A 115,343-nucleotide genomic window follows, 5' to 3' on the forward strand; every position below is an offset into this window, starting at 1 on the left:
ACCTGCCGGACCGCCTTGTCGGCGGTGAAGCGCTCGGGCGCCGCCAGCCACACGAACTCGACGCCTTCCTCCTCGGCATTGGCGACTTCGCGCTGCGAGCCCGGCATATTCTCCCGGTCGCGGCGATAGAGGCATTTGACCGACTTCGCGCCCTGGCGGATCGCGGTGCGAACGCAGTCCATCGCGGTGTCGCCGCCGCCGATGACGACGACATGCTTGCCCTCGGCATTCAGCCGCCCGTCGTCGAACGCGGGGACCGCATCGCCGAACCCCTTGCGGTTCGAGGCGATCAGATAGTCGAGCGCGGCGACCACGCCCTCGGCATCCTTGCCGGGGACGGCGATCTCGCGCGCCTTGTAGACGCCGGTCGCGATCAGCACCGCGTCGTGCCGCTGGCGCAGCGCGTCGAGCGTCGCGTCCCGGCCCACCTCGAACCCGGCGTGGAAGTGGATGCCGCTTTCGGCGAGCCGCTCGATGCGGCGCATCACCACCTCCTTCTCCAGCTTGAAGCCGGGAATGCCGTAGGTGAGCAGGCCGCCGGCGCGGTCGTGGCGGTCATAGACATGCACCTCGTGCCCCGCGACGCGCAGATATTCGGCGGCGGTCAGCCCGGCCGGGCCGGCGCCGACGATGCCCACCGACTGGCCCGTCGCCGGGCCCGCGCGGACCGGCTCGACCCAGCCCTCGGCCCAGGCGGTGTCGGTGATGTATTTCTCGACGCTGCCGATGGTCACAGCGCCGTGACCCGCGCTCTCGATCACGCAATTGCCTTCGCACAACCGGTCCTGCGGGCAGATGCGGCCGCAGATCTCGGGCATCGTCGAGGTCGCGTTCGACAGCTCGTACGCCTCGCGCAGCCGCCCCTCCGCGGTCAGGCGCAGCCATTCGGGGATGTGGTTGTGCAGCGGACAATGCACCGAGCAATAGGGCACGCCGCACTGCGAACAGCGCGCCGACTGATCGCGCGCATCGGGCGCGGCGTAGCGCTCGGCGATCTCGCGGAAATCGCGCGCGCGCTCCTCCGGCGAGCGCTTGTCGGGATAGGATTGGTCGTGCCCCACGAACTGGAGCATGCGATCGGCAGCCATGCATTTTTTCCCTTCGCTGCGAGGGCGGATGCAGGAGCGCCGAAAGGCTGTCATCAGGAAAAGCGGATTTAAGGCAGTAATACTGACCTTAAATCCGCTCAATTCTGGAAAGTCGCTTATCTCACGCAATCATCTTTCAAAATTAGTAAAATGTCGGACCTATCTTAGGGCCAGCCAGGCCAGCGCTGCGGCGCCGACGATGATTCGATACCAAGCGAAGGGGCCGAATCCGTATCGCGTCACGACGGCGAGGAAGGCCTTGATCACCGCCCAGGCGACGATGAAGGACACGAACGCGCCGAGCGCGATCAGGCCCAGGTCGTTCCGGGTGATCGATTCGTGATGCTTGGCAAGCTGCAGCACCGTCGCGCCGGTCAGCGTCGGCAGGGCGAGAAAGAAGCTGAACTCGGCGGCGGTCTTGCGGTCGATGCCGAGCGCCATCGCGCCCATGATCGTCGCGCCCGAGCGGCTGACCCCCGGGATCATCGCGATGCACTGGACAAGGCCGACGATGATCGACTGGCGCGTCGTCAGCGCCGCGACCCCGCCGCTGTCGACGGGTTTCGCGAACCGCTCGACGAGCAGGATGGCGAACCCGCCGATCACCAGCGCCCAGGCGACGACGACGGCGTTTTCGAGCAGCGCCTCGATATAGTCGCCGAACGCGAGCCCCAGGACGACCGCGGGCAGGAAGGCGAGCAGCAGGTTGCGCACGAAGGCGATCGCCACCGGGTCGCGCCGGAAGAAGCCGACGATCATCTCGCGGAACAACCGCCGGTAGAGGACGACGATCGCGAGGATCGCGCCCGGCTGGATCGCGATGTTGAACACCGCCCAGCGCGCCGCGTCATAGCCGAGCAGCTCGGTCGCGAGGATCAGGTGGCCGGTCGAGGAGACGGGCAGGAATTCGGTCAGCCCCTCGACGATGCCGAGGATGATCGCGGTCAGCCACAGGCTCATCGACGCTCTCCCGCCGGCGCGTGCCCAGGGGGAGGGGCAAGCGAGGGGGGAGGGGGAGCGAACGGCAAATCGGCTGGGGGCATGAACGATCCTGCGAAGCGAAGACGAATAGGCGAAGGGGCGGCCGGCTCGGTGCCGGACGCCCCTTTCCCTGACGGACCTACGCAGCGCGTGCGGATTTTTCCAGCCGCTATTTGAAAAGCGCGCGGCCGGGCGCGCCGGAGCGGGCGGTTAACGCGCCGCGGCCCCGGCAAAGCGGCCGTGGCGGCGATACTGGACGAGCCAGCCTTCGGCGACCGCGGCGAGCGACGTCGGCGTGATGCCGAGCTGCGCGAGCCCGGCGGCGCCGGGGGCGACGACATTGTCGACCTGCAGCATCCGCCACTGATCGCGGGTGATCGGCGCGCCGGGCAGCCAGCCCAGCCCGGCGGCGAGCGCCGCTGCGACGGCGTCGGGCATCTCGACGAACAGCCGCTTTCGTCCGGTCGCGGCGGCGATCCACTGCTGCAGCGCGGCCATCGTCAACACCTGCGGCCCGCCCAGTTCGAACAGGTCGCCAGCGGCCGGCGCGGCGAGCGCCGCGACCACCGCATCGGCGACATCGCCGACATAGACGGGCTGGAGCTTCGTTGCCGGCGCGATCACCGGGACGACCGGCGTCATGCGCATCAGCGCCGCGAAACGGTTGATGAACCGGTCCTCGCGCCCGAAGACGATCGACGGGCGCAGGATCGTCGCCTCGGGGAAGGCGGCGCGGACCGCGGCCTCGCCGTCGCCCTTGCTGCGGCCATAGGCCGAGGCGCTGTCGCGATCGGCGCCGATCGCCGAGACATGGGCGAAGGCGCGCGCGCCGGCGGCTTTCGCGGCGGCGGCGGCATGGCCGGCGCCCTCCGCCTGCACCGCGTGCATCGCGTCGAAGCTGCCGGCGAGGTTGACGACGGCGTCGCTGCCCTGGACCGCGCGCGCGACGCTCGCCGCATCGCGCACGTCGGCGGCGACGAACTGCGTCTGGCCCAGGCCGCCGAGCGGCTTCAGGAACACCGCCGCGCGCGGGTCGCGCTGCGCGACGCGCACCCGCGCGCCCAGCGTCAGCAGGCGTTGCACGACATAGCGGCCGACGAACCCGCCGCCGCCCAGCACCGTGATCAATTGTCCGTCGAGGTTGCGCATCGCGTCGCCCTGTATCCGATTCTCCACCGGCGCCGCGGCGCCGCTCGCGCTCCCATGCCGCGAAGCGCCCGCGGGGGCAAGGGCATGTGTCGCGGGCGGCGACGCAAATCCGCGCTTCGGCAAAATAATCGCGCCGCGCCCGTGCAGCGCGGTTGACAAGCGCCAGCCCCCGCCGCTAAGCGCCCGCTCCTACCCCGTGCCCAGATGGCGGAATTGGTAGACGCACCAGCTTCAGGTGCTGGCGATCGCAAGGTCGTGGAGGTTCGAGTCCTCTTCTGGGCACCATTTACCCGTCCGGTGACGTCCGTGAACGTCCCGTAAGTGACTGGGGCCAAAGCGTTTTTCCTGGTATCTTGTCCAACGTGGTTCGGGTGTGTCCGGCTACAGATACCCTCATTGTGAGGGTATCTGGAAGGTATGGGCCACCCGGTTTCGGATGGAGATACCCTCATGCCTCTGACGGCCATTGCGATCAAAAACGCCCGCCCTGGCGATAAAGCCTACAAGCTCCACGACGAACGCGCGCTCTATCTGCTGGTGACGCCCCAGGGCGGAAAATACTGGCGGATGAATTATCGCTATCTCGGCAAGGTCAAAACCCTGTCCTTCGGCGTATGGCCGGAGGTCAGCCTTGCCGACGCCCGCGACAAGCGGGACAAGGCGCGCGAGCAGCTCAAGGAAGGCTTCGACCCGAACGCGCAAAAGAAGCTCGCCCGCGTGCGCGCGGAGATCGACGCCGCCATCACCTTCAAGTCGGTCGCGGAGGAATGGCTGGTCAAGATCGAGCGCGAAGGCCGCGCGCCGGTCACGCTCGACAAGGTGCGCTGGCTGCTCGACATGGCTTACCCGCTGATTGGCGAGCGGCCCCTGAACAAGATCGAGGTTCAGGAAGTTCTCGCCGTGCTGCGCGTGCTGGAAGCGACCGGCCGATATGAAAGCGCCCGCCGTATGCGAAGCGTCATCAGCCGCATCTTCCGCTATGGCGTCGCAACCGGCCGGGCGCAGCACGACGTTGCTGCCGATCTGCGCGGCGCGATCATCGTTCCCAAGACCAAGCATTATGCCGCGCTCACTACTCCCAAGGATGCGGCCGACATCATGCGGGCAATCGAGCTTTCTTCCGGCCATGCGATCACCAGATTTGCCCTTCGCATGACGCCGCATGTGTTCGTTCGGCCCGGCGAATTGCGCCGGGCGGAATGGAGCGAGTTCGATTTCGACCGCGCCATCTGGTCGATCCCCGCCGAGAAGATGAAAATGCGCTGGCCGCATAAAGTGCCGCTTTCCCGGCAGGTTCTCGAAATCCTCGAAGAACTGCATCCGCTGACCGGCCACGGCCCCTATGTCTTTCCGGCCTTCCACACATGGAGGCGGCCCATGTCGGAAAACACCATCACCATCGCACTTCGCCGGATGGGCTATGCGAAGGAGCAAATGACGGCGCACGGCTTCCGGGCGATGGCCGCGACCTTGCTCAACGAAATGGGCATCTGGAACCCCGACGCCATCGAACGCCAGTTGGCGCACATGGAGAGCAACGGCGTGCGCCGCGCCTATGCCCGTGGCGAGTATTGGGAAGAGAGGGTGCGGATGATGCAGCACTGGTCCGACTATCTGGATGAACTGCGGGACGGCGGGAAAATCCTGAAACCGGATTTCAGCAGGCGTTTCCAGCGAGCAAGCTAGACGTTGGAACGGTTCGCGAGAGCCGGTCGAAAGCACGACAGCGGATCGACCGGCCGATTTCTCACTTGAACCATATAAGGTTCATGGACTATATAAGGTGCAGATATGGAGCAGTCGGCTCGGAAGATCGAACTGGTCTTCTACAGGACGCTGGCCGGTAACGAGCCGGTTCGGGATTGGCTATCAGGCTTGCCAATCGAGAATCGGCGGATTGTCGGCCAGGATTTGCAACGGGTGCAATATCGCTGGCCTGTGGGGATGCCCTTGGTCCGGCCGATGGGAAAAGGCTTGTTCGAGGTCCGCACGGACTTGCCGGACAAGACCATCGCCCGCGTGCTGTTCTGCTTCCATGACGGCGAACTCTATGCGTTGCACGGCTTCATCAAGAAAAGCCAGAAGACGCCGGAGCCGGATTTGAAATTGGCGCGCGAGCGCAAGAAGGAGGTCGAAAATGGCTGACAATCCGCACCGGGGATCGTCCCTCGACAGTTTCCTCGAAGAAGAAGGCGTGCTGCCGGAGTTTCAGGCCAAGGCCATCAAGGAAGTGATCGCATGGCAGCTTGCCGAGGCGATGCGTTCGCGCAACCTGAGCAAGAACCGGCTGGCCGCGATGATGAAAACCAGCCGCACGCAAGTCAACCGGCTGCTCGATCCCGACGACGGCAATGTGACCATCGAAACCCTGCAACGCGCGGCGGCGATCGTAGGCAGGCGCGTGGAATTGCAACTCGTCTGACTGCGATCGGGGATATTATCCGCCTACCAGCTTTTTGAGGCAGCGGTAGGGTATGAGCGTGGAGCGCCCAATCTTCACCGTCTCGATCTCGCCGGATTTAATCAGCTCGTAGAGGGTGGACCGGCCAATGCCCGTCAGCTTCACGGCCGTTGCGATGCGGACGCTGACCGGCTCCGCCGGCAGCTCCTTTTGAGCAGCAAGCGCTTCTTGCGCCCATTGCTTGCGTTCTTCGGGGGTCGGCCCGCGCGTCATCAGCGGTTCGCCCTCCTTGCATGGCGATAGCCATCAGGCTCGCCGTCCGTTTCGGAAGGCGGGTTCCATACCAGCCGCGCATCGTCGTTTTCTTCATTGAAGAACAGGACGGCCGACAGGGTGCCGGGAAGATCGTCGATCTTGACGCGCAGATAATCGCGCGGCGGATCGCTGCGGGACTTCTTCTCCCATGCGTCGCCCATCGCCTCCCTGCCAAGCATGACACGGAACGCTGGCGCGCTCTCACTCGTCCGGTCGTCATTGGGCACCAGACGAATCTTGCGCTGGATAGAGAGCGTGTTGATTTCGCCTTCCCAGCCCCCGTCCTTCGACCGCTTGAACCGGCCGATGATCCGTCGTTTCATCATAGCCGCGCCTCCGCTTCCTTGCGGGCCTTGGCAAAGGCGCGGTCACTGGCGAGGAAGGTTTCGAGCATCGCGGGAATGAGATCCGCAACCGTCGCGGCCTTGTCCTCGTAGGTGGTGCGATACAGGTGCAGATAGGCGCGCAGGTCGGCATCGAGGTCCGGGGTGACGGTGATCCCGATCTTGACCGGGGTGCGGTCGGGCAGCTTGGCGAGTTTCAGCATGGCGGCGTCTCCTTGTCAGCGGGCGCCGGCCCAGGGCCGCAGCACGATGTCCTTGTGGACGACAATGCGGAGCGGCCAGCCGGGGCGGACGGTGATGGTGGGCTGGATGTTGAGATTCTTCGAGACGATCTGCTGGCCTGCCTGACTGGCCGACTGCTGCGTGGACTGCCGGAGCGCGCGGACAAGATCGCTCTCATTGCCGCCGAACGACACTTCGGTGCCGACACCAAGCAGGGTGGAGAGCGCGACGCCTTTCAGAAGCTGCCAGGTGTGCAAATCCACCTTGTCGGCCAGCCCGGCATAGCCCGCGCTGTCGGTGGCGGGCAGATTGTCGATCTGGATGGACGAACCATCGGGCAAGATGATCCTCTGCCATACCAGCAAGGCACGGCGCTGGCCGAAGGCCACAACGCTGTCATAGCTGCCGATCAGCCGCGATCCTTGCGGGACCAGCAAGGTGCGGCCCGTCACCGTGTCATAGACCGGCTCCGTCACCTGCGCGATCACCATGCCGGGCAGGTCGGAGTTGAGGCCGGTAATCAGGCTGGCGGCGATGATGCTGCCTGCCATGAGCTGATGCGGGGATGCCGGGGTCTGGAGCGCATGGGCATTGTAGATGCCGCCTGATGCCTGCTGGCCCATGAAGTCCAGCTTGCGCTGCTGCGCATTCTGATCGCGCTCCGGGTCCAGCGCGAGACGGCCCGCCTGTCCGCTATCGGCTGCTGCTGCGGCGCCGGGCGCTGCTGCGCCATCGCCGCTCGCCGCCGGGACCGCCGCCGCTCGGCCGGACGATTGCACCATCACGCCCGCCTCGCGTGCCTGATGGGCCTGCGCGGCGATGCGCTGGCGCTCGGCTTCGGCGGCCTGTTCTTCCGGGGTCATGGCGGGCGGCGCGGCAGCGGGGTCGGTCGGAATGATCCCGCCGCCTTCGGCAAGCTCGCGCTGCCGTTCAAGGATCGGCCGCCCCAGGTCGCCGGGCAGCGGCGGCCCCAGCACGGGCACGCCGGGCGCAATCTCGCCATAGGTGCCAGGCAGGTTGGCGACGGCATCGGCGGGCGTGCGCCGGTCGGTGATCGCCTTGTCGTCGCCGGCCGCGACGATGTGAAGCGTCTTGGGGCCGAGCGCCATCCAGACGATACCGGCGATGGCGAGTGATCCCGCTGCCGCGCCGCCGATGATGACGCCGCGCCGGAAGCGCACCACGCGGCGGGGATTGGCGCGCAAGGTCAACGCTTCCGGACTGACCTTGCGAGAGGCGGCACGGGGCGGAACGTCCTGCCCGGCTTCGGGAGGTGTTTCGGGCGCGACGGGTTCGACGGGAGGCTCGCTCATTTCCGCGCCCTCCGGTTCTGGCCGTCGGTGCGGCTGATCCGCACAACCGACTGAGGATTCTCTCCCAACCGCAGTTCGGCCGCGCCGAACAGGCGATCGACGATATAATGGTTGCCACTCACCCGGTAGTTGACCAACTGGCTCTGACCCAGCGGGCCGACGACGAACAGCGGCGGGGCTTCGCCCTGATCGAGCCGCGCGGGGAACTCGATATAGACCTTGTTCCCATCGTCCCATGCCCGGAGCGGTCGCCATGGCGGATTGTCGCCGGTGATCGCGTAGCGGAAGCGCAGATTGGTGAGCGCGACATTCTCCGCGACCGGCCGGGCTTCCTCGGCGCGGGCGTTCTGCCGCCGGAGAGCCACAAGCCGGTCCTGCGGATAGGTCCAGCTAATTGCCGCCATCGCCGTGCGGTCGGTGCTTTCGAGCGCCAGATGATAGGCGCGGCGGTCGGTGGTGATGACCATGTTCGTCACCAGCCCGGCCGCAAAGGGTTTCACCAGCACATGCACGCGTGCCTCGTCGCCCGCGCCGCTCGTCGTATCGCCAATGACCCAGCGCACGGTGTCACCGGCGGACACCGCAACCAGCCGTTCGCCGGGCTGGAGCGCAATGTCGCTCACCCGTTCGGGTGCGGCATAAAGACGATAGAGCGCGCCTTCGGTCCACGGATAGACTTGCACGGCATTGAGATAGCCCGCGCTCGACGGTTCGCGCGTGGCGGCGCGGTTGGCGGCTTCCACCCGCGCGGTCGGCAAGTTCGTATCCTTCCTGACGGATGGACGCGGGAGAAGCTGGCCCGGAAGTGGCAGAGGCACCGGCGTTTCGACGATTTCGACCGGCCGGGGCGGCTCGGCCTCCAGCGTGGCGGGCTGGAACTGCGCGGCATCGAGCGCAAGGGCGGGCGGCGGGGTCGTGCCCGCGCAGGCGGCAAGCGCCAGCATCGGCAGGCAGAGGACAGGATGGCGGATCATGGACGGGTTCCTTTCTGTGCGGGAGCAGCCGGGCTGGCGGGAGCCGGGGCCGTTTCGGTCGCGGTCGGTTGGGATAGAGCGGGTTCCGGCGCGGCGGCCGGGATCGTCGGCGCGGCCATTGGCGCTGGGATCGCGGCCGGAGCGGCGGCGGGCTGTCCCTGCTGCGGGATGCCGCGCTGGCCCGTCTGCGAGGGTTGCCCCTCCAGCTCGCGCGCCCAGTCGATCGCGTTGACGAACAGGCCCAAGGGGTTTTTGCGGAGCGCGTCGGCTGTCTTGGGCGGCTGCATCACCACGGTCAGCATGGCGGTCCAGCGTTCGGTTTTCGCAAGACTGCCGCGCTCGAAAATACTCTCCGTCCATTTGACCTGAAAGCTGGTGTCGGACGCGCGGACCACGCTCGTCACCTGCACCGACACGCTGCGCTGGCCGATGCCCGCAAAGGGATCGTTGGCGCGGGCATATTCGTTGAGGAAGATCGCGGCGCGGTCGCTGGCGAAGTCGTAGGCGTCGAGCCAGTTGCGCTTGACCAGCACCGGGTCGGTGGAGACGGAACGCACGTTGGAGATGAAGCGCCCCAAATGCCATGCGATCTGGCCGTCCGTCGGCTGATAGTTCTGGATCGCGGGCGCGACGCTGCGGGCTTCGCCCAGGCGGTCCACCTCGACCACATAGGGCGCGACGCGGCTCTGCATCGACTGCCACACGTTCGATGCGATCAACACGCCGGTCAGGCCGAGGCAACCGAAGGCGACAAGCCGCCAGTTCCTTGCCTGCACGCGGGCGGAACCGATGCGCTCGTCCCATAGCTGGCCCGCGCGCTGATAGGGGGTTTCGGGCTGCGGGGTCTGCCCGTAACGCTGGATGGATCGCTTGAAGATCATGGAAGGTTACTCCTTGTCACTGAGGTCGGGATTGGCGGCAGAACCGGGCCGGTCGCCGTCCTTGATGGTCTGCGCGGCGATGTGCCGGTGATGGCGGGCGGTCTGTTCTGAGCGGAGCTTCTGCGCCCATTGCGGCGCTGCTGCTCCCGAAGCATGCGCGGCCGTGCCTGTGCCGGGAGCGGAACTGGCGGCTGCGCCCGCGCCGGTCCCTTTGGGTCCAGCGCCGGGCATCAGGGCATCCATGTTCATCGCGGCCCACGCGGCGGCACGGCCCCGGCCGGCGTCGGCCTGAAATCCTGATTTGACGCTTGCAGACGCCGCCTGCATTTTCTGTCCGGTCGCATTGCGCGCAGCCGAGGCGACGCCGCCAAGGCCAGCCTTTACGCCCCCGCCTCCGGCCTGTCCGATCTGATAAGCGGTCTGCGCGGCCGAACCCATCGCGGTGCCGGCCCGGATGGCGGACATGCCGCCGCGCCCCGCCATCATCGCGCTGCGTGCGCCGAGCATGGCGGCCCCGCCGGTCATAATCGCCGCGCCGGCTGCGGTGCCAACCGCCGCGCCCGCACCAAGCTGCGGAGCGCCGGAAACGAGGCCGGAGGCGATACCGGGACCGAAGATGCCAAGGCCCATCAGCGACAGCGCGCCGAGCAGCAGCGTCATGGCGTCGGACGTGTCGGGATCGGAGCCGATCAGTCCGGCCAGTTCGGTGAAGAAGTTGGCGCCGATGCCGACGATCACCGCCAGCACCATCACCTTGATGCCCGATGATATGACGTTCCCCAGCACCCGTTCGGCCAGAAAGCTCGACTTGTTCCACAACGAAAAGGGAACCAGCACGAAGCCCGCCAGCGTGGTCAGCTTGAACTCAAGGATCGTGATGAAAAGCTGGATGGCGAGGATGAAGAAGGCCAGCACCACGAGGAACCAGGCGATCAGCAGCACCGCGATATTGAGGAAGTTGCCGAAGAACTCCGGGAACCCCAGCATGTCCTTGACCACATCCAGCATCGGATGGGCAGCCTCGAAACCCGCGCCCGCAATCTTGCCGGGCTTGAGCAGGTCGTCGGCAACCATGCCGCCGCCGCCCGCCGTGACGCCCAGCCCGGCGAAGCTGCGATAGATGATGTCGGCAAGACCGGAAAAATTGCCGATGATGAAAGCGAAGGCTCCAACATAGAGCACCTTCTTGACCAGCTTGCCCAGCACGTCCTGATCGCTGTCCATCGCCCACCAGAGCGCGGCCAGCGTCACGTCGATGCCGATCAGGACGGTGGTGAGGAACGCGACATCGCCGGACAGCAAGCCGAAGCCGCTGTCGATGTAGCGGATGAAGCTGTCGAGAAAGCCGTCGATGATATTGAGATCAGGGTCCATTGGGAGCCTCGCCTTCGGACAGGGGGCCGCCGCTTATCGCGGCGTGTAAGCGTGGGCCGATCCGACGAACCGGCTCGTGCGCTCGCGGGCGGCTTCGAGTCCCTGCTGCTGGCGGGCGCGCTCGATCGCGTCGGCGCGATATTGCGTCGCCATCATCTGCTGGATTTGAAGCTGCTGCTTCGTGCTGAGCGCAATGAGCTGGTTGGTGGCCTGTTGCGCCTGCAAGCTGCCGGTCGCGGACTGGCTCTGCGATACGAGGTCGGCCAGCAAGCCGGCGTCGGCCTGCACATTCTCGATCACCTGCGATTGCACGCGCATGGTCTGCCGGTAGGCTTTCATGCTCGCCTGCAACCGGGTCCGGGCCTGCGCGATGATCTGGCTGGTGGAGAGCGCCCGGTCGAACTCGGCCGGAAACTGCTGACGCAACGCCGCGTCGGTCGATTCCAGGTCGAAGGCGATGCCCTCGGCCTGCATCATCAGCGTGTCGATCCGCTGCATCGATCGGGTGATCTGGGAGAGCGAGGAGAAGTCGAGCCGCTGGAGATGCTTCGCCATATTGGTCAGCATCGTCGCCTGATTCTGCAAGCTGGCGATCTGGTTGTTGATCTGCGTGAGCGTGCGTGCCGCCGTCAGGACGTTCTGCGCGTAGTTCGATGGGTCGAACACCGTGATCGCGTGGGCCGGGGCGAGCGGCACGATGGCCGTTGCCATGACGGACGTGACCGCAAGGCACGCGGCGAGGAATCGGGATTTCATAGGGAAGTCTCCTTCTGCTGGGGGTTGGGAAAGTCGGGGAGCAGGGCGGCGGCCCAGGACAGGCCGCGCGCTGCGAGGAAGGCCGCGGCGAAGTCCTCCGGCCCCTGTTCGGCCAACAGCCGGTCGATCAGACTTTGGGTGTCGGGATCGGATGCGCCGCATAGGCTGAGCGCGATCGGGCCAAGCGCCAGCTCGATCAGCCGGTTGCCGCGCCGGGATTGCAGATAATAATGCCGCTTGGGCGTGGCGCGGGCGATCAGCTCAATCTGGCGTTCGTTGAGGCCGAAGCGTTCGTAAGCGGCGCGGCCCTGCGGCTCGATGGCGCGGTCATTGGCGAGGAAGATGCGCTGGGGGCAGGATTCGATGATCGCCGGGGCAATGCTGCTGTCGGCAATGTCCGCGAGCGACTGCGTGGCGAATATGACGCTGACGTTCTTCTTGCGGAGAACCTTCAGCCATTCGCGGATGCGAGCAGCGAACAGCGGATTGTCGAGGAACACCCAGGCTTCATCGAGAATGAGCAGCGACGGCCGCCCGTCGAAGCGTTCTTCGAGTCGGTGGAACAGATAGGTCAGCACCGGCGGCACGACGCTGGCCGTGTGCATCAGCGTCTCCGTCTCGAAGCATTGCACGTCGGACAGCGCCAGATGGTTCTCGGCGGCATCGAGCAGGCGGCCGAACGGCCCTTCGAGCGTGTAGGGCATCAGCGCGGCCTTGAGCGCGTTGGACTGCAAGAGAACCGAAAACCCGGTCAGCGTGCGTTCCTCCGGCGGCGCGCTGGCGAGGCTGGTGAGCGCGGACCAGAGCGCGTCCTTGACCTCCGGGGTTACGTCCACGCGCTCATCGGCAAAGCGCGCCGCGATCCAGTCGGCCGCCCATGCCCGCTCGGCATCGTCGTCGATGTTCCGCAAGGGCTGAAACGCCAGCGCGTCGCTCTCGCCAAGGGCGTGATGCTCGCCGCCCATCGCCAAGACAGCAGCGCGGGCGGACAGTCCCTTGTCGAAGATATAGACCTGCGCGCCCGGATAGCGGCGGAACTGGAGCGCCAGCAATGCCAGCAGGACGGACTTGCCCGCCCCGGTCGGCCCGACAATCAGCATATGCCCCACGTCGCCAACATGAGTGGAGAGGCGGAATGGCGTCGATCCGCTCGTCTCCGCATAAAGCAGCGGCGGGCCGGCAAGATGCTCGTTGCGCGCCGGGCCTGCCCAGACCGACGATAGCGGCATCAGATGCGCGAGGTTCAGCGTATGGACCAGCGGTTGCCGGACATTGGCGTAAACATGGCCGGGCAGAGATCCCAGCCAGGCTTCGACCGCGTTCACGCTCTCACGGATACAGGTGAAGCCAAGGCCGTTGACGATCCGCTCGACGATACGGACCTTCTCATCGGCGGCGGCGCGGTCCTCGTCGCTGACCGTGATCGTCGCGGTATGATAGCCGAAGGCGACGTGATCCCCGCCAAGCGCCTGCAAGGCGAGATCGGCGTCGGCCACCTTGTTGTCGGCATCGCTGTCGGTCAGGGCTACCTGCTCGTTCATCATTACTTCGCGCATCAACTGCGCGATGGACTTGCGCTTGTTGAACCACTGGCGGCGGATGCCGGTCAGCGCCTTGTTGGCGGTGGTCTTGTCGAGCGCGATGAAGCGGGTCGCCCAGCGATAGGCGAAGTCCTGATGGTTCAAGGCATCGAGGATGCCAGGCCGGGTGGCGCCCGGAAAACCCAGCACCGTCACCGTGCGAAGATGGCTGTCGCCCAGCATCGGTTCGATGCCGCCCGATAGCGGCGTATCGACCAATAGCCCGTCGAGATACATCGGCGTTTCCGGCACCGCGACGGGGTGGCGTTTTGGCGAAACGCAGCCGTGGAGAAAGGTCAGCGTCGCGGCATCGTCCAGCGCCGCGACCTCCGGCATGATGCCGGTCAGAAGATCCGCTATCCGGTCCGTCTCTGCGATGAAGGCGCGCAGTTCGGTGCGCCAGTCGCGGTCCTGCTGCGGAACGTCGCGTTCCAGCAAGGCGCGCTCGGCGCGGCTGACCTGATCGGCGGGCGGCAGGTAACAAAGGGTCAGGTGATAGCGGCTCTCGAAATGCTGGCCCTTGCGCCCGTCGAAATGCGCACGGCGTTCCTCGTCCACCAGCCACGATGCCGGGTCGGGAAAGCTGCTGTCGGGATAGCCCAAGGCTTCGATGCGCTCGGCGTCGAAGAACAAGGCCCAACCCGATCCCAGACGGCGCAGCGCATTGTTGGCGCGGGCGCAGACCGAAATCAGTTCGGCTTCGGCGGCGGACTCAAGGTCCGGTCCCCGGAACCGGAAGGTTCGCTGAAAGCTGCCGTCCTTGTTCAAGACGACGCCGGGAGCCACCAGCGCGGCCCAGGGGAGATGATCGGCCAGCCGGTCGGCCAGCCCGCGATATTCACGCAGGTTCAGCATGTGAGATAGACTTTCTGCCGGAGGTGACGGGCGAGGACGGGCGCGAAATCGGGGTCGCGCTTGGCGGCGAACACCGCGAGGCTGTGCCCGGCGAGCCAGAGCAGCAGCCCGGCGATCCATTGCTGGAGGCCCAGCCCCATCGCGGCGGCGAGCGTGCCGTTCAGAATGGCGATCCCGCGCGGCGCACCGCCCAACAGGATCGGCTCGGTAAGCGCGCGATGCAGCGGGACTTCAAAGCCCTCGACCTCGCCGCCGGCCGCGATGGAGCTGATGCCGCTCATGCGATCAAGGCTCCGCCGCCAAAGCTGAAAAAGGACAGGAAGAAGCTGGATGCGGCGAAGGCGATGGAGAGGCCGAACACAATCTGGATCAGCTTGCGGAACCCGCCCGACGTTTCACCGAAGGCCAGCGCCAGGCCGGTGGTGATAATGATGATGACGGCGACGATCTTGGCGACCGGGCCTTGGACCGATTCCAGAATCTGTTGCAGCGGTTCTTCCCACGGCATACCGGACCCGGCGGCATGGGCCGTCGCGGCAAGGCCGAGAACGATGCCAAGGTTGAGGCTGACGGCCGCCAGCTTGCGAAGATGGGGGGAACGTGCCCGCGCCTTGACGATGGCGGGATGGGTGACGTGCATGGTCATTCTCCTTCGGAGGGGATGGTGGTTGGGGGGAAATTGAGGTCGGTGACGACGTAATCGCCGTCGGCATCCAGTCCGCTGACCTCGGCCACGGACTCGATCCTGCGGCCGGTTCCCCGGCCGGAGATGAACGCCACCAGGTCGATCGCCTCCGCGATCAGGCGGCGCGGCACGGTGACGACGCACTCCGCGACAAGCTGCTCGATCCGGTAGAGCGCGGAGCGGGCGGAGTTGGCGTGGACGGTGGCGATGCCGCCGGGGTGGCCGGTGTTCCACGCCTTGAGCATGTCGAGCGCTTCGCCGCCCCGGACCTCGCCCACGATGATGCGATCCGGGCGCAGGCGCAGGGTGGAGCGCACAAGGTCGGCCATCGTCACGATGCCAGGCCGGGTGCGCAGCGCCACGGTATCGGATGCGGCGCATTGAAGTTCGCGCGTGTCCTCGATCAGAATGACCCGCTCATCGAGCGTCGCCATCTCGTTGAGGAGGGCGTTCGCCAGCGTGGTTTTGCCGGAACTGGTCCCGCCCGCGATCAGGATGTTCTTGCGTTCGACGACGGCCATCGACAGCGCCAGCGCGACTTCCGGGCGCATGATGCCGTCCGCCACATAGTCGATCAGGCGATGGATGCGCGCGGCGGGCTTGCGGATGGAGAAGCACGGCGCGGCCGATACCGGCGGCAACAGCCCCTCGAAGCGTTCCCCTCCCTCCGGCAGTTCGGCGCTGACGATGGGTGCGCCCGCATGGACCTCGGCACGCACATGGCTGGCGACCAGGCGGATGATGCGTTCGGCTTCGGCGGCGTCCAGCCGCGCACCGGTATCGACGCGGCCCTCTCCCAGCCGGTCGAGCCGCAGCACGCCATCGGGGTTCGCCATGATCTCGATAACCAGCGGGTCAGCCAGCGCCGCCGCAATGGTCGGCCCCATCGCCGTCCTGAGCATCGCGCGGCGGCGGCCCTGCGCCTGGGCATTGACGAAGCCGGTCATTGCGCGCCTCCGTCCTGCACGGCCTGCGCCAGCGACCCGTTGCCGGGCGCACGATCCGCACCGCGCGCCATCTGGCGGCCGATCTGGTCGATGAACTTCTGGAAGCGGTCGCGGCCAACGGCCCGCGCGGCGGCATCGGGTTCGGGAAGCTGGGCGTTGAGGCTGAACTGATAGCTGAGGAACAGCGACAGGCTTTCCAGCAGCACATCCATGTCGCGGGCAATCCGCTTCTGGTCGGCGCTGATCCGATCCAGCCGGACTTTCAGAAGATCATCGACCTCGCGCATCCCCTGCCGCCGGAAATGGGCACGCAGCGCGTCGGCAACGATGGCGGATTTGGACGTGCCGGGCTTTGCCGCCAGCGCATCGAGCCGGGCGGTCAATTCCTCGTCGAGATAGAGGTGATGGCGGGGTTTCATCGCAGCCGCCCCGTCAGAAATTCGGCAGCAGATCGTCGCCGCGATCCGTGCCCTCATTGATGCCGTAGGCGCGTTGAACGGCGGTCAGGCCGCGCAGCCGATCCATTGCCCGGCGGTCGGCCACCTCGTCGCTATCGTCGTCGGCGCCGGCCGAAATCTCCTTGTCGGGTTCCACCGGGGGCACGGCTTGTTCTTCGGGCAGGCCCGGATGGCGCTGCTGCTGGAGTCCGCCTTCGGATTCCTCGTCGAACGCCGCGCCTTCTTCCTCGGCGGCGGCCATCAGGCGGTCATGGGGACCGCGCACCTCGCCACCCCAATCGTCGGGGCGCGGATCGGGACGGTCGGCATAGGCCGCGCCGCCAGCGCCGCCGTTTCCGCCGTTGCCACCACCGGCGACACCGCCGCCGCTGTTGCCGCCGCCAAGATCGGGCGCGGGCAATATCCGCGCCATGAAATTGCGGTCCTGATAATAGCGCAGCTTCTTCGCCCGGATCGGGGCAAGCCCCGACACCAGCACCAACTCATCGCTGGCCGGAAGCTGCATCACCTCGCCGGGGGTCAGCAGCGGGCGGGCCGTCTCCTGCCGCGACACCATGACATGCGACAGCCAGGGGGCAAGCCGATGCCCGGCATAGTTGCGCTGGGCGCGCAGTTCGGTCGCGGTGCCGAGGGCATCCGAAATCCGCTTCGCCGTGCGTTCGTCGTTGGAGCTGAACGCGATGCGGACATGGCAGTTGTCCAATATGGCGTTGTTCTCGCCATAGGCTTTGCTGATCTGATTGAGGCTCTGCGCGATCAGATAGGCGCGGATGCCGTAGCCGGCCATGAAGGCGAGCGCGGTTTCAAAGAAGTCGAGCCGCCCCAGCGCCGGAAACTCGTCCAGCATCATCAAGAGCTGATGCTTGCGACTTTTCTTCGGGTCGCCTTCCAGCCGCTCGGTGAGACGGCGGCCGATCTGGTTGAGAACCAGGCGGACCAGCGGCTTGGTGCGGGAAATGTCGCTGGGCGGAATGACCAGATAGAGGCTGACCGGCGATTTGGCATCGACAAGATCGGCAATGCGCCAGTCGCAGGCCGCCGTGGTCTGCGCCACGGTAGGATCGCGGTAGAGGCCGAGGAACGACATGGCCGTGGACAGCACGCCGCTGCGTTCGTTCTCGGACTTGTTGAGGACTTCACGCGCCGCGCTGGCGACGACAGGATGGACCTGCGGATGTTCCTTGGTCCCCAAGTGATTGGTCGCCATCATTCGGCGCAGCGTGTGGGCAAACGACCGCTGGGGATCGGACAGGAAGGTGGCGACGCGGGCGAGCGTCTTTTCTTCTTCCGCGTAGAGGACATGGAGGATCGCGCCGACTAGCAGGCTGTGGGAGGTTTTCTCCCAGTGTGACCGCCGTTCCAGTGCGCCTTCGGGATCGACAAGAATATCCGCGATGTTCTGAACGTCGCGGACCTCATCCGGTCCCTTCCTGACCTCCAGCAGCGGATTGTAGCGCGCCGAACGCGGGTCGGTCGGGTTGAACAGCAGGCAATGCGAGAAGCGCGAGCGCCAGCCGGCGGTGAGTTGCCAATTTTCCCCCTTGATGTCGTGAACGACGACACTGCCGGTCCACGACAAGAGCGAGGGCACGACAAGCCCGACGCCCTTGCCGGAACGGGTCGGCGCGAACGCCATGACATGCTCCGGCCCGTCGTGCCGCAGATAGTCGCTGCCCATCCGGCCGAGGAACACGCCCGCCGCGTTGAACAGCCCGGCCTTGGCGATCTCGCCGCGCGTCGCCCAACGGGACGAACCGTAGGTCGTGACGTTGCGGTTCTGCCGCGCCCGCCAGAGCGAACCGGCTATGGCCGACGCGCAGCCGAGGAAGCCGCTGGCTCCCGCCAGCGCCCCGGCCTTGTCGAACACGTCCGGGGCATAAGCCTCGTAGTGATACCACCATGCGAATAGCTGCCACGGGCGATAGACCGGCACACCGAAGGCAATGGCCCAGGGCGCGCCAAGCTGCGCCTGATAGCCGAGCATGTGGGCGGCCCATTGGGTGGCGGCCCAGACGCCGAGAATGACGATGGCGAATACAATGAATATCTGGCCGATGAGCAGTTTGGTCGGTGTCATGTGGCTGGCTCCGACTCGCGGGCCGCGACATGCGGAGCGAGTGGAGCCAAGGCTGGATCAGGTCGGCGCTAGACAGTTATGGCGGTTAAACCCTCTCAAGCGCACCGGAGACACGTTCTCGATTGCAGAAGGGAGCCACGTTATCGGCTTTTACAGCTTTGCCCCGACATTGGCTGAATTTCCTGGCTTTCACCTAAGTGCATACGGGCGCTCACCGAGAATCCGCCTACGGGCGGCCTGTCTGTGTTGGCCCAAAGCCGTTAGTCCACTTGAATATCAGTCCGTTGATTCATATCTTCCACAACGGCCGTCTCGCCGGACCTACCGTGGGGTCAAAGCGGACAGATTCTTGAACTGGATCGACCAACATATCCGGTCGATGCGTAATCCACGGACATCGACCCAGATATGAAGGTGATCCATGACGGCCATTCCCTTGACCGATTCCGGTATCCGCAATGTTAAGCGCGCATTGCAGACCCATTTCCCTAATGACAAATCAGCGCATCTGACTGAAGCACTAGCTTCAGCCTGCGGCTTCAACACTCACGCAGCCTTGCTCACCGCGATGAAATTCGTCGACCCAGCTGATCCCGAATATGTCCTGCTTGACGAAAAAGCGTTTATCGTCCGACGGGACGCCTTGAACGTAAACAGTGCGACGGTATCTGATGTCCGTCACTTTTCTTTCGATCGTTTGCCCTATCCCGATCCCTCCGAAATCGTGAAAACGCGTTCGTTCCGCTTTCATGAAATCGACTATTCCAAGTCAATGCGGAAGCGAGCATGGCGCAACGTAATGGTCGCAGGCATTAATGCCGGTCTAGATATGCGTCTGTTTTCGGTTCGGCCGAATGATAATCGTTGGCCGGGAGCGAGCAAGGATCGGTTCACCCGCAATGAACCTTATGTGTATAGATTCTCGATCGGCTCCATTCCTGCAATAGCATCCGTCCACGATGCTGGGTTTGATGAACTTTCCATCCATGTCGCCTTGTGGCCCACATCTGATAGCGAACGCTGGGTCCGGGCAGCCAACGCGGGTTTCCATGCGGGCGAATTGTTTGCGTCGGGATGGTTGGAGCGTCGGGATGGTGCGTGGCTGCAAGTATCTTCGGACGCCGGTAATGGCTGGAACTTCGCTTGCCGTAAACATCGGCTTGACGAAGCGGCTGCTATCGAAATCCGCCCAAAGGGCTATGCCGATCGCGGGAACTTCAAGCTATAAGCATCGAGACGGGCCGCGTTCACGAAATCGACGGCCCGCTCCGCTGTCGGCCGATAGTCCAGTTGATGCTGTCGCCGCGCATGATGCCGGACACCTGTTTCTCAAGATGGCGGTCCAGCACCGGCCGCCACGGCACCAGCGTAAACTCCCGGCTCTTTTCGATCAGCGCATAGCGGCCTGACGCCAGTTCCACCGGACGGCGATAGATGCCCTCGATCCGCTCGCCCGGTTTCGCTTCGGCATAGCCCAATCCCAGTTCGTCGGAGAGCTGTCCGGCGATGCGGGTGAGTTCCCGTCGCCGCAAGGTCGCCAGCAGGTTCGCGCGGATGACGACGCGGCCCTGCTCCTCCTGCGCCAGTCCCTCGGCCACCAGCCATTGCCGCCGCCGGTCCAGCGCGTCGCGCGCTTCCCGTCCGAACCCGGCATCGCGCAAGGATTCGGAATCGCCGCCGACAAGCTGACGGTCCAGCCACGTTGCCCCATCGGTTCCAACTTGCCGATCGAGCGGCATCACGGACAGCGTATCGACGAGGACCGGCGCGGCCTTCGCCTGATGCGCCTCGAAGGCGGCGGCGCGCTCTATATGATCCGGCTCGATGATCCATGTGCCATCGGCCTCGCGCTCGACGCTGCCCATGACCCGTCGCATCGCTTCCAGACGGCGGACATGGGTTTCGGCAAAGGTCTGCGTGGCGTTGGGATCGTGGGCCAGGTGCATGTCGATCGAATAGCGCCCGCCATTGGCGGCGGCAATCTCGGCCACGGTGCGATCCGACGCGCGGGCAACAGTCGGTTTCGGCTCGATCCGCACCACCGCGCCCTGCGGCACAAAGTCCGTGGCGTCACCCTGGCCTATATCGACATAGTGGCTGCGCCCGTCGGTCGCATCGACGATCAGATAATGGCGGTCGCTATGCTCGTCGGACAGGCCGCGCTCTATCACCCGGCCGACAAGCGGGTTCATGGTCGCGGGATCGGCAATGGCATAGTCGCTGCCTGCCCGCTCCAGCCCCCGTTCGGTGAAGGCGCGCTGCATGGTGCGGATGATGTCGCCGCGCTCGCCCATGCGGCGCAGCGTGTCATCGAAGCCCTTAGCCAGTTGCCAGCGGCCCGGCGCGATCTGGTCGGCCAGGCCCAGCCGCCCCAGCTTCTGCAACCGGCCCGCGCGCAACGACTGATAGAAGGGATCGCGGTCGGTCGCCTCGACAAGTCCGTTCGCGTCCCTGTCGCGCAGCAACCGGCGGTCGATGCTGGTCAGCCGCTCCTGCCCGGTTTCGGCGCGCAGGCGTTCCTCGATCTCGATGTCCGTGCGCGGCCCCAGGTCGAGCGATAGCAGCTCGGCGGCACGCTCGCGCATCCCGTGGGTCAGATAGTCGCGGGCGATCACGAGATCCTTGCCCCGCTCATCCTTGCCGCGAACGATGACGTGCGTATGGGGATGGCCGGTGTTGAAATGATCGACGGCCACCCAATCGAGCCGGGTGCCTACGTCCTGTTCCATCTGCGCCATCAGGCGGCGGGTCAGCGATTTGAGGTCGTCATACTGGTCGCCGTCCTCCGGCGAGACGATGAAGCGGAACTGGTGCCGGTCGCCCTCCGCCCGCTCGATGAAGGCACGGCCATCGGCCTTGTCCTGCTCCGCCGAATAGAGCTGGCCCGGCTCGCCATCGCGGGTCACGCCATCGCGCTGGATATAGCGCATATGAGCGCGGGCCGCGTCCATGCCCTTCGCCTTGTCGAGCCGGACGATCCGGTTCTTGACGATCACCCGGCGCTGGCGGAACGCGGCCAGCCGATCGCGCGAAGCCAGCACGCGGCCAATGCCCGATCCCCGGCCGATGCGGCTTCCGGTGAACGTCCCCTTGCCGCGCGGTGACGCCGCGCCGCCGCGCGCCAGGTTGGTAGCTTGCAGGACGCGGTGGAGGAACTTGCGCGGCCCGCGCGCCATGCCGCCCGACCGCATCCGGCCAAGCCGAGGTTCAAGATCGTCGTCACCGGACATGGCGCGGTTCCTGAACGGCGCCGGTAACTGCCGGGCGGCGATGGAACAATGGCGCCATCGGATCGACGGATTTCTGCGGGCTTGCGGGCGGCATGGCGCCACGCGACAAGGGATAGCGCCAACGGCCGCCGAAAAAACAATGTGCAGACAACAACTTATGGAGCCGTTCGCAGAATGGCGCCATTCTTTCATCTTGCCTTAGCAGCCTATACCCTGAAACCCGCCCAAGCCGATGCTTCCCCGTTCCCGCCGCGATCACGGCAAAGGCCGGAAGCGACGCCTGCCGACGCCGCTTCCATGCTCTCGTCACTCCTCGTTCCAGCGCCGTTCCAGTTCCTCCAGCGCGGCTTCCAGTTCGGCCTTGATCTGCCGATGCTCCTTCAAATCGGCAACGCCCCGAAGCTCGGCGCGCAGTTCCTCGATATGCTGTTCCAACATCATGTTCGCCTCCTGATCTCGAAAGACGGGAGGCTGCGCCCGGTATGGAGCGGGCCGGGTCAAGGATCGCGAAGCGACCGCGCCAGCGGCGACGGGGGTGCCGATTTTGCGCCAGCAAAATTGGGGGAACCGTCGTCCTTGAGGCGGCTCGATCCATGCCGGATACTGGGCGGACTTGAGCGGATAAACTCCTCTCCCCACGCGCCGGACTTCTCATTTATTCCCCTCCCGCACCTGTCCCAGCGGTACGAACAAGGGATTCGCGGGGGTCGTTTCGGAAGGCGGCGGCGGACTTGTCGGGGCCAGTTGCGGGGCCGATTCCAAGGCGAAGAACAGCCGGGTTCCCGACAGGATCGCGGGCGGCATCGAGGGTGTGGACGGTGCCCGCGCAAGCTGGGCGATATAGCTGCGCGTCTCACCCGGAAGCGGTCTGCCGGTCCGCAAATGCTCGGCATAGCGGGCCGGTCCGGCATTATAGGCGGCGAACAGGCCGGGATATCCGAAGCGATCATACATGGCGCGTAGATAGGCCGTGCCCGCCAAGATATTGTCGCGCGGGTGGTGCGGATCGGGGCCAAGCCCATGCTGGCGGCGCAGCACGGCCCATGTGTCCGGCATCACCTGCATCAGCCCCATAGCGCCTGCATGGCTGGTGATCGGGCGGCCATTGCGGTGCGTTTGCCCGGCGCTTTCGGCCTGCATGACAGCGGCGATCCACGCCTGCGGAACGCCGAAACGCTGCGAGGCTTCGGCAATGATCGGTCGCCAGCGTTCTACCGCCGGAGACACCCGCTCGCCCGTTGGCGCGGCCTGTGCGAGCGCCCCGACAGGCAAGGCGAGCAGGAGCGAAGCCGCTGCCCAGGACGCGGCGATACGGGTCAGCGCAGCCATAGCGAGGTGGCCTTGCCGATAATGGCATCCTCATCGACCGGCCCGAAATAGCGCCCGTCGAACGAGTCAGGCGCGTCCATCAACAGGAACACGCGCCCGCCGCGCAGCAGTTCGCAGCCCTGCCACCACGGCAGCGGACGGCCCCGCCGGTCGGCGGTGCGGCGCTCCGCAATCCATCGTCCGTTGATGAAAATTTCCTGCCCCAACGCGCAAACATCGTCACCATCGCGCGCCGCGATCCGCTTCAACAGCGGCAGATTTGCAGGCAGATAGTGCCGTCGCGCAGCCAATTCGCGGACGCTGGCGGGAGTCCGAGCCAGCACCATGTCGCCAGTGCGAAGGCGCGCATAAGGATCGACGCGCCAGAAGCCGACAGGCGCGCTGACCGATGCGTTCCAGATGATGCGCGGTACGGGTCGGACGGCGAAATCCAGCACGGCTGTAACGCCCATCAGCGCAAGGCCGATGCCGCCCGCGATCAGGATCGGACGGCGACGACGGCGCAGTTGCCGGGCCAGCGGCGGTTCCCAATCGAACAGTGGCGCGGGCTTTGGGTTTGCCAATTGACGGTTGAGAGGCTTACGCATCGGAGCCTCCCTTGACTGGCGATTTCTGTCCGTTGGTGCGCGACCAGTCGTCAAGATCGTCGATGTGGTAGCGGATGAAACGGCCGTGGCGGCGATAGCGCGGCCCGATCCCTTTCCAGCGCATCTGTTCAAGCGTTCGCCAGTTAAGGCCGATATAGAAAGCAGCCTGCGCGGTATTGAGGAACGGGCTGCCTCGTCGCGCCCGCGCGGCGCGAGCGTTCGTATCGTCGTCGTCCATGTCTGATGCTCCTTGGAGCATACCAGCGAGTGCCGCCCGTATGCCCGGAGAGATTGGACGCGCCGGGGTGCGTTCGGGCAGGCCCGTTCCAGCCCCTTCCCGGATTCGGGCAATCAGCTAGGCAAAGCCCCCGCGCCGGATCGGGCGCGGGGGCATTCGGTGCCGATCAGGCGGCTTCGTTGACGATCAGCGCCAGAACATCGTCGTCATCCTGTCCGGCGGCGCGGCCGAGATTGGCGAAGATGGGCCACGGCGCGATCTGCGGATGGAAGATGCGGAGCGAGACATAGGGCCTGCCGGTTTCGCGGTTCTTCTTGATCCAGCCGCCGCCGATGTCGTTGGGGCCGCTCCAGATGCGGAAGTCGGGCTGCTTCTCCGCCCGCTTGTCGGGGTTGGGAACGATCTCGATGCCGAGCGGATTGCGGCGTCCGAGAAGGCCGATGCTACCGCGCATTTCGTTGGTTTCCGGGTTGCGCGAGACGATACCGAGAGTGGACATGGGACTTTCCTTTCCGTTGTTCGCCGGAGCCGATCCCCGGCGATGCGGGACCGTTATGGGCTGGCCGGGACGCCCGCACCCGAAGGGCCGGAGCGCAGCGGAGGACCGGGATGCGCGGCTATTTTGGAGCGAAGCGACCGCGAGGAGCCGAAGCGCAGCGAAGGCGGGGAAAATAGCCAGGCGCAGCCCGGTTGCGGGCGTCTCGGACAGCCCATAGGTCCAGCAGCAACAGCCGGGATCGGTGATCCAGCGATGCGGGAAGGATGCCGATTTCCTGCATCACGGCAGTAGGGCCGTCCCGAACCGGCGATGCGGTAGCGCAAGAGGCTGGCCGGGCGCATATCCGCGGGCACTGGATCGCCCCCCTGAAAGCGGGGACGGAAAGCCCATGCCCGCCATTCGGTAGCGGTCCCTATGACTGCGGTGCAGGATGACCCCATCGCGAAAGGGAAGCGCCGTGCCTTGTGCGCCTGCCTACCCATGATCGCGCGGCCTATCCTGCCGGTACGGCAAGCCGCTGGCACGGGACTGCAAACGCCATGCGCCGCAAGTCTGGGATGGACGGACAGCAGCCACGAAAAAGCCCCCGCGCCCGATCCGGCACGGGGGCTTGCGAGGACGCAGGAAGGGGCGGCAACGCCGCCCCTTCCATCATCATTCCGCCGCAATGGCGTAGGGGTCGGGCTGCTCGATCTCGACCGGCTGCGGCACGTTCCTGAAATGGCGCTGCACATTCTTCCACCGGCCAAGGGTGGCGAAAGGCCGCGCGGTGTAGCTGGTCGCCGGAAAGCGGAGCCATTTGGGAACCCAGCCGTCCACCTTCGGGCGGTTATTCGCGCCTGTCAGATGGTCGCGGATAATGCCCTTTTGGGTTTTGACCTTCGCGATAAGGTTGCCGTCCGCAATCCTTTTGCCGCCGACTTCGCGCAACATGGCGTTTGCCACCTGCCGGTCGCGGATAAGGTCGAAGAAAGCGTCGTCCGCCGTCCAGAGGCTCGCCATGTCAACGCCAAGGTAGTTGCCGACTGCCTCCACCACGGTGCTGCCTGTCTCCATCGTCTCGCCCATGACGATAGCCGCGACCGCGAAAACATCGGCATCGGGCAGCGCCAGCAAGCGGGCGAAGATGGCTGCGGTTCCCGCGCTCTTGCCGTTGCCGCGCGTCACGGTCGGGGCTTCAGGCGAGAAATGAAGCAAGGCCAGCGCCGCGCGCCGCTTCTCGTCAAAGCGGGTTTCCGCCGCACTCGTCTCGATGCTTTCCGTGGTGGCGTCGTCGCGCGCCTTCTGCTCCACGACGCGCACGGACCAGAGGCAAGAGCCGGTAATCGCATGGGCGACCATGAGCCGGAACGCCACGGCGGGATGATCGGCCAGCACGGCCCGCGCGGCGGCGTGGCGGTGCAAGTCGATATAGGTCTGCAAGGGGCCGGTGGTTTCCGGCTTTGCCGCCTGCGCGGCTTGGCGTTCGGCTTCGGTCGCCTCCGCCTTGGCGGCTTTCGCCGCCGCCGCTTCGGCTTTCCGGGCCTCCTTGCGTGACAAATAGCCTTCGTGGATTTCGACCGCGCCGCCCGGCTGCACGGCGATAAACACCTTGCCGCCGTTCGCCTTGGGCGTCTGTTCATGCTGGTAGGCATAGAACCATTCACCGGGTTCCAGAATCTCCACGTCCGCCCATCCGTCCGCAAGATAGGCGTCCCGCTTGGCGGCGATGGCTTCATTCTGCGCGGTCCAGAATTGTTCGGCGTCCGCGAAAAACCCGTCTTTCTCGAACAAGTCCCCGGCAATCCGGCCCTTATATTCTTCCAGCGGGAAGATCGCGGCTTTGACGGAAATCGCTTCGCCGCCGAGTAACCATTATGCCGACCGCGTAATTATGCCGAGCACACCATAGCGAAGCGCCGTTTTCCGTACATCTGTCGGCGGCACGCTCGGGATAATCCTGTCCTCCCACAACCGAGGGAGGATATATGCACAGCACGATCTCACTATTCGATTACGAGCCGCTCGAGTCGGCTACGTCGATGTCGCTCGATGCGCTTGTCGCAGAGTTCGAGGCACCTTACGCCGGCAGTTCGAACCGCCGCCACGGCTTTGCCGCCCGGCATCTGCTATTCTGGCTGAAGCTCCGCAAGATCGCCTTGGCGGACGTCGACAATGCGGTGCTGGAACGGTTCGGCAAGCATCGGTGTCGCTGTCGTCGATACCGGACTCAGCCTAATCGCGATCCATACTATATGACCATGATACGGATGTTCGTGCATTTGCTCGAGCAGCGGGGCGTAATACCGGCTCGTTGCCCGCGTGATGTCGCATCGTATTTTGCGCCATATGCCGCCCACCTCAATGGCCAAGGCTACGTCGCCAAGGTTGTTCGGCGCATGATGTTTGACGCGCGGCACTTTGCTTACTGGGTCGGCCGCAACGCCTATTGGGGCCAGATCGACCGCAGCGTCATCGAGCATTTTGCCGGTCACGAGTGCTCATGTCCACGCGCGATGCGCGGTCGCCCTGGCGATACCGCTATCGCCGTACGCCGCCGACATGCCTCCAAGTTCCTCGCGTATCTCGTCGGCCACGGCGCCATTGCATCCACCGCAAGCGAGCCCGAGCTGGATGAACGCCTGACGGCCTATAGTCATTGGCTCGCAACCGCCCGCGGGCTTCCAACCGCTGGGATTAAACGGAACCTGCGGGAGGTGAAGCGGTGGTACGACAGCATCTGCGGTGAAGGCGTAACATGCTCGGCCGAAGCGCTCCGATCGATCCTGCTCGACCAGGATCCGAGCCGCTCGAAGGGGGCCATCGATCGTACGGTGAGCACCTTGCGGTCCTTTGTCCGCTTTCTGATTGCACGAGGGAGTGTCCGCCTGATCGCCTTGCGGCCCTTAGCATCGGGCCCAAGCGCGCGGCCACCCAGGTTCCCCGTTTCATCGATCGAGCATCCATCGAGCAGATTGTCGCAGCTTGCGATATATCAACGCCAACCGGCCTTCGTAACCGCGCCCTGCTGTTATTGCTGGCGCGTCTCGGACTGCGCGCTGGCGATCTCGTGGCAATGCAGCTCAACGATATTGACTGGGATCAGGGAACGGTCCGCGTTTCCGGCAAGTCTGCGCGCGCTGTGCGGCTTCCGCTCCCCAGGATGCCGGGGAAGCGACCCTCGCCTATATCGAACAGGCTCGACCAACAGTCGCGAGCAACCATCTTTTTCTGAACCTGAAGGCGCCATATCAGCCGTTCGCAGGCCCCAGCATCATCTGCTGGATAATCGGCAAGGCGGTCGAACGTGCCGGCCTTACCGGCATCCCGACCGGTTCGCATGTGTTTCGTCACTCGCTCGCCACATCGATGCTGCGTGAAGGCTCCACGCTGGAGGCGATTGGCACCGTCCTGCGGCATTCCAAGCCGGATACGACCGCGATCTACGCGAAGGTCGATTTCGCCATGTTGGGCGAGGTGGCGCAGCCCTGGATTGGAGGTGCGTCATGCTGATCCACCACGTCGAACGCTATGTCGACTATCGCCACAAGCTTGGGGTCGGGTTCGAAGAGGGCGAGCACACCCTCACATTGTTCGCGCGCTACGCTGGGGAACACGGCGACAGTCACGTCACCATCGAGCGGATTCACGAGTGGTGCAGTCAGGCGTGCTCGCCCGAGCGCGCTCGGGCCAAGTACAACGTGCTGCGCCGCTTTTCGCTGTTTCTACGAGCAGAAGATCCAGGCCACGCCGCACCACCGATCGGCGCGTTCGGGTGCCGCCGACGCCCGAGGCCGGCGCCGCATCTGCTCCAACGCGAGCAGATTGCGGCGATTATATCGGCTGCATTGACCCCGCCGGACAGGACGATCAACGGCTACACCTATCACTGCCTGTTCGGCCTGCTGGCCGTAACGGGCATGCGGGTGTCAGAGGCGCTCGCTTTGCAGCGCTCCGACCTCACCGGCGAGGGACTGCTTGTTCGCCGAAGCAAGGGCGGCGGCAGTCGGCTGCTGCCCATCCACTCGACAACACGGGACGCCATCGAGGCATATCTCAACCGGCGCAACCGAGTGTTTTCGATCAGCGATGATCTATTCATCATCAGCACAGGACGGGCACCGGACAGGTCGACCGTCCGCAAAGTGTTCATTGGCCTGGCCCGGAGCTTGGCATCCGTGGCCCGGTCGGCACGCCCGGCCCGCGGCTGCATGATCTTCGGCACAGTTTCGCCGTCCGATCGCTTGAGGCCTGCGCCCACGATTACGATGCGGTGCGCCGTCACATGACGGCCCTTCGCGACTATCTGGGCCATAGCAGCATCTTGCACACCTATTGGTATCTCGAAGCCACCCCGGTGCTGATGCGCACTATCGCCGCGGCCAACGAAGTCCGCTTCCTGGGAGGCGCACGATGACCGCGCTCGCTCCTCATCTCACCGATTATCTGGTCGATCATCTGCCCCGGCATCGCAGCGCCAGCACTCATACGGTCGCAGGCTACGCCCACAGTTTCACATTACTGGTCCGGTTCGCGGCCGACCGCCGACGATGCCGACCGATCGACCTTCAGGTCGAAGATCTCGGCCCCGATCTCATCCTCGCCTTCCTGGATCATGTCGAGGAGGAGCGACGCAACAGCGTTTCCACCCGTAACGCCCGTCTCGCCGCGGTGCGATCCTTCTTCCGCTATATCGAATACAAGGTTCCAGCCTGCCTCGATCAGGCACTGCGCATCCACGCGCTGCCCCGCAAGCGGACCGCGACGCGGCTCGTCGATGCCCTGACGATCGAAGAGGTTCGGGCGCTTCTCGCAGCGCCCGATGGCCGTAGCTATTGTGGATTGCGCGATCGGGCGATGCTTCACATCGCCTATGCTTGCGGACTGCGCGCATCCGAACTGCTCGGCCTGCAGATGACCGCATTTCCGCCCGCCTCGCTGGCGACGGTCCGGATTCACGGAAAGGGGCGCCGGGAGCGCGTCCTGCCGCTATGGCGCGAGACCCAGCAAGCATTGCGAGGCTGGCTGGGCGCCCGCGGTGCGACGAGCGAACCGACACTATTCCTAAGCCGAGCAGGCGAGCCGTTGAGCCGCGACGGCTTGGCGCTGATGGTCGCAAAGCACGTCCGCCAAGCGGCATTGTCATGCCCGTCCCTGCTCTCGAAGCGGGTCACGCCGCATGTCCTGCGTCACAGCTGCGCCGCCCACACTCTGACGGCGACCGGCGATATTCGGAAGGTATCGCTATGGCTGGGACACGCTTCGCTTCGCAGCACCGAAGTCTATTTGCGCGCCGATCCGGTCGAGAAGCTCGCGATCCTCGCCGCCCACGCACCGCCAGGCGTTACGCCAGGCCGGTTCAGACCACCATCCGACGAGCTCCTCGCCATGCTTGCTATGGCCGGCAGCACCTGATCCCGGGAAGCCGCGATTATACCGATCAACGCGAGCCAGATTCCGCGCACAAAGCCGATTGGCACGACATCATCGGCATAATTACGCGGTCGGCATAATGGCTATTATGCCGAGCTCGGCATAACAGCCATGCTTTCAAATGGTCGCCGGTCGGCGCGCGCTGCTCCGGGTCGTCGTGGAGCGCCAGCCATGCCTTTTGCTGTTCCTTCGTCGCCAAGGTCAGATGCCGGATGGTCGGCGCGTTGATCTCGCCCGCGCGGTAAAGGGTGCGGATGCGCTGGCGAAGATTGCCGAGGGCAAGGATGCGCTGGACATAGAGCGGCGTCAGCCCGAACGTCTGCTGTATCTGCTCCGGCGTTCGCTTCTCCTTCTGGATTAGCCGGGTGAAGTTCTCCCATTGTGAAACCTCGTCCGGGTCGAGCCGCTGGATATTCTCGATCAACGAGGCTTCCAGCGCCGCCGCGTCGTCGCCTTCCTCAAGAATCGCGCACGGCATGGGGCCGTGGTCGATTCCTTCGGCAAGGGCAATGTCGTTGGCGAAGCGGCGGCGGCGTCCGGCGACGATGCCGAACATTTCGGGCCTGCCTTCGAGTTCGCCGGGGCGAACGATCAACGGCACGATAACGCCGCGCTGGCGGATAGACGGGAGAATATCGGCAACGTCCGGGTTTTTCTCCGCGTGGTGCATATTGGTCTTGCTGACGAACAGCTTGCCAATGTCGATGTTTTCCAGTTGCATGACGGTTCATCCTTTCTTGGGGTGAACCGGCCCGTTCGTGTGATCTGCCAAGATGGACGGACGGGCCGGGATATGCGCCGAATGAGCGGCGCGGCTCATCCGTCCTGTGCGGGCGGAATCTCGGAATTACGGGAAAGGTCGCGCGCCCGCGCTGCGGTGGACAACAGGGCTTCGGCTTCGGTGATCCGGCCCATGATCCGCGCCGCTTCGGCATAGGCCGACAGCGGAAAGCGCGGCGTGAAATATAGATCGCGCTCGATGCCAAGCCCTCCGGGCAGGCGGACGGACTCGATTTCGGACAGGCTGAAATAACCGAGTTCCGGGCATCCGAAACCAAGGTCGGACAGGCCGAACAATATATCGCCGTCCTCGTCCAGTTCGGTCGCCAGCCATGTCGCTGCACCCATCGGGTTGAAGAATTTGACAACCGGCAACGGGTCGGGGCTGCGTCGGCCCTCGCGCTGCGCGGCAATGTGGGCCGCGTCGTTGGCGCGCAAGGCGGCGCGCAATTCGGGGGTGAGGAGGATCATGCCGCCATCCTCCTTTCGCTGTCTATCGCGTCAGCTTCTTCGCCTTCGGCAAAGGCAAGGATATAGTCGGCGGCCTTGGTCGCCTGACTGGCGGCGCGGAAGATCGCGCGGTTGTCCTCGCGCAACACCTCAAGCCATGAACCGACATAATCGGCATGGCGCACGGTGGGCGCGATGCCCAAGGCGGCGCAAATGAAGGCCGCACCGATCTCCGCGCATAGTTCCTCGCGCGCATAGGGCTTCGATCCGAACCGCCCGGACTGGTCGCGGTTCAGCCGCTTGGCGTTCCCGGTCCAGTGGGACAGTTCATGGAAGGCGGTGCGATAATAGTTGATCTGATCGCGGAAAGCGGGCTGTGGCGGCACCTGCACGAAATCAGCGCCGGGGGCATAAAAAGCTTTCGCCCCGCCGATGCGGAAATCCGCGCCGGTCGCTTCTATCAATGCCTCCGCATGGGGGATGATCTCGCGTTCCGGCAAGGGGGCGGGTTCGCTCGCAAGGCCGGGCCGCAAACCTTCGCATTGCGCGACATTAAAGACGGTGAACCGCTTGAGGAACGGCACGGCGCGGGCATCCTCGCCGCTTTCCACCGCGCGGGCCTTCTCGGCTTCGGGAATGAAGCGGTCGGCATAGACAACGGTGGTTCCCTTCTCGCCCTTCTTGACGTTGCCGCCCGCCTCAAGGGCCTGTTTGAAGGTTAGCCAATGCTGCGAGGCATAGCCGCCCGCGATGGCCGCGCCCCACAATAGCAGGATATTGACGCCGCTATAGCGCCGCCCCGTAAGGGCATTGTGAGGCAGGCCGGGGCCGCCCGCTGCGCTGCTGCTCCACGGTTGAACCCAAGGAAAGCGGCCCGCTTCCAGTTCGGTGATGATCCTGCGCGTTACCTCGTCATACAGGTTCGCGCGGGGCTGCGCCCCATCCTCGCGACCTTGCCCAAGCGCGCGACGCTTGCGGGAAAAGCCCATGCCTAGCCTCCTGTCACAACCAAAAAAACCGACCGCAAACCCGCCGGGCGTGGGGGGTGGGCGGCAGGAGCGACCAGAGAGGCCCGCGCAAGCGCCGGGCGGCACCCGAAGGGGCGGAACATAGTGGAGCAGCCAAGCGAAGCGCAGGCTTGCCGCGCGGCGCGGCGGGCCTATCAGGGCGCGCCGACCACCCTCCGCGCCCAAGGGGTTGCCAACAAATAGCGCCGGCGCGACGAAGGAGTGCCGGGCAACGAACCGGGCGCGCAAGCGCGCCCGGCAAGCGTCATGCGATCGTGACCTTCGGATGGGACGCCGGAACGGCGGCCCAGCGGAGCTTGGCGACGCAGGCGCCTAGCGAAGTAGAGCGCGGTCGCCCGCTTGCGGGCGAGATGCCAGACCATGCGCAACAATTTGCAGCAGTTCGTGCGCTGTAGCCCTTCGGCATCAGCCTTCCCAATCCCAGGCGCTATCCGACAGAAACCGTCGGAAACTGACCTCCACGCGGTGCTCCGCGAGCGCCAGCATCCGTGCAACCTTCTTGCGCGAGGAATCGAAGCTGCGCGCATCGGCCATCTTCGGTCCCAGCACGGCAACGACGATTTCGCGCTGTCCCGCTCCGGCCTGCCGCGCGTCGAGCGCCTGCAACGCCCGCACCCAGCGCGCCACGACCGGATCAGCAGGAAACAGCGGGCGCGGAAGGCGGTGTAATCGCCAGAGCGCCGACAATCGCCGCAGCAACAGAACCTTGGGCGGAATATGCTGAAGCGACGGCACGGCGAAGGAAAGGCGCACCGGTCCACGGAGGATGCTCACTCCACGCACTGCCAGCCGCAGGTGTCGCAGCCCGTCCGCGATCAACACATGTTCGACTTCGCCGTCATCGAGGATGGCAGCGCTCACCGGCAGCGCGAACAGGTCAAGAGTTTCGGGATCGCAGGCCGTGGCCGGGTGCGCTTCCGCTTCCAGCACCATAGGGTCGCAGTCCGCACCCCAGAAGGCGAGGCCGTCATCGGCGGCTTCCGCGAAATCGCAATCCACGCGATGCCGGCTGCCTGTCCAACATGGTCAGAAGGCGGATGGGTGGACTCGCGCGCAACAATCGTTCGCGCACTCGCGGGCTGGGCAAGAGAGCCGCCTCGACATGGCGGCGGGCGAACGCCCAATCGACGGCAGCACGGTCGAGCTGGAACAGCGAGCGGTAGGTTGACGAATCCCTCCAATCGCGCGCTGGTCCATCCGGTGTGCTTGGCACCATATACTTGCCCCTCTCTCGTACCACCCTTCATGTGGGCAGATCGGTTACGGGGATTTCCGGTATGGTGTGCGGTGATTGTCCCCAGCACGCGGCAAGGTGCAGGGAAGAACAAGGACGATCTTTTCTGCGAAACAGGCAATTGTTCAGATATGTGGGCAATCCCGCTCCCGGAACCGGCAGCGCCATCAGAAATCAGGTCGCCGGGATTATCGAACCTGCCCGCCGCGCCCTTCATATTCTGGCCTAAACCGAGTCGCGCGAGCGCAAATGCTACAGTCCGCTGTCGCTAAGGCCGCCTGTAGATGTGTACCTAGTTCCTATCGACTACGTTTCCGAGCCTCTTCCATCTCAAAAACCTTTGCGCGCCTTATCCATTATGTGTAATTCAATTATGCAATGCGAAATACGAGTTGAAAGGGAATTAGGGCCATGGCTGCCTTTGCTCTCAACCGGAAGATGCGCGCTGAACAATGGAGATGTGATCGTGACACTTGCATATGACACACCGGTACTGATCGTCGGCGCCGGCCCTGCCGGGCTCGCGATGTCACTGGACCTCGCGCGGCGAGGGAACCGCAGCATCGTGGTGGAACAGGGACCAGAGACCCAGGAGCTTTTGTTCAAGGCCGGCGCTCTTAATGAACGAACGCTGGAATTTTGCCGCTGGTGGGGAGTTCGGGATGCCGTCTACGATTGGGGGCAGCCGCAAAACTATCCGCGCGATACCTGTTTCTGCGTCTCGCTGGACGGACCCTATATAGGCCGCGATCCGATGCCGGCCGCACGCGACTGGCCGGTGCGTGACTCCAGCCCGGAACAATGGCGCAAATGTCCGCAATATATTTTCGATCCGATCCTTGCGCGCGCCGCACTGGCGACCGGCTTGGTCGATATCCGTTATGACACCGAGTTCGTCGAATTCGTGCAAGACGCTGAGGGTGTCACCGCGACGGTACGGCGGGGAGATGCAGCCGAACTGATCCGCGCGCAATATCTGGTCGGCTGCGATGGCGCGGGCAGCAAAGTGCGACAGCAACTTGGTATCGGCTTCGACGGACTGGACCTGGATTTCTCCGTCTCGATCATGCTCGAAATCGAGAATTTCGAGCAATATCACGATATGGGCCGACTGGACCGCATCATGTTCATCGATACCGAGGGCACCTACGCCAACATCACTTCGGTCAACCACATGAACTATTGGCGCTTCACGATGGTCGGGTCGGAAGAGCGGCTAGATCCAGCGAAACTCGACGTCGATGCCGTGCTGCGTCGGGCTTTCGGGAACGTCGACGTTCCTTACAAGGTTTTGCGTGTGGTGCCATGGCGGCGCGCGCAATATCTCGCCCGCAAATATGGTGAGGGTCGGGTATGGCTTGCCGCCGATGCCTGCCACACGACATCGCCGACCGGCGGCCACGGCATCAACACCGGTTTGGGCGACGTGATCGCGCTTAGCTGGATGCTGGATGCCAATCTCAAAGGCTGGGCAGGCCCTAAATTGCTTGATGCTTATACCTTTGAGCGGCGGCCGGTGGCGCTGCGCAACTTTTCTGCCTCGACCCGCAATTACAGGTTTTGGGTGGGCCGTACTGACGATTTTGGGCAGGTACGAGACGAAGGCCATGCTGGCGCCGCAGCGCGCCACCGATTGCGGGAGCATTTTTCCAAGATGCTCTATCCTGAGTGGCACAGCTACGGCATCGCGATGGGCTATCGCTATGAAAATTCGCCGATATGCGTGCATGATGGCTCGCAGCCAACGCCCGATGAAACGTCGATTTATGTCCAGACCTCGCGTCCCGGCCATATTGTGCCACATGCCTGGCTGGAGCCGGGCAAGGCGCTGCTTGATCTGCTGGGCACGCATTTCGTGCTGCTGCGCTTCGATGCGACCGTCGACGTCACATCACTGGAACAGGCGGCAGCGAGGATCGATATGCCGCTCCAGGTCATTACACTCTCCGACGGACCCGAAATTGCTGAACTTTACCAGCACAAGCTCTGCCTGGTGCGACCCGATGGTCATTCGGCATGGCGCGGCGACGCATTGCCCAAGGATGTCGATTATTTCCTTGGCATCGTTACAGGGCACGGCGACGTGACCGATCATTCCATGGTAGGAGTGCCAGAAGAGCGGGAGTCCGTCACGGCCTGAAAATCGATTGAGGTAAAAGAAAGGAGAGCGTGCAGTTGCACGCTCTCCTTTCTTTTACCTGCCTTTTCGTATGAAACCCAACCGCCGTTCAATGACGGTGGTTTAAATTTGCATCTGCGCAGCTCCGCTCCGCGGATATCGATGCCCTGCAAAGATGGTAGATGATCAATCGCCAGCTATTGGCGGGCTGCCTAACGGGTTGGCGGCTGAATTTGCCGTATCCCTACCAAGCCACATACATATAGCAAGCTTGGGACCGATCGCTTGGGCAGAGGGCGAGAATCGTATCGCGCGAGCCCACCTTGCATCGGCTGTCACTCGACAGCATCAAACCACCAACGCTGTCCAAGCGCGCGATTTAGCGTCGGCGGAACCATGGCTCAAGCTCAAGCTTGGTCGGGCCGGCCAATGCAGAGGTGAAAAGATACCACCCGACAAGGAATAGCAGCCCTACCGTCCGCGCGTCTCCAAGCCGTTCATGTACCGGCGTCCAGACAGTATCGCCGGCTTCTCCGGTCAGAGCGACTTCCCGCGCAAGGCGCATCAGCGCCCGCTCTGCATCCGAAAAGGCGGGCGAAGTTTCGAAGGTGTCGATCGTCGCGAGTTGATCTGGCGTAACGCCGCAATCAAGGCCAAGATTCCAGTGCTGATTAAATTCATACTCGCTTTCACGGGCCTGCGACACCGCAAGGATAACAAGTTCGATTTCACGAGGATCAAGCCCGGTTGCTTCCCGTATCCTCGTTCCAAGCGGCAACCACAAATCCGCAACCGCAGGCTGAAGCGCAAGGAGCCGATAAACATAGGCGTCCTTAAGTCTCGGTCGCTCTTCCGCTATCCGGTCGAAAATTCGTGAAATTTCGGCACCATCTTCGCGTGAAGGCAATTTAATTCGAGGCATCTTCAGATCCTGCGGTTGCGGGTATTATATGTTAGAACTTCGTCGAAAGGGATACGCCGAACGTCCTTGGGAGGTCCACGGTCGCGCCGTCGAGATTGGTCGAAGGCAGCAGGGCCAGATAGACAAGTTCGTTAGCGAGATTCCGACCCCAAACGGCGACACGGAAGCGCTCGTTGGGCGATGTCCAGCCGATCTCACCATTGACCATGACATAGGATGGCTGAGTGAGGCGGTTCTGGAAGTCCCAATAATATTTGTCCGTCAGATAGACATTGCCGTTGAAGGTAAGCTCGCCATCGCCCAGCGGACGCTTGTAATCGACGCCGAGCGTGACCGAACTGCGAGGCGAGCGGATCATGTCCTTCCCGGAAACATCCTCAAAACCCTGAGCGTTGCCTGTATTTCCAGGTCGAGGAGTATTCACGACTGCATTTGGAAAGCTGTCATATTTGGCGTCGATGAACGCGAAATTGAGGCGGATATTCAGGTCGGACGTGACCAGAGCGGTAAATTCGGCTTCGGCTCCCTTGATTGTGGACTTTGCGGCGTTGAGCAGGACGCTCGACGGACTGTTGCCATCGCGGGCGGAAAGCTGAATGTCGCGGTATTTATAGTAGAAGAACGAGAAATTGGCGCGAAAATGCGAACTTGGGTCGAGCTTGGCGCCGACTTCGAACGCATCCAGTTCTTCCGGTTTGGTAGGCGTGGCTTGCGGAGCCGTGGTGTTGAAGACGCCGCTCTTGAACCCACGGCTGTAGGAGCCATAAAACATGCCCAGCCCATCCACGCGGCCTTGCAGCGAAATCTTCGGCGTGAATCGGTTGAACGATGTTTCTGCATCGTCGACGAGAACCGTCCCGTTCCGGGTATAGGTAAAATTGCGCTTCTCGGTGGTGTAGCGGGCGCCAGCCGTGAGAGACAACCAATCATTGAATTTGAATGTGCCTTCCCCGAACCCTGCAAAGGACAACGTCCTGTTCCTGCCGACATTCGCATTGGGGGCCGCAGGCGATCCGAGAATGATCGGATCATGCCGGGCGTGAGCCAGAAAACCATAACCTCCAACGATCCAACTGAACGGCCCTGAATCATCCGAGAGCAGACGGATTTCCTGCTGCCAGCTGTCACTGATGCCGGTGTTATCATTGATCGCGATCGGCCGAGGCGAGGCGTCGGTATCGACGATATTGTGATATTTCATCCACTGGTAGCTCGTCGCCGTGGCCAGCGAAACGCTGCCGAAGTCCCAACTGGTCTGAAGATTGACATCGCCCTTCCGCTTTGTCAGCGAGGGAGAATTATCCTGTGCCGTCGTGAAGGGCTCGCTGGCGATCAATACTCCAGGCGCTTTTGCCGCCGTATTCCCATTGAGGGCGAACGTGGCAATGCCGGTATTGTCATCGACATAGGAATATCCGCCGCTCAGGACCAGGCGGGCGACCGAATTGGGCTCAAACAGCAGCTTGCCGCGCGCTGTCCAGTTCTTCGATTCGTTGAACTTGCCGCCGCGCAGGAGATCCTTGATATAGCCGTCCGACCGGCCCGCCACGAACGACAGATTCGCCGCCAGGCCGGGGGCGAGACCACCGGTTACATAACCGCGCACACGTGCTTCGTTGAATCGGCCATATCGGACATCGAATTCACCGCCAAAGTCTTCCGACGGGTCCGCCGTGATGACGTTGATCAGGCCGCCGGTGGCATTTCTGCCGAATAGCGTCCCCTGCGGCCCGCGCAGCACCTCAACTCGTTGCACCTTCAGCAGCGAAAACGAACCCGCCGCCATATCCGGCTGGTAGATTCCGTCGAGATAGATCGCGACATTCGTTTCATCGCCCTGGGTGACGTTTCGCGTGCCGACGCCACGGATGGTCGGCTGGAATGAGAAATTGGTCGTGTTGAAAACCAGATTGGGAACAATCTGGGTGAGGTTGCGGGTATCGGCGATGTTCGCCCGATCGAGCGCTTCGCCCGCAACAGCCGTAACCGAAATCGGAACGTCTTGCAGGCGCTGTTCGCGTCGCTGGGCAGTGACGACGATATCGCCAAGCCCCTCTGCCTGCTGGGATGCCGAATCGGACGCCGAAGTGCTTTGGGCATATGCCGGACCAGCCAAACCCAGACATAGCAACATCGCGGTTTGCGTAGCGAAATTGTGTTTCGACAAGATGGTATCCTCCCTTTAGTTTGGCGTGAAAGCCTTTCCCCATTCGAACTAATGGTGTAATCCGATTATGCACAACGAAATTCGAATCGGGAAGAGAAAAAATTGAAAGGGCCAATATCGTTGCCCTGTTTCAGCATCAGGAAAGCCTATGAACCGCGAATATCGAACCATCTGCCTGACCATCGCCGAAGGCGTTGCTCATGTCCGATTGAACCAACCAGAGAAGCTCAATACGCTCGGCATAGGGCCTGGATCGAACCGGGAGGAACTCTGCCAAGCTTTTGCGGACGCCGACGCAGATCCTGCCGTCGGCTGCATCCTGCTTTCAGGCGAAGGGCGCGCTTTTTGTGCAGGGGGTGATCTCGGAGGAACGGTCGAAGATCGGATGCCAGCGGACGATGCGCTGGTCGACGCCTATCTCTTCAATGACGCGATGAACCAGTTCTATGCGCAGCTGCGATCGATCAAGAAACCGGTCATCGCGGCAGTGCAGGGCTATTGTCTCGGCGCAGGACTGGGATTGGCGGCACAGTGCGACCTGCTGATTGCGGCGGACGACGCGCGGTTCGGCCTCATTGAAGCAAGAATCGGCCATCCCGGTGCTGTCGAGCTGCTGCCGACAATCGGACGGCAATGGACGAAATTCCTGATCCTGACCGGCGAGATCATCGACGCCGAAACCGCCCACGATATCGGGTTGGCATTGACCGTCATCCCCGCCGACATGTTGCTCGATCGCGCGCTCGATCTTTCCCGACGGATCGCGCGGATGCCGCGCCACGCCGTCATGTTGAACAAGGGCGCCGTCGACAAGGCAGCCGAAGCCGGTGGCGATGCCGCGGGGCGCGTCGCTGGCCGGTCTCAGGACGTGATGACCAAATATCTCAGTCAGATTGCGGAAGCACCCGATGGGCGGCGCTTTTCCGACATCCTCCGAACCGAGGGGATGACGGGTCTGAAAGCCGCCCGCGAAACCCAATACTCCAGCCCCTGGCTGAATTCCTTCAGGAGACCTCGCCGATGAACACCACCGAATTGTCACATGTCGCTTTCTATACCAAATCCATAGACGAGATGAGCCGGTGGTATGCCACTGTGATCGATGGCCAGGTGGTAGCGGCGGGCGCGACCTATGCCTTCATCTCCAATGATGGGGAACATCATCGCGTTGCACTTGTTGCGCTGCCTGATGCTGCACCTGCGCAGGTGGAGAACCGGGTGGGTTTTTATCACACGGCGTTCAAGGTGCCGACATTGCGGACGATGAAAGGACTATTGGGACGGATCAACGATGCCGGCATCGCCCCCTATAGAATCGCCAATCATGTGCTGACGTTATCGCTGTATTTTCGCGATCCCGATGGCAACTCCCTGGAGCTGTTCAATGATCTGTTCGATACGGTGGACGACGCGACCGCTTATATGAATACCGATACCTTCGACGACAATCCCGCAGGACGGCCGCTCGGTTTTGATGAGTTGATCACGGTGCTCAGTTCCGGGGAAGATGAAGCCGTCCTGCGTGCAGAATTACGGGAGGCCCGCTGATGATGTTCCCGTCACCGATCGATGTCCCCACCCGGCTACACACCGCCATGCCAGCGCATTTCCAGGTGTCTGCGGCCGATGCCCAACGATCGATGATGGGCAACGCCCCTCCCAATGGAAGTCACTTCCATTCACTTCTGGAAGGACCGGCTTTCGATGTCTCAGGTCAGCTCTATTGCGTTGATGTGCCTTATGGACGCATCTTTCGCATCTCGCCCGACGGCGATTGGGACGTGTTCGCCGCCTATGATGGGCGGCCAACCGGACTCAAGATCGCTCCAAACGGTGAAATCATCGTAGCCGATCACCATTATGGTATTGTCGCTTTTGATTCTTCTGATGGCAGTCGACGATCGCTGGCAACGCATTTTGAGGGTGAGCCATTGCTGGGCGTCAATGATATTGTGTTGGGGCAATCGGGAAATCTGTATTTCACCGACCCCGGCATGAGCGGGCTGGAGAATCCCTGCGGACGGGTATTCCGACTGCGCCCCGACGGTACGATAGACCTGCTCATGTCCGGCCTCGCCTATCCCAATGGCCTGGCGGTCAACGCGGCCGAGACGATATTATATGTGGCCGTGACCCGCACATTGCAGCTGGTGCGCCTCCCGCTTGCTCCTGATTACGGTCCTGTCGTCAAGGCGGGGGTATTCGTTCAGCTCGATGGCGGATCGATCGGTCCGAACGGAATGGCAGTGGACAGCCGGGGCAATGTCGCCGTCGCCCAGACCGGACGTGGCCTGGTTTGGCTGTATAGCCCTTTTGGTGAATTGCTGGCACGCGTGGGAAGCTGCGCTGGACGAGCCGTCACCAACCTGACCTATGGCGGACCGGGGAAGAAGCAATTATATATCACCGAGGCAGAAACGGCCTCGATCCTCGTTGCCGACATGCCCTTCCCCGGATGAGACTTATATTTCCGCGATCCGTTCTTTCTTTAGATAAGATGCTGCGATGAAATAATGCAGCGCAGCCCATAATTTCAGGCACGTCAATATCGACAGCGCCCAGCCGAGGGATGCCTTACCCGCCACCTCCTGCAACGTATCGCTCAGCAGGCCCGCGAGGAAAGGCCCCACGGTGAGGCCGATTCCCGTCGCGAACAACAGCCACGTGGCCGAGGCGAGTGCGCGATGTTTGACCGGCGCAACGGTCTGAAGGGCCGCGAAGGTCGGCGCGGCATGAAAACTCTGGAACAGTTCGGGGATGACAAGAAACGTCAGCATTATTGCATGGCTGGGAGCGCTCCAGGCCGCCAGATGAAATGGAACTGTCGACATCATGGCGCCACCTACAAGCCAAAGTCCCCAACGGACGTCGCGCTTGCCCAGCCGATCACTCAGGAGACCACTCAAGAGCACTCCAAAGCCGCCGAGAAATCCGACCAACATCCCATATGAAACGCCAACTTGTGTTGTGGAAAGTCCGAACGAACGCATGGCAAAGGCAGGGGTGAAGCTCATCGTGGCGCCGGCGGCGCAACCGAACAGCAAGCCAGCTGCGCAAAGATGGCGAACCGTTTTTATCCTGAGCAGGGTCATCACTCCGGCGATCATGCCGTCATGCTTTTTCTCGGTCGGCGCGCGCGGGGGCTCTTTTACGACGAGCATCACCAACAGGGCGATAAAGATCCCTGGGATACCTCCCACCAGGATCAAGGTCGTGCGCCAATCTGTAAGGTCGTTGAGGTATCCGCCAGCAGCCATCCCGATAAAGGCGCCCACCGGGGCGCCCATCGAGAAGATCGCAAGGGCAGTCGTCCGGCGATCGGAAAAATAGTGCGCAATGAGCGAGTGGCTTGCCGGCGTTCCGCCTGCCTCCCCGACGGCGACCCCCATGCGCGAAATCATCAACTGCCAGAAGTTCATTGCGAGCGCTCCGGCCGACGTAAAGGCGCTCCAGAACAAAATGCACATGCAAATGATCTTCTTCCTGCCATATCTTTCGGCAAGCGCGGCAATCGGAATTCCGGCAATGGCGTAGACGAGGGTGAAGGCGATCCCTGTCATCAGGCCAATCTGGGTGTCGGAAAGCTGTAAATCGGTCTTGATCGATTCGATCAGGATCAACGGCATTTTCCGATCGACGAAACTGAAAACGTAGATAAGCGTCAAAACGCCCAAGGTGAGCCACGGCGGGCGACTGCCAGTGTCTTTGGGCGACATTGCAGCCGTCGACCGGGGGACAGCTTCATCGGCCATATTCAGAAATCCTCCCATCAAATCCCCTGCCAGCGCGATTCATTGCTCGCGCGCAGAGGCTACGCCTCCCGGAAAAGAAGGTCAGGAAGATTACGCATCGCGGTATCGAATTTGCAAATAAATAATTTAGGTATGTTTGGCAAAAAAGCCCAATGAAGAAGAGACATCCGCAGCGGCCTGCTTGAGCAGTGCAGTCAGCTTCGAATCCGGTGCCGTATCAAAAGATTCGCGCGGACCGAGCATTGCGAGCGCGCCAACAAGAGTAGAGCGATAATCGAAGATGGGAGCGGCCAACGCGTTAATTCCGGCGTTCAGTTCACCGCGCGACCAGCCCACGCCAGTGCTTCGAACCTGTTCGAATATCTCTTCTACTTCTTCCATCCGCCACGGATGATCTGCCGACTTGAGCTTGCGGTTGGCATCTATTTCCTGCGCGAGCAGCTTTTGCGTCTGATAGCGCGGCAGCCAGGCGCCGAAGACTCGCCCTGATGCCGTGGTCAGCAAAGGCAAAACCTCACCGACACGGGTGCTGACGGTAATCGACCGCCGGACTTCCTCCAACCAGACAATCGTTGGGCCGTAGTCCGTCCAAATCGCCAGAGCGGCAGAATGACCGGCATCCTCACAAAGCTGAGGAAGGCGGGCGCTGGCACTGCGCACCACATCGGCCCCTCTTACCGCAGCGACACCGATCAGCCGTGCGTTTGGTCCCAGGCGATAACGTCCCGTTGCGGCATCGCGCTCGACCATGCCGCTTCTTGTGAAACTTACCAGATAACGGTGCGCCTTGGCGGCCGGAATCCCTGCCTTCGCCGCGATTGTTTTCAGCATTGGCGGTGGGGTCTCATCGACCAGCGAAGCCACTGCCATCAACAAAGCCATGCCCGTTTCGATCGACTGCACACCGATCTGCTCTTCTGCCTTCTCGATTGCCGCCTCCCCTGAAATTGCCAGTTCGATCACCGAAGACCCTATGAACATTGGCCTTACACCATGACTCTCTTTCGGAGAAAGAGGGATATGATTACGCCAAGCGAAATCGAATCTTGAAATTCGATTCCCCAATGCGTAATCATGAGCCTCGTTTCCGAAAGCACAGGATCAACCATATGGCAGACAGTTTCAGGGCCCTTGTAATCGACGATCACGACGGAAAGCCGAAGGGGGCCTTCCGCATGCTTCAGCAAAGCGACCTTCCCGATTACGACGTCCTTGTCGAAGTGGAATATTCGACATTGAACTATAAGGACGGGCTGGCGGTCTCCGGTCGCGGCAAGATCGCACGGCGGCGCCCGCTCGTGGGCGGTATAGATCTTGCCGGAACCGTTGTCGAAAGCGCTTCTCCCGACTGGAATCCCGGCGACAAGGTGGTGGTAAACGGATGGGGCCTGTCGGAAACCGAAAATGGCGGTTATACCCGCTATCAGCGCCTCAAGCCGGAATGGCTGACGCGACTCCGGCCCGAATTCACTCCCTTGCAGGCAATGGCGATCGGCACCGCAGGCTACACAGCCGCGCTTTGTGTCGATGCGCTGGAACGATACGGGATCATCCCCGATGAGCGCGAGGTGCTTGTCACCGGAGCGGCTGGCGGCGTCGGTTCGGTTGCCATAGCGTTGCTCGCGCGGAACGGATATCGAGTCGTTGCGTCTTCCGGTCGCAGGGAAGCACGGGGTTATCTTGAGGAGCTTGGTGCTTCCGCAATCATAGACCGGCAGGAACTCGCCACAGCGGCCGGACCGTTGCAGAAGGAACGCTGGGCTGGTGCCGTCGACACCGTCGGCAGCGTTACGCTCGTCAACGTGCTCGCACAGACGGTTTATGGAGGCGCAGTTGCGGCATGCGGGCTGGCGGGTGGCGCCGATCTTCCGGGAACCGTTCTGCCTCATATCCTGCGGAATGTCGCTCTGCTCGGCGTCGATTCCGTGATGGCGCCCGCCGAGCGCCGCGAGCGCGCATGGTCGCGCCTCGCGCGCGATCTCGATCCGGCACTGTTGGAAAAGATGACGAGCGTAGAGCCGATGTCGCGTCTGCCGGAACTTGCCGAACACATTCTGGATGGTCGCGTTCAGGGGCGAGTGGTGATCGACGTAACGAACTGAAAGCCGAAGCTTCAGAACAGGAGATTTGAATGGGAGAGGCATTACCGCTGGACGGACTGCGCATCATCGAGATGAGCACCGTCGTCATGGGTCCGTTCGCGGCCCAAATATTAGGCGATCTGGGTGCGGACGTGATCAAGGTCGAATCTCCGAAAGGGGATTCGACGAGACATGTCACGCCGATGCGCAATCCGAATATGGGCTGGGTTTTCCTTCACGCCAATCGGAACAAGCGCAGTCTGGTCATCGATCTGAAGGCTCCTGGCGGGCGCGAGGCGTTGCTGAAGGTCATCGAGGGAGCCGATGCGTTCGTAACAAATGTCAGGCCTCGCGCCCTGGCACGACTTGGCCTGGACTATGAATCTCTCTCGAAGGCAAACCCGCGCATCATCGCCATCAACTTTGTCGGCTACGGCGAAGGCGGCCCCTATGCCGGTCGTCCTGCTTATGAGGATCTGATCCAGGGCGCGACGGCCTTGCCCTCGATGCTTGTCCAGGCGGGTTCGCAGACCCCGCATTATACGCCGATGGCATTGAATGATCGAGCGGTAGGCGTGAGCGGCGCCCTGCAATTGCTGGCGGCCGTCATTCACAGGAACCGCACAGGCAAAGGCCAGCAGATCACCGTGCCCATGTATGAGACCATGGCGCAATGGGTTCTCGGCGATCATTTTGCCGGTCGCACGTTTGAGCCGTCGCTTGGCCCGCCCGGATACAAGCGCACACTCACCAAAGAACGCAGGCCCTATCGGACCAGTGACGGAATGATTTGCGTGATCATCTACACGGATGGTCATTGGGAAAGGTTCATGTCGCTTATCGGCAAGGCGGACATCTTCCGATCCGATCCGCGATTTGCGGATATCGGCACCAGAACCGAACATGCACATGATCTCTATGCGTTTGTCTCCGACGCGATACTGGAACGAACCAGCGCCGAATGGGTCGCGGCACTGTTGGAGGCCGATATTCCGGTTGCCCCTCTCCACACGCTCGACTCTCTGATCGACGATGAGCATCTGGCGGCCGTCGAATATCTGAACCTCGTCGACCATCCGACCGAAGGCAAAATCCGACAAATCCGGCCACCGAGCAAATGGTCCGAGACACAACCGAAGGTGCGAAGGCTTGCGCCGCAATTGGGCGAGCATAGCACCGACATCTTGCTGGAGGCCGGCATGGAGCAATCGGAAATCGACGCGCTTCTGTCCGCCGGGACGATCGTGCAGCACCGCTGAACAGGAGATTATGATGCGGATTGTTCGTTTCGGGAAAGAAGGCCGAATTGGCTTCGGCCAATTGGAGGGAAATCAGATAATTCCTTTTGCCGGGGAGCCGTGGAACTCCGAAACGACGGGAGAAAAGCTGCCTCTCGATAGTGTTGAGATATTGGCCCCGCTCCATTCACCGCGTATTTTCGCGGTAGGCTTCAACTATGCCCAGCATACAGCCGAGAGTGGCCGCGCTCAGCCCACCCTTCCTGCGTTGTTCATGAAACCAGGCACGACAGTGATCGGACATGATGAACCGATCATCTACCCTCTGGGCAGCACCATCGTCCATTATGAAGGCGAACTCGCGGTCATTATCGGCAAACAAGGCCGCAGAATCCGTGAGGATCAGGCGATAGATCATGTTTTAGGCTATTGCTGTGCAAACGACGTCAGCGAGAGGACAATCCAGCGCGAGGAGATGAAAGCGGGCTGCATGCTGGTCGGCAAGTCCTTCGATACCTTTTGTCCCCTGGGGCCTTGGATAGAAACCGAAATCGACACGGGAAATGCCAGACTTTCCACACGGCTCAATGGCGAGGTTCGGCAGTCGACCGCATTGGCCGACATGATCTTTCCCATACCCCGGCTGATCGCCTGGCTCAGTTCCGCCATTACGTTGCTTCCAGGGGATGTGATCCTGTCGGGCAGCCCGGCAGGCGTGGGGGAGATCAAACCGGGGGACGAAATCGAGGTTGAGGTGAGTGGCTTGGGCATCCTCCGCAACACGGTGATCGCCGAGGTTGAAGGAGAACCGGGAGAGCCGCGATGAAATGGGTGACGCGCGAACATGTCCATCTCGACCGCGTGGCAGTGCCATGGCTGATCAGCCGATTCATAGACCCAGATGCCGAATTCCTGTTTGTCGCCTGGGGAGAGGAAGCAGCGGCCCCGAACGAAGCGATTCCGTTCGCCATACCGGGAGCGGATCTCGGCCCCCATGATGAGACGGGAACCACATTTGACAAGGTAATCACCAGGTTCGGTTTGACCGATCCGGCGCTTCGGATTCTCGCCGACGTTATCCGTGCAGGCGTGGCATATGTGCGGAAAGGCTTTCGGCCGGACACCGAAGACAAAAACGGCCAGATTGCGGTCGGCCTGCTTGAAATTTCCGAAGGCATGATGCTGCTGGATGGTGACGACCTGGCCGTTCTGGAAGCCAGCTTTCCGATCTATGATGCGCTTTATCGCGCGCTATCAAGCCATATTCTGGTGCAAGAGCGCGGCCTCTCCGTTCCTTCGACACAAGGTTCAGGCCCGAAGGCAAAGGTGCGCTTTTTGCGCGCCCTGATGGATTCCGGGGGCCAGGTGGATTTCGGAAAGCACCGTGCCACATTGGAAATGCTGGTTCCATGCTCGCCCCGATGAGGATGGCATGAAGCAGTCGAGCGCCCCCGCGCCATTTGATGTTTTTCAGTGGTTGCCGGCAGAAGCCCAGGCCGAGTTCAAAACGGCGGCCCGATGCCGGCGATGCGCCCAAGGCGAACTCATCTATAGCCAGGGTGAGGTAGGTGGCGAAATGTTTCGGATCGTTTCGGGTGCCGTGCGCCTGTCGGTCCGGCGCTCGGACGGGCGAGAATTGCTTTACCTGCTGTTCGGGCCAGGCGATTGTTTCGGGGTCAGCACGCTCATCGACGGTGAGGGATTGCCCCAGACGGCTGAAGCACTCGCGGACACTGAGTTGCAGGTACTGGGACGACCAGCCTTCCACCAGCTCCGGGCGCGATATCGAGAGTTCGATGATGCGTTGCTGCGGCTCGTAACCCGCCATATGCGCCTTCTGAGCAGTTTGTTCGCGGACGCGCAACTTCGAGGGATCAGCGCGCGTGTCGCGAGCCGGATCGCCGCTGCGGCGTCGGGTTTTGGAAAGCCCGGACAGGCCGGCATCGAGCTTGCGGTCAATCTTTCGCAGTCCGATCTGGCGCTGATGGTGGGTACATCGCGTCAGACGGTGAATCGCGTCATAAAACTGTTCCAGGACGAAGGGCTTTTAAGCGTGAAGAACGGCCGCTTGATTATCCATTCGCTGGAGGCGCTGCGCGCGCAGGCATCCGACGATCATTAGTGGCTGTCGCGCGATCACATCATGCCCGCCAGCGCAGCTTTCCGACGGGAACATTCGGAAAGCCACGGTCCCGTAGCAGCTCGCTGCGCCTCGAATTTTGAAGGAAGCAATATGGCTCCCGACTCTCACCAGTTACAAGGTCAGGCGGCAACCGTCGCGATGCGATGGCCGGTCAAGCGCCAGAAAATCATCTTTGCCGTGCTGCTGGCTGTCACGACGCTCAACTATCTTGATCGCCAGATCGTCAATATTCTGGCGGAGAGCATCAAGCGTGATCTGCACTTGAGCGACACCCAGGTGGGGGCAGTGACCGGCCTCGCCTTTGCAGTCCTGTATAGTTTGCTGGGTGTTCCGATCGCGCGTTTGGCCGAGCGGGTAAACCGCGTTCAGATCATCAGCGGCGCACTGGCTATCTGGAGCGCCTTCACCGCCTTGTGCGCCTTGCCGACGACATTTGCGCAACTGGCACTTCTGCGCGTTGGCGTTGGGGTCGGCGAGGCGGGATGCACACCGCCGATGCACGCACTCGTTGCCGACGCCACTCCGCGCGAGCGCCGTGCGTCGGCGCTGGCGTTTGTCTCGCTTGGATCACCGATCGGAGCACTGTTAGGCCTTACTCTGGGTGGTATACTTGTTCCGATCGTCGGTTGGCGGCTGGCGTTCGTTATCGTCGGAGTTCCCGGCATCTTGATTGCCTTGATTGCGCTTGCGGTCATTCCCGAAGTCCGCACGAAACGCAGTTCCGTCGCGGGGGAGGTTGATCATCAGCGGGTATCGACGATACAGGCGCTTCGGACGCTACTCTCGTCACCGGCATATTGCTGGCTGATCGCCGGTATCGCGAGCCGGGCAATTCTCATCTATGGTTTCCAGACCTTCTACGCATCCTTCTTCCTGCGCAATCATGCGACAGGCCTACAAACCCTGACAAACGACATCGCAGCGCTGATGGGCGTGAAACTCCCGGTCTATACGCTGGTGGGTCTGACGCTGGGAATCGCTTTCGGTCTTTTCGGTATTGCAGGGACGATCCTTGGAGGACGGCTCGCTGATCGAGCAGCCATACGCGATGAACGGGCATATGTCCTTGTCCCAGCCCTGGCGCTGATAATCGCTACTCCGTTGATGCTGTGGATGCTCATGACGCCCCATACGCTTTTGGCACTCGTGCTGTTGATTGTCCCGGCCGTGGTGGGAGGACTGATGTACGGTCCCGGCTATGCCGCAATCCAGGCGCTGGCGACGCAGCGCCATCGCGCAATGGCGAGCGCGGTACAACTGCTGTTCACCAATCTGGTCGGTCTTGGCATCGGCCCGCTGGCGGTCGGCTTCCTGTCTGACGCGCTCGCGAAATCTCTGGGGGAAGCCGAAGGGCTTCGGCTTGCGATGGTCGCGCTGACGCTGACGGGATTTCTGACCGCATTTTTCCTGTGGTTATCATCACGAACGATCGTGGCGGAAATCGCCGCTCGAAATGCTGTCGAAAAAGGGGAATAGTCTGATCAGAACAAAATAATGGCCTAAAAATCTGCCCGGCTGTCGCCGCGGCGACAACAAGTCACGTTTCGCTCCTGTATTCCGGTCGGCAATAAAGGAGAGTTCGCGTGCCAACCACAGCCATCGCCGACAATTGCAAACCCGTTTCGCTGGACGACAAGTGGACATTTACGCAGGGCCGCGTCGTCATGAACGGCAATCAGGCGATTGCCCGTATCCTGCTGGCCCAGAGCGCGATCGATCGAAAGCAAGGGCTTTCGACGGCCGGTTACATCACCGGATATCGCGGCTCGCCGCTGGGGAATGTCGACACGGCGCTTTGGTCGATAGGCAAGCGTCTGGCGGAAGCGCATATTCGCTTCCAACCGGGCGTCAACGAGGAAATCGCGGCGACTGCGGTGCGGGGCACACAACAGATCGAATCCGTTCCGGGCGCGCGATATGACGGCGTATTCGCCGCATGGTATGGCAAAGGCCCTGGCGTGGACCGATCCGGCGATGCGTTCAAACATGGAAATTATCGTGGCGCCCATCCGAAGGGAGGAGTGCTGGTCCTTTATGGAGACGATCACGCCGCCAAGTCATCGACGGTAGCCCATCAGAGCGAGCAGGCGATAACCGCGAGCCTGATCCCATCGCTCTACCCCGCCAATGTCCAGGAAATCCTCGATTACGGATTGATGGGCATCGCCATGTCGCGCTACAGCGGTTCCTGGGTTGCGATCAAATGCGTGACCGAGGTTGTCGAGCAGACAGCCAGCATCGACCTGGATCTCGATACCTTCGCGCCTGTCCTGCCACCCTATCGGGAAGGCCCTCCCGAGGGCGTGCATATCCGCGAAGGTGCGTTCAATCCGCTCCGTGAGGAGCAGATCGTCGTCGAACATAGATTGCCGCTCATACATGATTTTGTTCGGGCCAACGGCATCGATCGAACGATCTTCCGAGCGGCACAGCCGAAGCTGGGTATTATCACGGCCGGCAAGTCCTATGGCGATGTTCGTTCGGCACTGGCACTGCTGGGTCTCGATGAGCAAGCCGCCGCTGCCGTCGGCATCTCGCTCTACAAGGTCGGCTGCATCTGGCCGCTCGAAGGCCAGGGGATCGCGGCGTTCGCCGATGGCCATGCCGCAATTCTGGTGGTCGAAGAGAAAAAAAGCTTCCTTGAGCAGCAGCTGGCTACGGTGCTGATCAACACCCCCGAACGCCCGTTGCTGCTGGGAAAGCTGGACGAAAGCGGAAAGCCTCTGCTGTCCTCGACGCTGCCTTTGGAACCGCTCGCGATTGCGCAGGTCATTGCCCGTCGTCTGGAACTGCTTGGCATCCATGACGAACGGGTTCACACCGGCGTTACGGCTCTCATGCCATTGGAACAAAAGGGCGACCAAGCGCTCCCCAAGCGAAGCCCTTTTTTTTGTTCGGGCTGTCCGCACAACCGCTCCACACGCATCCCCGACGGCAGCCTGAGCATGACAGGAATTGGCTGTCACACGATGGTGAACTTTGTTCGGCCACAAGAAGCGCTGTTGCCCACCCAGATGGGTGGCGAAGGCGGCAACTGGATTGGCCTGGCGCCTTTTACCGACACCAAGCACATCTTTCAGAATCTCGGAGATGGCACCTACTATCATTCGGGATTGCTCGCGATCCGTGCGGCGGTCGCGGCCGATGTCAACATCACCTATAAGATTCTCTACAATGATGCCGTAGCGATGACGGGCGGGCAGCCCATAGACGGCCCGATTTCGGTCGCGGAAATCGCCCGCCAGGTTCTTGCCGAAGGGGTGAAACGGGTCGTTATCCTCAGCGATGATCCTTCGCGCCATATAGGAAATCCCGAAATACCCGCCGATGTCCGCATCGAGCATCGGGAAAGGCTTGACGAGACGCAGCGGGAATTGCGCGAAACTTCCGGCTGCACGGTGCTGATATATGAGCAAACCTGTGCGGCTGAAAAGCGTCGGCGGCGCAAGCGAAAAGCTTTCCCTGATCCGGCGAAGAGATTTTTCATCGCCAAGAGCGTATGCGAATCTTGCGGTGATTGTTCGGTGCAATCGACCTGCGTTAGCCTCACGCCCGTCGAAACCCCATTTGGCCCCAAGCGTCAGATCGATCAGTCGAGCTGCAATAAAGATTACAGCTGTGTGGATGGCTTCTGCCCATCCTTTATCACCATTTACGACGCAGCACCGCGCAAGCCCGAAAGCATAGGGATCGACGAAGAACTATTCGCTGCTTTGCCCGAACCCTCGCAGGCATCCATCGCTGATCGCAGCTATAATCTCATGATTGCAGGGATTGGCGGTACAGGCGTTGTTACCGTCGGAGCGCTTATCGGTATGGCGGCTCATATCGATGGTCTTTCCATGTCGCTGTTCGACATGACCGGCATGAGTCAGAAGAATGGTGCTGTCTATAGCCATGTAAGGATTGCCCGGCAGTCGGGTGACATTCATACCCAGCGACTGGGACAAGGCGAAGCCGATCTGCTGATGGCGTTCGATCTTGTGTCGGCAACCGCACCAGAAGCTTTCGCGACCATCGCAGCCGGCCGCACCCGCACGATCGCCAATACAGACGTATCGCCGACGGCCGCTTTTCAGTTCGACCGCGATTTCGCGGTCAATCCGTCGCTGTTGCTGGCGCGTTTGCGCAAAGAGGTCGGCGCTGCTTCGATAGTGGTCGCAGACGCCTCCTCCCTCGCTCTCACGCTTCTCGGCGATACGATCGGCGCAAACCTGTTTCTCGTTGGCGTCGCCGCCCAGCGGGGGCTGTTGCCTGTCAGTATCGATGCGCTGGAACGCGCGATTGCGTTGAACGGCGTGGCGGTGGAGTTCAACTTGAAAGCGTTTCGCCTGGGTCGGCTGTTTGCCGCAGACCCGAAGCGAGTGTCGGCCCTCATACCACCCAGCAACAGGCTGGTGCCGCCGCAGAGCCTCGGTGACATCGTGGCGCATCGGGCAACACATCTTCGTGACTATCAGGACGACCATCTCGCGGAGCGCTATCGCGCACTCATAAAGCGTGTCGAGCAACGTGAAAGCGAGGTACTGCCCGGTTCCGATACGTTGGCGCTCGCTGCGGCAAGGAATTACGCCAAGCTCCTTGCATACAAGGATGAATATGAGGTCGCACGCCTCCTGACCCAGCCCGATTTGCGAAATGAGATCCAACGGGCGTTCGCAGATGGCGGACGTATCGCCTTCAACATGGCCCCACCCATTCTGGCCCGCGCCGGAGCAAACGGGCGCCCCAAAAAGCGTGAGTTCGGCACGTGGATCGTGCCGGTGCTGCACATTCTTGCTCGCTCACGCCGCCTGCGCGGCAAATGGCTCGATCCGTTCGCTCATACGGCGGAGCGGCGCACCGAACGGGCTTTGATTTCCGAATATGAAGCGCTCGTGGAAGAGGTGCTTGGCGCGCTTACAGCGGTAAACCATGGGATCGCGGTGACGCTCTTATCCCTTGCAGACGAAATAAGGGGCTTCGGACCGGTTAAGGTCGCGGCGATCGAGAAGTATCGCAATCGTCTGGAAATAATGAGCGAGGAGTTTCGCAATGCCAGAATACTCAAGTGATCGGGATCTAAGGCAATCGTAGATCCACCGAATCTTATGCGTATGAAATACATAAATATGGAGAATGACCGGGGTACAGAGATTGGCAGAAAACGCCCGATTCAACTGCCAGAAGACTCAACGATATTGGAAAAACTTGATTGGAATAGGGAGAATGTAGTTTCTCGAAATATTATCCTTATTGACTTTTCAGCACCTCAGCCCGTTTACGCCCTGCGCTATGCAGAACGTGTAGTTTATGAGGGCATTTCGGTCAGCCGGTGCATCTTGCCGCCTAATCCCGGCACGATGGTTGGCGCGACTCAACTCACTATCGCTATTCACGAGGGCGAGCCGCTCGACATGGAATGGCAATTGCCATCGGCGCTGCATATGGAACAACGGACGGTCGTGCGGGACATGGCCCATATTAATCCGGCCGATACTCCAATCTATCAACGCTGGTCAGGCAGACCCCGCGTGTTGGTGGTGGCGCTGGATCAGGTGTTTCTGGCCCCCATAATCAAAGAAGCGTTCGCACCAGATGGCGTCGTGCTCCTACCGCGAATTGGAGTGGAGGACCCAGACATAGCGAACATCGCAACGGGCTGGCGGCGAGAACTGGAAGAAGGAGGCGCTGGTGGACGGCTATTCGCAGAAGGGCTCGCAACCGTCTTGGCGTTACATGTCTATCGGCTCTATGGTGAAGGAACGGCTCTTCTCCAAGTTGCCAAAGGTGGGCTTGGTCCTGTCCGTCTCAACCGGGTGATCGCCTATATCGACGCCTATCTCGAAACCGACATCGGCCTGCGCGATCTCGCTGCCGTTGCGGAAGTTAGTCCGGGACACTTTGGAGAGCAATTCAAGGTGTCGACGGGGCAGACACCTTTCCGTTTCTTGCAGGCACGTAGAATCAGTCGGGCAAAAGAACTGCTGCTGGATCGTAATATTCCGATCGCCGAAGTCGCCTTACGGGTGGGTTTCGCCAATCAGAGCCACTTCACCGTAAATTTCAGAAAATTGACGGATACGACACCCGCCCGCTTTCGGGCGGACTCAACCTAGATGCCATCAGCCTCACGCGCCATCATATACGCGTTCAGCAGTCCGGCCGGATCGTGGCCTAACGCTTTAGCGACCTCTACAAAGTCCACGACATCGACCCGACGTTCTCCTAGTTCGTATTTAGCGACAAAGGATTGAGGCCGTTGTATGCGGGCCGCCAATACCGCCTGAGTCAATTTAGCCTCCTTGCGGGCACGAATGAGAATTTCCCGAAGTTTCTGTTGCTGTGGTGAACGAAGTGAACTGGGCATAGGGTCCGGCAAAAAGAATGAGGCCGGAATTTCCTTTGATCCCGAAATCGGATTATCCCATAACGGGATTTATTCTCCCGTATGTGCGAGGAATGACGCTTGACGATTGAACTCGACCCCCCGGTGGCCGATGACTTGCCATGGCAGGATATGCTTACGCCTTATGATGAGGAGAGACTGTGCCTTTATCTCCGTCTTCTTGATGCTGAAGCCGAAGGTGCAGATTGGCGTGAGGTTGCTCGAATCGTTCTACATCGCGATCCTGTGGCGGAGCCGGAACGCTCTCATCGTTGCTGGACGACTCATCTCCGACGGGCTCAATGGATCGCCAGAAATTGCCATGGTCGGCTTAAGGCTAGCCACTAATCCACTTCAACTACCTGCATTTCCAGCGCCAGCGGAAACAGTGCTGCTGTTGGTTGGTCACGCGGCATCCAGCTCCCCCATTCGTCACTTCGAATTTCCTCCAGCCGTACCTTGAGACTGCCGTTAAGAGTTTGGCAGAAAGTTCTATGGAACGAAGCCGAGACCAAGAGTGGGCAAATCCTTTCTGCCCGGAAGCATACAAATTCCAGTGGACATTGGTGGACGGAAATATTAAGTTTATTATGTTGTTCAGATTTCAGGATGACGCATGAGAGGACTCAAAACCTTATAAGACTTCTCAAATGAAGTGATATATGAGGGTATGTTTCCTGATTAGATATTGACTTATTTTTCTGGATCAATTTCTTGTCAGAAATTTACGAGTTCTCTTCTGGGCACCATTTTTCTTTCCGGACGCATCCACAAGCGTCCGGAAAAATCCAAGAAATCAAAGGTTTCGAGCCAGTTTGGTGTCCATCGGCATCCGGCCGAATTCGTTGAAATTGGCGGTACATGACGGTATATCTGACGGTATCAAAACCGACAGAGGTGGCACAATGCTGACCGATCTGGCCGTCCGAAAAGCCGCGCCGCGCGACAAGCCCTACAAGCTCTCTGACGGGGGCGGACTGTACCTGCTGATCACGAAGGCGGGTCAGCGATACTGGCGGATGGACTACCGGTTCGGTGAAAAGCGGGCCACTGCGGCACTCGGAGTTTATCCGACAATCACCTTGGCCGAGGCGCGAGCCAAGCGACTGGAGATCAAGAAGCAGATCGCAGAGGGCATCAATCCCGCCGCCAAGCGCAAGATCGACAAGATCACCGGCCCGCTTGCCAATGTGAACAGCTTCAAGGCCGTGGCGGAAGAATGGCTCGACAAGGCCCGACGCGAGGGCCGTGCCGATGTGACCGTGGGCAAGCTGACATGGCTGCTCGAATTCGCCTACCCCATCATCGGAGACCGCAAAGTCGGCGAGATCAAGGCGCCCGAACTGCTCGCCGTCCTGCGCGCTGTCGAAAAGCGCGGCCATTACGAAACCGCACGAAGGCTGCGCAGCACCTGCGGCCAGGTCTTCCGCTATGCCATCGCCACCGGCCGCGCCGACCGGGACGTGTCGGCAGACCTGCGCGGCGCACTGATCGTGCCCAAGGTGACGCACCGTGCCGCCATCACAACACCGAAGGAAGCGGGCGAACTGCTGCGCGCGATCGACGCCTATTCAGGCTATCCGGTCACTCACGCAGCGCTGCGGCTGGCTCCCTATGTCTTCGTGCGCCCTGGCGAACTGCGGCAGGCCGAATGGAGCGAGTTCGACTTCACCCGCAACATCTGGACCATCGCCGCCGACAAGACCAAGATGCGCGTCGCGCACCGCGTGCCGCTCAGCCGTCAGGTCCTTGCCATACTGGAAGAGCTGCGCGAGATCAGCGGCAACCGCCGCTACCTGTTCCCCGCCCAAGGCAAGCGCGACCGGCCGATGTGTGAAAACACGATCAACCTTGCGCTCCGGCGGATGGGGTTCGATGGCACCACGATGACCGCGCACGGCTTCCGCGCCATGGCCAGCACGCTGCTGAACGAACAGGGCCGCTGGAATCCCGACGCAATCGAGCGCCAGCTTGGCCATGCTGAGACCGATGACGTCCGTCGCGCCTACGCGCGCGGCGAGCACTGGGATGAGCGGATCGGGATGATGCAGAGCTGGGCGGACTACCTCGACCAGCTCAGGTCCGGTGCAAAGGTGCTGCAAGGCAGCTTCCGCAAGCCATCGGGCGCTGCGAGCGCGTTGCCGGGTTGATCCTGCTGCATTGCTCAGGATCTGTCACCAATCTGTTCAGCCGGCGATTTCCGCATCAAGGTAGGCCTCGACGCGCCACATACCTGCGAGGCCATCTGCAAGCATGAGATCCAGCGCGCTGGCTCCAGCAAAGGCCTCGTTGGGAGCACCTATCCACCGCGCGGCCCTATCGCTGTCAGCGAACATGCATCGCAATGCGCGATGAATGCCGAGTAGCGCTGCGGCCCGCCCTTTGCCGTTGAGAAGCCGTTCGGCTGCTTCATGTTGAACGCCCCAGCGCGCGACCAATGCATCGGCGGCCCGCATCATGGCCAGTATTTCGTTATCGTCGTATTGAGCGCTGGCGATCGACATGGACAGATCCACTGACTTCGACGCGCCCTCGATAGCATGGAACCTCCGCCCAAGCCACCAATAAACTTACCGAGCGGTAAGAATTTCCGGATAGACCTCAACATCAAGGGGCTTTCTTCCCGATCGGGAAGAAATGCTCTTGAATCTCTACGACACATATGGCAACTTCCCGCTCGGTAAGAATGACATGATCAATAACGCAACCCAATTCGGCGCAGCCGTCGCCTCGGCCCGCAAGGCCCTTGGCCTTACCCAGCGAGAGCTGGCACTCGCTATCAATAGCGGCGAGCGCTTCATCGTCGATCTGGAAGCTGGCAAGCCCACTGCGCAGCTCGGCAAGGCACTCGCCGCAGCCAAGGCAGTCGGCCTGCGACTCACCGCAACCGGCATTTCGCAGGCCTGACGGTGGACCTTCCAGTTCACTACGAAGACCGTCTGGTCGCTACGATCAGCGCCGACGCGCAGGCCACCCGCCTTGCCTATGCGGATGCCTGGCGTTCATCCGCCGAAAGCTTCCCCGTCTCGCTCGCCATGCCGATCCGGCCAGAGCCCTATGAGGGAGAACAGGTCCTCCCTTGGCTGATGAACCTCCTGCCCGAGGGCGAACCGCTGCGCGCCATGACGCGCGCGCTCGGTGCAGCGCCGGAGGACGCGCTCGGCCTGATAGCCCAGACCGGCAACGATCTGGCAGGCGCGCTCAGCATCGCTCCGCAGCGGCCGCGAGGCGAGCCCGGCTATCGCACGATCCCGGATGCCGACGCACTGGAGCGGATCATCGAGGAACTGCCAGCGCGGCCATTCCTGGTCGGCGAGGACGGTGTCTCGATGAGCCTCGCCGGCGCGCAGGAAAAGTTGCCGGTGGCTGTCATCGACGGCCAGATTGCGGTGCCGATCAACGGCGCGCCATCCACCCATATCCTCAAGCCCGACAATCCACGCCTGCCCGGCAGCGTCCAGAATGAAGCGCTGTGCATGGTCCTAGCCCGCCGCATCGGCCTCAACGTCGCGCCGGTTACGACCAACGTTGCGGAGGAGCGCAGCTACCTGCTGGTCGAACGCTATGACCGGACAGGCACCGGCAACAATTTCCGCCGCCTTCATCAGGAGGATTTCTGCCAGGCCCTCGGCCGGCCGCCTGCCGCCAAGTACGAGTTCAACGGCACCGGAACGCGCGGCCCCTCGATCGCCGACATGTTCGCGGTTGTCCGCCAGCATATGACGGCGCGCGACATCACGCGGCTGCTCGACGCAGTGATCTTCAATATCGCGATCGGCAACGTCGACTCGCACGCCAAAAATTACTCGATCCTGCTCGGCCCAGGCGCGCCGCAGCTTGCTCCGCTCTACGATCTCATGTCGGGCCTCGCGTGGGCCAACATCACCCAGAGCCATGCCCAGGCGATCGGCGGGCAGCGCCGCGGCCGCCACATCTACGGCCGCCACTGGCGGCGTATGGCCGAAGCCGCAGGACTGGCAGCGCGGGGGACGGTGCAGCGGGTGGAACAGGTGACGGCACGGTTGCTGCGCGAACTGCCCGCAGCGGTCGAGGACGTGGCAGCTATGCCAGCAGGTTCGTCGATGCTGAAGGTCTTCGCAAAGGAAATCGAAGAGCGGGCAACCGAAGTAAAGGCGCACGCCGGGCAGGAAGGTGTGCCAGAAGTAAGCGGAGGCGTAGATGAGGCACCTTCGTTGGGAGGCTCGGCATATGGTCAATAAGATCTGGCCACTCGCGTCCTGGTCAGGCCCTGCGATATCGGTTAGCTGAGATAAGGTGGCTGAAGATTGGACCGAATCCGAAATTGACGCGGTTGTCGCCGACTACTTCGGAATGCTTGGCGACGAGCTTGCGGGTCGTCCTTTTGTAAAGCTCGCGCGCTATCGCAGCCTTGCCGAACGAATCCCGCGAAACATCAAATCGATCGAGCGCAAGCACCAGAACATCAGCGCGATCATGATTGGCTTCGGTCAGCCATGGGTTACAGGCCTCAAGCCAGCCAAGCATTATCAGAATGCGTTGGCAGATGGAGTGTTGCGCTGGCTTGATCAACGACCCGATTGGCTTGAACCAAAGGTTCAACCTGACGAAGGCAGCCATGTTCGTGAAATGCCATCTCTGTGGATTGGGCCTCCGCCGACGCATCAGAATGAACCACCATTGATAGATCCGACCATCATGGCGGCAATCGGCAAGAAATATGATGTGGCTGAACGCGATGCCAGGAACAGGCGGCTCGGTAAGGCTGGTGAAGAGTTGATCCTGCATCACGAGCGCCAATCGCTCTTGCAGGCTGGACGAAACGATCTTGCCGATAAAGTGCGCTGGACCGCCGTGCAGGACGGCGATGGCTATGGCTTCGACATTGCCAGCTTCGAACCCGATGGCCGTGAGCGACTGATCGAAGTGAAGACTACCAACGGCTGGGAACGCACACCTTTTCACATCAGCCAGAATGAAATCGCGGTCGCAGAAACCTGCCGTGATGAATGGCACCTCGTGAGGGTATGGAATTTTGCTCGCCAACCAAAAGCCTTCAGCCTTCGCCCCCCACTCTCGGCGCACATCGAGCTGACGCCCACAAGCTTTCTCGCAGCGCTGAGATAGCCGAAGATTTAGGCCTGAGCCTCACCTGTAGCACGCGCGATCGAAATTGCTGCCTCGAAGCGTTTCCGTGTTGGTTCCCGCAATCGCGCCAAACTGAATGTTCGTGCAAAGTGAGCCAGAATTTCCGTGTCTGGCTTTGCCTTGCGGACCAACGGGAGTGCTAGGCTGGCGAGTTCGATAAGAGGGATGTCGCGGTGAGATCGCCAGTCCGATCGAGCAGGTCGATACGCAACCAATTCCATGACATCCATTCTTCGGTGGAACACAACTTTACGGCCATCTTCCGATATTGACGGATGGCGCCCAGCGATAGCACCAGCCACAATATCTTGGATGATCCTGCCAGCCCGCTCCTTTTTGTGCGCCCGGGCAATCCGTTCAATTAGCATGTCCTCATAGATCGGCCCCTCAATCTCAAGAACGTGATCGACCATTTGCTCGAGGACATGCTTGTAGTCTGTCTGATAAATCTGATCTGCGTCATCATCCGGAACCGACAATGATGCTACCCGATATTCTTCACCGATTTCACGAGCCGGGTTTCGATACTTGGATTTGCCGATTGCAGGCAGTTCCAGTTCCGGCGCTTCTGTAGCAGAATTTGCAGTCGCAGCTTCGGCGAGGATATGCAGGCCGCGTCCAGCGCTTTTAACCAAGCCCTTGGAATGAAGAGAATTCCCGCGAGAGGGCGAGAGTGCATTGTTTACCAGCTCCTCCCACTTTTCCTCACCAGGTCGAAACTTGGCGGGCTCTCGGTCTCCGTCTGAAAGTGGCAGAACGCTTCTAAGTGCTTTCTTCAGGTCGCCGTTCGACCATACCGTGTTGTCGGACATCAGATCTACGATGGCGGCCTGCACGTGCGATTCCGTCACCCGCTTCGATGGCAAGGGGGTTTCCTTTGGCAACTTGGCCTCAAACAGATCCTCACCTGCTTCCAACGGATCCGCTGGCGCGACAGTCGATGAACTGTCCTCCTCGTCGGGCACAGCAATGATTTCGTCATCGTTCCCAATGGTGGGCCGCCAGAGCCGTAACTCAGTATGCCTGCTTGCCCAATTGCCATCTCCACTGACCGGCTGAATCCCCCGCGCTGCGAGGAAGTCCGCGAGTTCGTCAATCACTTGCTGACGGCTTCTAACGAAGCGTGATGCAAAACATCGCCACACCGTCCAGCCGGCGCGCTCCAATATCCGCTGGCGCATCATATCGTCAGGCCATTTGTCTGGCCCGTGGTAACGATCGCCGTCGCATTCGATGGCAATCCGCTGATCATTGTCACCTTCCACGACGAGGTCGATCCGGAAGTTGCCGACCCGCACCTGCGTATTGACCCGGAAGCCGCGCTCACAAAGCAGGTCGAACATCTCACGTTCGAAATCAGACTCACACCTATCGCGGCGGTCCTTTAGGTCCGACGTTTCAGCCGGATACGGGCATCGGAAATGCTCCAGAAGTGATCTGCGCAGTTGATCGCTGGCGCGCAACTGATCCAATTCGACGGAACGGACGAGATATGTTCGGTCCCTAGCGCGCGACAACGCTACATTGAAACGCTGCTCATAGCGATTGCCCGACAATGGACTGTCAGCCCGCTGCGCAACCAGTGAAACGAACATGATGTCCCGTTCATCACCCTGAAAGGCGGTAGGATCCCCAACCCGAATTTCGTGGCGCTCCATTACCTCTGTGCCGAGGCGCTGCTCGATTTCTTTATAGATATGTGCAGCTTGGTTCTGGCCCAGCAGTGTCGTGACGCCGATTGTCCGCTTCGCGATCCGCTCGTCGTCGGCAATGGCGGCGATTTCGGAGACAATGAAATCAGCTTCGGGAGGATTGATGTCGCCTTTGCGGAAGCCATCCTCAACGAACACATCGATAAGCGGCGGATCAAGCCGTTCCGACGCCATGGGCAGCCGCAGTGGCGTCAGGCGGTGGCCATAAAACTGCGCTTTCGAGAATTCGATGATCGGCGCAACACAACGGAAATGCTCCGTAAGCATGATGGAACCGCCCGCGAACACGACTTTGCCGAGATCGTACAGCGACTGCTCTTCCCGAAGGCATGAGCGATAGTCCGCGACCTGGGCTGAGAGATGGCGGGTCGCCAGTTCATCGGCGCGCGCTTGGTCACGCCCGACCAGTTCGGGGCTCACCTGCTTGTCATCGCCCACAATCAGGATCTTCTTGGCGCGCAACAATGCCGGAAGTGCAGCTACGGTAGATTGCGACGCTTCGTCGACGATGACAATGTCGAACAGCCCAAGATCAGCCGGGAGGGATTCCGAGACTCGATAGTGCGGCATGATCCAGCATGGGAGCGCACCCTTGGCGCGATCTGAGGCAGCGCGCGCTTCACGCCGAAATCGTCCCGCCCGTTTGCCCGTACCCTTGCCGATGCGGCGGACTGCGTCTGCGTAGGCAGCCAGTGCCGCTTTGACGCCATCAGTTGCCTTCCGGCTAAGTTCCAACCAGGTCCGTAACTCTATCGAACGTTCATATGCGTCCTTGAGTAAGACTTCCTTTTCGACGCGATCTGCGCCCAGCTCCCGCAATCTGTCATGCCGGTCTATGCGTGAGAGCCATGTCGAGAGCTGCCGGAGTTGCCAGCGCTTCGACCAATCCCCCGGCGTTAGATTGTCTTCCATGCCTTCTATGGGCTGGGAACGAAGAGCGCGTGCCCAAAGAGGGGCTCCCGATCCCGCAATGGCGGTGCATGCGGTATCGATTGCCTGAAAGGCCTCGCCCAGTCCTTCGATGTGCCCCAACCGACCAGTCAAAGCCTGCCATTCGGACTGGAATGCCTCGGCCGTGACATCAGGATTGCCCAGCGCACGGACAACCCAGCCCTGCAACTGGCGCGCTACATCACCCTCGGTGGAGGAAAGATAGGAAATCAACTTGGCGCGAACGGCTTCGGCACCTTCCAGGCGGTATTTGAGCCTGTGAGTCTCAACCACGTCGCGCAGCTTGGTGAGCACGCCAGAATTGTCAGACAGCGCGCCGGACCAGCCGGCGACGGTGTCCCGCGCCAGCGCGTCGACCCGGCCCTGCCGGATTACCAAGTCCCTGATGGCATCAAGGTGCTGCTGTTGAGCACGGATGCGTTTCGCAACTCCAAGACCGTCCGACTCGACGGTGTCGCCGACACTCAACGAGACGAGATGGTTCCAGGCCTGCGCAAGTTTGCGTGAGCGTTTGATGCCGTCGATGAACCTTTGAACTTCCAGCCACTCGTCGGCGCCTCGGGGTGCTTCGCCCAGCAACGTTACTTGTGCCAGCGCCGCCTTGATCTTTCCGGCAAACAGCCCGCCCACGAACCCCAGTGCAGGCTTGCCGTCGCACAATCGTTGCAGTGCCTCGAGTAGCTTTTCATCGTCCAGTGCATCGGCAGGAAGGCTGATCGGGCGTGTCAGGAAATGGCTGGCCTCTGCCAGCAAATGTTCAATTTCAGGCTGTAGGCGTTCAAGTGCCTCCACGAATTCCCGGTCTTCGTTGGCGCGCACGATACGGGTCGCATCTGCCGTCCAGCCATAGGGCGAGGTCGAAACTTTCGCACCTGAGAGATCCAGTTCATCAAGCTCTTGCGCAAGGGTCTGCAGGCGTTCTGCGGCCTCGCCTTCGGGCACGCGCAAATCTGGCAAGGTCCCGGCATTGATCTGGCGGCGCAATTCTTCGGCTCGTGCCAGATCACGATGAATGGGCAACAGGCTATCGAGTGTCGGGAGGCTGGCCAGTTGCGGGATGGACAAGCCCAGATACCCGATGTCTTGTCCAACTTGCCGTCGCGCCTGCCTAAGCTCCGTGATTTCGCTGTCAGAAAAGCGAGGCTCGAACTCAGGCGCAGCATCGATCTCGTCCGACAGCCAGTTCGCCGACTCCAGTTCGGCGACCACCATCCGCGCAGCACGGACCGGTTCGATCGTTTCATCGCCAAGCTTGACCGGTGAGACGGCCATGCGGCCGATGGCGTCGACCTCATTGTCAATGCGCGCAAGGCCGCGGTGCAGGTTGTCTATCTGATGATCGAGATCGGCGATCTCTCTTTCAAGTTCATGCCGGCGAAGCCGCTGCAGCTTCTCGGCGATGATATCGACCGATTCCTGAAACTGCTTCAGACCGTCGCGGTCGCTGTCGAGCAGACTGACCGCCAGTGGCCTGACAGCTTCAGGCAGCTTGTCGCGAAGCACGCGCAAGGCTGGCGCCTTCTGCGAAGTAACCAGCACCCGCATGCCCAGCGCCAGATAGTGGCTGATGATGTTGGCGATCGTGTGAGTCTTGCCGGTACCCGGCGGCCCTTGCACCACCACGCCGGGGCGCACCTCCAGCCTCTGGACAACCTCCACCTGCTCGCGATTGAATGGCTTGGGGAAGAACAGGTCTTTGCCCGCCCCATCTGACGAGGTGACGCCGGGAATGGTCGATATGCCACGGAACTGCGGATAATCCGGCTCTTCGATCGTATCGGAGGGCTCGATCAGCAGAGCTGCAACAGCGGCGGGCAGTGCCGATGCTTCCGCGCCTTCGGACAGGCTGGCCCGGAAACGCCGCAAGTCCTCCATTAGCTGGGTGGCGCGCCGTTCGCGCTGGAAGAAGGCGAAGGCATTGCTGACTTGCAGGTTCTGTTCGGCTGACGGGATCTTTCGCGCGTCGGCCGGCCTCGCATCGGGCACGAACAGTCCATCGGGATCGAACAACGCCGCAGCCTGACGCAGGATTGGCTCAAAGCTCTCGGCCGCGAATGGCGAAAGCGCAACTTCGTCCAGTCCCGACAGGAACTTTTCGCTTGTTGCGCGCCACTGATCCAGTCCGTGCAGCCCCATCCGGTCAAGCGGATCCAGCTCCAATCCCGGATCGGCCTCCAATCGGGGGCGGGCTTCGATGCAATGGCTTCGTTCGTCGAGCGACAGCTCCATGGCCATTGTCAGCAACGGATAGCGCAGGCGCTGGCCACCACGGAACAGGGTGGCGAACCCAATTCCGCAGACCAGTTCCACCGGCACGTCGCTGACGCCTTCGAGCTGCTGCCGCAGCATATAGAGGGCGTTGTAGAGCTTGATCGTGTCGCGGCGGGGCTTTTCGCGCTCGGACCACGGCTGCCACGCACTCTCCAGCCAATCCCGGAAAGCAGCCTCGACAGTCTCGCGCCGCTCATAGTCAGACAGTGCCAAGCGTTCAGGCGCCTCTTCGGCAGGCAGAAGTTCCAGCTCGACCAGCCCGGCCGTCGCAATTTCGGGCTTGAGAGACGGAACCGCCGCAACATCATCGCGCAGCGACAGCCACAGGACGAGCTCCCGATCTGCAGGGGCGGGCGGGGCAATCTTGGCCAGCCGCTCGACGCGCAGCCACACCGGGTCGTCCTCGTCACCGCAATCCAGCGAGACGCCGGGCAGGCCGACCAGTTCCTCTTCCGTCGTTACGAAACCGCGATGGCTGCGATAGTCGAGCTCGATCTTTAGCTTGTCGCGCTCGGTTGCCTCGACATAGTCGATCAGGTCGATCAGGCGGCGGATCTCAGGCGATACGGCAGCGTCCATTACGCCTGTGCCCTTTCCTGATTGAGCCGGAACAGGCGGGCGAGGATTTCGTCGTCGGTCAGCAGGCCGGCGCGGAAGTCGTCACCCCAGCCATAGGCATCGGCCACCGCTTCATCGAGCGCGCGGTGGGCGTGATCGAGCCATGCGGGCCGGGCGTTGTAGAGGTTGGTGAGAGTGCGCTTGGCGAGTTCCTTCGCCGCTGCCTCGTCCTTCGGCAGGATGCGGTCGGGATAGCCGGGCACCACTTCCGGCTCGTGCACCACCAGATCGGGCGGGTTAAGCCAGTTCTCGCGCAGTTCGTTGAGCCGCGCGGCGGCCTTGGCGATGGCCAGCGCGCGCGGATCGTCGGCATAGTCGGCGGCGGGGATGTTGGGGGTCAGGCCTTCGGGGAAAGGGAAGGTATCATAGATTGCTTCACGATTGTAGCGACGCTGATTTCCCACTCCCATTTTGTTGCCGATGCGAGTTGACCACGCTTCATGAACAACAGAATGAAGAATTCCGAAGTGTGTATCATCGTCCCGAGCAAATATTACGAGGTTGTTGTCTGGCAGCGTAGGTATCGCCAGCCAGAGAAAGATACGATGTTCAGCAGTCATCGGCGTTACGATATAGCGGCTAATTTCCGACAAACTCTTTCGCACTTCCGGACGAGGCCAATAGGTAGTCCACCACTCGGTCCGAGGATGCACATCACGAGCCGCCTTCCGGACTTCACTCAAGACTGGCGATGTCGGTTCATCGGGATCATATGGCGCGTGCTGAAGGTATGTGAACGGCGCTTCCCACAAAGCAGCGTCTTGCTCTGCGAGCCCCCTAGGGAAATCTATGAACCAGCTGTCTCGGCGGACGGTGGTTATGTCACGACCGTTCCAAGTTGGCTTTAAGATTTCCGAATTGGCGCGCCCGTTTGGGTTCAACGGCAACTTAAGCCAGACCCGTGCCAGTTCACCAGGCACATCAAACGGACCACTCTTTTGCACGCCAACGAAGCCTATTCCTCGATTTTCCGCCAAAGCTGGCAGCGCCGAAACATTGAGGCCCGTCGTCAAGTCGGGATTGATAGCGTCAACCGGCTCTCCATTGAGCATCCTTGGTTGCGGCTTCGCACTCTTGCTTTCAAAGCAAATCAAAGAGACCCGTACCGCAGCCCCATCGACGACCCATGCCTCATCTGCCCATGCATTGAAGATCACACCATCTTCTGAAATTCGATAAAGGACGGGCAAATTCGTGTTTTTCGCTATTGAGTTTGTGGCGACAAACCCGGCCCGGGTGGAAAGCCCACTCTTCAACTGCGCACGTGCCTTTTCGAACCAGTAACAGACCAAGTCGGTAAAACCCGGTAACCGGCCCGCGAATGCATTGCGAAGCGCCTCGGTTTCATTGACGCCAAGCGATCTTTTCATCACTTTTGCGCCTAGAAACGGAGGGTTTCCGACAATCGCGTCTGCGGCGGGCCAGGTTGTCTCGTCGCCCCCCACATCCAGCACAGCATCCCGGCACTCGATCGTATCGAGATTGCGCAGGATCGGGTTCTTCGCCGCATCAAACCCGTTGCGGCGCATCCACTGGATTTCGCCGATCCAGACCGACACCCGCGCCAGCTCGGCCGCATAGGGGTTCAGTTCGATTCCCAGCACGCATTCCGGCCCCACGCGCGGGAAGCCGCGCGGCAGGCCCAGCGCTTCGGCATCCAGATTGGCGCGGTGTTCGATGTCCTTCAGCGCGCGCAGCGCCACATAGAGGAAATTGCCCGATCCGCATGCCGGGTCGAGCACACGGAAATTCACCAGCCGTTCGATGAAGGCGCTGTGGATAGCGGCGGCCTCATCCCGCAGCTTCTCGGCCTTGCGCTTCTCCGCCGGGGTCAGCAGGCGCTCCGCCGTGCGCTTGGGCGCGCTTTCTACCAGTGCGGTCATCTTCGCCAACGCATCGGCCCATTCGGCTTCCAGCGGGTCGATGATCACCGGCTGGACGATCATCATGATCTTTTCGCGGTCGGTGTAATGCGCGCCCAATTGGCTGCGCTTCGCAGGGTCCAGCCCGCGTTCGAACAGGGTGCCGAGGATCGAGGGATCGATCTGCGACCAGTCGCGCAGCGCGGCCTGATAAAGTTCGTCCACATCCTCGCGCGCAAGGGGCAGCACGGCATCGTCGGCAAACAGGCCGCCGTTGAACCAGTCGATCCGGGTGAAGCCCACCTTGCCGTTCGGCTGTGCCATCGCGCCGAACAGCGTGCTGGCGTTCTCGGCAAAGCTGTCCGGATCGCTGCGGCTGAGGTCCAGCATCTTCGTGAACAGGTTGTCGGGCAACAGCCCCACATCCTCGGCAAACATACAGAACACCAGCTGGTTGACGAAGTGCGCCACCTTGTGCGGTTCATGCCCGCGGTCGCGCAGGCGCTGCGCAATGGCAGCAAACTCACGCGCGGTTTCCTCGGTCAGCGCCTGGCGGGTCTTGCTCGGCTTGAAGTCTTCCGGATCGGTGAAGGCGCGCTTCAGCTTTTCGCGCGCTTGCCCGTCGACAAGGTCGTCCAGCGTGAACTCGTGCACCTCCTGCACCGTGTTGGTCCAGTTGGTGTGGATGCGGATGCGGTCCATATCGGACACGATCAGCAGCGGCGGATTCTCCAGCGCGACGGCATATTGCAGGAGCTGCGCGAAGGCCTTGTCGAGATCCTTACGCGGGCCCTTGTATTCCCAGGCAAAGCAGCCCTTGCGCCAAACATCGGCCCAGCCATCGCCGCCGGTGGTCTTGGTCGCACCTTTCTCAAAGGCGAACCATTCCCCCTTGGGATCGGCGGCGATGGGGTCGAGAACGCCCAGCAGTGCGCACAGATCGTTGAAATGGCTTTGTGACGCCGAACGCTCCTTGAGCTCGACGTGGCGCCATTTGTTGAGAAATTCCTGCGGGGTCATGCAATGCCTTGGTGATGGAACGTGAGGGGACGGTCTGGCTTCGGCGTCAAGCCGCTTCCTCCAGTTCCTCCTCGCCATAGTAATCGTCATCCTGGTTCATCGGCAGGATGCTTTCGCGCACCGCTTCCTTACCCATCGCAGCTTCGATCAGGGACAGCAGGCTGGAACGACGCTTATCCATGAAGCCGTTGAAATCGTCTGAAGCCAGCAGCGTCTCGTCGATCTCGTGGCTTGTCAGAATGGCAGAAAGCCGATCAGCTGCGATGGGCGGGTTGCTGTCATTCCCCTTTGTCAATCGGCCAAGATAGGCCGACGGAGCAACACCGTCCAGCATACGGTTGGTGGCGGACGCGAGCGGGGTCTTGTTGACGATGCTGTTGTAGATCGCGGGCTCGATTTTCTGGTTCTTGCACCAGGCTTCCGGGAAGATGTGGTGGATGTCCACGTTCTCATCAAAGAACACGGTCTGGTCATAGGGCTGACCGGATTTGAAATCCTCAGCCCCGGACTTCATCAGCAAAGCGTGCACGCCCTTGTACGCGGCGGACAGACGGGAGCGAAGAGTACGAAGGCGCTTTTCCTCGAAACTTGAGCGCTGGACCGTCTGCGGTTCGGCACCGCCATTGATCCAGGGCGAAAAGTCCCGAATGTCGAGTGCAAAGCGGCTTTCCACTGCCGAACCGTAGAGTTCTCCGAAGACGCCGCACCAGTACCACTTGGCCAGCTTCTGTCGCACGGCATCGTTTTCCCAGGCCGTGCCGAGCTCTGCGAGGATCGCCGCCAACGGCACCAGCTGCGTCTGATATGGCAGGTCGCGTGAGTTGAAGATCTTCAGGGAATGGAGGAACTTCGCGGCAGCCACATATCCGGCCTCAACCTTGTCCGCCCACTTTTTGTAGGCGGCCAAGGGCACCTGCAGCAGGCTGTTGCGCGTGGCGCTGATCGCGGGTGGCTCCAATCCGGCGGCAATCGCTTCGTCACGGCGTCCCTTGGTATGAAGCAGCGAAACGGCCTGCAAAAACTCAACAGGCTCAATTTTCGCAAGTACCTTCTGGTTGATCAGGCGGTCGCGGCGGGCTTTCCAATCTTCGCGGAGATGGAATTCCTCCGACGCATACATGGCAGTGACAAGCTCGAAGGCGTCGAGCGGCTTGCCCCCGGTATTGACCTTCTCGAACACAAGGCAAACGGCGGCCCGCGACGTGTCCTTGCCAAGCTTGATGACAGGCACGTGGTAGGACGTGAAGTTGTTCACGACCTCCTCGGCGAAGCGATTGATGAGCTCCCATTTCTCCTGCCGAGCAACAGGGTCCTTCGCCATCCATTGTGCTGCTGAGATCTGCCACCGGTTTTCATCGAAAATCCGATCGATGGGAAAATGCAGCGCCTCGAATTCGTGCTCCTCGCATGACAGATCAAGCTTCACGTCACGGCCAAAATTCTCCCGGATGATCCGGTCCTCCGGCACGGCGATCACAGCATCGGATCGCGCCACATCCGGATCGAGAGCGGCGCGGATGTCGAAATAGAAATGCACCTTGATCGGCCGCTTCTTGGCCGTCTGCGTAGCCACCGGCACAGGCGAGAAGGTCGACTGATACAGCGAGGTCATGCGCTGCTGGCCATCGAGTAAGTATGCTTCAAGAGGCTTAATCGGTGCAGGAGCGCCTTCCACGGGTCGCACAGCAAAAGAAACTTCACCCGACGCATCCAATGTCATCAAGGCGCCGACAGGAAAACCTTCAGAGATTGAGGCAAGCAGATCGATGATCCGGTCCTGATCCCAAACCCACCCGCGCTGAAAATCTGGAAGCTGCAACTTCCCCTCATGGCATTCGCGCATGAGATCTTTCAACGAAACAGGATTGGTTTGAAACGACGTCGTCAAGATCAGCCCCCTTAAACGGAAAGCAAAACCAATACTCGCTGCTAAACCCACGGCGATGTTCAGTTTTTGCTTCCACGCATCATACCGCCTGGCGAGTCGATGCCAAGTTCAGATCTTGGCGAGGTTGGCACATGCCGTCCCGCGAGTAAGGGATGGCAGGGCGGAAGCGTGGTATGCGAGGGACAAATCCGGGACCCGTCGCAAAAGTTGGGTACAGTGCAGAGCACACCGTACGCAGTAAGACTGCCAGGGTATGGGAAAAAATGCCGTAAAATCAGTGCGTGAGATGCTGGAAGTGCTCGGCAGCAGGCATGCTGCTGAAGGCCATCCGGTCCCCGCAAATGACGGTAATTCCGCGACTTTAGAGGGCAGTTTTGCTAGTGACGATTGCCATATGGTCCCCAGGCGGCGAAAGCCCGGGCGCCGGGCACTGCTCGATGGTAATTTCGCGCGGCGCAAGCTGCCGCTTCGCGAGACTGAATACTGCATCTGGGATACCGAGCTTGCCGGGTTCGGCCTGCGTGTCAGACCAAGCGGCAACTACTTCTGGTTCGTCCGCGTACGACATCGCGGCAAACATCGCCGGATATCGCTTGGCCGAACCGAAGAGCTGGACGCTGCCGTAGCAAGGGCACAAGCGCGGCGCATTCTGGCGGAGGTGGCGCTGGACGGTCTGCCCAAGCGAGCCGTGGTCAAAGCCACGCCAACGCTTTCCGATTTCGTAGAAACCTATTGGGACGACCTGTCGCGGGTCTGGAAGCCTTCGACGATCAAGCGCAACCGGAATGCGTGGCGGCTTTCCATCGAGCCGGAATTTGGCGCGATGCGGGTGGCGGACATCATGCCCGCCGACATCCACCGCTGGCGTGACGGTTGCTCCGGGGCAGGCGAAACGAGCTTCAACCGCGCCGTGCCGGTTCTTGCCTCCCTCATGAAATACGCCGAGGCGCTGCGGATGCGGCGCAAGGGATCGAATCCTTGCCGAGGAATGCCACGTTTCAAGCGCCCGAAGATGGAGCGATACCTTACCCCCGCAGAATATCGCCGCTTGGGCGCTGCTTTGCGCGAAGCTGAGGCCGAGCATCCCATTCCGGTCGCAATAGTGCGGCTGCTGATGTTCACCGGCGCGCGGTTGGGCGAGATCAGGTTTCTTCGATGGGGAATGGTGAAACCGCCCCGGCTCGTGCTGCCCGACAGCAAAACCGGCCCGAAGGTGATCTGGCTCAACTCGCAAGCGCTGGAGGTACTGGCAGGATTTGAGCGCGCCGAAGATGACGCGCTGGTGTTCATCAACTCACGGGGCAAGCACCCGGTCAACATCGAGCCGTGGTGGTACAATCTGCGCCGACGCTGCGCGATGCCCGATTTGCGCGTCCACGATCTGCGGCACAGCTTCGCTTCGACCGCGATCATGGACAATGTGCCGCTGGCCACGATCGGCAAGCTGCTTGGCCACGTCTTGCCCGAGACGACGGCGAAGTATGCGCATTTGTCCGATGACGTGATCGGCGATGCTGCCGAGCGCATTTCCGGCTCGCTGGCGCAAGCGATCGGACTGCGGTCATGACAGCCGCCAGCCTCAAGCGCATTGTCGAAGAGGCGCTGGCCGAGGTTGGCGCATCGGTAAACTTCAGGCTCGTTCCCAAGGGCAAGGCACGGACGACGACCTGGCTCGGGATCGAACACGGCTTTGGCATCCGTCACTATCCCAGCGGGCGCAATGTCTACATCGTGCAGACCCGGATGGGTGGCAGGCTGCGCACCGTGACAATCGGCCCGGCTTCGGTCCTCACGCGCCATCAAGCGCAAATGGTCGCGCGCCGCGTTATTGCCTACGCGCAGGTGGGGCGCGATCCGGCCACCGATCGCAAGCGCATTCGATCCGCGCCGAGGTTCGACGATTTCCTTGAGGAATATTGGATTCGCTGGTCGCCGCGCTGGAAAGCCTCGACGCTCGATTCACACACGCGCTACCGGCGGCTCTACCTCGACGACGCATTCAAGGGTGTCTTCATCGACGAGGTCAACGAAGAGCATGTGACCAAGTGGTTTGCGGAGCTCAACAACCGCACCGGTCCGGGTGCTGCCAATCGGACGCTCGAAATCCTCAAACACATGCTCAACAAGGCGGAGGCGTGGGGGTATCGGCTGGAGAATACCAACCCGTGTCGATCGATCCGACCGAACCGCAAACGTCAATGCGAGCGGTTCTTGACGGTTGAAGAGCTGGGGCGCGTCGGGATCGAGCTTGCGAAGCTACGGGAGAGTGACGACCTTACCGCCCGCTGCGAGGGCGCGGCAATCACTTTGCTGCTGCTGACCGGTTGTCGCAGGGGCGAAATACTCAATCTGCACTGGGGCGACGTGAAGGGAAATCGCTTGAACCTTCGCGACAGTAAAACTGGGCCGCGCACCGTCTGGCTCGGTTCCGCCGCCCGCCAGGTGATTGCTGGCATTCCACGCCATCGGAAATTGTCCTGGCTATTCTGGAACTACCGCTATCGGCGTCAAATGCGCGATGTGGCCTGGGCTTGGAAGGGCATTCGCGAACGCGCAGAGCTTGGCCGGGTCCGCATTCACGACCTGCGACACACCTTCGCCAGCCATGCGGCGATGAACAAGGAAACGCTACCGATGATCGGCAGGTTACTTGGCCACGCCAACCACCAGTCGACCGCCCGCTATGCGCATCTGGATGATGACCATCTGCTTGATGCTGCCCAGCAAATCGGTGACGCAGTAGACAATCTTTTGGGTTTCAACTGACTAAAAATCTTTGATCTTTGCGTGAGGCGATGCATGATCATCAAATGGGCAGGCCGACAGAACTTCGCATCGTCAATAAATCGAATTGGCGGAGAATTGCCCTTTCTCTTGCGTTGGTGGCAACAAGCTCGTGCAGCGGAGCTTCGCCGTCCACTCCGGATGACACAGCACAATTCAGAGCGATAACTAGCGCTGTCTTTGCCAATGAGCGGCTTTGGTTGCTTCAAGATGATGGCGCTCTCGTGAGCTTGGAGCCAAACGGATCAAGCGTAGTGCCAACCAATCTGGACGGAAAAGTCTTGGCGATTTGTCGAAGGGAAGAGGGAATTGCAGCCCTCGTCGAACGAGCCGACAGTTGGGCAATCGAATTAGGATCGTCGCGTGATTGGGACGAACAAACTACAATTCCGACCAATGGTGAAACGGTAATTGCGATGGCCTGCGGCAACGGACGAGAATCTGCAGTCTTAGTTACGGATCGGCGCCTCGTCCGGGTTGCTGAAAGCGACGTTCAAGCGGTCTCATTGAGCAATACTATTGAGCCACCCTACGTGACCGCAACGGCATTGGCAGCCGACAATTTTTTGTGGCTCGGATTAAACAACGGAGAGTGGGGAGGCGGACTGGCTCGCATCTCGCTCAATGACGGACAAGTCTCAATAATTCAGAACAATCGTTCAGGGGAACTCTGTGGCGGACCTCTGAATACCGAATGCGACCCCGTGAACGGACTAGCGGCATCTCCATGGAATCCGGACTGTGTCGTGGCCGCGATTGGCTTGGTTCACATGATGGCACATGGTCGTATCGTGGAGATTTGCGGCGGCAACGTTGACCGACGCTACTTCAAGCCGTTCGATCCACAACCGCCTCGCAATGAACTGGACAACGGGGAGCCAGCGAGCACGGTAGCCTTCTTTGGCCTGGCATCATCAAACCGAGAACTGGTGGCGGTCGGCCTCGATGGAATCTATCAGTTTGATGCGTCTGGAAATGCTCGCCACCAGAGCCTTCCAGATTTTCGCGATATCGATGGCTACCGCGTCAGCTTCGACATACCCGGAGTTGCCCTTGTTCTAACCGAAGTCAACGCGCGAGCGTCTTTGAGCGGCTCGGTGCCATTGCTCGCGGTTCACTAGGACTTTCTGGTACTTCAAGGCCTCGTGCCGTCGAGCAACTGCGTATTGTTCCCGTCGAGACGGTGGTGCCGCCTCTCACTTCGGTGCCAGCAACAGGGTCTCCGCCAATATCCTGTCTTTCGAAAGCTGCGTGTGATCTGACAGCACGTCCGTGAATGCCTGCCACGCTTCTTTCGGTCCAAGCCGTGCACCTTGCCCTGCTAGCGCGCCTATGCTTCGCGATGAGACGATCTTGACCAGATCGCCGAACGTCTCGACCTCGCCGGGCAATTGGATTGGCGCAAGCCGATAAAGCCCGATTCCGAGAGCGGCGGATGGAAGATCAACCCACCACGGCATACCGATGGCGAAGAGACCGAGTGGCAGCGCCAAAACAAGCAGCAGTGCCAAGCATCCCCAAAAGGTGATGTATTGCGGTGGAGGACGCAGTCCGCATTCGGTTTCAATTATGCGGTGCAGTTGCAGGACAGGTAGTGATCCCAGCGCCCCGATAGATGTCTTCGGCTTCAGGGCAATCACGGAGTGCGGCTGAAGAGCCCGCCGCAATCGATAGAAGCACATCGCGGTCGCGCATGTTCGCCCGCTAGGCAAGTCCGGGAGGCGAGCTTCGATCAATTCAAATAGATGCCCCACCGTTGAACATTGCTCGATCTCATCGTCCCCCAATCGGACGCCGAACGCTGCCTCGACATCTTCGATAAGATCGACGTCGTCCAGATCACCAGCAAGGCCAAGCGATGTAGTCATGCAGTTGTTTCGCCTATCCCCATCCGCCTGCCAACTCGGCAATTCCGCCAGCAGCAAATGCTACGGCAATTGCTGCAAGAAATATCCCGTATCCAACGAGTATTTTGCGGCCGTAACCCGCATGTTCGGGTCGCGCTTTGAATCCCGCGAACCATCGCGGAAGAAAGAAACGAGTGGCATAGATATGCGCTGCTGCACCGACGAACCACGCGGCGATGAAAATCCAAAGCATGATCTGAGGTAAAAGCTTCACGCCTGCAAACTACCGGCAAGCGTGCGTCCCGGCAATCGCTTGAGCCGGAGAAGTTTTCTCTCACACATCCCGATCTCTTTGTGCGAAAGACAAGCGCATGCCGGTGGTTAAGCCTTCAATCCTGAGATGGGCGCGCGAAAGCGCGGGGCTTTCGCTTGAAGAAGCGGCAGCCAAGGTCGGCATTCGGGATGCGCGCGGCGTGCCCGGCGAAGATCGGCTGCTGGCGCTGGAAACCGAGGATGGCGAGGTATCGCGCCCGGTCCTGCTCAAGATGGCAAAGGTTTACCGGCGTCCGCTCGTTTCGTTCTATCTCGAAGAGCCGCCCGTGCGCGGTGATCGCGGCGAAGATTTTCGCACGCTGCCAGACCAGCACACTGCCGGCGAACCGCTTGTCGATGCCCTGGTGCGCGATATCCGGTCCCGGCAGGCGATGGTTCGCGCTGTCCTGGTCGAAGAAGAGGAAGCGCAGCCGCTCGCTTTCGTTGGCTCGATGTCGCGCAATGATGGTGTCGGCCCGGTCTTGGCCTCGATCCGCAAGACCCTCGGATTGGATCTTGCTGCCTTCCGCGCGCAAGGTTCTGCCGAGGCCGCATTCAGCATGCTCCGGCGGCAGGTCGAAATGGCAGGCGTATATGTCTTGCTGATCGGCAATCTCGGCAGTCACCATTCCGCGATCGACGTCGATGCGTTTCGCGGGTTCGCGCTGGCCGATCCGATTGCGCCCTTTGTCGTTATCAACGATCAGGACGCAAAGACCGCTTGGTCATTCACCTTGCTTCACGAAGTAGCGCACCTCTGGATCGGGGCGACTGGCGTCAGCGGAGGGCACATCGAAGGCGCGACCGAGCAATTCTGCAATGATGTTGCCAGCAGCTTCCTGCTGCCTGAGGGAGAACTCAATCAGCTTCGCGTCGAGCTCGGTGGCGATGAAGCGCAGATTGCCCGCCAGATCACCGAATTCGCCAATGAACGCCTGGTTAGCCGGTCGCTGGTGGCGTACCGGCTTTTCCGCGCAGGTGCGCTCGATCAGGCCGCGTGGCGCAATCTGACTGAGACATTCAAGGGCGAGTGGCTGCGCAACCGCGCTGCCCAGCGCGAACGCGCGCGCGGGCAAGATGGCGGGCCGAATTACTACATCATTCGCCGCCATCGACTAGGTTCGGCGTTGCTGAGCTTTGTGGCCCGAAACATGAGCGAGGGGGTTCTCACCCCGACACGCGCGGGCAAGCTGCTCGGAGTGAAGCCGCGCAGCGTCCACCCCCTGTTGAGCGGTGCATCCCTGGCAGTTGAGCAAGGCGCCTAACGGATGCTTTACCTGCTCGATGCCAACGTCCTGATCACCGCGCACCATCTCTATTACCCGGTCGATGCCGTGCCGGAATTCTGGGATTGGCTTGCGCACCAAGGCGAAGCTGGCAACATCAAGATGCCGATCGAGACCTTCGAAGAGGTCAAGGACGGTAGCAACGACGCCGATAAGGACTTGCTCTACGCCTGGGTGCAAGATGACGCGCACAAGGCGGCGATCCTGTTCGATGGTGACGTTGAACCCCGGCTCGTTCAGCAGGTGACCGGACAATACGCACCCGATCTGACCGACGACGAGCTGGAAGCAATCGGTCGCGACCCGTTCCTGATCGCCCACGCTTTGGCCGATCCCGGCAACCGCTGCGTGGTGACCACCGAGGTGTCGAAGCGCCGCCTCCAAAGGCAGAACAGGCGAGTGCCGGACATATGTGCCGACGTAGGCGTGCAGTGCTGCGACACTTTCACCATGCTCCGCGCGCTTAGGTTCTCGACAGGCTGGCGTGGTTGAAATCGCGCGATTGGGGACGTGTAATGTTCGGCAACTCTCACTTTGATCGGGTCCGCGAGATTTTTGCTGGCCAGTTTGAACAAGACGCCAACGGATTTCGTTATCGGAGGGGAATGAAGGGCGCGGCATACCACGTCAGTGAGGCCGAACGGGATGAATTTGTCGCGACGTTTAACAAGCGTCTACGATATGCATCATGGGCAATCGCACCTACGACGATCGTCCTGATTGTCTTGCTCGCTTGGCTCATTCCAGACTCCGACAGTGACCTTGAAAATGCGGCGATTTGGATTGGTATCGCTGCGATATTGATCCCGTTTATGGCCATCTACTATTGGGCATGGAATGCTCCCTCCCGCGAGTTGCAGCGCCGCACACCCGAAAGTGCTGCATTGACTCGTGAGGAGGCACGGAGCCTCGCATTTTCAAAGATCACCTACGGCCAGCTCGGCCTAGCCGCAGCTTTTGGCGTCGGTCTGGTTTGGATGAGGTCTATCGATGAAGACGTATTCCACGGTTGGGGAATGATCTGGCTGATATTCGGAGTTGGATTGGTCGTTCTGTCTGGCGTTCAGGCTATACGAAAGTGGCGTCACAACCAACGATAAGGATGCCCTATCGCTGGCCCTTTCGCATCGGGAATGCTGCTGCAGCGATGATGGCCATTTGGTCCCCATTTCGGAACAAACCCGCATTCTCGGGAGCTCCGCATTCACTCTGCCTTGCTTGAATCTTTACGCTCGAATGCCGCAACAGGCGCTGCAATCCACTGGGAAAGAACGCAAAATTCGTCAGGACGCGACAGGCAGTTTAACTGGTCACATACACGCAGTCAGAAACCCGGTTGACCGGGCACACCGTACGCGACAAATCGCAGATGAAATCCGGATTAAAACATCATAAAATCAATGACGTGTTTGGATTCTGAGAAAATGGCAGCTTCTCCGTCAAATCTGACGTGCCATCAGTCTCCTGCATTCCCGCAAATCACATCAGCCCGAAAGGCGGGGAAATGCGGCATCTTCAGCAGGCTTGACGGCCAATCCGAACATAAGTAGAACAAACTTGCCTTTCGCAGTGTGTTCCAGGCTCCGCCAACATGGAGTCCAGCATGACACGCAATGTTTCCATCCAGACCTACCTGCCCAAGCATGTCGCCGCTTGGGTTCAGGATGAAGCCAACCGCGCCAAGCAGAGCCGCAGCCAGTGGATCGGGGCCATCGTCACGGACCTGTTCCAGGGCCAGGAACTGCGCGAGGAAGCGCGGCAGAACGCAGAGTTCATCAAGCGCCGGCTGATCTTCATCATGTGCGCTCTCGATGGCCTTCTGCTTGCCCATCCGGATGCCACGCTCAGGACTAAAGTCCACGAAGCGCATAAACGGCAGCTCGACAAGCTTGCGCAGGAGCAGGGAGAATGAAGCGGCGGGAAGCCAAGTCGCCTGCCAGCGACGAACAGCTCGCGCTCCCGTTCGATCGTAGCCCCAAGGCAATCCGAACCAACGGCGCGGAGCCGCTCGCCGTCCGGATCCCCGATGCGGTGCGGATGACCGGAATAGGCCGGTCGAAGCTCTACGAGTTGATCGCCTCGGGCGACCTGGAGACGATCAAGATCGGCAGGTGCACCCTGGTGACGGTCGATGCGCTCAAAGCCCTTCTGGCCAAGGCACGGGCCGACAGTTATAAGGGAGGCCGCTGAGCATCGAAACACTGCGGGCAGCGATTTGAGTCCTCATCGAGGACCAAGCCAAAGCGCTAAACGGTATTTTTGACGGTATCGAATCAGCGAATCAGGGCAACAAAACATTGTGATATAACACCTTGTCCGCACGTCACGGTCCCTCTTCTGGCACCATTTTCCGTCCATCACCAGCCGATGACGGCACCGATAGATCGTCAAGCGACATTCAGACCCGGATAATCCGTCCGATGTTTTCACATGCGGCGATGCCACTCTTTGCGAGTGCAAAATCTTGCGACCGTCTGAATCAAAGCTTTCCACGCAAGAAATGAATCCTCCGCGTGTCGGGATTCTCCGCACCATCAAGGTTTTTCCCTTTCAGAACTGACAAATGGTGTCAGCCATCCGGATTTTCGTGGGAGCCGCGCCCTGACCGCGTAATCGAACCCGATCGAGGCAATGGCATCGGGAGGGAAGCGTGCGCGGTCGGATTTTGGGCTTTCAGGAAGAAGCGGGCGTCATTCAGGGTGACGATGACGCGCGCTATTCGTTTACGCGGACCGATTGGCGCGACGCCGGCGACCCGCAGCGGGGTACGCTCGTCGATTTCGTGGTCGAGGATGGCGGTGCGCGCGAAATCTATATCGCGCTCGGGTCGAAAGCACCCGGCGCGGGGGCGCTGAAGCCGGCGCCCAACCTCAGCGACGCATCCGCGATCAGCGAGGAGATCGTGGACAAGTTTCGCGCCGCATCGACCCGCGACGACGCGATCGGCGACCTGCTCGGCCGGCTGAAGCTCGCGCCGCAGATGCTGCCCGCGGCGCTCATCCTGTTCGCGGCCTTTTCCATGACCTTCATGTCGACGGGGTTCAATTATGAAAACGGGCGCATCCACAAGGATCTGAGATATCTGGCGGCAGGTGGGGACCATAGCCTGCTGGACGTGCCGTCGGCCGCCGGCGACAATCAGGCCGGGGTCGAAACGACCCGGGCCAGCATCGCGAAGGAACTCGATCAGCAGGGCGTAACGGTCGCCGGCGAGTTCGGCGATTCACCGGAGGTCGCCCAACTGCAGCGCGCGGTGGGGAAGGTCAACGCCGCGATGGACAAGTTCGACAATATCATGACCTTGTCCAAGCTCGTCTGGCTGGTTCCGCTCCTCGCTCTCCTGACGATCGCCGCCGGCTGGATGCGCAATGCCATGGTGAAACCGCTCGGAACGGCGTTGGGCGTTGTCAGCTGCGCGTCCACCTTCATCCCCTATCTGTGGGAAAAGCAGACCATCGCGTTGCTTGAAGCGGCGATGACGATGACGATGGTGCGGGACGACGTCAATCTCTCCGCCCTGAAGCGCGCGATCGAAAAGTCGATCGCCTTGCAGGGCGGCGGATGGCTGATCCTCCTGCTCGGTGCCGGCTGCATCTATCTCGGCGTGGCGAAGCGCCGCGCTGCGGCCGACTGAGGGAGGCGGCGCGTGATCGATCGCAAGAATATCGCGGTCCTTGCCGCCTGCCTGCTGGCTCTCGGCGGGGGCTATTGGTGGCTGGAGGGCGGGTCGATCCAGATCCCCGGGCTTGGGGACGATCGGAAAGCCGCCGTCGCCTCCGCGGGAACCGACGCCGCGCCGGCGGCGCCCGCCAGCGCCGGCGAGGCGGATGCGCTTTACCAGAAGGCCATCCTCGCCTGCCTCCTCGCGGCCTCCTATGGCGCGGAGCGCGGCGCCCGCATCGATCAGGTCGAGACGCTGACCGGGAGTATCGGGTCCGACCCGTCGGCGCTGTCGAGCGAGGAGCGTCGCGATTTCGATGCGCTGATCGCACAGCTTCCCGAACATCGGCGCGAGCGCGACGCGAGCTACGCCCTCTATTTCAGCGGGATCGAAGCGCTCGCCGCGGCAAAGGCCGAACAGACGGCCGCGGCCTTCGACGCGATCAGCGCCGAACTGGACCGGGCGGGGCTGCAGCGTCTGACGCGCTACGTCCCGGCCATTCGCCGGCATATCGACAATCAGCGCAGCCAGCCGCGCGACGCGGCCCGCGATCAGCGGTGGATCGAGGAGTTGAAAGATGCCGTCCGGAACTGAACGCCATATCCTTTCCCGTTCTCGCCGCCGGGCGGTTTGGCGGCATATGATAAGCGCCGTGACATTTGGCGCGCTGGTCGCGGCGGCGCCGACACCGGCCTTCGCCAAATCGACGCGCTTTACCGACAATTGCCTCGAAGCGCGTCAGCCGTTCAGTCGCATCAAGAATTTTCAGGGGAACCGGATCGCCGGCGGAGCGCTGATCGGCGCCGGGCTTGGCGCGCTGGTCGGCGTGCTGGGCAATTCGGGCAAGCAGAACAAGTCGAGCGTTCTGCCCACCGTGCTGGCCGGTGCGGCGGCCGGCGGGGCGGCGGGCTATCTGAGCTCGATTTCGCAGGATCAGCGCAACAAGGATGAGTTGCGCGCGGCGATCGACGCGGATTTCGACCCGGTGATGAATCAATATTCCGCGCTTCCGGGGCAGCTGGAGGCATTGGGCCAATGCCGCAGGACCCAGATCGAGACGGTGGAAAGAGAGGCCGGTGCCGCGACGCTGTCGAGAAAGGAAGCCGAAAAGCGGCTGGCCAGTATCGAGAAATGGATCGCCGAGGATGATCGGGTGATCGCCAAGGCTTCGGGCATTCAGGGACAGACGATCACGACCTTTGCGCAGGCCAATGCGGTCGCCGATGGTGCCGATCCGACGCTGGCCCAACAGGATGGCTGGGCCAGTCGCTATTATGGCATCGACGACGATGCTCCGGTGGAAACGGCCGAGGCTGCGGCCGTAACACGCTATATCCGCGCCTCCAGCGGCGCTCGCCTTCGCGATGCTCCTTCGACCGGCGGAAGGATCATCGAAACGGTCGCGAACGGGGCGGCGGTCGATGCGCTCGGCGACGGGGGCGACGGATGGATGTTCGTGCGCACCGCATCGGGCATGAACGGATATATCCACGGCGGATTGCTCGGCGCCAGCGCGGTGCCGGTCGCGGTTGCGGCGAAGCCCGCGGCGGCGTCGCCCGGGCGTGCGCGCATCGATCGGGCGGTAAAGGCCCAGCGCAGCTTCGCGGCGACGCAGGAACGGGAGAAGAAGGCGACGACGGTGCGGCTGGCGGCGGCGCGGTCGCTGCTCGCGGGGGCCTGACGTGCGGGCCGGTCGGGATGTGGCGGAGGCGCGATTGACGACCCTTCGTCGCTCCAGTCTCCCGATCGGCGTAAGCGATCCGGTCGCGGGAGATGGCGCAAACATCCTGTCGAGATGTGCCGGTGCGGCTTTGGGAATTCCTTGAATCGGCGCCGGGCCCTCGAAGGCGGATTGCAACCGGCGGAATAGTTCGAGGGAGGCTTCCACAGCCGCTGCATCGGCAGATCGGCGGGTGCGTAAGGAGACGGAAATGGCGATTGCAAAGGTGAAATCAGCGGACGAGATTACCTATTTTACCAAAAGCGGAACGGTGCTCGACGGTCAAAATTCATCGACGACGCGCGTCTATGGCGGGGGCGGCCAGAACAATTCTCCGGTGCATATCTCGTCCAGCACCACACAGCATCTGCACCTGTTTGTGCGCCAGGACGACGGCAAGGAGTTTGACACGACCTTCGACAATATCGGCGTGGCGGTTCGCGCCGGGCATCGCGTGTCGGTAATATTCGCGATGCCGAAGAACGATGATGGCGGTTACGCCACTGGGCTCGTCGTTCATGACACCGGTAGAACTTCGATTTGCAGGGCGACCGCCAATTCCCTGGTCAAGCGTTTCAATGAATGGCTGGGTTTGGCGATGGGCATATTCCTGCCGTTCGTCATCGCAGCCATTTTTGGTGATTGGAGCGATTGGGGGTACTTCTGGTTGTTCGGGGTTTTGGTCGTCAGCGGCTATCTTTTCTCCAGGAAGCTTCACAGCAATTCGGTGCGCGACGCCATCGTCGATGGCGTGCAAGTCGAAATGAACAAGGCGATCGAGCAGGAGAAGGCCCGTGCAAAAGCGGCGTGAACCGGCCAGGGGCCGTATCGCTCGCCTGTCGGTTTTTTCCCTGGTTTCTGTGATAGCGGTTGCCATCGCCGGTTGCGGCTCGGAATCCAGTGCCGATGCGGCGGCAGGCGTGTCGACCCGGCAACAGGCGGCGGAGCAAAGCGCGGGAACCGAAAGCGGCGCAACCGCAGTCGCGGCAAATTCCGTGCTCCCCGCTGCCGCGCTTTCGGCATGGGAAGGCTATGCCCGCGGCGAGTGCCGCGACATGGGGGTGCGTTTCAGCGCCGTGCGCTTTGCTCCGATCCAATCCGTCGATCTCAAGCAGGAATCCGCCGCGAACGAGGGCGCTTTCATCGTCGCGGAATTCAACGGCGACGGACGGCCCGATTTTGTTGTCACCACACAGAATTGGGGGTGCGCGGAGGAGGCGGATCATGGCAAAATGGGGCCGCCTTACGACTTCATCATCTCGACCGCCGCAGGCTATCAGGTCGCTTATGGATTTAACGGCGATATCGGTCCCGAGGACGTCAAGCGCCGGGGCAAGCGCGATGTCGTCGAATATCGGCGCGGCTGGAACGGCAATTGCGGCTATATCGAAACCGCGGTGTGGGGCTGGAACGGCACTCAAATGGACGTGATCGAGCGCCGTGACGACAAGGGGAAACTCGTCGATAAGGAAGGTTGCGCCGTCGGCACGCAAGCAGCGGCCCGACCGGCGAGCTTTCCGCCCGTCCCGAAAGGCTATTACGCCGTCGGCACGACCTGTGCGCGGGCAGCCAGCGCGCAAGCTGCAAGCGATGGGCCGGGCAGCCTGGCTCACTTCGACGAAAGCGCGCTGACGTGGTTCGATGGCGGGCCGGAGATACGGAGCTTTGAATCGCTCGGGAACAACCGCTTCCGGGTTCATGCCCGTTCGTACGGCAACGGCGATGACACCAAGGGGACAAGCACGAATTTCGTAATTCGCGTCACCGGCGCATCCAGCTTTGTCGCGGAAGCGGGGTCGACTCTCTTCGACGAGCCGGAAACTTATACGCATTGCCCCACCGACACAGTGCCCAAGGGGGTCCGCGATTGGTTTGAAGGCTAGCGGCGATCGCCCGGGGATGACGGCGCGCGCTGATTCATCGTCCCGGGACTGGCGTTGCGGCTTTTCCCGCAACAGCGTCTGCCGTTCGCATGTCCACTCGCGCGGCATCATCGAGGGCAAGTTGAGCCACGAAAATCCGGGTGCTACCGTTGCAAAGATCGCAAGCGATTGGTGCGAAAAATCACTCGATTTTTGCGCAAGCCCCCCACATCAAAGGGGCTTGGCGTAAAAGCGGGGCAGGGGTGGCAATGACGGCATGCGGGGGATCGCCGAAGGGCGGATGCACGGGGTCGGCCTTCGCCGCCTTGTCCGCGCTGCTGGGAATCGCGAGCATCGCCTGGGCGACACCGGCGGGCGCCGCGGAGGCGGAAGCGGTGACGGTCGCGCCCAGCGCCGCCTATACCGCCGCCTATGAGGCTGGCGACTTTCGCACCTCGACGCGGCTCGCCAAGGCGGAACTCGATGCGTGCCGGGCGCGTGCCGATCTGCCGCCCCGGTCATGCTACCAGCTTTGGAACGAACTGCTCGACAGCGGCCTGTACGCGCAGGACGACGTGCTGGTCGAAGCGGAAGGCCTGGCTTTTCTCGCGGCCGCGGAAGCCACGGACGGGCCGGACAGCGAAGCGATCGCGTCGGCGTCCGGCCTCCTGGCATCGCTGTACCTGCGCCGCGGCCGATATGAAGAGGCGGCGGTGCTTCGCGCCCGGGATATCGCGATCACGCGCAAGCTGTTCGGGTCCGACCACCCCGACCTGGCCGTCAGCCTGGGGAACGAGGGGGTGCTGCTGGATTATATGGGCCGCTACAAGGAGGCGGAGGATCGCTATCGCCAGGCCATCGCCATAGCCGAAAAGGGAGGGGAGGAGAGCGCGCCGCTGTTGGCCGCCCAGTTCAACAATCTGGCCCGCAATCTCGACAATCAGGGCCGGCTGGAGGAATCCGCCGCGCTCTCCGCCCGGGTCATCGAGCTTCAGTCGCGCCTCTATCCCGCCACGCATCCCGTGCGCGCGACGACGCTCCTCAATCGCTCTATCGTGCTGCGTCAGCTCAACCGCTTCGACGAGGCGGAATCGCTGTCGCGCGAATCCTATGCCATCTATCTCGAACGGCTGGGTCCCGACAGCCGCGACACGCGCAGGGCCGAACTGGGCCTTGCCAAGACGCTTGCGACGCTTGGGCGCCCCCGCGCGGCCGAGCAATTGTTCCTCAACAACATGCGCTATGCCCGCGAACTGGCGCCGGCGCGCGAGCAACCCTTTACGCTCGTCGCCTACGCCGATTTTCTGGTGAGCGAGGCGCGGCCCGACGAAGCGATCCCGCTGCTGCGCGAGGCGCTGTCGATCCTCGACGCGAGCAGCGGGGAATCGGGCGCCGATCCCGCGCTCATCGCCAAGACCCGGCTGACGATGGCCGAAACGCTGCAGGCGGCCGACCGATTGGAAGAGGCCGAGGTCGAAGCGCGGCAAGCGCTCGCCGGGTTCGTCACCGCAAATGCGCTTCTGCGCCTCGACATCCAGGCGGTGCTGGCGTCCGTTCTGGCCCAGCGCGACAAGAGGGCCGAAGCGATCACCCTCTATCGCACCATCCTGCCCGGATATGAAAAGCTGCTTCCGGCCGCGCATTGTCAGACGCTGAACCTGCGCGCCGGGCTTGCGAAGCTGCTGGCGCGCGACCCCGCGACGCTGCGCGAAGCGCTGACATTGCTGGAAGAGGCCGCCGCGGAATCGCTGACGCGCGAGACGATCGACAGCTTCGGTTCGGCGGACGGGCTGGGCCCGGGCAAGGGTCTGTGCAACATCGCCGAGACCGAGATCGACGTCGTGGCGGCGATGCTCGATGCCGGGCAGATGACCGAAGGCGAGGCCGCGTTGCGCAGCTTCGCCGCGGCACAGCGCGCGCACCGCAGCGCCGCGATCCGCGCGCGCGATCTCGTGCAGGCGACCATCAGCGCGGGGGACGACAGGCTGGCGGGCCTCGAACGCGAGCGTTTCCTGCTCGCGCGGCAGATCGTGAAGGACGAGCGCCATCTGATCCGGGCGCTCCGCGACAACCCCGACGGCACGGAGCATCGCTATACCGCCACCAGCGTCGCCGAGGCCCGCCTCCGCTTCGATGCGCTGAGCCACCGGATCCGCGTCGACTATCCGGACTATGAAGTCGCGCTGCGGCCGACTCCGCTGGACGTCCCCGTGCTTCGGCAGGGCATGCAGCGCGATGAAGCGCTGCTCCTGACGCTGCCGACGGTTCGCGCCAACCATATGTGGCTTGTCACGCCGCGCGGTATCTGGTGGCGCAGGGCGGGCTTGTCGATGGAACAGTTCGGCGGTGCGATCGCCTCGCTCAATGCGTCGCTGCAGCCCACATCGGGCGAAATCGTGCGCGGTCAAATGGACGCGCGGGCAACGACGCTGCGTGCCTTCGACCGTGATGCCGCCGACAGGCTGGGAGAGGATCTGTTCGGTCCTTTCGGCGAACAACTCGCCGAAGTCCGAAGCCTGCGCGTGGTTCAGTCCGGTCCGCTGGCTCATCTGCCGCTATCGCTGTTGCGCTGGAACGGCGACTGGATCGTCGACCGTTTTCGGATCACGCGCCTGCCATCGGTGGCGAGCATCGTCGCCGGCAGCGGACCGGGACTGGCGGCGGGAGGCATCGTGGCCCTCGGTGCCGTGGACTCCGCGGAACCGTCGTTGCCGCCGCTCGCCGGCGCGGAACGCCAACTCGACGATCTGGCGCGCATATTCGGAGCGACGGCGACGGTGCGCAAGGGCGAAGCGGCCACGAAAGGCTGGCTGGCCACGGCGCCGGAGGTCGCATCGGCCGCCGTCATCATTTTCGCGACGCACAGCACGCGCCTTCCCGGCCCGGTCGTCGAGCCGGCGCTGCAACTGGCCCCCGAAACGGGGGCGGCGGCGAACGACGGGCTATTGTCGCTGACCGACATCGGCAGCCTGCGCCTCGATCATCCGCTGGTCGTGCTGACCGCCTGCGATACGGCGACCGCGATGCCGGGGGACGCCGACCCCCTCAGCAGCTTCGCCCGGGCCTTCTTCCTGGCGCGCGCGCGCAACCTGCTGGTGAGTCACTGGCCGCTCGACGATGCCGCTGCCTATGTCCAGATGCGCGAATTCTTTTCGCAGGTCGGCGCGGACCCGCGGATCGACCTGGCCGACGCGCTGCGCAAGTCGGCGATCGCATTGCGCGACGATCCCTCCGGCCGCTGGCGCCATCCCCGTTATTGGGCGGCGCTTTCCTATGTTGCCGGCGGTCCCGGAGTTCCCGCGGATTCTGGGGCGAAACGCACCGCAACCGTCAGTCCGCCGTCCTCGCGATCGGCGAAGTGAACCAGCGCATCGTGGCGTTCGGCGATACGCAGCACCAGCGCGAGGCCAAGGCCGGTCCCCGCGACATCCTGCGTGGCCTGGCCCCGCGCAAGCAGCATCCCCGGCGTTTCCGGGAAGTTGGCGAGGCCTTGCCCCTTGTCGGATATTTCCAACAGCGCGCCGTCGGCATCGGCGCGGACGCGCAGGCGAAGCGAACTTCCCGGCGGTGAATATTTGAGGGCGTTATCGACCAGATTCGCCATGAGCCGTTCGATCAGCGCCCGTTCCCCCATGATGAAAGCGGGGTGCAGGCTCCGCTCCAGTTCGATCTCCTTGCTCTCGGCGACCTCGCCGAAGAGTTCGGCGATCTCGGAGGCGACCTCGTGCAGCGGGACGCGTTCGACCTTCAGGTCGCGAATGCGCATCCCGGTAATGAACAGGACGCCGTCGATCATCTGCAGAAGGTCGTCGATCGTCCCGCGCGCCAGCAAAGAGGCCTGGGCCGGGTCGTCCGACCGTGCCTGAATCGCCGTCGCCGCCTTTGCCACCGGTCCGCGCAATTCATGCGCGATCTGTTCGGCGATCAGTTCGTGGTGCCGCAGCTTCTCGCGCAGCAGGTCGAGCAGGGCGTTGACGCGCGCCGACACCCGGCCCAGCGGGTCGCGGCGCCGGTCTTCGATCCGGACGGAACGGCGGCCCTGGCTGAAAGCCGTGAGGGTCGCTTCGATCGCCGCGATTCGCTTCTCGGCCGTGCGGATCGAAAGGAAGGCGAAGATCAGCCCGCCCGCCAGAATGATGACGGTAAAGCCCCCGACGACCTGGATCGTCCGATCGCGCAGCGCGGCGAAACCCTCGATCCGGCGCCCGGTGAAAAGCAGGAAGTGACCGTCGAGCAGCATGACCCGGCCGATCAGGACCGGCGACTCTCCGGCGGCGACGATCGGCTTTTCGGTGGGAACGCGCGGGATGCTCCGGGGCCAATGCTCCATGTTGCCGGCCAACGTGGCGCCATTTTCAGGATCGACCAGCAAATAGGCCAAACCGCCGGCGGCGCCGCGGGCGCCCCGGTCTTCCAGCACCTCGATCGCGGTGACGACCCCGTCGACGTCGGTCAGCCGCGTCAGCGCCGCGACATCGGCGTTCACTTCGTTTTCCGCGCTACGCATCATCTGGTCGCGGGTGGTGAGGAGGAAAAGCGCCGCGGCACCCGGCAGGATCGCGAGCAGCGCCAACAGCAGCAAGGCGCGTCGCCACGACCAGCGGGACAGTTGCTCGATCACCCGAGCGCCAGCCTGTAACCGACCCCGGGCACCGTCGCCACGACCTCGAAACCGGTGACTTCCCTTATGTCCTTGCGCAGCCGCGATACCCCCGCCTGGATCGGCTGGGCCTGGGTGTCGAGGTTCCTCCATTTGGCCCACACCCGCTGCCACAACGCGTCCTGCGTGACGATGTCGCCGTCCGCCTCGACCAGCATCAGCAGGATGTCGAAGCCTTGCCCCCTCAGGTTGATCCGGCGGTCGAACCAGTGCGCACACCGAAACTGGCGGCTCAGGTGCAGGGGCCCCGCGTGAACCATGTCGGCGTCGGCCACCGCGATGCGCCGCCGGATCGCGCGAATCCGCGCGCACAGTTCGTCGCCGTCGAAGGGCTTGGCCAGATAGTCGTCCGCGCCTTCGTCCAGTGCGGCGGCGGCGCTGTGCTGGCGGGCGAACTGGGTCAGCATCAGGATCGGTTCGGGCGATTTCTGGCGGCGAAGCTGCGACAGCACGTCCGCCCCCGTCATCGGGGAATTCGCGATGTGCATGTCGAGGATCACGGCATCGAACGCGGCGCGGCCGAGGCCGGCGAGCAGGTCCTCGCCGGTACGAAAGAAGCTGCCTTGCCAGCCGGCAGCGTCGAGTGTCCGGCGAATGCGATCAATCCAGTAGCTTTCATCTTCGAGTATCGCGATATGCATAGGCTGCGCTTTCCCCCCGGATCGTTTCATACTAGGCTAATCCGTCTATGGATGCATTTGACGAATCCCGTCAGGAAATGAAGTGGCGCCGATCCTCGCGCCGATCCGCGATGGCCTTCGCCGGGCTGGTCGCCGGGGCTCTCGCGACCGGGTTCGCGGGGGCGGAGGAGGCATCGCCCAGCGCCGTCGAGTGGCTGGCGAAGGCCGATGTCGCGCGCGAACAGGCCTATTCCACGTCCGATCCGCAGCAGCGCGCCGAAGCGCTGGTCTCGTCCGCCGAGATGCTGAGCTGGGCGAAAGGACAGGTTTTCCTGCCCGGTGGCGGCGTCGCCCCGATCGATTATGAAAGACGGCTGGCCGAAGCGCGGCAAGCGGTCGAGAAGGCGGGCGACAGCCGCGACGATCTGCTCGACCGGCTGGCCAGGCTTCCGGGTATCGACCGCGGACGCGAAGGGGGGCGGCAGAAAGTGATCCGGCCGCCCGGCGATCCGGCCTCCGTCAACATCCGCTTCGAGGGCGGCGCGCCCGCGATCGTCTATGCCCGTACGCAATTTCCGGCCCCGCTCCGCCTGCGCGTTCGCGACGAAGCCGGCAATATCCTCTGTAACGAGGAGCGCGCGCGCGGACGCGTTCTGTGTCGCTGGCGTCCGCTCAGCCCGCAGAGCGTCGTCGTCGATACCATCGCGCCCGACGGCGGCAGCGCCGGAGCGATCAGCATCTTCACCAACTGAACCCGCGCCGCCTGACAGATTTTGTCACGTGCGCCGAGGCGCCTTTCCATTGCATCGTGCCGCCGATGAAAGCCGGCGTCCGTCGGCCGGTCCGGACAGGGAGGCGCCGCAATGGGGGTGGAGGATAAGGGAGTATTGCGGGGCGAAACGGGCGGAGGCGGCGGGTCCAGCCTGTTCGTGCTGGCCGCCTGTGCCTTGCTGCTGGGCGGGGGCTGGTATTGGCTGGAGGGAGGTTCGGACCGAGCCGAACCGGTCGCCGCGCCCGCAGCCCCCGAAGCGAGCCCGGATCAGGATGTCCAGCCGGCGATGACGGGCGAGGCCGAAGGCGAAGGCACGCCGGCAGGCGCGTCTTCCGGCAGCGCCTTGTTCGGCGGGCTGGGCGGAACGGACGTCGCCGACAATCCAGCCGAGACCCCGCCGATGCCGTCACCGTCGCCATCATTGCCGCCGCCGCCCTCGGGCGCTGCGCCGCTGTTCCGCCAGGCGATGGTCGGAAGCTGGTCGCGGGAGAATAGATCCTGCGAAGCCGCGTCGACGATGATCCTCGGCGAAGATGGCACCTTCGTCGTGGGGAACGAGGCGGCGGGCGACTGGAAGCTGATGGGCAACCGGCTGATCCTGCAAGCCCGGTCGACCAGGAAATCCGAAGGGGACCTGGCCGTGTTCGAGGTGGAGCCATTGGGCAACGGTCGCATCCGGGCGAAAGGCCCCGACGGCACCATCTCTGTGCTGGTGAAATGCCCTGATTTCTAGGGTTCGGGGGGCGTCGGCAGGCATCAGCGGCGACAAGCATCCGATATGCCAATGGAACCCCTCGAAAAGCCAGCCTCACTCACGATCAGACAAGAAATGGAGCGACTTATATGTCCTCGTGTCATTTCCGCATATCGAGAACCGGTATCTTTGGCCTGGCCGTCGTCGCCGTGGCGGCGTGCGGGGCGCAATCCCCTGCACACGACAGCGCAAATGCAGCGACCCTGGCGACACAATCCGCCGCCAATGCGACAGGGGCTCCAGCCGTCGCGGCTGGGGCATTGCCGATCGAGCAGGGCATCTACGGCAATGTCGAGGGAGGAAGCTGCGCGCGCGCATCGCTGGTCTTCTTCTACGATGGCGCGAATTACGGATATGTCAAACAGGCCGAGCCGGGCGCGAACGGCGCTGGCGCATATTCGGAGGTCAATCCTATCCACCGTGTCGGAGCCCCGTCACGCGACAGCGATTTCTACGATTATTATCGTGGCTACACGCTCGTCTGGAATGCGGAGAATGCAGATAGCGACGAGGATATTCTGGGGATAAAAGCGGAAGGCAATGGTCGGTTTGCGAGCATCCAGGTCAGTCAGGGCGGTGCCTCGGGCGGCGAGATGATCTTGGAAGAGGCCTATCGGAAGTGCGCCTTCGCGCAGCTTTCTCCTCAGATGCAGGCGACGATCCGCGCCGAGCGGCCGCAACTGGCCGGCGCCGCAACCGGACAGGCGAGCACCGCGTCGCATATCCAGGGTTCCATTGAATTTCCTCCGATGGAGAAGGGATATTACGCCATCCAAACGAGCTGCGCGGCGGCGGTCGCAGACCCCTATCTGACGTTGATGTATATCGACGAGAAGCGCCAGAGCGCCGCCGATGGCGGTACGGAAACCCTTGGCTTCAGGAATTTGGGTCACGGTCGCTACGAACGAAGCTATCGCGCGGTCGATCCCAGCGGAAAATCCTACACGGACAGTCAGGTAATGGCGGTCAGGAGCCGCACCAGTTTCACCGTCGAATATGATGACGGCGAACATGTCACGCACACATATTGCCCAACCACCCAGATTCCGCGAGCCGAACGAATGGAATGGGGGGATCTTGTCCTCAATAGATGATCGCGAGCGCAGGCGGTGCCTGCCTTGTCCTCCTACCGCAGTGACATAAGCTCGCGGCGCGTCAGCTTTCCACGAATTCTCGCCAAAGGGCGCCAGTCAGCAGCCTGGCGAACGAAAGGCTCCGCCAGCCCGGCTCTTCACTTGCATGCGCTACGGCGCCCGGGCGGACGGATGCTTCCTAGAATTCGATCGAGGCCGACGCCTTGAAGGTGCGCGGGCCACCCTGCAGCAGCCGCGAGCCGAAGGCGCTGAAGGCGTTGTAGGCAGAAGCCCAGTAGCGCTTGTTCGCGACATTATCGACGTTGAAGCGCAAGGTCAGCGGGGTGTCGCCGACCAGCGCGACATAACGCGCGCCGAGGTCGAAGCGGGTCCAGTCGTTCAGTTCGAGCGTGTTGGCCGCATCGGCCGCCTGTTTGCCGGTATAAACGACGCGGCCGACCAGCGTCAGCGCGGGCAGGAAGGGCAAATCCCATTCGACGTTGGCATTCGCCAGCACGTCCGGCACGCCGACCGCGTCATTGCCCTCGTTCAGCCCACCCTCGGTCCGGCGCAGCTTGGCGTCGTTGAAGGTCAGGCCCGAGATGATCCGCAGACCGTCGACCGGCTCGCCGTCGAGCGTGATCTCGATGCCGCGGTTCCGCTGGGTGCCGTAATTGCCATAGATCAGCGTGGCGGGATCGACGAAGCTGTTGGGCTTGTCGATCTGGAACAGCGCGAGACCGGCATTGAAGCGGCCGAAGTTCAGCTTGCCGCCGACCTCATATTGTTTCGATCTGACCGGCGGCAGCGCCGCGCCGCCGTTGACGACGGGCAGGGGGGCCGTGCCTGGCAGGCCATCGTCGTCATAGGTCGGCGGCGCGCTCGAACCTGCCACCAGCCCCTCGATCCGGTTGGCGTAGAGGGATACGCCGGGCACCGGCTTGACGACGAGGCCGAGGACCGGGGTTACGGCCGATTCCTTGTAGCCGCTGGTTTGGTCGCCTGCATTGAAAGATACCGGATCGAAGATGGTGCTGTCGTTATACGCATAGCCCTTCGTCTTGATCTCCTGCAGGCGCAGGCCGCCGGTGATCAGGATGCGGTCGTCCCAGAGGCCGAGCGTGTTCGAGACGAAGACGCTCGACAGGCGGCTGCGGGCGATCGGAAACACATTGTCGAGATCGCCGCCGACGAACTGGTTGGGCGCCGGTCGCGGCGCGACGACGGGATCGTAAAGGTTGGTGGCATAGCCGACGAGGTCGAAATCATAGGCGTTGCGGTTGACCTGCCAGTTCACCGCGACGCCGGCGTTGATCTCGTGGCTGACGCCGCCGCCGGCCAGCTTGATCCGGATTCCCGCGGTGGCTGCTTCGTTGTTGTCTTCGCGCGGCACATAGGAGCCAAGGCCGGTGGCGGCGCCGGTCACCGGATCGGTGACGGTGATGCCGGCGGTGGTCTGGTCCTCGCGGCCGTCGCGTGCGCCGACCTTGGCATAGAGCATCGCCGCGTCGGACAGGTCATATTCGAGGCTGAAGGTGCCGAAGAAGTCCTTGGTCAGGATCTGGCTCCACGGCTGCGAATAATTGGTGTCGGCATCGGGCACGCGCGGGATGGCCGCGCCGATGCTGACCTGCCCGCGCCAATATGTCTGGTTCAGCCGCTGATAGTTGAGATTCAAGGCGGCGCGCAGCGGGCCGCTGTCGTAATCGAGCGTCGCGCCCAGGACATAGCTCGAATGAAACTCATCGTTGACCGCAATGTCGCCGCGGCGCGCCGAGGCATTGATGCGAAAACCCCATTCGTCGCCCGCGCCGAAGCGGCGCGCCACATCGACCGCGCCCGACAGGTGCGCGTCGGAAGTATAGCCGAGCGTCGCGCGCGCCATGTCGCGTTCGGCCTTTTTCGCGATCAGGTTGACGCTGCCGCCGATTCCGCTGCCGCCCGGCGCGGCGCCGTTCAGGAAGGCGCTCGCGCCGTTGATGACCTCGACCGACGAGAATAGTTCGGGCGCGACGAGCTGGCGCGGCGTGATGCCGTAGAGGCCATCGAAGCCGACGTCGTCCGACGACAGGTCGAAGCCGCGGATGACGAAGACCTCGCCGGCGATGCCGAAGCCCAGTGCGGTGCGGATTGTCGGGTCGTTTTCCAGCACTTCGCCCAGCGAGTCTGGCTGCTGGTTGAGAATCAGCGCCTCGTTGTAGCTGCGGATGTTGAACGGAATATCCTCGGCGGCCTTGGTGCCGAACACGCCGACATTGCCGCCGGCGGTGACCTTCGTCTGGTTGTTGCGCTGCGCGGTGACGACGATGTCGTCGCCGCCGACCGCGTCCTGCGCGATGGCAGGCGCCGTGATCGCGAGCATCGATGCCCCGGCGGTCAGGCCGATCATGCCGCGGAGGGAGAGACTGGACATGTTATTCCCCTTTTTGATGCGGCTTCACGCCGCGGGTCGGATGTCAGGTGCGGCGGAACGTCATGGCCCAGCCGACGGCGAAAACGGGTATGGCGAGTGCGGCCCAGGAAGCGGCGTCGCGAAGCCCGTCGCCGGTCAGCGCGACGACGAGGCCCGCGATGCTGACGAGCGCAACGAGAAGCGGGATTGCGAAGATCGCGGCGAGGCCATGTTTCTTCCTCATTCGGCAGGCACCAGCGCGCCGCCGCTCTCGACCTCGCGAACGAGCGCGTCGGTGCCGCTGCGGCGTTTTCCGAGCCAGAGATAGAGGCCCGAACCGAGGACGATCATCGTGAAGAGGGTGAGGATCGCCCACAGGATCTTGAGCGGCAGCCCGCCATAATCGCCAAAATGGAGCGGCTGCGACAGCGCGAGCGCCTTGGTGTACCAGGGCATCGGCCGTGCGTCGGTGAACTCCCCGGTCTCGGCGTCGATCAGCGCCGAGGTGAGCAGGCGTTCGGTCAGCGGCGTATCGCCCTGGAAGAAGACGGCATAATGGTGCCGACTGCTGAAATTGCCGCCGGGGAAGGCGATGAACTGCGGATTGTTGCCGGGGATCGCCTTGCGCGCCGCGGCCATTGCCTTGTCGATCGAGCCGTAACGCGATGGCGGCACCGCGCCCTTGCCGTCATAGGCCTTGGTCATCTCGGCGAGCTCGGTTGTCTGCCAATATTGGAAGATCGGGGTCGCGAGCGCGTTGATCACCCCGGTTGCGCCGACGACACTCATCCACGCGAGCGCGACGATGCCGAGGAGGTTGTGATAGTCGAGCCATTTGACGCGGGCGCTGCGCGACGTGCGTAGCGTCCCGAAGTCGAGCTTCTTCATGAAGGGCGCATAGAGCACGACGCCGGAGACGATCGCGACCACGAACAGCAGCCCCATGAATCCGAGGAACAGCATCCCGGGCAGACCGAGGAACATGTCGGTATGGAGCTGGAGCAGGAAGTGCATCACCCCGTCCTCGTCGACCGCGCCCGTCCGCTCGCCGGTCGAGCGATCGAAGAGCTGGATCGTCATATCCTGGGCAGGGGAGTCGGGGCGCGGCGCGGTGGTGATCGTCAGCGACGGCTGATCGTTGTCGAACGCCATGAAGACCGGGACTTCGCCCGGCCGGGCGGCGAGCGCTTTCGCCAGCATTTCGTCGAGTGGCCTGAGGCCCGGCGCTTCGCGCGACGAGCCGACGCCGGGCATGCCATAAGCCGGGGGGCCTTCGGTCAGCGCGTCGATTTCGTCGTGGAAGATCAGCGGCAGGCCGGTCGCGCACAGCATCAGCAGGAAAGCCGTGCAGACGATGCTCGTCCACTTATGGATGAGAAACCAGGTCCGGACGGTCGATCGCTGCACGGAACGCTCTATTCGCGATATTGAAAAGGATTATCAATAGCAGCCATTAGGTGCCTGCTTGATGGCATGCAAGCGGTTTCGCGCCGTGGGCGGAGCAAGCCAAAGCTCGAGGCAGCGCGCGCGTTACGGTATCGTCCGCATAACGGCGTCTGTTTTCATTAAGGATGCACGGGTTCCAGGCACTGCTCGGCATCGGATTCCATCTGGATGGTTGCATGCGAAATACCGAACTCGTCATGGAGCATCTCGGATATCGCTCGCCGCACGGCTTCGGGATCACCGCCGGGCTGAAAGACAGCATGCGCCGTCAGGCTCATGTCGCTTCCCGCAATCGACCAGAGATGGAGGTCGTGCACCTCCATTACCCCGGCGACCTTGGCCATGCTCGTCCGAACCGATCCAAGATCGACGCCGCGCGGCACGCCTTGCAGCAGGATGTTCGTCGTGTCGCGCAGCAATATCCAGGTCCGCGGCAGCACCCACAGGCCGATCGCGATCGCGACGATCGGGTCGACCCAGCTCCAGCCGGTAAAATAGATCAGCGCCGCGGCGGCGATCACGCCGAGCGAGCCGAGCATGTCCGCCCACACCTCCAGATAGGCGCCCTTGACGTTGAGGCTTTCGTCCTTCCCGCCTGCGAGCACGCGCATCGCGATGAGGTTGATGACGAGCCCGGCCACGGCGACCGCGAGCATGCCGAGCGACTGCACCTCCTGCGGTTCGACGAACCTCCTGATCCCTTCATAGAGTACATAGGCGGCGACCGCGAAGAGGAGCAGCGCGTTGAACGCCGCGGCAAGGATTTCGAAGCGGCGGTAGCCATAGGTGCGCCTGTCGTCGGCGGGCCGTCGCCCGATACGGATCGCCGCAAGCGCGATCGCGAGCGCTGCCGCATCGGTGAACATATGTGCGGCATCGGACAGAAGGGCGAGGCTGTTGAACAGCCACGCCCCCGCCAGTTCGGCGATCAGGAAGGTGCCGGTCAGCGCCAGCGCGATCGTCAGGCTGCGGGCGTTGGCCCCGGCCGCATGATCGTGCCCGGCGTGATCGCCTTCGTCATGGCTATGCGAATGCGCCATCTTCGATCCTTTCCTCTGTCTTCGCCCGCTCTCCCCCATAACGCGCATAGAGGGTCGGAAGCACGAAAAGGGTGAGCAGGGTCGCCGAGATCAGCCCGCCGATCACCACGGTAGCGAGTGGTTTCTGGACTTCGGCGCCCGCGCCCGTCGCAAGCGCCATCGGCACGAAACCGAGGCTGGCGACGAGCGCGGTCATCACGACCGGCCGCAGGCGTTGCAGCGCCCCCAGGCGCGCGGCTTCGGCGCGCGCGACGCCGCTGCGCATCAGATCCTGGATCGAGGACACCATCACGAGACCATTGAGGACGGCGATCCCGGACAGCGCGATGAAACCAACGGCTGCCGAAATCGAGAAGTCCATCCCGCGCAGGAACAGCGCCAGCACGCCGCCGATCAGCGCCAGCGGAATCCCCGTGAACACGATCGCCGCGTCGCGCGGCGAACGAAGCGCGCCATAGAGCAGCAACAGGATCAGCACGAAGCACGCCGGAATGACGAGTTGGAGCCGGTCACGCGCCGAAGCCAGATTCTCGAACTGACCACCCCATTCGAGATAACTGCCGGCCGGCAGGCGAACATCCTTGGAGATCGCCGCTTTTGCATCGGCCACGACGTCCGAGATCGCGCGCCCGCGGACATTGGCCTGCACCACGACGCGGCGCTTGCCGTTTTCGCGGCTGATCTGGTTCGGCCCGTCGACGATCGCGATATCGGCGACGCTGGCGAGCGGGACGAAGGCGCCGCCAGCGACCGGAACCTGTATCTGTTCAAGCACCGACAAGTCCGAACGCTGCGTATCCGCAAGGCGCACGACGACCGGGAAGCGGCGGTCGCCCTCGAAGATCGTGCCGGCCTGACGTCCGCCGATCGTCGCGGTCACGACATCGTGCACGTCCTGCGCGGTGACGCCGAGCCGCGCCATCGCGTCGCGGTTGGCGCGGATGTCGAGCATCGAAAGGCCCTCGGTTTCCTCGACGCGCACATCGGTGGCTCCTTCCGTCGTGCGCAGGATCGCGGCGATTTCCCGCGCGGTCGCATTCATTGCGTCGAAATCGTCGCCGAATATCTTGACCGCCACGTCGCCGCGCACCCCGGCGATGAGTTCGTTGAAGCGCATCTGGATCGGTTGCGTGATTTCATAGGCATTGCCCGGAAACTTGTTCAGTTCCTTCTCCAGCCGCTCGACGAGATCGGCCTTGGCGAGGTTCGGGTCGGGCCATTCCTTCCGCGGTTTCAGGATGACGAAATTGTCGGTGGCGTTGGGCGGCATCGGATCGGACGCGAGGTCTGCGGTGCCGGTCTTCGAAAACACGATCGCGACCTCGGGCTGTTTCGACAGCATGCGCTCGATCGGCAGCTGCATCGCCTGGCTCTGCTCGACCGAGGTCGAGGGAACGCGGAAGGCCTGAATCATCAGATCGCCTTCGTCGAGCTGCGGCAGAAACACCTGCCCGAGCGAGAGGAAAGCGATGATCGCGACAACGAACCCGCCGATTCCGGCGCCGATGGTCAGCTTCGGTTTGGCCATCGCCCGGTCGAGGCCGGGTTCGTACCGCTGCTTGAGCCAGGTCATGATCCGCCCCTCCTTCTCCTCGACCCGCTTCGAAAGCCAGATCGCGATCGCGGCGGGCACGAAGGTGAGCGAGAGGATGAAGGCGAATCCGAGCGCGATGATGACGGTCAGCGCCATCGGGATGAAGGTCTTGCCCTCGACCCCGCTCAGCGTCAGCAGCGGCACGTAGACGAGGATGATGATGGCCTGGCCATAGACCGATGGCCGCACCATCTCTCGCGCTGCCGCGGCAACGGTCGCCAGCCGCTCCTCGATCGTCAGGATGCGGCCGTGCCGGTGCTGGAGGTCGGCCATGCGCCGCAGCGCATTTTCGACGATGATCACCGCGCCGTCGACGATCAGGCCGAAGTCGAGCGCGCCGAGGCTCATCAGGTTCGCCGAAACGCCCGCCTGCAGCATGCCGAAGCTGGTCAGCAGCATCGTCACCGGAATGACGAGCGCGGCGATCAGCGCCGCCCGGAAATTGCCGAGCAGCAGGAACAGGACGACGATGACGAGCAATGCGCCTTCGGTCAGGTTCTTGCCGACCGTCCAGATCGTCGCATTGACGAGCTTGGTGCGGTCCAGCACCGGCTCGACGATGACATCGGGTGGGAGCGAGGCGTTGATGCCCGCGAGCCGGTCGGCGACCGCCGTCGCGACCGTGCGGCTGTTCTCGCCGATCCGCATGATCGCGGTGCCGACGACGACCTCCGTGCCCGCTTCGGACGCCGAGCCCATCCGGACGGCCTGCCCGGTGCGGACGCTCGCAACCTGATCGAGCGTGATCGGAACCCCCGCCCGCGTCGCGACGACGGTGCGCGAAAGCTCGGCGGCGTTGCGGATGAGCGCATCAGAGCGGACCGCGAGCCCTTCGCCGTTGCGCTCGACTACGCCGCCGCCGACGGCGGTATTGTTGCGCTCGAGCGCTTCGGCGAGGTCGGCGAGGCCGAGGCCGAGCGCGGCGAGCCGCTGCACGTCGGGGACGACCATATATTGCTTCGAATAACCGCCGATTGCATCGATCCCGGCAACTCCGGGAACGGTGCGCAGAAGCGGGGTAACGATCCAGTCCTGCGCGGTACGCAGATAGGTCGCCTTGTCGGCTTCGGTGACGAGCCGCTCGCCCTCGGGCGTCATATAACTGCCGTCGGGCTGAAGGCCGGGTTCGCCGGGTTTGTGAACGTCGTCCTTGCGATGCGCAAGCCGCACCGTCCACATATAGACCTCGCCGAGCCCGGTCGCGATCGGCCCCATTTCGGGGCGGACGCCGTCCGGCATCGTCTCGGCGGCTTCGTTCAACCGTTCGCCGACCTGTTGCCGCGCGAAATAGATATCGGTCCTGTCGGTAAAGACGGCCGTTACCTGCGCAAATCCGTTGCGGCTCAGCGAGCGGGTATATTCGAGGCCGGGAATCCCCGCGAGCGCGGTCTCGATCGGGAAAGCGACCTGCTTTTCGATCAGTTCGGGCGAGAGCGCAGGCGCGCGGACATTGATCTGGATCTGATTGTTGGTGATGTCGGGAACCGCGTCGATCGGCAGGCGTGAGAGCGCGAAGGCGCCGATGACAGCGGAAATGGCGGTGAGCAGGACGACAAGCCAGCGATTGTCGACCGCCCAGGTGACGGTGCGGGCGATCATGGCTCAGTCCTCATGCCCTGCTTCGCCCTTGCCGATCTCGGCCTTGAGCGCGAAGCTGTTGGTGATCGCGATCTCTTCGCTGCCCCTGAGGCCGGATCGCACGATGACATTCGGGCCGGCACGGTCGCCGGGAACGACCGGAACCGCCCTGAATCCTTCCTTGGTGCGGACGAAAACGACGCTCTTGCCCTCGACTGTCTGGATCGCGGTGGAGGGAACGCTGATCGACGTATCGCCGCCATCGCCCGCGAGCGCGATCGAAGCGGTGACCGCTTCGCCGACACGCCATTGCCCGGCCCGGTTGTCGAGGATCGCGATGGCGGGCACGAGCCGGGTCGCCGGATCGAGCGCGGGCGAGACGAAGCCGATCTTGCCGCTGGCCTGCCTCCCGGGCGCGCTGACCGTGACAATCGCACCAGGACGGATGCGCCCGGCGTCGGCGGGTTGCAGGTTCAGCGCGAGCGACACGCTCGACAGATCGGCGATGCGGTAGAGTTCGGCGTCCGCCGCGACCGTCTGGCCGAGCACGACGCTGCGCGAAATGATCTGGCCCGAGATCGGCGCCGCGATGGCGATGCGGTTGAGCTGGCCGCCGCCGCCGCCGGCCGCCGCCACCTGTTGCTGCGCGAGCCGATAGGCGATGCGCGCTTCGGTCGCCGCCGTGCGTGCCGCGATGACGTCCTGTTCCGGCGAGACGCGCTGCGCGAACAGCCGCTCCTCGCGCGCGAGGTTGGAGTCGGCGAGCGCAAGCCGGGCTTTCGTCGCCTGCACCTCGCCCTGCAACTGTGCCGCCTCGCGGCTCTCGATGATCGCGAGCGTCTGCCCGCGGCCGACGCTCTGGCCGAGATGGCGATTGAGCGCGACGACGCGCCCGCCGATCGCCGCCGATACCGCCTGCGTTCCCTGCGGATCGCCTTCGATCGTCGCGGGAAGCTGGAGCGCGCCTGCGCTGCCGACGGCCGGTCGGCCGAGCGTAATGCCTGCGACCCGGATCTGCTCTGCGGTGAGCGCGATATGGCCTTCCTCGGCGTGGCCGCCTTCTGTCTCGCCATGTTCATCGGCGGGCTTGGCGTTCTCGCTGCCGCTGCACGCTGAGAGCAAAAGTGGCACCAGCGCGGCGGAGAGCAGCTTTCGATTGATGAAGATATTCATGGAATCAATTCCCTTCGATGGGCGCGGGAGCGGTGAGGCGCTCCAACCGGGCCCTGGCAAGTTGATAGGAGGCGAGCGCTTCGATCGAAGCCGATCTCGTTTCGATCAGCGTCCGTTCGGCATCGAGCAATTCGAGCTGTCCGAACTTGCCCTCGCGGTATCCGATGCGCGCTATCCGCGCGGCCTCCATCGCCGCCGAGAGCGCCGGGCCGCTGGCAACCCGCGCCGCGGCCGCCGCATTGTGCACTTCGACCTCGGCGTCGCTGATCTGCTGCTCGACGTCGAGCGCGGTCATGCGGCGCTGCGCATCGGCACGGCGCCGTCTGGCGTTGGCCGCTTCGACCGCGGCGCGCCCGTTGTTGAACAGCGGCAGCGGCATCGAGATGCTGAAGACCGCCGCGACGTCGCTGGTCGCCTCGATCCGGCGGACCCCCGGCCCGACCGTCAGGTCAGGCGCGCGCTGCGATCTTGCGAGTTGCACGCCTGCGTCCGCTGTCGCGAGTTCGGCTTCGGCCGCGGCGAGCGCGAGGCTGCCAGCCGAGGAAGCGGGGCGCGGCGGACCCACCGTTCCGCTTGTCGGCCCGCCGAGAATGCTGACGTCGAGTGGCCCGGTGATCGGACGTCCGACCCGCCGCGCGAGATTGGCGCGCGCAGCGTCCGCGAGACGCCGTGTCCTGTCGACATCGACTTCGGCGTTGAGGCGCGCGACTTCGGCGCGTTCCTGTTCGAGCGGCGAGGCGCGACCCGCTTGCACGCGAACGGTCGCGGCACGCGCCGTGTCGCTGGCGATCCGGAACTGGTCCTCGGCGATCGCGAACCGGATTCTGGCAGCCGCGGCCTGAATATAGAGTTCGGTGACCTGCAACCGGATATCGGCCTGTACGATCGTCCGGGCGAGGAGCGCGCGGCGTGCCTCGGCATCGGCCACTGCGATCCGTGCTCGTCGCTTGCCGCCGAGTTCGAGCGGAATGGCGAGACTGGCGGTGACGTCGGCGCCGTTGACCCCGCTATAGGGGCCCGTGCCGACGAAATTCTCGACTTCGACCAGCAGCGCGGGATTGGGCCTGAGGCCTGCAACCCGGCGTCCGGCCTCGGCCGAATCGACCTCCGCCGTCGCGGCTTCCGCTGCCGGAGCGCTGCCGGTCGCGAGCGCGATGGCATCGTCGAGCGTCAGCAACGGCTCCGATATTGGCCGGCTCACGACGCCGGCCTGCTGTGCATGCGCGATTGCGACGCACGATGTGGCTGCCACCAGGGCAGCAACGAACCTGAACATAAGATCCATCCTCAATTGATCCGGGGGATCGCCGCACGACGCGGCGAGCGCGCTCAGATCGCGAGAGGTGGATCGAGAAGGGGGGGCAGGGTGCGCGAGGGAAGCTGCGTGACGCCAGACGCGAACAGCGGCGCGCGCGCGAACGTCCATGGGGTATCGGATGCAGGCCGCAAGTCGGGCGCGACGGGACAATGATGGTGGCCGCCATGCATCAGCTTCGATGCCGGCTCCTGACTGTCCCGGTCGCCGTCATCGGCCGAAAGATGGAAGGCGGCTTCATCGGCAGTGGCATGCGCCGACGCGGGTTCGGCCAGATGCATGCTGCAAAGCAGCACCCCGATAATCATCAGCAGTCGCATCATCGCACCCGGCATGACTGCTTCCCTTATCGGCCCGAAGCCATTTTGTCGCGCTGCGAAATCAGCGCTTCGAGGTCGGATGGGATCGGCATCGGCTTGAAGGCGCTGATCCGGGCCCGGCCCGTATTGCCGACCGGCAGGCGCCCCGTGAGCGAGCCGAGCGGCACGAGCGCGAGACGGAACAACTGCCCGGCGGCCTCGCGTCCATCGCCTAGCGCGAGCGCGTAGCCGAGCATGCGCCAGTGCGAAGCGAGGTGAAGCGCGAAAAAGGACTGCGCGACGACATGCGCACGTTCGAGCGCGATCCAGGCGGAACGGCCATCACCGGCGGTGCGCGCCGCGCGATAGCGATCAAGCTCGCCCGCGATCAGCTTCCTCGCCTGCTTCCGATCGATCGTGTCCACGAAATCTCCCTTGGTCGATTCGCGCCTTTATGCGCCCTGTAGCGGCTACAGGGTCAAGCCTTAGGGTCGAAATTCCCCTCTGGGCTGGGAACCGACTGGGGGCAGCCGGTTCTGCGCGCGGTCCGAATTCATCCTGAATGGAGGCGGTCGGTGCCCCCGCATCACCCCGCACGGATTTCGCCGATGGTCTTGCCGGTCCATCGGCGGATCGCGCGGCGCAGGTTCGCGCTGTCGCTGAAACCCACTTTCCAGGCCACGTCGTCGACGCTCATGCGGGTCGTCTGCAGATATTCGATGGCCAGCTTGCGGCGCACGTCGTCGACGATCTCGCCATAGCTGGTGTCCTCGGCCGCGAGGCGGCGGCGAAGCGTGCGCTCCTGCAGGCCGAGCTGGTCCGCGATCGCCGTCATCGACGGAAAGTGGTTCGGGGTGAGCAGCAGCAGTTGATAGACCTCGCCCGACAGGCCCGACGACATCCGCGACTGCCCGATCAGCCGGTCGCATGTTTCCTCGAGCATCGTCCTCGTGAGGCGATTGCCCAGTTCCGGCGTCTGCTCGAGGATGCCGATCGGATAGTGAAGCTCGTTCGCCTCCTGCGCGTACAGGCAGGGGCAGGACAATTCGCGCTCGTCCTCCGCCGAATGGGCGTCTTCGGCGAGCGCGAACAGCGCGCGGACCGGCAGATTGTCCGATCCCGCCGTGTCGTGGATGTGCGTGTACGTCATCTTCATCTGCTGGCGGACGAGGAAGGTGCGCACGTCGCTGCTCATCACGTCGCGATAGATTTCGTGAAACTGCCAGATCGCGAACTCCCCCTCGATCCGCCAGCCGAGGCGCACGGTGGGGGTGGCGAGCGGCTGATACCGCACCGCGAAATCGAAGAAGTCGCGCATCGTCGGCGAGCACATCAGCGCATAGCCGTACATGCCGTAGGCCGACAGGTGGAGGCGCGACCCGATCGCGAACGCATCGCTGAACTGGGCGCCGGCGGACACGATGTTCTGGCAGGCGATCAGATATTGGCCGATCGACGTCAGCGTATGGGGATTGCGCACTTCGGCGAGCGTCAGGCCGGTGCGGTCGAGCACGGTCTCCGGCGCGATGCCGCGGCCAGCCACCGTGTCGATCACGGTGGCCAGCTTGAAAGGCGCAAAGATGCGTTGATTCAGCGAAGGAAAGCCGGCGCGGCCATTGCCGTTGGCGAATGCGCCTTGACCATCATCGACAGGCATATCGTTCCTCAGAATAAAGCGTGTCCGCCAAAGACACAGCGATGTCCGCTAATGCTCTTACAAACCGCTCTGGCAAATCATAAGCACGACATCAAGCCGGCAGAGCCCGGCGCCAGGAAAAGCCTAGCCAGGGAAGAGGAACATCATGTCGATCAGAACCATTCTCAAGGGACGCCGCGCGCGCATGCTGTGCGGGTCCGCAATCGCGGCGGCCATGCTGGGCGCAACGGCTGCCGCTCATGCCCAGAGCGCCGACGATAGCCAGGACAGCGCGGCGGAAGCCGATACGGAGATCGTCGTCACCGGCACGAGCATCCGCGGCATTCCGCCGACCGGATCGGGCCTCATCAGCGTGTCGCGCGAAGACGCAAAGCTGATCGGCGCGGCGAGCACCCCCGAACTGCTGGCGACCGTGCCGCAGCTCAACAGCTTCAACACCGCCCCGCGCACGAGCAACGGCGGCCTCGGCTCCTTCGCGCCGGGCCTGCGCGGCCTGCCGTCCGCCGCGACCCTGCCGCTGATGAACGGGCATCGCCTGATCTCTGGCAGCACCCAGCAGACCAATCCCGACTATCCGTTTCTTCCCGAACTCGCGATCGAGCGTGTCGAGATCGTCGCCGACGGCGCATCGGCGATCTACGGCTCCGACGCGGTCGCGGGCGTCGTCAACTTCATCACCCGCAAGCGCGTATCGGGGATCGAGGCCAACGTCCGCTACGGTTTCGCGGACGATTATCACGCTCTCAACGCGGGCGTCCTTTTCGGGCACGAATGGAGCAGCGGCTCGTTCGTCGCGGCCTATCAATATTCGCAGAACGGCAACATCACCGGGGCGGACCGCCGGTACCGGTCGCTCGACTTCCGGGCGGCCGGCGGTATCGACACGCGTTCGGCGGTGTGCCCGGACGCCAACGTCAACCTGTTCACCGGACCGATCTATGCCGCGCCCGGCCTGGCGCCGGGCCTCAACACCTGCGACCCGCGCGGGCCGGTCGATCTCGTTCCGGAGAACCGCACGCACAGCCTGTTCGTTTCGGCGCGGCAGGATCTGTCGTCCAGCGTCACATTGTGGGGCGACCTGCTCTATTCGGATCGCAAGGACGTGGTGCAGGCCGCGCTGCCGGGCCAGACATTCGTTCTGATAACCGCGACCAACCCCTTTTTCCGGGCCCCGCCGGGCACCGGCGCCCTGTTCGAGTTCGTCGATTTTCGCCCCGACAATCTGGTCGGCGCGGATCATTTCGACCAGACCTATCGCGTCAGGACCGGCAATGCGACGGCCGGGATCGACGTCAAGCTGCCCGGCGACTTCAAGGCGAGCCTGTACGGGACCTTCAACTGGTCGCGCAACGATACTTTCCAGCCGGGGATCGACACCACCGCCCTGACGGCGGCGGCGGCCGGGACCACGACCGCGACGGCGCTCGATCCGTTCGGTACCGGGACCAGCCCCACCGTCGTCGCCGCCATTCTCGACAATCCGACCGACTTCACCAATCATCAGCGCACCCGGATCGGTGCCGTGAAGGTCGACGGCCCGCTGGCCGATCTGCCGGGCGGCGAGGTCAAGGTCGCTCTTGGCGCCGAATATCGCCGCGAAACATATGATCAGCGCGGATCGAGCGGCGGCGTCGGATTTCCCGAGGATCTGAAACGCAGCGTCCAGTCGCTGTACGGGGAATTGTTCGTGCCGATCGTCGGCGAAGGCAATGCCTCGCCGATGCTCCGCAGCCTCGCGCTGTCGCTTTCGGGGCGCTACGATCATTACAGCGATTTCGGTTCGACGACCAATCCGAAGGTCGGCATCACCTGGGAGCCGGTGGACGGGTTGAATTTTCGCGGAAGCTACGGTCGTTCGTTCAGGGCGCCCGGCCTTCGCGATCTGGGTTCGACCGTCGGTTCCTATTATGCTGCCGCGGCGCTCGTCGATGCTTTCGGCGCCCGCGATCCCCTGCGCGGCGCGGCACAGGTCAACACGATGCTGCTTTACGGCGGCAACCAGAATCTGAAACCCGAAAAGGCGCGGACCTTTTCGCTCGGCGTCGATTTCCGGCCCGTATTCGCTCCGGGATTCAGCGCCGGCGCGACCTTCTACGACATCAAATATAATGACGTCATCGGCACGCCGTCGGGCCTCGGCGCGCTGCTCTTCACCGACCCGACCTTTGCGTCGCTCGTCATCCGCGACCCGACCGCCGCGCAGGTCGCGGCGGCGATTACCGACACCGTTCCCTTCTTCTACACCTTCTCGGCGGTGCCGACGATCGAGAACATATTGGACTTGCGCCAGGGGAACTTCGGCATCCGCAAGACGAACGGGATCGATTTCGATGTGCGTTACCGGCATACGGCGGGTTTTGGCACGATTTTCGGCGGCGTCGCCGGCAACTATGTCCTGAAATACCGGACCCGGTTGTCGCCGACCTCGGCGGTCAGCGATTCGCTCGAGGCGGGCATCCCGCGAACCACGCTGCGCACGACGCTGGGAGTCACGGCGGGGCCGGTCACTCTGGTCAACTTCGTCAATCATCGCAGCGGGGTCACCGCTTCCTTTGCGACGCCGACCGGGTCGGGCCTCTATCATTCGAAGGGCTACACCACGGTGGACCTGCGCCTGTCCCTGCGGCTGCCCGATACGGGTTTCGCCAGGGGAACGGAGATTGCGCTGCAGATCAACGATCTGTTCGACAAGAAGCCGCCCTTCTTCCCCGGGACGGACGGCATCGGCGGCGCCCATAATGCGATCGGCCGCTATGCGGCGATGAGCCTGCGCACCGCCTTCTGATGCCATGGGCGGCGATCTTCGATGAGGTCGCCGCCCGTCGTTCACCCGCCTGATCGAGCGGAACTGGGGCCGGTGCAGCGCTCCTCGTCATATCTCCCTGAAATGAAACAAGGTCTGTTATGAGTCATGCCAGCAACAGCGCGGACGCCCCGGCTCCCGTTCCGCAGATCCGCCTGTATTCGGACTGGCTCAAGACCACGCACGATCTGGAATTCGCGGAATATGAGGATTTGCGCCGCTGGTCGGTCGACGATCTAGAAGGCTTCTGGCGCAGCATCTGGGATTATTATCGGATCGAATCCCCGACGCCGTTCGCGGCCGTGCTCGGCGAAGACGCCATGCCGGGCGCGCGCTGGTTCGACGGGGCGCAGGTCAGTTACGCCCGGCACGTGTTTCGCCATGCGGTCCCCGCCGACGCCGCCGGCCAGCCCGCGATCGTCGCCGAGAACGAACGCGGCGACCGGGCGGTCCTCAGCTGGGCGGACCTCAGGCGGCAGGCGGCGTCGCTGGCGCTCGAACTGCGCCGGCACGGGGTCGGGCGGGGCGACCGCGTGGCCGCCTATCTTCCCAACATCCCGGCGGCGGTGATCGGCCTCCTGGCATGCGCCAGCCTGGGGGCGATATGGACGCTGTGCTCGCCCGACATGGGGGCCAATGCGGTACTCGACCGCTTCCGCCAGACGAGGCCCAGGGTGCTGATCGCGGTGGACGGCGTCGCCTATGGCGGCAAGGCCATGGACCGCAGCGCCGCCGTCGCCGAGATTCGGCGTCAACTGCCCTGCATCGAAGTGCTGCTCGTCATCGACAGCGGATTCGGCGAGGACAAGGTGCCGGGCGCCGTCGCCTTCGAAGAGGCGGTGGCGCGCGACGATGCCGAGGTCGCGGCGTTCGAACCCGAATGGCTGCCCTTCGATCACCCGCTGTGGATTCTCTATTCGAGCGGGACCACCGGCCTTCCCAAGCCGATCGTGCACGGACATGGCGGGGTCCTGCTCGCGACCTGTGCGGGCCAGCTCCATTTCGATCTCGGACCGAGCTACGCCCCGAACAATTTCGGCGACCGTTTCCACTGGTACAGCGCCACCGGCTGGGTGATGTGGAACATTCAGGTCGGCGGCCTGCTCAGCGGCACGACCATCTGCCTGTTCGACGGATCGCCCAGCGGGCCCAAGGGGACTCCCGACTGGACCCGGCTGTGGCGGTTCGCGGCGCGCAACGGCGTGACCTGGTTCGGGGCCGGCGCGGCCTTTTTCACGAGCTGCCAGAAGGCCGGGCTCGACCTGTCCCGGATCGGCGGCCTCGAATCCGTTCGCGCGCTCGGCAGCACCGGCTCGCCGCTTCCGCCCGACGTCCAGCGCTGGGGTTCGGCGCAATTCGCCGGATTGGGCCGCCCCGATATCTGGTGGTGCAACGTCAGCGGCGGGACGGAGATCGCGGCCGCCTTCATGGCCGGCAATCCGGAGCTTCCCGACACGCCGGGGCGATTGCAGTGCCGCCACCTCGGCGCCGCGATCGAGGCGTGGGACGAGCGGGGCAAGCCGGTGATCGGCGAAGTCGGCGAACTCGTCTGCACGCGCCCTTTCCCGAGTATGCCCCTGCATTTCTGGGGGGACGAGGACGGCAGCCGCTACCGCGAATCCTATTTCGCCGAATGGCCGGGCATCTGGCGCCACGGCGACTGGCTGACGATCGGCACCGACGGCGGCTGCACGATCTCGGGGCGCAGCGATGCGACGATCAACCGGCACGGCCTGCGCATGGGCACCGCCGAAATCTATTCGGCGGTCGAACGATTGCCACAGATCGCCGACACGATGATCGTCGACATCGAGGGCGCGGACGGCGACAGCCAGCTGATCATGTTCGTCGTTCCGGCCGAGGGACATGGCGTCGATGCGGCGATGGAGGCGGCGGTGGCGACCGCCATTCGCGCCAGCCTGTCGCCGCGTTTCGTGCCCGACCGGCTGATCGCCGCGCCCGGCATTCCGCGCACGCTGTCGGGCAAGAAGCAGGAACTGCCGATCAAAAGGCTGTTCGGCGGCTGGCCCGTGGCGAAGGTGATCAATGCCGACGCGACCGCTACCCCGGAGGTTCTGCCCTGGTATATCGATCGGGCGCAGCGCTGGCGGCGCGACATGGACGCAAAGATGGCGCCGCACGCGGGAGAGGCGATGTAAGGGCGGGAGCCGCCGGCGCGCGCCGGCCGGATCGGGAAAACAATGGGCAGGGAAGGTGCTAGGCATATGGACAGGAACGGATCGCCGGATCGGCCGGGCATCGTGGACAGCCGCGCACCCGGCCATCGCGGCCTGGTGCTCGGCATGCTGTGCTTCGTCTATGTGCTGAATTTCCTCGACCGCCAGCTCGTCTCCATTCTCGCCAAGCCGATCCAGGATGGCTTGCAGATCACCGACAGCCAGCTGGGCCGGATCACGGGATTCTATTTCGCGCTCTTCTACTGCTTCATCGCGATCCCCGTCGGCTGGCTGGCGGACCGCACGAACCGGGTGAAAGTCCTCTCGCTCGCCTGCGGCCTGTGGAGCGCCGCGACCGCGGCGTGCGGCATGGCGGCGAATTACGGGCAACTGGTGGTCGCCCGCATGGCGGTCGGCGTGGGAGAGGCCGGCGGCGTGCCGCCATCCTATGCCATCATCTCCGACAGCTTCCCGCGCGAGCAGCGGGGAACCGCGATGGGCATCTTCAATCTCGGCCCGCCGCTCGGGTCCGCGCTGGGGGTGGCTTTCGGCGCCTCGCTGGCGGCCGCCTATGACTGGCGCGTGCCGTTCTACGTCGTCGGCGCGGTCGGGGTGCTGACGGCGGTGCTCGTCTACCTGATCGTTCCGGAGCCCGCGCGCGGCCAGTTCGACCCGGCGCCCGTTTCCGCCGTCGCCGCGGAGCCCGGTCAGGGCTTCGGGCAGGCAATCCGCAGCTTCTTCGGCAACCGGATTCTCGCGGTCACCGCGCTTGCGAGCGGCGCCGCCAATTTCATCACCTATGGCCTCAGCAATTTCGCCACCCTGTTCCTGATGCGCGAGAAGGGGATGACGCTGGAGGAGGTCGCGATCTGGTATGCGCTGGCCGTCGGCATCGGCATGGGGGCGGGCATTTTCGTCTCCGGCCGCCTCATCGACCGCTTCGGGGTCCGGAACAAGGCGGCCTATGCCAGCATTCCGGCGCTGTCGCTGCTGCTCGCCCTGCCTTTCTTCCTGGGTTTCGCCACCGCGGAACGCTGGGAGGTCGCGCTGGCGCTGCTCTGTGTGCCGCTGTTCCTCAACTCCTTCTTCCTGCCCGCGACGGTCACCTTCGTGCAGGGAGAGGTCGATCCGGATGCGCGGGTCATTTCGGGCGCCTTGCTGCTCCTCGTGATGAACCTGATCGGCCTTGGCCTCGGCCCGACCTTCGTCGGCATGGCGAGCGATTTCTTCCGCCCGGAATATGGCGGGCATGCCTTGCAGATGGCCTTTTATGCGCTGGCGCCCATGTACCTGATCGCGGCGCTGCTGTTCCTGTGGCTCGCCCGTCTGATCAGGCGGGCGCCTTCCGCCGCCGTTCCGGAGCGGCGCGAAGCCAATCCTGTGTGAAGGGCTGGGGAAGCGGGGAACGAAGTGAAGGTGACAGCTTTGCGGAGACAGACATGAAACGGAAAAACAGCCTTGCCGCCGCCGCGGTCCTCATCATGGGGTGGATGGTCCCGAGCGATGCGATGGCCCTGGCGCCGACCCCGGCGCCGGATGCCGTCGCCGCGCGTTGCAACGGCCTCGCCGTCCTGCGGCTCCCCGATACGAGCATCGTCAGCGCGGCGCTGGTTCCGGCCAAGGCGGCCGAGACGACGATTGCGGGCGAGACGCCCGGTTACCGGAGCTTCTGCCGCGTCGTCGCGCGCGTGCGCTCGGCGCCCGATTCCGACATCGGCGTCGAAATCTGGCTGCCCGCCCAGGACTGGACCGGCGTCTTTCACGGCAATGGAAACGGCGGCTTCGCCGGCGTTCTCGCTGGCGGCTATTCGGGGATGGTCGACGGGTTGCGGCGCGGATTTGCGACCGCGACGACCGATGCGGGAACCGCGCCCGCCTCGCCGCTGGAGGGCGATGCCCTGATCGGCCAACCGCGCAAGTGGCGCGACTGGGGCCGCCTGTCGACGCATGTGATGACCGTGACCGGAAAGGCGATCACCAGGGCCTTCTACGGTCGCGACGCCCGGCGCTCCTATTACACCGGCTGCTCGACCGGCGGCCAGCAGGGCCTGATCGAATCGCTCTACTATCCGGCCGATTACGACGGAATCCTCGTCGGCGCGCCCGTCATCAACCGGACCTGGGGCCATGCTGCGGTGCTTTGGGACTATGCCGCCGCGCATCGCGCGCCCGGCAGCCTGCTCTCCGACGCCAAGCTGAAGCTGCTCAACAAGGCGGCGATCGCGACCTGCTGGCGACAGGGGCACGGTCTGGCGGGGGACCGGTTCATCTCCGATCCCCTGAGTTGCAGCTTCGACCCCGCGGTCCTGCAATGCATGGGCGCGGCATCGGACGCCTGTCTGTCCGAAAACGAAGTGGCCACCGCGCGCGCCTTTTATTCGGGACCGACGGGCCGCGATGGCAAGGCGAGCTATTTCGGCTGGCTCCCGGGAAGCGAAATGCCCGACACCTTCGGCTGGTCCTTCCTGCAAACGCCGATCAACGGCCAGCCGCCTTTCGGCGCGCTTTTCAAATGGGTGTTCGGCGCCGACTGGGACTGGAAGGGGTTCGATTTCGATCGCGACATGCCCGCCGTCGATGCGCGTCTGGACCCCATCGTGAACGATGCCACGCGCGGCAGTCTAGAGGCGTTCGCCGCGCGCGGCGGCAAGCTGATCATCTATCACGGTCTGGCCGATACGCTCGTCGCGCCGGGCCAGTCGATCGCATTCTATGAGCGGCAGGCGGCGCAGCTTGGTGGCGGCCGCAATCTCGCGGACAGCGCGCGCCTGTTCCTCGCGCCCGGCATGATGCATTGCGGCGGCGGCACCGGCCCCGACGCCTTCAACGCCACGCTCGGCATCCCACCACGACCGCCGGCCGACGATGCGAAGCATGACATTTTCTCGGCCCTGATTGCCTGGACCGACAGCGGCGAGGCGCCCGATCATGTCATCGCGACGAAATTTTCGGCCGAGGATACGGGCGAGATCGCCATGCAGCGACCGCTCTGCCCCTATCCGCGGAGGGCGGTGTATCGCGGCTCGGGTTCGACGCGGTCGGCAAGCAATTTCATCTGCACCGGACCCGACGATCGCTGACGCCGCTCCAAGGCCCGTGGCGATTCGGTTTCGACACCGTTTCTCCCTTTCGTCACCCTGAACTTGTTTGGCAATTATCCCTTTCGGACAGGTAGCTGTTCCCCGGCGAAAGCCGGGGTCCACGCGGAGCAGCGCCATCTGGGCCCCGGCTTTCGCCGGGGAACGGGCCGTGATGGAGTATTTGCGGGGCGGCGAAAAAGTGCAGCCCATGACTATGGTCTGTGGGGATTTGGCGTTCTGTGCAGTTTCTCCCATTCGTCACCCTGAACTTGTTTCAGGGTCCATGGTCTGCGCTCGAATGAAAGGCGGCACAAAAGGGAAGGTCCGGCCATGGATGCTGAAACGAGTCAGCATGACGAACGAATGAGGCAGCGCGCCGAAACCCGAATCCCCATAGACCATAAAGAATGATGACATTGGATTGACCCGGTTCGCCATCGCGACCCCGGATCAAGTCGGCAATTATCCCTTCTCGACAAGTCACTGTTCCCCGGCGAAAGCCGGGGTCCAGATGGCACAGCGCTGCCCCGCATGGACCCCGGCTTTCGCCGGGGAACAACTCCCTACTTGCCTGAAGGGTATATATCCCGACCTGATCCGGGGGAAGCAATCCGGGGCGGTCTGCGCGCGCTCCGGATTGCGGCCGCGCCGTCGTCAGGCCCCGGACCCCAGGAAACGGGGGAACAGGATGTCGTTCTCGATATGGATATGGTCGGTCAGATCGGCCGACAGCTTGGCCAGGCCCGCATACAGGGCCCGCCAGGTCCCGCAGCCGCCCTCCGGAATCTGCAGGCCCTGCGTGAGGCCATCGACCGCCCGCAGGAAGGCGCTGTGATCGTCATGCTCGGCCATCATCACCATGATCGGCGTGCCGATTTCGGGGCGTCCGCCTTTCTTCATCTGCGGAAAAAGGACCAGTTCCTCCTTCTGCATATGGATGGTCAGCTCGCCGAGCATCTGTTTCAGCAACGCGGCAAGCCCCGCAGGGACCGCCGGGTGGCCCTGATGCGCCTGCTCGACGCGCTGCGCCATCTGGATGAGTTCGGGAAGCTCCCGGCTGTGCACGCGGTGATAGCGCCCGATGATATGATCGACGAGAGCGGGGGTCTCCGCTGCGTCGACCGGGTCGGCCGTTTCGACGGGATTGCTTGCCATATCACGACCTCCATCTGTCGCCGCAAAGATCGGCGGATGCCTCGATTTAAAATAGGTATCTAACATGCGTATTTTGCGACGATGCACGACCGATGTCAAGATAAAGCGGCCCGGCATGGCGCCGCGGCGCGCGATGACTGCCCGCTGTGTCCCTTGAAGGTCAGACCCGGCAGTCGGTCCGCGATGCCGAAAGGGCGGCGATGATCGCCTCGCGCTGCGCGGCCGGCAGTTCGGGCCGCCCGACGACGGCGAGTTCGAGCCGCTCGGCATGCCCGGAGATCGGCCGGAAGGTCAGACCGTCGATCACCAGATGCGCGAGCGACGCGGGCGCGAGGATGACGCCTTCACCCGCGGCGGCGAGCGCGGCCGCGGTGATGAAATCGCCCGTGGCCCTGATCCGGGGACGAGCCCCGACCTTGCGGAGCAGACGCCGCACGGTCTCGGCGAGCTCGTCCTCGACGTCGAACTGCGGCGTCAGAAAACATTCGGGCACCAGATCGCCGATCGCGATGCTGTCGTGGCGGGCGAGCGGGTGCGTCGTCCCGAGCCCGAGCAGCATCGGCTCGTGGTGGCGGGCCAGCACCGCCGCGCCGCGCGGCCACGACGGGCGGGGGCGGACGATCGCGACGTCGATGCGGCCTTCGGCCAGTTCGCGAAGCTGCGCGGGCGTTTCGATCAGCCGCGGCTCGATTTCCAGATCGGGAAAGGCCGTGCGCAGGCCGCGAACCATGTCGCTCAGCAGCGCGGTCATCGCGCCCGAAAAGACATAGCCGATGCGAAGCGGCCCCGTCGCCCCTCGCGCGACATTGCGTCCGAGCTGTTCGGCGCGCAGGAGCCCGGCGAGCGCGTCGCGCGCTTCGTCGTGAAACAGCTCGCCCGCCCGTGTCAGCGTGACCTTGGACCGGCTGCCGCGGTGAAACAGGCGCGCGCCGAGGTTTCCCTCCAGTCGCTGGAGCTGGCGGCTCACGACCGGCTGGGCGAGGCCGAGGCGGTCGGCCGCGCGGACGAAACTGCGCTCCTCGGCAATCGCGAGGAAAATTTCGAGCGGGCGGCGGTCGAGCATCTTTCATTCCTGAATGCGATGGAATAATGATTTTAATGACATTGATAGAATGAAAATCGGGCGTCAAGGGACGCCGAAAGGAGTATGTTCGATGGCTGATATCCGACCGTTCGACTGGGAAGACGCTTTGGGGCTCGATGCCCAGCTGGAGGAAGAGGAACGGATGATCCGCGACGCCGCGCGCGCCTTCGCCACCGATCGCCTGCTGCCGCGCGTCGTCGACGCCTTCGCCGAGGAGCGGACCGATCCGGAGATCTTCCGTGAAATGGGCGAGCAGGGGCTGCTCGGCGTGACGGTGCCCGCCGGATATGGTGGCGCCGGCGCCTCCTACGTCAGCTACGGGCTGGTCGCGCGCGAAATCGAACGCATCGATTCGGGCTATCGCTCGATGATGAGCGTCCAGTCGAGCCTCGTCATGTATCCGATCCTCGTCTATGGCAGCGAGGAGCAGCGGCAGCGTTATCTGCCCGGCCTCGCGCGCGGCGAACTGATCGGCTGCTTCGGGCTGACCGAGCCTGACGCGGGGTCCGATCCCGCCGGGATGCGGACCCGCGCGCGCAAGGTCGACGGCGGCTTCCGGCTCAGCGGCAGCAAGACCTGGATTTCGAACGCGCCGATCGCCGACGTTTTCGTCGTCTGGGCGAAATCCGATGCGCATGATGGCGCGGTGCGCGGCTTCCTGCTCGAAAAGGGCATGGCCGGCCTTTCGGCGCCGAAGATCGAGGGCAAGCTGTCGCTCCGCGCCTCGATCACCGGCATGGTCCTGATGGACGACGTCTTCGTTCCCGACGATGCGCTCCTCCCCGGCGTTCAGGGGCTGAAGGGCCCCTTCGGCTGTCTCAACCGGGCGCGCTACGGCATTTCGTGGGGCGCGCTGGGGGCGGCCGAATTCTGCTATGCCGCCGCACGCAATTACGGGCTGGAACGGCACCAGTTCGGGCGGCCGCTCGCCGCGACCCAACTCTTCCAGAAGAAGCTCGCCGACATGGCGAGCGAGATCGCGCTCGGCCTCCAGGCCAGCCTGCGCGTCGGCCGCCTGCTCGACGAAGGCGGCATGGCTCCCGAAACCATCTCGATCGTCAAACGCAACAATGTCGGCAAAGCACTCGACATAGCCCGCACCGCCCGCGACATGCACGGGGGCAATGGGATCGCCGGCGAATATCATGTCATCCGCCACATGGTGAATCTCGAAACCGTGAACACCTATGAGGGCACGCACGACATGCATGCCCTCATTCTCGGCCGTGCCATAACGGGGATCGCGGCTTTCTGAACCGATGGGCCGGCCACAGCGGCCGGCCCGCACATGCGGGGCTTCAAGCAGGCCCCTCTGCCGAAAAGAAGGCGCTCGTCGCCCAGATGCCAGTGTAAGGTTGCGCGGTTTTCCGCCCTTTCCTTCGGCCAGGTTCCGGCGGCCGGCATAGGCCGTTCGGTAATCGCCTTTCGAGTAGACTAGAACCGAACCGATACGCTGAGATCGGGCTCGACGCCCCCGGATATGCAGATTTCATGGGGGCCCGATTCGAGCTTCCAGCCGTGCGCCGTCTCGTCACGGTAGCGCAGATCGTCGAGATCGATGGTCATCGCGATCGTCCGCGTTTCGCCGGGCTGAAGGGAAACGCGCGTGAAGGCCTTCAGCGCCTGCGACCAACGCTCGACGCTGCCCGGATACCGGACATGGCACAGGATGCTGTCGTCGCCGGGACGGTCGCCGACATTGGCGACGGTGACGGAAACATGCACCGCCCGGTCGGATGCCGAGACGCGCAGGGCGCGGCGGGCGAAACGCGTG

Annotated in this window: 103 protein-coding genes and 1 tRNA gene (2 of these 104 only partly in view); 49 read left to right on the forward strand and 55 right to left on the reverse strand. The window is 63.0% G+C overall.

All coding sequences use genetic code 11. The features are described from left to right. From AC2S9W_RS09055 to AC2S9W_RS09065, 3 genes are all read right to left on the reverse strand, one after another. Positions 1-1,088 carry the 5' portion of an NAD(P)-dependent oxidoreductase gene (locus AC2S9W_RS09055; protein WP_067105878.1) on the reverse strand. Its footprint begins 355 nt before the window's first position, so only the first 1,088 of its 1,443 coding nucleotides appear in the window; it begins with the start codon at positions 1,086-1,088; its stop codon lies off the left edge, out of view. Between the two features lie 159 nt (positions 1,089-1,247). Next, positions 1,248-2,048, reverse strand: coding sequence for an undecaprenyl-diphosphate phosphatase (locus AC2S9W_RS09060; RefSeq protein ID WP_076074665.1), 801 nt, complete (start codon positions 2,046-2,048; stop codon positions 1,248-1,250). 231 nt (positions 2,049-2,279) lie between these two features. Further along, a complete protein-coding gene (locus AC2S9W_RS09065) occupies positions 2,280-3,218 on the reverse strand; it encodes a complex I NDUFA9 subunit family protein (RefSeq protein ID WP_076077685.1) in 939 nt (312 codons plus the stop codon). Positions 3,219-3,416: 198 nt separating this feature from the next. Here AC2S9W_RS09065 and AC2S9W_RS09070 point away from each other — a divergent pair. The 4 genes from AC2S9W_RS09070 (at position 3,417) to AC2S9W_RS09085 (ending at position 5,640) form a co-directional block, all read left to right on the forward strand. Next, positions 3,417-3,503, forward strand: a tRNA-Leu gene (locus AC2S9W_RS09070). A gap of 132 nt (positions 3,504-3,635) precedes the next feature. Then, positions 3,636-4,904: a tyrosine-type recombinase/integrase gene (locus tag AC2S9W_RS09075; protein WP_486571961.1), complete on the forward strand. Its 1,269-nt coding sequence runs from the start codon at positions 3,636-3,638 to the stop codon at positions 4,902-4,904. A 105-nt stretch (positions 4,905-5,009) separates the two neighbouring features. Further along, on the forward strand, positions 5,010-5,363 hold the full coding sequence (locus tag AC2S9W_RS09080; protein WP_486571962.1) for a type II toxin-antitoxin system RelE/ParE family toxin: 354 nt from the start codon (positions 5,010-5,012) through the stop codon (positions 5,361-5,363). Further along, complete coding sequence (locus AC2S9W_RS09085; protein WP_486571963.1) at positions 5,356-5,640, forward strand: Fis family transcriptional regulator; 285 nt, start codon at positions 5,356-5,358, stop codon at positions 5,638-5,640. Before AC2S9W_RS09080 ends, AC2S9W_RS09085 begins: the two co-directional genes overlap by 8 nt. Positions 5,641-5,655: 15 nt before the next feature. On the opposite strand, the gene AC2S9W_RS09090 is transcribed toward AC2S9W_RS09085, so the two are convergent. From AC2S9W_RS09090 to AC2S9W_RS09155, 14 genes are read right to left on the reverse strand one after another with little or no spacing between them, the layout of a single operon-like run. Continuing rightward, positions 5,656-5,892: a helix-turn-helix domain-containing protein gene (locus tag AC2S9W_RS09090; RefSeq protein ID WP_486571964.1), complete on the reverse strand. Its 237-nt coding sequence runs from the start codon at positions 5,890-5,892 to the stop codon at positions 5,656-5,658. Next, a complete protein-coding gene (locus AC2S9W_RS09095) occupies positions 5,892-6,257 on the reverse strand; it encodes a DUF736 domain-containing protein (protein WP_486571965.1) in 366 nt (121 codons plus the stop codon). The genes AC2S9W_RS09090 and AC2S9W_RS09095 overlap by 1 nt, the downstream gene beginning before the upstream one ends. Next, positions 6,257-6,481: a DUF2274 domain-containing protein gene (locus tag AC2S9W_RS09100; protein WP_486571966.1), complete on the reverse strand. Its 225-nt coding sequence runs from the start codon at positions 6,479-6,481 to the stop codon at positions 6,257-6,259. The genes AC2S9W_RS09095 and AC2S9W_RS09100 overlap by 1 nt, the downstream gene beginning before the upstream one ends. Positions 6,482-6,496: 15 nt before the next feature. Next, positions 6,497-7,813, reverse strand: coding sequence for a TraB/TrbI/VirB10 family type IV secretion system protein (locus AC2S9W_RS09105; RefSeq protein ID WP_486571967.1), 1,317 nt, complete (start codon positions 7,811-7,813; stop codon positions 6,497-6,499). Continuing rightward, positions 7,810-8,787 carry a P-type conjugative transfer protein TrbG gene (gene trbG, locus AC2S9W_RS09110; protein ID WP_486571968.1) on the reverse strand — a complete coding sequence of 326 codons (978 nt, stop codon included), beginning with the start codon at positions 8,785-8,787 and terminating at the stop codon, positions 7,810-7,812. The genes AC2S9W_RS09105 and trbG overlap by 4 nt, the downstream gene beginning before the upstream one ends. Continuing rightward, positions 8,784-9,668: a conjugal transfer protein TrbF gene (gene trbF, locus AC2S9W_RS09115; protein ID WP_486571969.1), complete on the reverse strand. Its 885-nt coding sequence runs from the start codon at positions 9,666-9,668 to the stop codon at positions 8,784-8,786. The genes trbG and trbF overlap by 4 nt, the downstream gene beginning before the upstream one ends. A gap of 6 nt (positions 9,669-9,674) precedes the next feature. Then, positions 9,675-11,042, reverse strand: coding sequence for a P-type conjugative transfer protein TrbL (gene trbL / locus AC2S9W_RS09120; RefSeq protein WP_486571970.1), 1,368 nt, complete (start codon positions 11,040-11,042; stop codon positions 9,675-9,677). Positions 11,043-11,075: 33 nt separating this feature from the next. Continuing rightward, on the reverse strand, positions 11,076-11,798 hold the full coding sequence (gene trbJ, locus AC2S9W_RS09125; RefSeq protein WP_486571971.1) for a P-type conjugative transfer protein TrbJ: 723 nt from the start codon (positions 11,796-11,798) through the stop codon (positions 11,076-11,078). Continuing rightward, entirely contained in the window at positions 11,795-14,233 is a 2,439-nt protein-coding gene (trbE, locus tag AC2S9W_RS09130) for a conjugal transfer protein TrbE (protein WP_486571972.1), read from the reverse strand. Before trbE ends, trbJ begins: the two co-directional genes overlap by 4 nt. After that, entirely contained in the window at positions 14,227-14,514 is a 288-nt protein-coding gene (locus AC2S9W_RS09135; RefSeq protein ID WP_486571973.1) for a VirB3 family type IV secretion system protein, read from the reverse strand. Before AC2S9W_RS09135 ends, trbE begins: the two co-directional genes overlap by 7 nt. Continuing rightward, positions 14,511-14,873: a TrbC/VirB2 family type IV secretion system protein gene (locus AC2S9W_RS09140; protein ID WP_486571974.1), complete on the reverse strand. Its 363-nt coding sequence runs from the start codon at positions 14,871-14,873 to the stop codon at positions 14,511-14,513. The genes AC2S9W_RS09135 and AC2S9W_RS09140 overlap by 4 nt, the downstream gene beginning before the upstream one ends. Before the next feature lie 2 nt (positions 14,874-14,875). Then, entirely contained in the window at positions 14,876-15,865 is a 990-nt protein-coding gene (gene trbB, locus AC2S9W_RS09145; RefSeq protein ID WP_486571975.1) for a P-type conjugative transfer ATPase TrbB, read from the reverse strand. Continuing rightward, positions 15,862-16,284, reverse strand: a complete 423-nt coding sequence (locus AC2S9W_RS09150) for a ribbon-helix-helix domain-containing protein (RefSeq protein ID WP_486571976.1) — start codon at positions 16,282-16,284, stop codon at positions 15,862-15,864. The genes trbB and AC2S9W_RS09150 overlap by 4 nt, the downstream gene beginning before the upstream one ends. Positions 16,285-16,297: 13 nt before the next feature. Beyond that, complete coding sequence (locus AC2S9W_RS09155) at positions 16,298-18,400, reverse strand: conjugal transfer protein TraG (protein ID WP_486571977.1); 2,103 nt, start codon at positions 18,398-18,400, stop codon at positions 16,298-16,300. Between the two features lie 421 nt (positions 18,401-18,821). Between AC2S9W_RS09155 and AC2S9W_RS09160 the strand changes: the two genes are divergently transcribed. Then, entirely contained in the window at positions 18,822-19,628 is an 807-nt protein-coding gene (locus tag AC2S9W_RS09160; protein WP_486571978.1) for a hypothetical protein, read from the forward strand. A gap of 19 nt (positions 19,629-19,647) precedes the next feature. Here the strand turns inward: AC2S9W_RS09160 and rlxS are convergent, their stop codons facing one another. From rlxS to AC2S9W_RS09200, 8 genes are all read right to left on the reverse strand, one after another. Then, entirely contained in the window at positions 19,648-21,630 is a 1,983-nt protein-coding gene (gene rlxS / locus AC2S9W_RS09165) for a relaxase/mobilization nuclease RlxS (protein WP_486571979.1), read from the reverse strand. 306 nt (positions 21,631-21,936) lie between these two features. After that, positions 21,937-22,071 (reverse strand): hypothetical protein, encoded by a 135-nt coding sequence (locus AC2S9W_RS09170; protein WP_486571980.1) that lies wholly within the window; start codon positions 22,069-22,071, stop codon positions 21,937-21,939. A gap of 210 nt (positions 22,072-22,281) precedes the next feature. Beyond that, on the reverse strand, positions 22,282-22,959 hold the full coding sequence (locus tag AC2S9W_RS09175; protein ID WP_486571981.1) for a lytic transglycosylase domain-containing protein: 678 nt from the start codon (positions 22,957-22,959) through the stop codon (positions 22,282-22,284). Next, on the reverse strand, positions 22,947-23,546 hold the full coding sequence (locus tag AC2S9W_RS09180; protein ID WP_486571982.1) for a S26 family signal peptidase: 600 nt from the start codon (positions 23,544-23,546) through the stop codon (positions 22,947-22,949). Before AC2S9W_RS09180 ends, AC2S9W_RS09175 begins: the two co-directional genes overlap by 13 nt. Next, positions 23,539-23,784 (reverse strand): helix-turn-helix domain-containing protein, encoded by a 246-nt coding sequence (locus tag AC2S9W_RS09185; RefSeq protein WP_486571983.1) that lies wholly within the window; start codon positions 23,782-23,784, stop codon positions 23,539-23,541. Before AC2S9W_RS09185 ends, AC2S9W_RS09180 begins: the two co-directional genes overlap by 8 nt. A gap of 166 nt (positions 23,785-23,950) precedes the next feature. After that, positions 23,951-24,283, reverse strand: coding sequence for a DUF736 domain-containing protein (locus AC2S9W_RS09190; protein WP_486571984.1), 333 nt, complete (start codon positions 24,281-24,283; stop codon positions 23,951-23,953). 654 nt (positions 24,284-24,937) lie between these two features. Continuing rightward, positions 24,938-26,056, reverse strand: coding sequence for a chromosome partitioning protein ParB (locus tag AC2S9W_RS09195; RefSeq protein WP_486571985.1), 1,119 nt, complete (start codon positions 26,054-26,056; stop codon positions 24,938-24,940). Between the two features lie 335 nt (positions 26,057-26,391). Further along, the gene (locus AC2S9W_RS09200) at positions 26,392-26,757 is read right to left on the reverse strand and encodes a hypothetical protein (protein WP_486570907.1); all 366 of its coding nucleotides are present in this window, start codon (positions 26,755-26,757) and stop codon (positions 26,392-26,394) included. Between the two features lie 263 nt (positions 26,758-27,020). Between AC2S9W_RS09200 and AC2S9W_RS09205 the strand changes: the two genes are divergently transcribed. The 5 genes from AC2S9W_RS09205 to AC2S9W_RS09225 all read left to right on the forward strand — a co-directional run bounded on the left by AC2S9W_RS09205 (position 27,021) and on the right by AC2S9W_RS09225 (position 29,677). Continuing rightward, entirely contained in the window at positions 27,021-27,497 is a 477-nt protein-coding gene (locus AC2S9W_RS09205) for a tyrosine-type recombinase/integrase (RefSeq protein WP_486570908.1), read from the forward strand. A gap of 107 nt (positions 27,498-27,604) precedes the next feature. Then, a complete protein-coding gene (locus tag AC2S9W_RS09210; protein WP_486570909.1) occupies positions 27,605-27,775 on the forward strand; it encodes a tyrosine-type recombinase/integrase in 171 nt (56 codons plus the stop codon). Beyond that, on the forward strand, positions 27,769-28,551 hold the full coding sequence (locus AC2S9W_RS09215) for a tyrosine-type recombinase/integrase (RefSeq protein WP_486571986.1): 783 nt from the start codon (positions 27,769-27,771) through the stop codon (positions 28,549-28,551). The genes AC2S9W_RS09210 and AC2S9W_RS09215 overlap by 7 nt, the downstream gene beginning before the upstream one ends. After that, positions 28,548-28,679, forward strand: a complete 132-nt coding sequence (locus AC2S9W_RS09220; protein ID WP_486571987.1) for a hypothetical protein — start codon at positions 28,548-28,550, stop codon at positions 28,677-28,679. The genes AC2S9W_RS09215 and AC2S9W_RS09220 overlap by 4 nt, the downstream gene beginning before the upstream one ends. Beyond that, on the forward strand, positions 28,676-29,677 hold the full coding sequence (locus AC2S9W_RS09225; protein WP_486571308.1) for a tyrosine-type recombinase/integrase: 1,002 nt from the start codon (positions 28,676-28,678) through the stop codon (positions 29,675-29,677). The genes AC2S9W_RS09220 and AC2S9W_RS09225 overlap by 4 nt, the downstream gene beginning before the upstream one ends. A 25-nt stretch (positions 29,678-29,702) precedes the next feature. On the opposite strand, the gene AC2S9W_RS09230 is transcribed toward AC2S9W_RS09225, so the two are convergent. From AC2S9W_RS09230 to AC2S9W_RS09245, 4 genes are all read right to left on the reverse strand, one after another. Beyond that, complete coding sequence (locus tag AC2S9W_RS09230; protein ID WP_486571988.1) at positions 29,703-30,416, reverse strand: ParB/RepB/Spo0J family partition protein; 714 nt, start codon at positions 30,414-30,416, stop codon at positions 29,703-29,705. Positions 30,417-30,511: 95 nt separating this feature from the next. Then, positions 30,512-30,946 carry a DUF2958 domain-containing protein gene (locus tag AC2S9W_RS09235; RefSeq protein ID WP_486571989.1) on the reverse strand — a complete coding sequence of 145 codons (435 nt, stop codon included), beginning with the start codon at positions 30,944-30,946 and terminating at the stop codon, positions 30,512-30,514. Beyond that, positions 30,943-31,914 (reverse strand): ArdC family protein, encoded by a 972-nt coding sequence (locus AC2S9W_RS09240; protein ID WP_486572071.1) that lies wholly within the window; start codon positions 31,912-31,914, stop codon positions 30,943-30,945. Before AC2S9W_RS09240 ends, AC2S9W_RS09235 begins: the two co-directional genes overlap by 4 nt. 444 nt (positions 31,915-32,358) lie before the next feature. Next, positions 32,359-32,952, reverse strand: coding sequence for a DNA -binding domain-containing protein (locus tag AC2S9W_RS09245; RefSeq protein ID WP_486571990.1), 594 nt, complete (start codon positions 32,950-32,952; stop codon positions 32,359-32,361). A 701-nt stretch (positions 32,953-33,653) separates the two neighbouring features. Between AC2S9W_RS09245 and AC2S9W_RS09250 the strand changes: the two genes are divergently transcribed. Continuing rightward, positions 33,654-35,327 (forward strand): FAD-dependent monooxygenase, encoded by a 1,674-nt coding sequence (locus tag AC2S9W_RS09250; RefSeq protein WP_486571991.1) that lies wholly within the window; start codon positions 33,654-33,656, stop codon positions 35,325-35,327. Between the two features lie 358 nt (positions 35,328-35,685). Here the strand turns inward: AC2S9W_RS09250 and AC2S9W_RS09255 are convergent, their stop codons facing one another. After that, a complete protein-coding gene (locus AC2S9W_RS09255; RefSeq protein WP_486571992.1) occupies positions 35,686-36,228 on the reverse strand; it encodes a carboxymuconolactone decarboxylase family protein in 543 nt (180 codons plus the stop codon). Between the two features lie 31 nt (positions 36,229-36,259). Further along, positions 36,260-38,395 (reverse strand): TonB-dependent receptor, encoded by a 2,136-nt coding sequence (locus tag AC2S9W_RS09260; RefSeq protein WP_486571993.1) that lies wholly within the window; start codon positions 38,393-38,395, stop codon positions 36,260-36,262. 148 nt (positions 38,396-38,543) lie between these two features. Between AC2S9W_RS09260 and AC2S9W_RS09265 the strand changes: the two genes are divergently transcribed. From AC2S9W_RS09265 to AC2S9W_RS09275, 3 genes are read left to right on the forward strand one after another with little or no spacing between them, the layout of a single operon-like run. After that, positions 38,544-39,419: an enoyl-CoA hydratase/isomerase family protein gene (locus AC2S9W_RS09265; RefSeq protein WP_486571994.1), complete on the forward strand. Its 876-nt coding sequence runs from the start codon at positions 38,544-38,546 to the stop codon at positions 39,417-39,419. Next, entirely contained in the window at positions 39,416-39,943 is a 528-nt protein-coding gene (locus AC2S9W_RS09270; protein WP_486571995.1) for a VOC family protein, read from the forward strand. Before AC2S9W_RS09265 ends, AC2S9W_RS09270 begins: the two co-directional genes overlap by 4 nt. Then, entirely contained in the window at positions 39,943-40,854 is a 912-nt protein-coding gene (locus tag AC2S9W_RS09275; protein WP_486571996.1) for an SMP-30/gluconolactonase/LRE family protein, read from the forward strand. The genes AC2S9W_RS09270 and AC2S9W_RS09275 overlap by 1 nt, the downstream gene beginning before the upstream one ends. Before the next feature lie 3 nt (positions 40,855-40,857). On the opposite strand, the gene AC2S9W_RS09280 is transcribed toward AC2S9W_RS09275, so the two are convergent. Next, on the reverse strand, positions 40,858-42,147 hold the full coding sequence (locus AC2S9W_RS09280) for a spinster family MFS transporter (protein WP_486571997.1): 1,290 nt from the start codon (positions 42,145-42,147) through the stop codon (positions 40,858-40,860). 126 nt (positions 42,148-42,273) lie between these two features. After that, entirely contained in the window at positions 42,274-43,110 is an 837-nt protein-coding gene (locus AC2S9W_RS09285; RefSeq protein ID WP_486571998.1) for an IclR family transcriptional regulator, read from the reverse strand. Positions 43,111-43,256: 146 nt separating this feature from the next. Between AC2S9W_RS09285 and AC2S9W_RS09290 the strand changes: the two genes are divergently transcribed. The 8 genes from AC2S9W_RS09290 to AC2S9W_RS09325 all read left to right on the forward strand — a co-directional run bounded on the left by AC2S9W_RS09290 (position 43,257) and on the right by AC2S9W_RS09325 (position 53,707). Then, positions 43,257-44,249, forward strand: coding sequence for an MDR family oxidoreductase (locus AC2S9W_RS09290; RefSeq protein ID WP_486571999.1), 993 nt, complete (start codon positions 43,257-43,259; stop codon positions 44,247-44,249). A 29-nt stretch (positions 44,250-44,278) separates the two neighbouring features. Then, the gene (locus AC2S9W_RS09295) at positions 44,279-45,487 is read left to right on the forward strand and encodes a CaiB/BaiF CoA transferase family protein (RefSeq protein ID WP_486572000.1); all 1,209 of its coding nucleotides are present in this window, start codon (positions 44,279-44,281) and stop codon (positions 45,485-45,487) included. 13 nt (positions 45,488-45,500) lie between these two features. Then, positions 45,501-46,292: a fumarylacetoacetate hydrolase family protein gene (locus AC2S9W_RS09300; RefSeq protein ID WP_486572001.1), complete on the forward strand. Its 792-nt coding sequence runs from the start codon at positions 45,501-45,503 to the stop codon at positions 46,290-46,292. Further along, entirely contained in the window at positions 46,289-46,891 is a 603-nt protein-coding gene (locus tag AC2S9W_RS09305) for a chromate resistance protein ChrB domain-containing protein (RefSeq protein WP_486572002.1), read from the forward strand. The genes AC2S9W_RS09300 and AC2S9W_RS09305 overlap by 4 nt, the downstream gene beginning before the upstream one ends. A gap of 7 nt (positions 46,892-46,898) precedes the next feature. Then, complete coding sequence (locus AC2S9W_RS09310; RefSeq protein ID WP_486572003.1) at positions 46,899-47,588, forward strand: Crp/Fnr family transcriptional regulator; 690 nt, start codon at positions 46,899-46,901, stop codon at positions 47,586-47,588. A 111-nt stretch (positions 47,589-47,699) separates the two neighbouring features. Continuing rightward, positions 47,700-49,085 (forward strand): spinster family MFS transporter, encoded by a 1,386-nt coding sequence (locus tag AC2S9W_RS09315; RefSeq protein WP_486572004.1) that lies wholly within the window; start codon positions 47,700-47,702, stop codon positions 49,083-49,085. Between the two features lie 107 nt (positions 49,086-49,192). Further along, positions 49,193-52,663 carry an indolepyruvate ferredoxin oxidoreductase family protein gene (locus AC2S9W_RS09320; protein ID WP_486572005.1) on the forward strand — a complete coding sequence of 1,157 codons (3,471 nt, stop codon included), beginning with the start codon at positions 49,193-49,195 and terminating at the stop codon, positions 52,661-52,663. Between the two features lie 36 nt (positions 52,664-52,699). Then, positions 52,700-53,707: a helix-turn-helix transcriptional regulator gene (locus tag AC2S9W_RS09325; RefSeq protein ID WP_486572006.1), complete on the forward strand. Its 1,008-nt coding sequence runs from the start codon at positions 52,700-52,702 to the stop codon at positions 53,705-53,707. On the opposite strand, the gene AC2S9W_RS09330 is transcribed toward AC2S9W_RS09325, so the two are convergent. After that, a complete protein-coding gene (locus AC2S9W_RS09330) occupies positions 53,704-53,958 on the reverse strand; it encodes a helix-turn-helix domain-containing protein (protein WP_486572007.1) in 255 nt (84 codons plus the stop codon). The two genes, AC2S9W_RS09325 and AC2S9W_RS09330, sit on opposite strands and share 4 nt — an antisense overlap. A gap of 123 nt (positions 53,959-54,081) precedes the next feature. On the opposite strand from AC2S9W_RS09330, the gene AC2S9W_RS09335 reads away from it, so the two are divergent. Together AC2S9W_RS09335 and AC2S9W_RS09340 are read left to right on the forward strand one after the other, a co-directional pair. Continuing rightward, positions 54,082-54,324, forward strand: coding sequence for a DNA -binding domain-containing protein (locus AC2S9W_RS09335; protein ID WP_486572072.1), 243 nt, complete (start codon positions 54,082-54,084; stop codon positions 54,322-54,324). Positions 54,325-54,881: 557 nt separating this feature from the next. Next, on the forward strand, positions 54,882-56,126 hold the full coding sequence (locus tag AC2S9W_RS09340; RefSeq protein WP_486572008.1) for a tyrosine-type recombinase/integrase: 1,245 nt from the start codon (positions 54,882-54,884) through the stop codon (positions 56,124-56,126). 36 nt (positions 56,127-56,162) lie between these two features. On the opposite strand, the gene AC2S9W_RS09345 is transcribed toward AC2S9W_RS09340, so the two are convergent. Then, positions 56,163-56,480, reverse strand: a complete 318-nt coding sequence (locus AC2S9W_RS09345; RefSeq protein WP_486572009.1) for an MbcA/ParS/Xre antitoxin family protein — start codon at positions 56,478-56,480, stop codon at positions 56,163-56,165. Between the two features lie 139 nt (positions 56,481-56,619). Between AC2S9W_RS09345 and AC2S9W_RS09350 the strand changes: the two genes are divergently transcribed. The 3 genes from AC2S9W_RS09350 to AC2S9W_RS09360 are packed head-to-tail and all read left to right on the forward strand — an operon-like array spanning position 56,620 to position 59,082. Next, on the forward strand, positions 56,620-56,883 hold the full coding sequence (locus tag AC2S9W_RS09350; RefSeq protein WP_486572010.1) for a helix-turn-helix domain-containing protein: 264 nt from the start codon (positions 56,620-56,622) through the stop codon (positions 56,881-56,883). A gap of 2 nt (positions 56,884-56,885) precedes the next feature. Further along, the gene (locus AC2S9W_RS09355; RefSeq protein WP_486572011.1) at positions 56,886-58,196 is read left to right on the forward strand and encodes a HipA domain-containing protein; all 1,311 of its coding nucleotides are present in this window, start codon (positions 56,886-56,888) and stop codon (positions 58,194-58,196) included. A gap of 55 nt (positions 58,197-58,251) precedes the next feature. After that, positions 58,252-59,082, forward strand: coding sequence for a protein NO VEIN domain-containing protein (locus tag AC2S9W_RS09360; RefSeq protein ID WP_486572012.1), 831 nt, complete (start codon positions 58,252-58,254; stop codon positions 59,080-59,082). An 8-nt stretch (positions 59,083-59,090) separates the two neighbouring features. Here the strand turns inward: AC2S9W_RS09360 and AC2S9W_RS09365 are convergent, their stop codons facing one another. Genes AC2S9W_RS09365 through AC2S9W_RS09375 form a run of 3 tightly spaced genes read right to left on the reverse strand, consistent with a single transcriptional unit; the run spans position 59,091 to position 69,425 of the window. After that, positions 59,091-64,616: a DUF3320 domain-containing protein gene (locus tag AC2S9W_RS09365; protein ID WP_486572013.1), complete on the reverse strand. Its 5,526-nt coding sequence runs from the start codon at positions 64,614-64,616 to the stop codon at positions 59,091-59,093. Then, a complete protein-coding gene (locus tag AC2S9W_RS09370; protein WP_486572014.1) occupies positions 64,616-67,537 on the reverse strand; it encodes a class I SAM-dependent DNA methyltransferase in 2,922 nt (973 codons plus the stop codon). Before AC2S9W_RS09370 ends, AC2S9W_RS09365 begins: the two co-directional genes overlap by 1 nt. A 46-nt stretch (positions 67,538-67,583) precedes the next feature. After that, on the reverse strand, positions 67,584-69,425 hold the full coding sequence (locus AC2S9W_RS09375; protein WP_486572015.1) for a GmrSD restriction endonuclease domain-containing protein: 1,842 nt from the start codon (positions 69,423-69,425) through the stop codon (positions 67,584-67,586). A gap of 286 nt (positions 69,426-69,711) precedes the next feature. Between AC2S9W_RS09375 and AC2S9W_RS09380 the strand changes: the two genes are divergently transcribed. The 3 genes from AC2S9W_RS09380 (at position 69,712) to AC2S9W_RS09390 (ending at position 73,330) form a co-directional block, all read left to right on the forward strand. Next, the gene (locus tag AC2S9W_RS09380) at positions 69,712-70,992 is read left to right on the forward strand and encodes a tyrosine-type recombinase/integrase (protein ID WP_486572016.1); all 1,281 of its coding nucleotides are present in this window, start codon (positions 69,712-69,714) and stop codon (positions 70,990-70,992) included. After that, positions 70,989-72,191: a tyrosine-type recombinase/integrase gene (locus tag AC2S9W_RS09385; RefSeq protein ID WP_486572017.1), complete on the forward strand. Its 1,203-nt coding sequence runs from the start codon at positions 70,989-70,991 to the stop codon at positions 72,189-72,191. The genes AC2S9W_RS09380 and AC2S9W_RS09385 overlap by 4 nt, the downstream gene beginning before the upstream one ends. Before the next feature lie 272 nt (positions 72,192-72,463). Further along, the gene (locus tag AC2S9W_RS09390; protein ID WP_486572018.1) at positions 72,464-73,330 is read left to right on the forward strand and encodes a hypothetical protein; all 867 of its coding nucleotides are present in this window, start codon (positions 72,464-72,466) and stop codon (positions 73,328-73,330) included. 75 nt (positions 73,331-73,405) lie between these two features. Here AC2S9W_RS09390 and AC2S9W_RS09395 read toward each other — a convergent pair whose 3' ends face one another. Further along, the gene (locus tag AC2S9W_RS09395) at positions 73,406-74,077 is read right to left on the reverse strand and encodes an acyl carrier protein (RefSeq protein WP_486572019.1); all 672 of its coding nucleotides are present in this window, start codon (positions 74,075-74,077) and stop codon (positions 73,406-73,408) included. 13 nt (positions 74,078-74,090) lie between these two features. After that, on the reverse strand, positions 74,091-74,330 hold the full coding sequence (locus AC2S9W_RS09400) for a hypothetical protein (protein ID WP_486572020.1): 240 nt from the start codon (positions 74,328-74,330) through the stop codon (positions 74,091-74,093). Positions 74,331-74,427: 97 nt separating this feature from the next. On the opposite strand from AC2S9W_RS09400, the gene AC2S9W_RS09405 reads away from it, so the two are divergent. The 11 genes from AC2S9W_RS09405 to AC2S9W_RS09455 all read left to right on the forward strand — a co-directional run bounded on the left by AC2S9W_RS09405 (position 74,428) and on the right by AC2S9W_RS09455 (position 86,259). Then, a complete protein-coding gene (locus AC2S9W_RS09405; protein ID WP_486572021.1) occupies positions 74,428-75,633 on the forward strand; it encodes an ImmA/IrrE family metallo-endopeptidase in 1,206 nt (401 codons plus the stop codon). Between the two features lie 3 nt (positions 75,634-75,636). After that, positions 75,637-76,146 (forward strand): DUF4411 family protein, encoded by a 510-nt coding sequence (locus tag AC2S9W_RS09410; protein WP_486572022.1) that lies wholly within the window; start codon positions 75,637-75,639, stop codon positions 76,144-76,146. A gap of 23 nt (positions 76,147-76,169) precedes the next feature. After that, a complete protein-coding gene (locus tag AC2S9W_RS09415; protein WP_486572023.1) occupies positions 76,170-76,754 on the forward strand; it encodes a hypothetical protein in 585 nt (194 codons plus the stop codon). Between the two features lie 503 nt (positions 76,755-77,257). Then, on the forward strand, positions 77,258-77,566 hold the full coding sequence (locus AC2S9W_RS09420) for a hypothetical protein (protein ID WP_486572024.1): 309 nt from the start codon (positions 77,258-77,260) through the stop codon (positions 77,564-77,566). Beyond that, a complete protein-coding gene (locus AC2S9W_RS09425) occupies positions 77,563-77,844 on the forward strand; it encodes a helix-turn-helix transcriptional regulator (RefSeq protein ID WP_486572025.1) in 282 nt (93 codons plus the stop codon). Before AC2S9W_RS09420 ends, AC2S9W_RS09425 begins: the two co-directional genes overlap by 4 nt. A gap of 460 nt (positions 77,845-78,304) precedes the next feature. Then, complete coding sequence (locus AC2S9W_RS09430) at positions 78,305-79,288, forward strand: hypothetical protein (protein WP_475283412.1); 984 nt, start codon at positions 78,305-78,307, stop codon at positions 79,286-79,288. Between the two features lie 12 nt (positions 79,289-79,300). Further along, positions 79,301-79,909 carry a hypothetical protein gene (locus tag AC2S9W_RS09435; protein WP_212597495.1) on the forward strand — a complete coding sequence of 203 codons (609 nt, stop codon included), beginning with the start codon at positions 79,301-79,303 and terminating at the stop codon, positions 79,907-79,909. 46 nt (positions 79,910-79,955) lie between these two features. Continuing rightward, positions 79,956-80,996 carry an SH3 domain-containing protein gene (locus AC2S9W_RS09440; RefSeq protein ID WP_486572026.1) on the forward strand — a complete coding sequence of 347 codons (1,041 nt, stop codon included), beginning with the start codon at positions 79,956-79,958 and terminating at the stop codon, positions 80,994-80,996. A 250-nt stretch (positions 80,997-81,246) separates the two neighbouring features. Further along, complete coding sequence (locus AC2S9W_RS09445; RefSeq protein ID WP_212597493.1) at positions 81,247-81,846, forward strand: hypothetical protein; 600 nt, start codon at positions 81,247-81,249, stop codon at positions 81,844-81,846. Beyond that, entirely contained in the window at positions 81,830-82,918 is a 1,089-nt protein-coding gene (locus tag AC2S9W_RS09450) for a hypothetical protein (RefSeq protein WP_212597492.1), read from the forward strand. Before AC2S9W_RS09445 ends, AC2S9W_RS09450 begins: the two co-directional genes overlap by 17 nt. A 248-nt stretch (positions 82,919-83,166) precedes the next feature. Then, the gene (locus AC2S9W_RS09455) at positions 83,167-86,259 is read left to right on the forward strand and encodes a CHAT domain-containing protein (protein WP_244858168.1); all 3,093 of its coding nucleotides are present in this window, start codon (positions 83,167-83,169) and stop codon (positions 86,257-86,259) included. Here AC2S9W_RS09455 and AC2S9W_RS09460 read toward each other — a convergent pair. Continuing rightward, on the reverse strand, positions 86,169-87,518 hold the full coding sequence (locus tag AC2S9W_RS09460; protein WP_212597490.1) for a sensor histidine kinase: 1,350 nt from the start codon (positions 87,516-87,518) through the stop codon (positions 86,169-86,171). The genes AC2S9W_RS09455 and AC2S9W_RS09460 overlap by 91 nt on opposite strands. Beyond that, complete coding sequence (locus AC2S9W_RS09465) at positions 87,515-88,198, reverse strand: response regulator transcription factor (RefSeq protein WP_067105896.1); 684 nt, start codon at positions 88,196-88,198, stop codon at positions 87,515-87,517. Before AC2S9W_RS09465 ends, AC2S9W_RS09460 begins: the two co-directional genes overlap by 4 nt. Positions 88,199-88,275: 77 nt before the next feature. On the opposite strand from AC2S9W_RS09465, the gene AC2S9W_RS09470 reads away from it, so the two are divergent. The 3 genes from AC2S9W_RS09470 to AC2S9W_RS09480 all read left to right on the forward strand — a co-directional run bounded on the left by AC2S9W_RS09470 (position 88,276) and on the right by AC2S9W_RS09480 (position 90,797). Beyond that, positions 88,276-88,929 carry a hypothetical protein gene (locus AC2S9W_RS09470; RefSeq protein ID WP_424538561.1) on the forward strand — a complete coding sequence of 218 codons (654 nt, stop codon included), beginning with the start codon at positions 88,276-88,278 and terminating at the stop codon, positions 88,927-88,929. Positions 88,930-89,064: 135 nt separating this feature from the next. Next, the gene (locus AC2S9W_RS09475; RefSeq protein ID WP_212597488.1) at positions 89,065-89,682 is read left to right on the forward strand and encodes a hypothetical protein; all 618 of its coding nucleotides are present in this window, start codon (positions 89,065-89,067) and stop codon (positions 89,680-89,682) included. Positions 89,683-89,963: 281 nt separating this feature from the next. Then, positions 89,964-90,797: a hypothetical protein gene (locus AC2S9W_RS09480; RefSeq protein ID WP_486572027.1), complete on the forward strand. Its 834-nt coding sequence runs from the start codon at positions 89,964-89,966 to the stop codon at positions 90,795-90,797. Between the two features lie 178 nt (positions 90,798-90,975). On the opposite strand, the gene AC2S9W_RS09485 is transcribed toward AC2S9W_RS09480, so the two are convergent. From AC2S9W_RS09485 to AC2S9W_RS09530, 10 genes are all read right to left on the reverse strand, one after another. Continuing rightward, positions 90,976-93,189, reverse strand: a complete 2,214-nt coding sequence (locus AC2S9W_RS09485; protein WP_212597486.1) for a TonB-dependent receptor — start codon at positions 93,187-93,189, stop codon at positions 90,976-90,978. Positions 93,190-93,232: 43 nt separating this feature from the next. Then, a complete protein-coding gene (locus tag AC2S9W_RS09490) occupies positions 93,233-93,412 on the reverse strand; it encodes a hypothetical protein (protein ID WP_076074668.1) in 180 nt (59 codons plus the stop codon). After that, the gene (locus AC2S9W_RS09495; protein ID WP_076074671.1) at positions 93,409-94,575 is read right to left on the reverse strand and encodes a PepSY-associated TM helix domain-containing protein; all 1,167 of its coding nucleotides are present in this window, start codon (positions 94,573-94,575) and stop codon (positions 93,409-93,411) included. The genes AC2S9W_RS09490 and AC2S9W_RS09495 overlap by 4 nt, the downstream gene beginning before the upstream one ends. 158 nt (positions 94,576-94,733) lie before the next feature. Continuing rightward, positions 94,734-95,654 carry a cation diffusion facilitator family transporter gene (locus AC2S9W_RS09500; RefSeq protein ID WP_076074673.1) on the reverse strand — a complete coding sequence of 307 codons (921 nt, stop codon included), beginning with the start codon at positions 95,652-95,654 and terminating at the stop codon, positions 94,734-94,736. Then, positions 95,638-98,847: an efflux RND transporter permease subunit gene (locus AC2S9W_RS09505; protein WP_076074676.1), complete on the reverse strand. Its 3,210-nt coding sequence runs from the start codon at positions 98,845-98,847 to the stop codon at positions 95,638-95,640. Before AC2S9W_RS09505 ends, AC2S9W_RS09500 begins: the two co-directional genes overlap by 17 nt. Before the next feature lie 3 nt (positions 98,848-98,850). Further along, positions 98,851-99,999, reverse strand: a complete 1,149-nt coding sequence (locus AC2S9W_RS09510) for an efflux RND transporter periplasmic adaptor subunit (RefSeq protein ID WP_104959466.1) — start codon at positions 99,997-99,999, stop codon at positions 98,851-98,853. A gap of 4 nt (positions 100,000-100,003) precedes the next feature. After that, positions 100,004-101,275 (reverse strand): TolC family protein, encoded by a 1,272-nt coding sequence (locus AC2S9W_RS09515; RefSeq protein WP_076074681.1) that lies wholly within the window; start codon positions 101,273-101,275, stop codon positions 100,004-100,006. 53 nt (positions 101,276-101,328) lie between these two features. After that, positions 101,329-101,649 carry a hypothetical protein gene (locus tag AC2S9W_RS09520; protein WP_076074683.1) on the reverse strand — a complete coding sequence of 107 codons (321 nt, stop codon included), beginning with the start codon at positions 101,647-101,649 and terminating at the stop codon, positions 101,329-101,331. 11 nt (positions 101,650-101,660) lie between these two features. Next, positions 101,661-102,038 carry a DUF3703 domain-containing protein gene (locus AC2S9W_RS09525; RefSeq protein ID WP_234002600.1) on the reverse strand — a complete coding sequence of 126 codons (378 nt, stop codon included), beginning with the start codon at positions 102,036-102,038 and terminating at the stop codon, positions 101,661-101,663. A 161-nt stretch (positions 102,039-102,199) separates the two neighbouring features. Beyond that, the gene (locus AC2S9W_RS09530) at positions 102,200-103,270 is read right to left on the reverse strand and encodes an AraC family transcriptional regulator (RefSeq protein ID WP_067182456.1); all 1,071 of its coding nucleotides are present in this window, start codon (positions 103,268-103,270) and stop codon (positions 102,200-102,202) included. 145 nt (positions 103,271-103,415) lie between these two features. Between AC2S9W_RS09530 and AC2S9W_RS09535 the strand changes: the two genes are divergently transcribed. The 4 genes from AC2S9W_RS09535 to AC2S9W_RS09550 all read left to right on the forward strand — a co-directional run bounded on the left by AC2S9W_RS09535 (position 103,416) and on the right by AC2S9W_RS09550 (position 111,330). Beyond that, positions 103,416-106,055: a TonB-dependent receptor plug domain-containing protein gene (locus AC2S9W_RS09535; protein WP_486572028.1), complete on the forward strand. Its 2,640-nt coding sequence runs from the start codon at positions 103,416-103,418 to the stop codon at positions 106,053-106,055. 119 nt (positions 106,056-106,174) lie between these two features. Next, on the forward strand, positions 106,175-108,232 hold the full coding sequence (locus tag AC2S9W_RS09540) for an acetoacetate--CoA ligase (protein WP_076074688.1): 2,058 nt from the start codon (positions 106,175-106,177) through the stop codon (positions 108,230-108,232). A gap of 66 nt (positions 108,233-108,298) precedes the next feature. Next, a complete protein-coding gene (locus tag AC2S9W_RS09545; RefSeq protein WP_076074690.1) occupies positions 108,299-109,636 on the forward strand; it encodes a spinster family MFS transporter in 1,338 nt (445 codons plus the stop codon). 53 nt (positions 109,637-109,689) lie between these two features. Further along, positions 109,690-111,330 (forward strand): tannase/feruloyl esterase family alpha/beta hydrolase, encoded by a 1,641-nt coding sequence (locus tag AC2S9W_RS09550; protein ID WP_486572029.1) that lies wholly within the window; start codon positions 109,690-109,692, stop codon positions 111,328-111,330. A 654-nt stretch (positions 111,331-111,984) separates the two neighbouring features. Here the strand turns inward: AC2S9W_RS09550 and AC2S9W_RS09555 are convergent. Beyond that, positions 111,985-112,602 (reverse strand): hemerythrin domain-containing protein, encoded by a 618-nt coding sequence (locus AC2S9W_RS09555; RefSeq protein WP_083675045.1) that lies wholly within the window; start codon positions 112,600-112,602, stop codon positions 111,985-111,987. Positions 112,603-112,645: 43 nt separating this feature from the next. Then, positions 112,646-113,548, reverse strand: coding sequence for a LysR family transcriptional regulator (locus AC2S9W_RS09560; protein WP_076074696.1), 903 nt, complete (start codon positions 113,546-113,548; stop codon positions 112,646-112,648). Positions 113,549-113,639: 91 nt separating this feature from the next. On the opposite strand from AC2S9W_RS09560, the gene AC2S9W_RS09565 reads away from it, so the two are divergent. Further along, positions 113,640-114,824 (forward strand): acyl-CoA dehydrogenase, encoded by a 1,185-nt coding sequence (locus tag AC2S9W_RS09565; RefSeq protein WP_076074699.1) that lies wholly within the window; start codon positions 113,640-113,642, stop codon positions 114,822-114,824. A 179-nt stretch (positions 114,825-115,003) separates the two neighbouring features. Here AC2S9W_RS09565 and AC2S9W_RS09570 read toward each other — a convergent pair whose 3' ends face one another. Next, a protein-coding gene (locus AC2S9W_RS09570; protein WP_067182473.1) for a beta-glucosidase family protein crosses the window boundary here: on the reverse strand, positions 115,004-115,343 show its final stretch. It continues 1,742 nt past the right edge of the window; the window shows 340 of its 2,082 coding nt (coding positions 1,743-2,082); the start codon falls outside the window, past its right edge — the gene reads right to left on this strand; the stop codon is at positions 115,004-115,006.

The organism is Sphingopyxis sp. 550B (assembly GCF_057401805.1).

What these genes read in the sequence shown, in the direction of transcription:
- AC2S9W_RS09060 (WP_076074665.1), bottom strand. Translation starts at nt 2,048, where the DNA reads ATGAGCCTGTGGCTGACCGCGATCATCCTCGGCATCGTCGAGGGGCTG.
- AC2S9W_RS09065 (WP_076077685.1), bottom strand. Translation starts at nt 3,218, where the DNA reads ATGCGCAACCTCGACGGACAATTGATCACGGTGCTGGGCGGCGGCGGG.
- AC2S9W_RS09075 (WP_486571961.1), top strand. Translation starts at nt 3,636, where the DNA reads ATGGGCCACCCGGTTTCGGATGGAGATACCCTCATGCCTCTGACGGCC.
- AC2S9W_RS09080 (WP_486571962.1), top strand. Translation starts at nt 5,010, where the DNA reads ATGGAGCAGTCGGCTCGGAAGATCGAACTGGTCTTCTACAGGACGCTG.
- AC2S9W_RS09085 (WP_486571963.1), top strand. Translation starts at nt 5,356, where the DNA reads ATGGCTGACAATCCGCACCGGGGATCGTCCCTCGACAGTTTCCTCGAA.
- AC2S9W_RS09090 (WP_486571964.1), bottom strand. Translation starts at nt 5,892, where the DNA reads ATGACGCGCGGGCCGACCCCCGAAGAACGCAAGCAATGGGCGCAAGAA.
- AC2S9W_RS09095 (WP_486571965.1), bottom strand. Translation starts at nt 6,257, where the DNA reads ATGAAACGACGGATCATCGGCCGGTTCAAGCGGTCGAAGGACGGGGGC.
- AC2S9W_RS09100 (WP_486571966.1), bottom strand. Translation starts at nt 6,481, where the DNA reads ATGCTGAAACTCGCCAAGCTGCCCGACCGCACCCCGGTCAAGATCGGG.
- AC2S9W_RS09105 (WP_486571967.1), bottom strand. Translation starts at nt 7,813, where the DNA reads ATGAGCGAGCCTCCCGTCGAACCCGTCGCGCCCGAAACACCTCCCGAA.
- trbG (WP_486571968.1), bottom strand. Translation starts at nt 8,787, where the DNA reads ATGATCCGCCATCCTGTCCTCTGCCTGCCGATGCTGGCGCTTGCCGCC.
- trbF (WP_486571969.1), bottom strand. Translation starts at nt 9,668, where the DNA reads ATGATCTTCAAGCGATCCATCCAGCGTTACGGGCAGACCCCGCAGCCC.
- trbL (WP_486571970.1), bottom strand. Translation starts at nt 11,042, where the DNA reads ATGGACCCTGATCTCAATATCATCGACGGCTTTCTCGACAGCTTCATC.
- trbJ (WP_486571971.1), bottom strand. Translation starts at nt 11,798, where the DNA reads ATGAAATCCCGATTCCTCGCCGCGTGCCTTGCGGTCACGTCCGTCATG.
- trbE (WP_486571972.1), bottom strand. Translation starts at nt 14,233, where the DNA reads ATGCTGAACCTGCGTGAATATCGCGGGCTGGCCGACCGGCTGGCCGAT.
- AC2S9W_RS09135 (WP_486571973.1), bottom strand. Translation starts at nt 14,514, where the DNA reads ATGAGCGGCATCAGCTCCATCGCGGCCGGCGGCGAGGTCGAGGGCTTT.
- AC2S9W_RS09140 (WP_486571974.1), bottom strand. Translation starts at nt 14,873, where the DNA reads ATGCACGTCACCCATCCCGCCATCGTCAAGGCGCGGGCACGTTCCCCC.
- trbB (WP_486571975.1), bottom strand. Translation starts at nt 15,865, where the DNA reads ATGACCGGCTTCGTCAATGCCCAGGCGCAGGGCCGCCGCCGCGCGATG.
- AC2S9W_RS09150 (WP_486571976.1), bottom strand. Translation starts at nt 16,284, where the DNA reads ATGAAACCCCGCCATCACCTCTATCTCGACGAGGAATTGACCGCCCGG.
- AC2S9W_RS09155 (WP_486571977.1), bottom strand. Translation starts at nt 18,400, where the DNA reads ATGACACCGACCAAACTGCTCATCGGCCAGATATTCATTGTATTCGCC.
- AC2S9W_RS09160 (WP_486571978.1), top strand. Translation starts at nt 18,822, where the DNA reads ATGACGGCCATTCCCTTGACCGATTCCGGTATCCGCAATGTTAAGCGC.
- rlxS (WP_486571979.1), bottom strand. Translation starts at nt 21,630, where the DNA reads ATGTCCGGTGACGACGATCTTGAACCTCGGCTTGGCCGGATGCGGTCG.
- AC2S9W_RS09170 (WP_486571980.1), bottom strand. Translation starts at nt 22,071, where the DNA reads ATGATGTTGGAACAGCATATCGAGGAACTGCGCGCCGAGCTTCGGGGC.
- AC2S9W_RS09175 (WP_486571981.1), bottom strand. Translation starts at nt 22,959, where the DNA reads ATGGCTGCGCTGACCCGTATCGCCGCGTCCTGGGCAGCGGCTTCGCTC.
- AC2S9W_RS09180 (WP_486571982.1), bottom strand. Translation starts at nt 23,546, where the DNA reads ATGCGTAAGCCTCTCAACCGTCAATTGGCAAACCCAAAGCCCGCGCCA.
- AC2S9W_RS09185 (WP_486571983.1), bottom strand. Translation starts at nt 23,784, where the DNA reads ATGGACGACGACGATACGAACGCTCGCGCCGCGCGGGCGCGACGAGGC.
- AC2S9W_RS09190 (WP_486571984.1), bottom strand. Translation starts at nt 24,283, where the DNA reads ATGTCCACTCTCGGTATCGTCTCGCGCAACCCGGAAACCAACGAAATG.
- AC2S9W_RS09205 (WP_486570908.1), top strand. Translation starts at nt 27,021, where the DNA reads ATGCTCGGCCGAAGCGCTCCGATCGATCCTGCTCGACCAGGATCCGAG.
- AC2S9W_RS09215 (WP_486571986.1), top strand. Translation starts at nt 27,769, where the DNA reads ATGCTGATCCACCACGTCGAACGCTATGTCGACTATCGCCACAAGCTT.
- AC2S9W_RS09220 (WP_486571987.1), top strand. Translation starts at nt 28,548, where the DNA reads ATGACGGCCCTTCGCGACTATCTGGGCCATAGCAGCATCTTGCACACC.
- AC2S9W_RS09225 (WP_486571308.1), top strand. Translation starts at nt 28,676, where the DNA reads ATGACCGCGCTCGCTCCTCATCTCACCGATTATCTGGTCGATCATCTG.
- AC2S9W_RS09230 (WP_486571988.1), bottom strand. Translation starts at nt 30,416, where the DNA reads ATGCAACTGGAAAACATCGACATTGGCAAGCTGTTCGTCAGCAAGACC.
- AC2S9W_RS09235 (WP_486571989.1), bottom strand. Translation starts at nt 30,946, where the DNA reads ATGATCCTCCTCACCCCCGAATTGCGCGCCGCCTTGCGCGCCAACGAC.
- AC2S9W_RS09240 (WP_486572071.1), bottom strand. Translation starts at nt 31,914, where the DNA reads ATGGGCTTTTCCCGCAAGCGTCGCGCGCTTGGGCAAGGTCGCGAGGAT.
- AC2S9W_RS09255 (WP_486571992.1), bottom strand. Translation starts at nt 36,228, where the DNA reads ATGCCTCGAATTAAATTGCCTTCACGCGAAGATGGTGCCGAAATTTCA.
- AC2S9W_RS09265 (WP_486571994.1), top strand. Translation starts at nt 38,544, where the DNA reads ATGAACCGCGAATATCGAACCATCTGCCTGACCATCGCCGAAGGCGTT.
- AC2S9W_RS09270 (WP_486571995.1), top strand. Translation starts at nt 39,416, where the DNA reads ATGAACACCACCGAATTGTCACATGTCGCTTTCTATACCAAATCCATA.
- AC2S9W_RS09275 (WP_486571996.1), top strand. Translation starts at nt 39,943, where the DNA reads ATGATGTTCCCGTCACCGATCGATGTCCCCACCCGGCTACACACCGCC.
- AC2S9W_RS09280 (WP_486571997.1), bottom strand. Translation starts at nt 42,147, where the DNA reads ATGGCCGATGAAGCTGTCCCCCGGTCGACGGCTGCAATGTCGCCCAAA.
- AC2S9W_RS09290 (WP_486571999.1), top strand. Translation starts at nt 43,257, where the DNA reads ATGGCAGACAGTTTCAGGGCCCTTGTAATCGACGATCACGACGGAAAG.
- AC2S9W_RS09295 (WP_486572000.1), top strand. Translation starts at nt 44,279, where the DNA reads ATGGGAGAGGCATTACCGCTGGACGGACTGCGCATCATCGAGATGAGC.
- AC2S9W_RS09300 (WP_486572001.1), top strand. Translation starts at nt 45,501, where the DNA reads ATGCGGATTGTTCGTTTCGGGAAAGAAGGCCGAATTGGCTTCGGCCAA.
- AC2S9W_RS09305 (WP_486572002.1), top strand. Translation starts at nt 46,289, where the DNA reads ATGAAATGGGTGACGCGCGAACATGTCCATCTCGACCGCGTGGCAGTG.
- AC2S9W_RS09310 (WP_486572003.1), top strand. Translation starts at nt 46,899, where the DNA reads ATGAAGCAGTCGAGCGCCCCCGCGCCATTTGATGTTTTTCAGTGGTTG.
- AC2S9W_RS09315 (WP_486572004.1), top strand. Translation starts at nt 47,700, where the DNA reads ATGGCTCCCGACTCTCACCAGTTACAAGGTCAGGCGGCAACCGTCGCG.
- AC2S9W_RS09325 (WP_486572006.1), top strand. Translation starts at nt 52,700, where the DNA reads ATGCGTATGAAATACATAAATATGGAGAATGACCGGGGTACAGAGATT.
- AC2S9W_RS09330 (WP_486572007.1), bottom strand. Translation starts at nt 53,958, where the DNA reads ATGCCCAGTTCACTTCGTTCACCACAGCAACAGAAACTTCGGGAAATT.
- AC2S9W_RS09340 (WP_486572008.1), top strand. Translation starts at nt 54,882, where the DNA reads ATGCTGACCGATCTGGCCGTCCGAAAAGCCGCGCCGCGCGACAAGCCC.
- AC2S9W_RS09345 (WP_486572009.1), bottom strand. Translation starts at nt 56,480, where the DNA reads ATGTCGATCGCCAGCGCTCAATACGACGATAACGAAATACTGGCCATG.
- AC2S9W_RS09365 (WP_486572013.1), bottom strand. Translation starts at nt 64,616, where the DNA reads ATGGACGCTGCCGTATCGCCTGAGATCCGCCGCCTGATCGACCTGATC.
- AC2S9W_RS09370 (WP_486572014.1), bottom strand. Translation starts at nt 67,537, where the DNA reads ATGACCCCGCAGGAATTTCTCAACAAATGGCGCCACGTCGAGCTCAAG.
- AC2S9W_RS09380 (WP_486572016.1), top strand. Translation starts at nt 69,712, where the DNA reads ATGCTGGAAGTGCTCGGCAGCAGGCATGCTGCTGAAGGCCATCCGGTC.
- AC2S9W_RS09385 (WP_486572017.1), top strand. Translation starts at nt 70,989, where the DNA reads ATGACAGCCGCCAGCCTCAAGCGCATTGTCGAAGAGGCGCTGGCCGAG.
- AC2S9W_RS09395 (WP_486572019.1), bottom strand. Translation starts at nt 74,077, where the DNA reads ATGACTACATCGCTTGGCCTTGCTGGTGATCTGGACGACGTCGATCTT.
- AC2S9W_RS09405 (WP_486572021.1), top strand. Translation starts at nt 74,428, where the DNA reads ATGCCGGTGGTTAAGCCTTCAATCCTGAGATGGGCGCGCGAAAGCGCG.
- AC2S9W_RS09410 (WP_486572022.1), top strand. Translation starts at nt 75,637, where the DNA reads ATGCTTTACCTGCTCGATGCCAACGTCCTGATCACCGCGCACCATCTC.
- AC2S9W_RS09415 (WP_486572023.1), top strand. Translation starts at nt 76,170, where the DNA reads ATGTTCGGCAACTCTCACTTTGATCGGGTCCGCGAGATTTTTGCTGGC.
- AC2S9W_RS09420 (WP_486572024.1), top strand. Translation starts at nt 77,258, where the DNA reads ATGACACGCAATGTTTCCATCCAGACCTACCTGCCCAAGCATGTCGCC.
- AC2S9W_RS09425 (WP_486572025.1), top strand. Translation starts at nt 77,563, where the DNA reads ATGAAGCGGCGGGAAGCCAAGTCGCCTGCCAGCGACGAACAGCTCGCG.
- AC2S9W_RS09440 (WP_486572026.1), top strand. Translation starts at nt 79,956, where the DNA reads ATGATAAGCGCCGTGACATTTGGCGCGCTGGTCGCGGCGGCGCCGACA.
- AC2S9W_RS09445 (WP_212597493.1), top strand. Translation starts at nt 81,247, where the DNA reads ATGGCGATTGCAAAGGTGAAATCAGCGGACGAGATTACCTATTTTACC.
- AC2S9W_RS09455 (WP_244858168.1), top strand. Translation starts at nt 83,167, where the DNA reads ATGACGGCATGCGGGGGATCGCCGAAGGGCGGATGCACGGGGTCGGCC.
- AC2S9W_RS09465 (WP_067105896.1), bottom strand. Translation starts at nt 88,198, where the DNA reads ATGCATATCGCGATACTCGAAGATGAAAGCTACTGGATTGATCGCATT.
- AC2S9W_RS09470 (WP_424538561.1), top strand. Translation starts at nt 88,276, where the DNA reads ATGAAGTGGCGCCGATCCTCGCGCCGATCCGCGATGGCCTTCGCCGGG.
- AC2S9W_RS09485 (WP_212597486.1), bottom strand. Translation starts at nt 93,189, where the DNA reads ATGTCCAGTCTCTCCCTCCGCGGCATGATCGGCCTGACCGCCGGGGCA.
- AC2S9W_RS09490 (WP_076074668.1), bottom strand. Translation starts at nt 93,412, where the DNA reads ATGAGGAAGAAACATGGCCTCGCCGCGATCTTCGCAATCCCGCTTCTC.
- AC2S9W_RS09500 (WP_076074673.1), bottom strand. Translation starts at nt 95,654, where the DNA reads ATGGCGCATTCGCATAGCCATGACGAAGGCGATCACGCCGGGCACGAT.
- AC2S9W_RS09505 (WP_076074676.1), bottom strand. Translation starts at nt 98,847, where the DNA reads ATGATCGCCCGCACCGTCACCTGGGCGGTCGACAATCGCTGGCTTGTC.
- AC2S9W_RS09510 (WP_104959466.1), bottom strand. Translation starts at nt 99,999, where the DNA reads ATGAATATCTTCATCAATCGAAAGCTGCTCTCCGCCGCGCTGGTGCCA.
- AC2S9W_RS09515 (WP_076074681.1), bottom strand. Translation starts at nt 101,275, where the DNA reads ATGTTCAGGTTCGTTGCTGCCCTGGTGGCAGCCACATCGTGCGTCGCA.
- AC2S9W_RS09520 (WP_076074683.1), bottom strand. Translation starts at nt 101,649, where the DNA reads ATGCCGGGTGCGATGATGCGACTGCTGATGATTATCGGGGTGCTGCTT.
- AC2S9W_RS09530 (WP_067182456.1), bottom strand. Translation starts at nt 103,270, where the DNA reads ATGCCTGTCGATGATGGTCAAGGCGCATTCGCCAACGGCAATGGCCGC.
- AC2S9W_RS09535 (WP_486572028.1), top strand. Translation starts at nt 103,416, where the DNA reads ATGTCGATCAGAACCATTCTCAAGGGACGCCGCGCGCGCATGCTGTGC.
- AC2S9W_RS09540 (WP_076074688.1), top strand. Translation starts at nt 106,175, where the DNA reads ATGAGTCATGCCAGCAACAGCGCGGACGCCCCGGCTCCCGTTCCGCAG.
- AC2S9W_RS09545 (WP_076074690.1), top strand. Translation starts at nt 108,299, where the DNA reads ATGGACAGGAACGGATCGCCGGATCGGCCGGGCATCGTGGACAGCCGC.
- AC2S9W_RS09550 (WP_486572029.1), top strand. Translation starts at nt 109,690, where the DNA reads ATGAAACGGAAAAACAGCCTTGCCGCCGCCGCGGTCCTCATCATGGGG.
- AC2S9W_RS09555 (WP_083675045.1), bottom strand. Translation starts at nt 112,602, where the DNA reads ATGCCGGGCCGCTTTATCTTGACATCGGTCGTGCATCGTCGCAAAATA.
- AC2S9W_RS09560 (WP_076074696.1), bottom strand. Translation starts at nt 113,548, where the DNA reads ATGCTCGACCGCCGCCCGCTCGAAATTTTCCTCGCGATTGCCGAGGAG.
- AC2S9W_RS09565 (WP_076074699.1), top strand. Translation starts at nt 113,640, where the DNA reads ATGGCTGATATCCGACCGTTCGACTGGGAAGACGCTTTGGGGCTCGAT.